This is a genomic window from Halalkalibacter lacteus, from assembly GCF_036663595.1.
GTDB lineage: Bacteria > Bacillota > Bacilli > Bacillales > Bacillaceae_D > Halalkalibacter > Halalkalibacter lacteus.
Map to the genome: position 1 here is coordinate 1 of NZ_JAWRVL010000012.1, position 115,343 is coordinate 115,343.

A 115,343-nucleotide genomic window follows, 5' to 3' on the forward strand; every position below is an offset into this window, starting at 1 on the left:
GTTTGCGTAGTCTTGCATAAATGATCATCTCCTTATTGGAAAGTATAACCATTTACACAAAACTTCTTACGCTCTCCTTAAAATAAGTGGTATTGAAGTAATTGAAACTCACTTTTTAATATATCTATACTTGTATTAATTATCTGTATCAAAAAAGACGACTCACATTCATTTTCTGAATGATAGAGTCGTCTTTTCAATGATTGTGTGGCTTTTTTCCTAGTGTTTACCCCAGTAGTTTCAATATCGTTTTTAGACTGATATTGCCATTGCTCCTTGCATTTCTATACCAATACGACCCGAAGATGATGAAATTTCAGACCCGTGTCTGTGTTTTAGTTTACTATTTTTAGCTTTTATTTTATAGCGTTCTTTAGCTTTTCTTTAAAATAGTCGCTTTCATGAAATTTCGCTGTTCTGTATGTTCATTTGATTTGATACGGACAGAATAACTTTAACCTTAGCGCCTTCATTATAGCGTTTGCATTTTTCTACATCAAAATAATAGGTGTCCGTTTGATTTGTAGCGACACCTTTTTTGTCTTAAAGGGACTTTTTCAGTGCCCTCGATATTAGTTTTTTTTTGTAGTCAAATTTATTAATGAGATAAATTTGACTATATATTACTAGTAACTTTATTTCCATTAGGATTTGTTATCTATACTTTTTTGTTTTAGTAAACGTTTGAGCCAATTTAGGATTAGAGATTGTGTTTGTTCTGATTGGAAAATATTTGAAAGGTGATCTAGTTGGATTTTAGTGCCTGATTTGGCGATGGTTGTTTGAGGTGATGTTGAACCCTTTAATATTTGATTTTTTTCGCACCGGTCTTGCTGGCGATTTTCATTATTATAATCATCAACATTTTTTTGGCATCGGTTCACGGTAGCTCTAGGAGGCTTTTTAAGATTTAATCTTTTCGGATAGTAATTTATTTTGGGTCTTTCGTAAACTCTGATTTTGGCCACTTTGATCACTCCATTTAGAAAAATGTCTATAAATTAATTTATGCATCCTAATTAGATTGGTATAGGAACAACGCACAATTAATTAATTTATTTTTAAAATGATAACGAGGAATACGACCATTCCTTTTATTCTCGAAATACATAAGATATAGCAGGGAGGAAATGCCTGAATTCAAATGTAGTAACACATTTATCATGCGCCCATAAGATAAATAAAAAATGGGCAGCTTTCCTTTAATCTATCAGAAAAGGAGGTAGAAGATGGCTACTATTAAAAAAAGTACAGATTCTTCAAGTTTAGCTGATGTTATCGAAATAATTCTCGATAAGGGTGTCGTTATCGATATCTTTGCAAGAGTTTCACTTGTCGGAATAGAACTGCTTACTATTGAAGCTCGTGTCGTTATTGCAAGTGTGGATACATGGTTACGTTATGCCGAAGCGGTTGGGTTACTTAAGGAAGAAGAACCCATTAGTGTCTAAATGTTGAAGAGCCAAGGCAGTCGCATGCCTTGGTTTGATATTTGAAAGTAGGGTGAGGTTATGGAAATCATAGAAGTTTTAGAGAAAATTAAGAAATTCTTCGGAGAACATTTACTGCCTGTACACAAAGTAACTTCTATTGAGATAACTGATAATGGCTGGGATGTTTTTGTTGAAGTCATTGAAGAAAACGACTATATGAAATCGCATGCCAAAGATCAAATACTCGGTGAATATCATATTCAATTAAATAAAAACATGGAAATCACGTCTTTTAAAAGACAAAGTTTACGACCGCGCAGCTCGATACCAAAAGATGAATAAGGAAAAGATTCAAGACTGAAATAAATTAATAGGTCAGCTGGAATTGGAAAAAGGAACTAGCATTCTATTTTGCTGTAATTACTTCGAAATTAAATGATATTAGGGGGTGGAATAGTGAAAAATAAGGTAGGGGTCTACACATTTTGTTCTATAAAAAAGCGAGAACCTTCGACTTTTGGTTTTGTTCAATTTGAAAACAAACAAACACAAGTATATACCGTCCACTATAAAGATATTGCAATGGTCGTTGCGAAAGTTCCATTAAAAATTTACACTCCCAAAAAAGAAAACCTTCTAGCACACCAAACTGTCGTTTCATCTGTCATGAAAGAACATGCTGTTATTCCGATAAGTTTTGGAAATGTATTTAAAACGGAAGAAGACGTTAAAATTTTATTGGAAAAATTGTACATTCAGTTCAATCAACTATTTCCACAAATTGAAAATAAAATCGAAGTTGGAGTAAAAGTTATTGGAAAAAAAGAATGGTTAAAAAACGAGATTGAGAAAAATGCAAGTATCTTTCATTTAAAAAAAGAAATTAAGAATAAACCTAAAGATGCAGCTTTCTATGATCGAATTAAGTTAGGAGATCTAACAAGAAATTATTTTAGTTCTCTTCAGGAACAAATCGTTTCTGATGTATTTGCACCATTATCTAAGCTATCAGTTTCCTCCAAGCAAAATGATGTTTTGACTGAAAGAATGTTACTAAATGCTGCCTTTTTAATTGATTGTCATAAAGAGACTGAGTTTGATCAGAAGGTAAATGAATGTTATCAAAAGTGGGGGGATAAGGTTGATTTTAAATATTCAGGGCCATGGCCTCCATATAATTTTATAAATATTAAATTGAAAATTGAGGGATAGCGATGCTCCATAAACTGTTTACTCTTCCATTTAAAGCAGTAATAAAAGTGGGAGAGATCATCAAAGAAGAAGCAGATCGGGAACTATATGATCTTGACTTTATCCAACAACAGCTTATCCAACTACAAACGCTGTTAGAGATGGACGAAATAACAGAGGAATATTATCAAGAAAGAGAAGAAGAGTTGCTCTTGCGTTACGAGGTTGCTAAGGAAAAAGAACAAGAGAAGTTGGATGAATTAGAAGAATAGGAGGGACTTCAATGTCAACTTTCTATAATAAGGATGAGCGTATTTATGTTTATGCCTTAGTTTCTACAAAAGAAAAGGAGAGATTTCCTGTTATAAAAAAGTTAGGAATTGATAATAAACATAGCATCTCATTAAAAGAATTCGGTCAACTAACAGCTGTTGTTTGTAACCTAGATAATCATGACTTTTCAAAGGAACGTATTGAAGAATATGCCCAAGATCCAAGTTGGATAACGGTCAAAGCAACACATCATCACGATGTCATATCAAGTCTCCATAATAGTTGTACTGTTTTGCCTTTGAAATTCTGTACGATTTATTCAAATGAGAAAAGTCTTAAGGATGAGCTAAGTCAGAAGGAAGAAAATATTTGTCGTTTACTTTCTTATTTTAAAAATCGAGAAGGTTGGAATGTGAAAATCTATTGCGATAAAGAAAAAGTCACAAACTATGTGAATGAAAACAATCCTTTAATCAAGGAAACGAAACAAAAAATAAGTGAAATGTCGCCTGGAAAACAATTTTTAATGAAGAAAAAATTTGATCTGCAGATAACACAAAGTGTATATGAGGAGATTGAAACGTTAACCAATAAAATACACGAAAAACTTGTTAATAGTTCTGATCAATATACACCTAAAAAAATCTGGAATAAGCAAATAACCGGCAAAAAGGAAGATATGGTCTGGAACGGAGTCTATTTAATCAATAATGGTGACGCTACTAAAAAATTCAAATCGGACGTTCTACAGATCCAGAAGGAATTTGAAAAAATAGGTTTTTTATTAGAATGTACCGGGCCATGGCCTCCATATGACTTTTCGGAAGTGAAATCGTGAGGAATGGATGAATTACGGTTAAGTCAAAATAAAGATGTTAGTTTGTTAGATATTTTGGATGCTGTACTAGATAAGGGCGTTACGATAAGTGGAGAAATACTAATCTCGGTTGCTAACATTGATCTTGTTTATGTAGATTTACGTTTACTTGTTACTTCAGTTGAATCTCTGAATAACAGGAAAAGAATAATAGGTAGTTAGAGAAACCTTATAAAACCATGGAGGTATCATGATGAATGGATCAAATCTTATACCGGGTGAAAAGGTGAATTTCAACTCAGAAAACATAGAACAGGGATTAGCGAAACTGGTATTAACTGTAATTGAGCTTTTGAGACAGCTTGTTGAACGTCAAGCACTACGCCGAGTGGAAGGTGATACCCTTTCTGAACAAGAAATCGAAGAGCTTGGCTTCACGTTGATGAAACTTGAGGAGAAGATGGAGGAATTAAAACATGCTTTTAACTTGGAAGGAGAAGACTTAAATATTGATCTAGGACCAATTGGGAATTTGCTTTAAGAGGTTGTTCAAAAGATCTTTGAACAACCTCGAAGCAATAAGTGGAACTATTGCATCTCCATGTTTGAACGCGCACTTTACCCTAAGGAGGAACACATATGCCCATCCAACATTCTTCTCAATCAAGTAACATTTTAGATATTTTAGAGAAGATTTTAGATAAAGGTGTTGTAATCGCCGGAGATATTAAAATATCGTTAGCAGATGTTGAACTACTGACGATTAAAATTAGATTAATTATTGCATCCGTAGACAAAGCAAAGGAAATTGGTTTAGATTGGTGGGAAAGTGATCCATATTTATCAACAAAAGCTAAATCATTAGAGGAAGAAAATCGCTTACTTAAAGCAGAATTAGATAAAGTGAAAGGAGGAGAGAAAAATGAAGGATCTGTTAAAAATGATTAATTCAGATTTGAAATATATTGTAAGAGACCTCTTGGAGCAAGGAAAATCCGTATCAGTTGGAGAAATAAAAGATGATAGTAAAGGATTTCATGGACAATACGTTATTAAAGCTAAAGTTGGGATAGAAGAACACGAACATTAAAATTATCACACTAATTCGGTATAAGCCTTCTCTTTAAGAGGAGGCTTTTTCTTTTGTTAAGCTATAGTCCGGTCTTTAAAAAGGTGGATGCAATGGCCCTACACGATACCCTAATGCCCTTTAAAAACCACAAAGAGTAACTTAAAGAGCAGACTTTTATGTCGTGCACTAGAGACGCATTTTGCGCCCGTTGCATGAAATTCACACAACAGCAACGTCTCATTTATTGTTGCAATGTTAACCAAAATGTTAAATAATTCAACTTTTTTGTTAACCTCTATATTTGGGTTATTTAGTTACTTGAAATTAATAAATTTTCTTAGTTGTGTAGCCCTCTCGTTTTTAAAAATCTTTCATATTTTAATAGTAAAGAGTTTTAAGTTATTGAACCAACGTTATCATCTATATAAAGGCTGGAATGTGGAAGAAGAAAAATAGAGTTAAGGGAGATTTTTACAGTGGATAAAAAAGTAACGATTTATTCCAAGGAGATATGTTATTACTGTACAATGGCCAAAAAATATCTAGATAAGCAAGGAGTAGACTATAAAGTTGTCAATGTAAGCAAACACCCTGAGGAAATGGAGAAAATGATCAAAGCTACGGGATATAAGGGTGTGCCGCAATTAGAGATTGGTGAAGAATGGGTTGTTGGATATAATCCAAAACAGATAATGAAAAAACTTAAAAGCATAGAATAAAAAAGCGGGAAAACTAGCTATGAATATGTTCTGAACATCAGGTTTTTCTTTACGACCAGGAGGCCAATCTTGAATGAAGTCTAAGCGCCTCCTTTCAAATCACTCGTTGGCTTAGAGTCTCTGTTTTATATCTATAAACAATCACACTTGTAATATTAAACACATATCATTTGTGAAAGAGTTATAAGGAATAGATCCTAAGGTTCTAAAATATGACATCACTCGTATTATAAATTACAGGAGGAAAATACATAAAAGAATCAATATAACCTTGAGTATAAATTGATGTAAATACAATTTATCGTAACGTCGAAAGTGTCTTAGTAAGGTTAATTGTGAAAAAAGGGTGAAAGGAAGATAGGTATGTTTGGGATCGATTGGATTGACTTAGTAATCTTAATTCTGGCTTCTTATAGACTTACTCGACTAATTGTTTTTGATGAGATCACTTCTTTTATTCGAAGGCCATTTTTATCGGTGAGCTATCAAGAAAATGAAGCGGGTCAATTAGTGGAAAGTATTGAATTTAAAGGAAAAGGGTTACGTTATTGGTTTGGAGTGCTTCTCAGCTGTCATTGGTGTGTTGGTATTTGGTCTTCACTTGGAGTCGTTTTGCTTTATTTTTACTTTCCATTATTTAATCTTTTGCTTATTATTCTTGCTGTTGCAGGAGCTGCAGCATTTATCCAATCGAAAGCTGAATATTAGAGCATCTTCAAAAATGGCTCAGCAAGCAAGCCTGCTATGAAATATCCATAGCAGGCTTTAAAGTGTGAGAAAAAACAAAAAAATGAGAGGAAATTATAAATAGCATTGCTTTGAACAGAAGTCTAAACAAAGAAACACGATCTGAATATAATATGGAGAGATCTTTCGATTGCAATAGAAGCGTTGCTTTCAATTTCGATGAACTAAAAAGTAAGGAAGAGAAAAATATTCACAGATAGCATGAAGCAATTACTTTGATAAAAGATAAGGAGAGTGATATAAAGTGAAATCTCATCAACCGATTATTATTAATAGACCCGTGAAGAGTACTCGAAAATCGGCAAGTAGCGATATAACAAAAGCATCTCAAGCTAATGCAGCACCCAAGAGTGTTAGAAGGGGAGGTTGCTGCTTAAGAGGAAAGGCTTAAATTGAATAGTTGTTTGATAATTGTTAAAGAAGTTTAGGTATGGATGAAGACATTAATTAAGTGAATTGAACAGAAGAATTTAAGGTCTTCTTCCTTTTCAATAAATTGTATGGTTGCTTCCTTGTTGTATTTACATTCATTTAGTTAAAAGCAAAAGGGACAAGGGGCCAAACAGCAGGCTTTATTTATGCAAAAAATAGTTGTTTAGTACTTTGTAAAGACAAATAAGAAACCTGATGGAATAACACCAAAAAAAGTCTCATGTAAATGTAATTCTCCTAAAGAGAATAACAATTCACACAAGACCTGTATTACTTTCTATTATGTTGTTGCTTTAAATCATCATTGTTTGCAATTCGACTCTTCTTGATGAATGTTATTTTGTATTTCAGCAATTTCATTGGTTAGTTCTGTTAATTTGTTCTCTAGCTCATTGATAAGAAGAAATTTTGAATCTAATTGTTCCTCGTAATCAAAGGATTGTTCTAGAAGTTCCTTAAATTGATACTCTAATTGTTTCAATATGTCCAGTTCATTAATATCAGTGTCAGTAGTAATTTGAGATGTATTTTTAGGCAGTAATGAATCGATTTCCCAATTTGATTCATTAAATTTTATAAACATCTCATTTAAATTATCTTGTGAAGTTTTCATTTCTTCTTTTAGTATTTCATGTGTTTTTTGTAGGGATGTGTAATTGTCACTAATTTCTTGTAAAACTAGTACTTTTTCACTTAATTCATTATTCTGTTTTTTGTTTTCTGTAAGCTCATGCTCTAGCTGACTAGTAATGGTTTTTAGCTTGCTGTTCTCTTGTTTAAATTCGGAAATTGCTTCTTCATGTTGTTGATGTCTTTGCAGAGCCTCTTCTAGTTTGGATTCATAATCGCTGACTAGCAATTCGAGGTCTTTATTTATCGTATTTGCTTCTTCCAATTGTATGATTTTAGAGGTTAGATTTTTTATCTCTTCCTTTAATTTATGATTGTCTTTCTCAAGGTGCGTTTTAGTATTATTAGAATTATGAAGCTCATTTTTTATGCGTTGAATTTCTTCAGTTAGCTGGTGTTGTGCAGTATCTCTTTCTTTGTTTGATTTTTGCAGGAAGGACTCGAGCTCAGATATCTTATTTAGGGAAGTTTGCTTCTCCTTGGTTAAATGATCAATCTTTATTTTTAGCTCTTTTTCATTTGTCTTTCTATCTTTTTTTAATTTTTCAATCTCTTGTTGTTTTTGAGAAAGTGTAGAATTGTAAGATTGTTCCTGTTCAGCATGTGTTTCTATTTTACTTCTCAGATCCGCAATCGTTTTTTCATAATCTTCTCTCGATGTTTTTAACTCTAGGGAAATTGCCTCTTTTTCGTCCATTAATTGAAGATTTTCTTCTTTTAGAACCTTTAATTGGGAATAGTGATAATTATTCTCATAATCTTTAACTTTCGCTTGATACTTAGTAAGTTCTGATTTAAAATAGATAATTTTTTGTTGAAGCTGGATCGTATCGGTAATCCTACTATTATTTGAATGCAATTTAGTAACCTCCCGTAAATACATTGTATTTCATTACAAACCGTTGCTGGAATGTACAATATTTATATGATGATAGAATGTATGGGTTACATGTCTTATTGTCCTTTTATTTAAAAGACAGAGTAAATAACTAAGTTCTTAAGATTCTTCTTTCAAGCGGTTTATAATGTCTTCAAATCCTTCCTTATTTTGATGGATAAGGGTACTCAGTTCTTCCAGTATTTCTTCTGGAAGAAAATCATTGCTAGAGCTACTTATAGGTTCATTTCTGTTCGTAGCATTCAAATGCATCAAGAAATAAATTAGCAGAATATTTAAAGTGGTGCTTTCCAAATAAACAAAACTTTTATTTTTATCTGGTTTGTTTCCCTTTAGTTGTTCAAGCTGTTCCTGTAAAAAATGACGAGTTAATTGTTTGAAAATTAGTTCTTGTTCTTGATCTTCACTATTCATAATGTACACCTCATTTCACGATCCGTTAACATAAATTTGATTAACAGCAGGAATCCCTTCTTTAAATTCATCACAATAGGTAAATCCCATAATACTACCTGAGTATGATTCTTTTGGAAGCCATTTTACCTGGAAGTTTGGAAATGAAAGGATTTCTGAAGGTTCAATCACTTTTTTGCTAATAGGTTTAAGCCAGTATTCGTGTTTATCCGTTTGTTCATTTAGTCGTTCCCACGTATCTGGTGTCTTTGAGAAGTTTGATTTTTTATTTACGTACTTTCCAGAAAAGGAAAAGGGAGAATCTTGTGAAAGTTTTATACAAATATATGGATTGGAAAGTAATTTATTCCCTAAGTTGTGAATATGATAAGTACCAATAAGCAAGTTTTCCTGATCCTTTTGGTGGGAGATGCTGAATGAATATGTAAAATAACTAACTACATTCATCTTTTGCTTTTCTTTAATAATAGAAACTAAATCCTTCATTTCAGATAAATAAGAAGCTGTATCATTGTTTAGTTGCGAAATTAATTGCTTTAGTTCCGATATATTTTTATTAGTCATTAATATCACCTCTTAAAAAAATAAATGAGAGGAGTGATTCCTCCTCTCATTATCTGTATGCATTAGGATTAATCCTCATCACCATTAGTTGGGAAAAGAACTGGGCATTGAGGTGGAATTGTAGGAGTAGGGCATACAGGTGTAAATGGTAAAATATCTCTAGGTTGACAGAAGTCAGCTACTAGCTCAAGTGTAACTGGGAATGTTGATTGAATGCTTTGGCATAAACGTACAGTCACTCCAAGATCAATACCTACTCCAGGAGTAACATCATCACAATTAAATACGCAAACGAAACAATCTACATCCGTATAGGTAACGTTAACATCTGTTCCTTCTGGAGCACATAAAACGACTTGTTCACAACGAGTGAACGGGAAAGTTCCAGCTTCAACAGTGGCACCAGTTGTTGTGGTTACAAAAATTGTTACCTCAAAGTTCTTTTGAATGGTTACAAGTTGAAGTGTAATTTGCGTACCATCAATGATAAAAGGACGATCTTCTCTGTTGAGAATTTCAGACTCGTTTGTCTCAACTTCACAAGTAACGGTGTCAATGTCATCACACGTTAATTGAGTTCCATTAATAAATGGCAATTCTACATCATCTAAAGTTAGATCAAACGATGCCTCGTTTATAATCCAATCATATACTTTCTCCGTATTGATACAAAGGAGCTCTTGGCCCCCTTTTAAATTTTTCGCTTGCATTTAGCAAACACCTCCGAATAAGATTAATTTCTTTTCACTTGTAGCATATGATAATAAATAAAGATGGTTACATGTTTAGTAGTTTTTTTGAAAAAGCTGATAATAGCCTATTTATCAGCCTCTTTTTAGATAAAAGTATAAAATCCAAATGTAATGTTATGTAAAAAGTACCGTATTATTATGAACTGCACAGAGGAATACCTTTATCTTTTTATTTGATTACACATTATAGAAAAAAGAAAATATTCTGGAGATACATTTCATAGGAATAATCAACAAAGCAGGGTATAGGCACATTTTAGTATGAATTGTATTGGCCACTTTAGATTTGTCACGTTTCAAGAGGGAAAATATAAAATGCTTTAGAAGGGTGATGAGTAATGGAACAGTCTAGGTATAGCAGCACTCAAGATATAGAATCCTTGAAGCAAAAGCTTGTTTCGTACAAGAAAACGTTAGAAGCATTAAAGGGTGAAGGTGTAATTGAAGATTATCTTCTGCCTAAAAAGGAATATGAAGAGTTGAAAAATCAAGTTTCAACATTAAAAGGAGAAATCAAAACAATGAAGGAAAAACAAGATGTGCAGATACATGAATATGAGAAAAAGGTTGAAATTATGACAACCCATGTGGAATTAGTTAATGATACGATGCGCGACTTAAAACAGGATGTAAGTCTGTTAATGAGCAAAGTTAGTAATATTGATTTTTCCGATATACTAAAAAAAATAGATAAAATGGTTGACATTCAATATGCTTCAATCTCTTCTATTAAAGATGGAAACAATGAATTAAATGTACTTAAAGAAGAAATCGCCCAATTGAAACAACAAACTAATAATCAAGATACAGCAAATACAGCTAATGTAAACCAAAATAAGAAAACACAACCATCTAGTTATAGACAACTTCAAAACATCCTGCAATCTTCTAAGAGCATACAGCCTTATTCAAGTGGAGGAAATAGGATGATGCCTTTGCGTCAAGATCCTATTCAACAGTTACAGCGAAAAGGAACTCCTCTTGAAGGTAGGCAGATTAAACGTGGGTCAATGAATGCTGGTGTCCCGATCCAACCGCGAGAGTTTAATGTGAAGAATCAGTTGCAAAATAAGGCTAGCAAAGGTAACAAATCACCCTATTCAGTTCCAGGACAACAAAACTCAATAAATCAAATAACACCAAATCAAAAGGCTCAGAGGTCAACTAATAAAGCCAAGGCCCAAATTAAACAGACAAACAACGAAACTATAAATAATTCTGAGAATAATAAAGAAGATAATTAGAGAAGGAGTAATAAACCAAACACTTTTTTCGAGGGGGGAGGTTTATGGAATATGATAAGATCATTATTCCTACTAGCTATTATAAAGAAATAGTTGAACATGGAAAATTAAACCTTTCCTATGAAGTGTGTGGTTTATTAGCAGGAAAAAAAGATAAAGTTCAGTCTGTGTGGCCGTTGGAAAATGAAATTAAATCAGATAGACGTTTTTTTGTAGGGGAGAAGAAAATAGAAGAAACTATGAGACTCATTGAAAAACAGGAAGAAAAAATCCTAGCTGTTTATCATTCACACCCTACTACAGCACCCGTCCCTTCAAGCTATGACATTGCTAATCATTTCAATGAACATGTACTTATGGTCATTATTTCTTATAAATCAATGAATCCAAAAATAAAATGTTTTCGTATCAAACATGAAACTTATAAGGAATGTCCATTTTTAATAGAACCAACATCTTAGTCTAAACCCTTTTCGGAGAGGATGCATAAAATGGGAAATATAAAGAAAAGGAGATGTTGGTTTTGAAGAAAAAAAGAGTGATAAAACAAAATAATAAACCTGTTAACACTGCTGTGAAACCTACTATTATAGAATCAAAGCCTAAACAAAAGACCGTAATAAAAAAAGGAGGTTGCTGCGGCCGTAGCAACTAGTTAAGTTCAGGTACTATGAAGGGAACTAAAAGAAATGTCGCAATAAGTATTTTTTAGAAGTATCAAAGGTTAATGTGTGACCTTGATACTTCTTTTTTGATGGAAGTAAAAGTTAAATTGTGTAAGGAGATTTGTATATGTGGTTATAATTTCCAATGAGAAGATGGTTATTTATGCAAGACTACGCAACCAACACGATTAAAGAATTGGTAAAAACAGTTGAAGACGTCCATGGAATGCTGAAAAATTTAATTAAGGATAGGATGCCTTTGATTTCAGAGTGGCAATCACGTCCTTTAGACCGTGTGTATCCTTTTTTTTAGTTGTAATTTATTTCAAAATGCAAAGAGATAATCGAATGATCAATAAGGCAACCTACAGTGTTTTGGGCATCTCCATGTCCGGTTAGAAGGAAATTATCGGTATTTGGATTGGTGAGAATAGTCCTAGCTTTTGGCTAGGAGTTTGTACAGACCTAAAATATAGAGGGGGTGAAGAAATCCTAATTAACAGCTTAGAAAGATAACAAAAAAAATAGCCTATTCAAAGGATAAGGCTTTGAGAAAGTTTATTTGTTTAACTACAATAGAGACTTCAAAAAAAATGGACTATGCTGGTGACAGGTTGGAAAAAATGGATATCACAGCTAGCCATTCATTTTAAAAGACCGCCTAAAGCCCGAATTAACTGCCTAAGCGGTTGGTTGGAGCCTCTCCACCTAAAGCCTTTTTAATTTATTAAGAGCAATTCCCATTAAAACAAAATAATTTATACTCTCTTAAGTTATAGAGTTCTGATTAATTCCCACATTTTTTTCTTGTTGCCATTTGCCTGTTTATATTTTTTGAAGAGCTTGCGATTATTTATAGCATTAGGACTCTTCTCCCATCCGATTTTTGGGTGCCATAAATGATAGACTTCTTGATTAATTCGTTTCAATTGTCCGCACAATGTATTTACTGCATAGCAAAAAGCGTCATCTTCGCCTCCCCAACCAACAAAGCGTTCATCAAAACCACCTACTTTGTTAAAGCTAGTACGGAATAGAATATTTATTCCACCAGATATCGCATTAGGGGCATATTTCTTTACTATATAATGAATTTTTTCATCTTCTATCTTAAGTGGCCAATCTGGATTTGTTTTTAATAATTTACTTGAAGTGTATTGTGATAAATATTGAATTTTCTGAAAAGGGATAATCCATGAATGTTGTTCTAGTAATTGAATTGAATAAGGGATAATGGAAGGGTTATAGATCATATCAGCATCAGCAATTACAAATATTTCCCTTGTAGCTTTTTTAGCGGCTAAATTTATTGCTTTGCTCTTGTTGAAAAGGTCATCGTTCGATACATGTATACATAATTCTGCTTTAGGCATGGTAACTTTATAAAATTCTTTAATCCACTTGAATATTATATCTCTTTGTCCATTATCAGGTTGATAGGGGATAAGAATTGATACATTTTCAAACAATTTATCTTCCCTCCTTAAGAAATTGGACGTCTTTTCATATATTAAAGAAATTATTTTTTTAAGGCTAAGTAATGAGCATACTCGAGAGGTCTAGTTAATGAAAAATCATCCTGTACACCCAGTATTGGATGCGGAAGAGAATTTACCTCATAAATCCATAAGTGTCCATCTTCGTCAAAGCCGAGATCAATTCCTAGATCAGCCATATGATGTCCAGATTTATCTAATGCATTACAAATTTTAAACCCGAGAGTTTTAATTGACATTTCCATATTGGCTATTTTTTCTTTTTTAAAGTTGAAGTTGGTTAATCTGGCTAAAGGGACAACTGCTAATGGGCCAGGGATTAAATGACTGTTGTTTGATGCAATACGAAACAACAATACAGACACTTCCCATCTACCATTACGGTTTTTATTCATATTCAGCCGAATATCCGTCGCCATTCCGTTCCATTTCATCGTTTGAATACCTTGCTGCATCATATAATTATTACGAAAGAAATTCCTAGAAAACCAATTCCAAAAATCTTTGTAAGACTTGAATTCTGCTTTTTGCATTGTTTTAATTTCCCTATAGAAAGCTATAATCTTTCCGGATTCTTGCAACTCTACTCGAATTAACCCAATGCTAGTTTTTCCATAAATAGGTTTTAGAACAATATTTTCATACTTGGTCAAAAAATTTTGTAAGTGCATTTCATTTAGTTTTTGTGTATGTGGAAGGTGTTGTTGCAGTATATTATGCTTTGCGAGTAATTTCGATTCTTGTAATTTATCTAATGTGAAAGAATTAAATACTTTACGCCCTATAATCTTTTCTATCTTGTTGACTACATTAAGAGCAACATGACTTTGAAGGTAGATGACATCTGGAAAAGGCAAAATGCCTTTTTTCCACTTTCCTTTTTTATTTTCCAAATAGTCACCTTTTACACTCAGATTCTTAAAATTTAAGTCTTTAAGAAAAAACTTTATAAATGTTGCCTTACCATGAAAAGTATCAATCCTTTTTTTTACGAGCTTTTGAAGAGCCGGTTGATCATTTGAAACACAGATTCCAATAATCGGACGATTGGAGTTTTTTTTATACATATGCTCCCTCTTTCGTTTTATATTTTTATATGATGGAATTTCTTCAGGAGAAGGCAAAAATCACTAAGTATCATCAAGAGATTGCTAGTACTTTATATCTGTTAAATAAGCGATGTCCAATCCAGTTAATATTTCCTTATCCGTAACGCTGAATGAGATTAATACATGTAAGCGAGGTGAAACGCTAAGATAAAGAGAGGGGAGGTTAAGAATGATCGACTTTTATACTTTTCCTTAAAAAGTGGTCTTATAGAGCTAATATATTTTAAAAAGAGCTGAAGACAAAAATGGTCTTCAGCCTGAACTGCTTTTAAATGTGAATTTTCAAACAGCAAAAGTCATTTTATTAACCTACTATTGCTGCTGTCAAACAAGCAGCTAACGTTGTAGTTGCCGCTGTAATCGCAGCTGTTAATGTTGTAATATCACCAGGACCTTGCGGGCTAGCTAAAAACGCAGCAATTGCTGCATTAACTGCTGCCAAGAACTCTTCAATACATACAGCAACTGGATCTGGACCGATTCCCATTATTACATACCTCCTCTTATTTCGGTTTTTAGGGGTAACAAACACAAATTGAAAAAACTTATTATGATAGAACAGTATTTCAATTTGATAAAGTATGATCCCCTTTAAATGAGAATATTTTATCTCGATAATAGCTTATGAATATGGAGTAAAAGTGCTTGGGTTAATTATTCACTGAATTAGTGGAATTTCATTTTAATAATATATTGTTTTAAATTAATGAGGTTGTTCAACAAGGGGCGATTTTTTCTTTTTTGAGCACGTACTTAAATTCATTTGAAATTATTCATTAGCGACAGCTTAAAAAGCTTTGAATTTGATGAATCAAATTAAACTCTTTAAAATCCATTAGTGAAATTTTAATTGAATACTGTCAAATGCACACAATTGTCCAATCAGATTATTTTTTGAAACATATTATGGTTAAGACAGTATAATCGACAGACTTCAGCTACGGATTACAAACTTTACTTAGGTTACTTTTAAAATATCCTATAAAAGTAAGGATGGAAATTTATTACACCTGTAAGAAAGTAGGGGAGACAATGAAGGTATCTATTATTACTTGCACAATTAGGTCGGAATATATAGATAATGTATTTGAAAATTATCATAATCAACGTTTAAAAGATAAAGAATTAATTATTGTATTAAACAAAGATGATATGGATATTGAGACTTGGAGAGAAAAAGCAAAAGCGTATGAAAATGTAAGTGTTTATCAAGTTTCTGAAGAATTAACTCTTGGAGAATGTTTAAATTACGGAATTGAAAAAAGCACATTTCCCTTCATTGCAAAATTTGATGATGATGATTTTTACTCTCCATTTTTTCTAAATGAAGTTGAAAGTGCTTTCCATAATTATGTTGCAGATATTGTAGGGAAAACATCTTTTTTTGCTTATATTGAAACAGAGAAAATGTTAGTAACCCTTCAAAAAGGTGAAAATTGTTATTCAAACTGGGTAGCAGGAGGAACTTTAGTATTTAAAAAAGAAATTTGGGAAAATGTGAAGTTTGGAAAGGAGAAATCAGGAACCGATGTGAAATTTTTAAGACAATGTCGACAAAAAGGATACAAAATTTTTTCAACGAGTAAATCAAATTATACACATATAAGGAGATCGAATCTTGATACTCATACTTGGAAAATAAGTAATATTGAGATTGTTTTGAAGGGAAAACAAGTAATTTATACAGACAACTATAAACCCCACGTTACCTCTAGTACATTTTTTAAAAGCTGAGGTAATTACTTTTCATTTTGCATGCTCTTTTTATCCTCTCCTATTAATCATTTTATCTCTTATTTTTGATACTCAATTTTTCTTATCTCTTCATCCATTTATTATCTATGATATAGTCTTTGGCACAATCGAGTTACTTTTAATTGAATAACATACTAACAGGGAGGAGGAAGGTATGGTGGTTAAACCAATTGACATTCTTACAATCATGTTAAGTTGGAATAGACCTAAATTATTAGAGAAGTCAATTCATTCTTATTTTCGTACAGTTTCTGTTTCTCACAACTTTTATGTTGTAGATAATGCATCAAATAGACAAACTGTATTACTCCTTAAAAGGTTAGCCAAAAAATATAAATTTAAAGTTTTTTATTTAAATAAAAACATGGGTGGGCGCGCTTTTAATATAGTACTTAATCACGTTGACATTAATAATTATCGATATTTTCATTTCTCTGAGAATGATCTCGAGTATCGACCTGGTTGGGATAAAAAGTTACTAAAAAAGATGGGTGTATTTCAAAATGTAGGTCAACTTTCCCTATATTCACTAGAACCGGAAATTGAAAAAGGTGAAATATGGGCGAGCAGACCAGGGGTAAAATTACAAAGAAAGAATCAAGTTGTGTTTATTAGTCCGAAAAATATAGGAACAACTTGTATCGTTCGAAAAGAGTTGATAAAACGCGGGCTTAGATGGAAAAACGTTGAAAAAGGAAAGTGGAGGTTTCCGGCAGATTCACTTTTCTCAATGGGTGTGAAAAAAATGGGATATAAAGTAGCTTGGAATGATCGCTATCTTGCTACGAATTGGGGCCACAACATCGAAGAATATCAAAAAGAAGTTGATTATTATATTAGTAATTATACAACGAAAAGAATACAACTAAATGGATTTATCAATCGCTTACTCGAACACGGTTATCAGTTAGTTCGAAGAGAGGATGGTACTTTTCATATCCAACGAACAAATAAAGAGCAATGAATTAGCAGGGGACTAGACAAAAAGGTGGTCTTGACCTCTGCTATCTCTATTAAAATAGAGTGATTTTATAGGTCGTTGTCAGTCTATATTTAATCAATAATATGAAAGGAAGTGAGTAGATGATATCGGTTATTACTTGTTCAATTAGAGATCAGTGCATGAAAAATGTTTTTCGTAATTTTCTATCTCAGAATATAAAAACTAAAGAATTAATCATAATTCTAAATAACAATTCAATGAAACAAACTAAATGGAAAGAATTATCAAATAAATATGAAAACATAAGAGTCTTTCAGTTGTCAGAAAAAAAAACACTTGGTGAATGCTTGAATGTTGGTATTCAAAAAGCAAAGTATCGTTTCATAGCAAAATTTGATGATGACGATTACTATGGACCTGGATACTTACAGGATGCTTTAGAAACTTTTAAATTAACAAACGCTGACGTTGTCGGAAAAGCTGCTTATTATGCTTATTTAAGAAGCAAAAAAGCATTAATATTGTTGCATGAGAATGCTGAAAACAGATTGACAGATTGGGTTGCAGGACCAACATGGGTTTGCAAAAAGGAAGTATTTAAAAAGGTTCATTTCTCACATGTCAATATAGGTGAAGATAATGACTTTTACAAAAAGTGTAAGAAAAAAGGTTTTATAATTCGTTCTAATACAAAAGAAAATTTTTGTTTAATAAGAAGGGTGGAAGTAAGCTCACACTCATGGAAAATTCAAGATGAGCAGTTGATGAAAAAAGGAAAAATTATATCGTATTGTAAAGATTTTAAACCATATGTCAATTCAAAAAAATAAAATAATTTATTGAGAAAGTATGGTGAAAACTTTGTCAAAAAAAAAATTCTTTATCTTGGCTGGTTAGGTTTTAACAACTTAGGTGATGAATTAATGTGGGAAATCTTTAGAGAAATATGCAAAAAAGAAGTGGATTTAACAAAGGTTGAAATTATTCCCTCAAATAAAAGAGTAGATAAAAATGTATTTAACGGATTTGATGCAGTTATTCTAGGTGGAGGATCCTTACTTGTTCCTAATTATATAGATCTCTTATATCACGCGATGAAGCAACATAAAAAAATCATTATATGGGGCTCAGGAGTAGATTGGATTGAGAAGCCTAAGCTTATCAAAATACAAAATAATAAAAGGGTCGCTAATCATTTTTTTTCACCAAGTGTCGAAGAAAAGTTAAGGGAAATTATTAAATATGCGAGCTATGTTGGAGTAAGAGGACCTTTAACTTATAAAGTACTTAGCCAAATGGGCGTTGACATGCAGAAGGTAGAACAAAGTGGAGATCCGGGACTGTTATTAAAAAATAATCAAAATAGGAGCGCACCTCTTATTAATGGTTGGAATTCAAATGAAAATATCATCGGTGTAAACTGGGGAACGGCTCTTAACCGTATTTACGGACGTAATGAGCAAGCAGTTGAAAAACAATTAATTAAAGCAATTAACCAGTTAATAAACCAAGGATATAAAATCTATATTTATAATGTTTGGGAAGAAGATGTAGCAGTTAATAAGCGGTTGTATCAAAAGCTACAACATTCTAATAATGTTAAATGGTCACCGAATCTATATCACCAAGATGAATTGTTAAAATTAATAAAAAGATTTGTATTTACAATTAATTTAAAGCTCCATGCTAATGTTATTTCAGCTTGTGCAGGCATTCCGTTTATTGCTTTGGGTTATCGTTTTAAAGTGTTTGATTTTGCAAAATCTATTGGGTTATCAAAAATGGTTATTTCAACAGACTCGAATATGATTGATAAGGAAATTTTAAAATTAGCAAGGGAGATTCAAAGAAATAAACCTCAAATGATCAAACGTTTTGAAACATCCTCTTTTAAATCTCGAGAAAAGCTAACTGCTGCCATAAAAAAATACGTAAAGTAAAGGAGGATATTATGGGCAATCAGAAGGTGATTTTTGTAATTGGGACTGGAAGATCAGGAACGCACTGGGTTGGGCATATTTTACAATCACATCCTAATATACATGTTTCAATTGAAAAGCCAGAAATCTTTAATCGGGTAACAAATATGGCGCTAAATAATACAACAAAAAAGGAGTTATTCCCCCAACTAGTTGAATTGTATAGGAAAGAACAAAAAATAGCATATCCAAAACATTATGCTGATAAAAGTCATCCAAACATTTGGCTTGCTGAAGAACTGGCTGCAACATTCCCAAATGCTAAATTTATCGGAATATATCGTAATCCATATGCAACTGTTGCAAGTATGCTCAAACATCAAGGAGTTCAAATGTGGTATAAAAAGTGGAGCGATTACCCAATTCCTAATCGTTTCTTGGGGATAACGAATGAAAATGTTAATGATTTTAAACAGATGTCCTTACCAGTTAAATGTGCATTAAGGTGGCAATCACATAAACTACAATTAAACTATTTAGAAACAACTTTAAAAGAAAGACTGCATATTATTTCGTATGAAAAACTTATTAGACAACATAAAGCAGAGGCAAAAAAATTACAAACATTTTTAAAGTTAATAAAACCCTTCCCGTCGATTCAGATAAAAAAAGAATCATTAAATAGATGGAAATCTGAGCTTTCAAAGAGCATGTGTAAAGAGATTGAAAGCGTTCTTGAGTTTGGACCTGATAATCAGATTAAGTAAGACTTTGATTATCTAGTAGACAATTTTGGGACTTTAAAAGGTGATGCCACCTTTACAAGTCACTTAAACCTGTTAACTATCATAAAGATATAATAAAACCGTTTCTCAAAGTATAGAGATCGGTTTATTTTTGTTCTGAAAATAAAACCCGTGAGCAAATCTTTATCGAAGAACAAGTGCCATTAATATGAAAAGCGTTTTCAAGTTGGAACAAATGAAATTTATTTGCATATAAAAAAGATAGGTTAAAGAAAAAATTGGTCGGTTAGCTTGTAAAATAGAAAGGTGTTGAAAGATCTTGAAAGGAGTTATTTTAGCGGGCGGAACAGGAAGTAGATTAGCACCGATTACAAAAATTATTAATAAACATTTGCTTCCGGTTGGGTCATATCCGATGATTTACTGGCCTATTTTAAAATTAAAGGAAGCAGGTATTAAACAAATATTAATCGTCACGAATAAAGAAAGTTTATCTTTATTTATTCAACTTTTAGGTGATGGTAAAGAACTGGGTGTCCGGCTTCAATATAAGGTACAACAAAGTGCTAGTGGCATTGCAGGCGGAATCTCCTTAGCTGAAAATTTTGTTGAAGAAGAGAAATTCATCGTACTTTTAGGTGACAATATTTTTGAAACTTCATTAACCCCATTTATTCAATCATACAATCAACAAAAAGAGGGTGCGAAGGTTCTGTTAAAAGAAGTAAGTGACCCACATCGATATGGAGTAGCAGAAATCAATAACGAAAAGCAAATCATCACCTCCATTCAAGAAAAACCTAATAATCCATTATCTAACTATTGTGTAGTAGGAATCTATATGTATGATAAATATGTATTTCAATATATTGAGGAAATTGCACCTTCACAACGTGGTGAATTAGAAGTAACTGATCTTAATAATTTGTATATAAAACAACAACAGTTATCATATGATGTTCTTAGTGGATGGTGGATTGACGCAGGTACCCACGAATCATTGTATAAAGCAAATACCCTTATTTATCAAGGAGAGAAAGGGGAATAATGAATGAGCCAAGAACTCCTTATTACCGGTGGAGCGGGCTTTATCGCTTCTAATTTTATTCGGCATCTTTTAAAAAATACGACTAATCGGATTACTAATATTGACGCCTTAACATATGCAGGAAATCAAGAAAACATGAATGGTTTTGCTGAAAGTGAAAACTATCGGTTTTTTCATGGTGATATTTCACAAACAGAAACATTAGATAGTGTGTTTGATCGGACATATGATGTAATTATTAATTTTGCGGCTGAATCACATGTGGATCGAAGTATTGAAAATGCAAAAAGATTTATAGAAACTAATATTAATGGTACACATGCATTGCTTGGAAAGGTTCTTGAAGGAAAAGCAGGAAAGATGATTCAAGTCTCTACGGATGAAGTTTATGGATCTCTGAACGAATTAGATGCTGCTTTTACTGAACAACATTGTCTTTCCCCAAACAATCCGTACTCAGCAAGTAAAGCTGGAGCCGATTTGCTTGTTCGTTCCTTTTTTGAAACCTATAAACTCCCATTAATTATTACACGGTGTTCAAATAATTACGGCCCATACCAACATCCAGAAAAATTTGTTCCCAAAATCATTTATAACGCTTTAAATAATAAGAAAATTCCACTGTATGGGGATGGATTAAATATTCGTGACTGGTTGTATGTTGAGGATCATTGTAGGGCTATTTATATGATCATGAATAATGGAAAATCTGGAGAGATTTATAATATTGGTGGTAACTATGAAAAAACAAATATTGAACTTATTCGTACGATTTTAAATTATTTAGGAAAAGGTGACGATTTAATTTCGTATGTTTCAGATCGCAAGGGGCATGATCGTCGTTATGCAATCGATTCGACTAAGGTGAAAAAACAACTTGGATGGGAACCGAACGTTTCATTTGATGTAGGGATTAAACAGACGATTGACTGGTATATCAATAATGAAAAATGGATTAGCAATGCCCTCAGTAGGAGTGAGCTCTCATGAAAGTCTTAATTACCGGTGGAGACGGTCAGCTTGGAAGGACATTATTTGAAACAATGAAAACATCTTATGAAGTGTTACGATTACCGAAAGAAAAGCTTGATATTACAACTGAGCAAAATGTAGAAGAGGTGATTAAAAGATTTTGTCCTAAATATGTCTTCCATACAGCAGCGTATACAGCTGTGGATCAATGTGAAATCGATCAAGCTAAAGCATTTCAAGTTAATTCATTGGGAGCTTTAAATATTGCGAAAGCATGTAAAAAGATAGGTTCAAAAATGATTTATATTAGCTCTGACTATGTGTTTGACGGCATGAAAATGACTCCTTATGGAGAAACAGACAATCCAAATCCTAAAAGCATTTATGGTCTCAGCAAGTGGCTTGGGGAAGAACTGGTGTTAAAAACGTTGGTAGAGAGTTATGTTGTGAGAACTTCATGGCTATATGGTCATGGGGGTAAAAATTTTGTTAATACGATGGTGAAGTTTGCGGCATCTAAGAAAGAAGTGAAAGTTGTATCTGATCAGGTAGGTTCACCAACATATGTAAATGACTTAGTAGATGTTCTTGTAAAGCTGATTCAAAAACCATATGGAATTTATCATGTTAGCAATGATGGACAATGTAGTTGGTATCAGTTTGCCAAAACTATTTATGAATATGTTGGAACAGATTCAAATCTAGTGCAACCAATTACAACAGAGGAATACAGTGCACCCGCTAAAAGGCCAGCTTTTTCTTTATTGAATCTAACTAAGTTAGATTCAAACGATATATCCAAACCACGTTATTGGAACGACGCATTAAGAGAGTATTTAATTAAGGAGGGATTAGATGATTGAAGGAGTAAAAGTGAAGCGAATCACGAAGCACTGTGATGATCGTGGCTTTTTTGCAGAACTTGTACGTGATGATGAACAGTTATTAGAAAGATTCGGGCAAGCATCGATGTCGATGAGCTATCCGGGCGTCATTAAAGCTTTTCATTATCATGAAAATCAAGATGATCTATGGTTTTTTCCTTCTGGTAATGCACAAGTAGTACTCTATGATTTAAGAGAGGATTCAAAAACAAAAGGAGAGACGGATGTATATTATATGGGTGAAGAAAATCAAATTCTTTTATTAATCCCAAAAGGTGTCGCGCACGGTTATCGAGTTCTCGGTGAAAAGCCTTGTACCATTATTTATTTTACAACGCAGTCATATAAAGCTGCTAATCCAGATGAGAAAAGGTTAGCATGGGATGATCCAGAGATAGGATTTGATTGGAAGACGAAAAATAAGTAAAGGTGTAAATAGCATTCTTACTCGAAAAGAAGGTGTTTACATGAACCCAAAAGTCTCAGTCATTCTAACTAGTTATAATAAACCACAAACTGTTTGGAAAGCTATTGAGAGCGTTTTGAAGCAAACGTTGCAAGAATGGGAATTATTTATTATGGATGATGCTTCTAATGAGGATACAACAACAATCATAAAAAAATATAGTATTGATAACCGTGTTCATTACTACAATAGTCATATTGACGATCAAGATCGTTATAAGAAAACGAGGTATGCTGTATTAATTAATCAAGCAATTCCATTAACAACAGGCAAATACCTATCTTATCTAACAGATGATACAGAATATTTGCCGACTCGACTAAAAGAAATGGTTAATTATTTGGATAGGAATTCTAATATAGGTATTGTCTATTCAGGCCAAATGATTCGGTATGTAGATAGTGAATTGAAATTAATATCAGAGAAAATAAGAAAACCAGATGGTATTTTAAAAAGAGCTGCAAATCGTGTGGACCATTGTTCTGTGATGCATACAAGAAATATTGCAGACCAAGTTTTTCAAAAGTATAGAAGCTATTGGGATGACAACCCAAAGTACTGGCATAATGGCGATGCAGCTTTTTGGTCTCGATTAAATATGTTTCAATCTTTTTATCCGATTAATAAAGTATTAGACATTAGTTATAAAACTCCCTATTCTTTTCAAAAGTTAAATGCTTATTTACCCCGAAAAATACCAGATGGAATATTAGTAAAAGGTATAAGTTCAGAGACTTATTTAATTGATCAACAGAAACGAAGGCAAATTAAAGATGAAATGTTCGGTCGGTTAAAATATGATCGTAAAAAAATTGTTACTTTACCGGATCCAGTTCTTTTTAAGTATTCTTGTGGTGACCCTATTAATGATAAGATTTTTGAAAATCAGACTATTCCTAATCAACTGCTCGTAAAAGAAGAAAATAGTTCAGATATTTTCTTTATTCAGGATAATAAAAAGCGATTACTACTAAATCAACGAACGATAAAAAAGTTTCAGTTTAAGTTAAAAGATATTGTACAATTAAATAAAAACGTTATAGAACAAATACCTAATGGTCCACCGATCGATCATAACCTTTCACCGCATGCAAGATTGCCAGATGGCGTATTGTTTAAAGAGGGGTCTACCTATTTTTTAAGCGATAATAATACTCTCCATTCCATTAGCAGTGTAGTACTAAAAAAATTACAATTTCCATTAAACGAATTTGTTCAACTTACTAGAGGGGAACGACTCTTCTTTAAGCAAGGAGAACCACTTAATTTTGTATTATTTCAATAGTAAAAAAACGAAGTGGAAGGTAAAATCCACTTCGTTTTTTGGGCTGCATATTTTTAATTTTTTTCAAGAAAAACATGGAATCCTTCCTTAGAAACTGAATCTAAATTGTTGATCTGTTCAATTAAAAGCTGTTTTGCATAGTGATATAATTCGAGGTCAAACTCATTATTTTCTTTTATTAAGTGGAGGATATTAACTGGCAGTTGATCAATTGGTGGTCTGTTCTTTGTTACGTTCTGTTTTGTGTAAGTAATGTTATTCCAACTAAACCTTTTCTGCAATAAAAAAAGTGATTCATTAAACATTTCTGTAATACCAACAAAAGAAAAATATTTTTCAATATTTTCTTTTGCCTGTTCTAAATCAAGTAATGTTATTGGACTTTCAACCTGTCCTGATATAAAACGAGTTTGCTGATTGATATTTTCGGGTTGCAACTGATATTCTTCTAGACTCATACGGCTTACTTTTTGATACTGAGTATGCTTAGGACGGCTGCGAATAAAATAATATTGGGAAATGATTCGATCAGTTGGTTCACGAAGCATAGTGATATAAGTACAAGGGTTTGTGAAATATTGATGAACTCCGAATGGGAAATGACCTTGGATACAGGTAACATGTTTCTTAGATAAAGCTATAAGTTTTTTCTTTCTTTGCTGGAGATCTTCATAAATATCAAAGTTAACACTTGGAGGGATGTTTTTTTTGATAATATGTTTTAATGTAGTCCCAGCTGTTTTAGGCATATGAAGGTGAATCAAAATTTCATTTTCACTCATACTTTATCTCACTCTCCCTTTAATAAAACCATATCTGTTCTAGTGTATGTTACTCATTTTGGGGATGACTTTATCAAAAATGTCGATATAAACGAAACCTCTGTTCAAATTGAAATAAATTATTTATCTCTTTGCTCTATTTCTATTTTGAGCGCTGTATAGGCTCAGTCTTTTTTTTGCGTCTAAATTGAGAGAACTAAGTTTTTTTTCTAATAATTTTTTTCCGAATGCGTAAAGCTGTAAATCAAATTCATTATTTTTAGATATTTGTTGAATAACCTTAGGTGGAATTTCTTTTTTTGTTAGTCTATTTTTTGTTACATTAGCTTTTTTGTAGAATATGTTTTGCCAGCCCAATATTTCTTTCATTAAAAAAATCGATTCATCAAACATTTCTGTAATACCAACGACAGAAAAGTGTTCAATGAGAATTTTTTTTGCTGTTTGAAGATCTTTATTAGATAGTTCTTTTCTAAATTTCTCTCCTAAAATAAATTGCGTTTGTAAGTTACATTTAGTCGGAGAGTTTTGATATTCTTCTAAACTCATTTCTTTTACCTTTTTGTGCAAATTATGCCATGGAATGCTTCGAATAAAGTAATATTCTGAAATGATTCGATCAATAGGGTCGCGTAACATTGTAATATAAGTAGCTTTCCTATTAAAATATTCATGAATTCCAAAGGGGAAATGACCTTGAATACAATGTACCTGTTTATTTGTTAGTTTTTCCAAGGTGATGGGTAACTGTGGTCGATCGACATAAACATCATGTATTTTATTTGTATTATAATTTTTATTTATTATTTTTTTTAATGTTGTTCCACCAGTTTTAGGCATATGAAGGTGGATCAACATTTGTTTATTTGGATTAGGTAAATGATTTATTTTATCCATGTGTATCATCTCCAAGCTATTCATATAGTTAATGATTTTCGGCTCATGTAGGATGAGCCAATGGGTTCATATAAAGCTTGTTGTTATTAGTTATTTAATCCCTTCATTAAAACTTCTACAACCTCTGGTCGGCTAAACTGCGCTGGTGGTTTAATTCCTTTCCTTAACATTTCACGAACTTTTGTCCCGGATAAATGGATATGATCTTCTTTTGAATGAGGACACGTTTTACTTGTTGCCATACTTTCACACGCTTTGCAATAAAAGCTATGTTCATAACAAAGAATTATGATTCCTAATTCATCTAAGCTGAACTTTGAAAAGATCTTTTGTGCATCATATGTGCCATAATAATCTCCGACACCAGCATGGTCTCTTCCAACAATAAAATGTGTGCAGCCGTAATTTTTTCTCACCATTGCATGAAATATTGCTTCTTTTGGACCAGCGTATCTCATTGCAGCTGGAAAAACAGATAAGAAGACTCTGTCTTCTGCATAATATTTTTCTAGTAAAATTTCGTAGCTTTTCATTCTAACACTAGCAGGTATATCATCTGATTTTGTTTCGCCGACAAGAGGATTTAAGAATAATCCATCGACAATTTCAAGCGCACATTTCTGGATATATTCATGTGCACGGTGTACAGGGTTTCTTGTTTGAAAGCCAACTACTGTCTTCCAATTCCGTTGGGCAAATTCGTTTCTGGTTTCTTTAGGAGATTTGAAAAAATGAGAATTTGTTTTTGAGGGGATTTTGATTAAAGTTATAGCTCCAGCTACATATAGATTTGGACGGTCAAATAATTTTTTTACACCAGGATGCTTTTTGTCAGTTGTTTGAAAAACTTGTTTGGCTTCAAATAATTTATCAGGTACGAATATTTCTTCAAGTTCTAAAATTCCGTAAACGGTTTTTTTATAAATTAGCTTTACTTTTTCTCCAATTTTTAATTTTCCTGCAACTTCATTGGTCACTGACAGGGTGATTGGTATACTCCAAATTAATCCATTCACAAGCTTCATATGTTTTAACACAGATTCATAATTAGCTTTGTTCATAAAACCTGACAAGGGACTATATGCACCATTTGCAATTAATTCTAAATCGGAGAGGGCCATTAAGTCCATTTCGATTTCATTGGTTAGAGATGACATGTTGTAGTTCGTATCTATTCGATTGATTAACTTTCCTCCATGGGGGGTACTTAATGTCAAAACAATCACTCCTTTTTTCTTGCGTTCTTTAAATCTAATTTTTTGAAAATATATGGTAGAATCTTTTGTACAGATTCCTTCACTGATAAGTTTGTAGTATTAATTTGAATATCAGGGTTTTTAGGCTCTTCATAAGGTTGACTTATCCCTGTAAACTGAGAGATTTCCCCAAGTCTTGCTTTTTTATAAAGTCCTTTAGGATCACGTTTTTCACATTCCTGTAGTGAGCAATTAATATAAACCTCAAAAAACTCATCTTTTTCAAATAGGGATCTTGCTTTTTTACGATCTTCCTCATATGGAGAGATCAGTGCAGCGAGTACAACAATTCCTGCATCAACAAACAGTTTTCCAACTTCCGCGGTTCGCCGAATATTTTCTTTTCGGTCTTCATCAGAAAAAGTAAGATTTCGATTAATTCCGTAACGAAGATTATCCCCATCTAATAAATAACAATGAATACCTTTATTAAACAATTCATTTTGAAGTGCATTAGCAATTGTAGATTTCCCTGACCCAGAAAGACCTGTAAACCAAATCATTATGCTCTTATGTCCATTTAATTTTTGTCTGTTCTTCTTTTTTATATTGGATTGGTGCCATGTAATATGAGATGAATTAAGGTTTTCATTTTTCATAAGGATCACTATCCTTCCTAATAAGGTCTTTAATAAATATCCCTGAAAAATGCTTATCGCAAAAAATTACTTATATTACTTCTATGTAAATCTTATTTATCTGTACATAATATCCGCCTTGTTTTGGCAGTTTTTTTGGAAAAAAAGACAGAGCAAGAAAAATGCTCTGTTTAACTTAGCTCGTGCTAATAATTAAAAGTTTAGGCTTTGCATTGTTGTAAAATTATATGGGTGACGACATTCTCTTAAATTCTCACGACATTCTCTTCTTTCTGCACGTACTTCTGAAAGCTCTGCTCTACATTCTCTTAGTCTAGCTCTTCTTCGCCTTAGTTCTTCGCGACATTCACGGAATTCGTTATTCATCATCTTCCTCCTTTTCGTAAAGTGTTTGACTAATTAATCGTCTTGACGACATTCGCTTAAAGCTTCACGACATTCTCTTAGATCTTCACGAACTTCTTCTCGTTTAGTACGACATTCTTGTATTTTTACGGGAACCTCACGCACTTTTTGACGACATTCATGTAAACGATTGTGAGCCATGGTTATTGATCCCTCCTTTTCTACAAAGATAAAGGAATAATAGATCCTTTTACCTTTTCTATATTCAAACTTGTTGCAAAAGGAATGGACTACTGTATTATTTTTGGGAAAATTAAACAATTTCTATTGGGGTTATTTATATGAAAACTTAAATGGTTTTCGGTATATTAGTCTTTTGCTTCAATCGAATGTAACATATTCATAAAATTTTCCCGGTAAATAGACGGGTTGAAGTTTGCGTGTATATGCTTTAATGCATTGGTACTCAATTCTTTTCGTAGATTATTGTCATTCAATAAGTTTTTTGCTTCGGTAACTGCCGTTGGTAGGTCGTTTTGCGGCATGATTTTTCCTGTTTGATTGTGAAGGACAAAACTTTTTATTCCATCTGAATCTGTGCATAATACTGGACAATGACAACACATGGCCTCAAGAACTGCATAACCAAAACCTTCTTTCTTAGAAGTCGAACAGAGAAAACCACCCGAGTCGCCGATTAATGAATAATGATTTGCCATTTCTTCATAAGGAATATTAAAATGTGATTTTAATTTATCATTTAAATTCAAATTATCCATCCATCTTTTAAACCTGTTTCTTTCCTCAGACGTTGTAGTTCGCGGGTCTTCAAACATCCACAATTCAATTGAAGAATCTCTTTTAATAAGTTCTGCTCCAAGCTGTAAGAAAAGCCTCCAATTTTTATTTTGATCAATTCTACCTACCCAACCAATTATTTTTTTTTCGGGTTTAGGAAGTTTACGATAAGTAAAAGCAGAAATATTGATGCAATTATGAAAGTGAAACTTTTTTAAAGTAGGGAAATAATGATTAATCAAATTTTGCAAATGGGGAGTCTTAGGTGATAAGATCGCGTCAACTTCCGTAGTAATATGTTCTTTGGCATTTTCTAAAAGTTTTTTTATGTCGGTTCCAAAACCTTGAACATCATAAATAATCTTTCCTTTATAGCCTAATCTGCGTAAACGGGAAACAAATAAATAATCTAAACTGACAACAATAACATCGTATTGTTCCCTCGAAAGAATCTCCTGAATTTCCTCATCTTTATTTGTAACAAATGTTTTTTCTGTTCTCGTATTTTTGAGTCCAGGTCCCTTCATTAAATATATAAAATGACAATCGAGTTCTTGATGTTGTAATGCATGGAATCGTTGATGATTTAAAGTAACGATACCACCGCTTGCTAGATAAAAAGTAAATAATACCTTCATTGTACTTTCACCTTGCCTTTCTTAAAGCTATCAATAATTGGATTTTTATATTCTATGTTTTTAACCTAATTTTGTTAGGTCTTTATAAATATAGGTAAATGTTTCCAATATTAATAGAACGGCCTATAGCAACTAAAGGTTCTTTGCATACTGTAAAACTAAAGCTACTTTTATTTAGATATAGAAATAACAACTAGTATAGAGGAGGGGTTTTCATGAAAGTGATGACCATTCTAGGAACTCGACCTGAGATCATTCGTTTAAGTCTTGTTATAAATAAATTGGATAAATATGCCAACAAACATATTTTAGTGCATACTGGTCAAAATTTCACCTCTTCTTTAAGTGAAGTTTTTTTTAAACAGTTAAAAGTTCGGACACCAGATTATGTATTACTAAATAAACAACAATCACTAGGTGAACAATTATCTACAATGTATAAAAGGTTAGAGGAAATCTTTTTGACCGAAAAGCCTGATAAAGTATTAATTTTAGGTGATACAAACAGTGGGTTAAGTGCAGTGTTAGCAGAAAGAATGGGGATTCCAGTTGTTCATATGGAAGCTGGGAACAGATGCTTTGATTTGGAAGTACCAGAAGAAAAAAATCGTCGTGTAATCGATGCTATCTCAAGTTTCAATTTACCCTATACGCCACAAAGCAAAGAAAATCTAATAAAAGAAGGAATTCCTTCAAATCGAATATTTATTTCGGGTAACCCGATTTATGAAGTATTGGAACATTATAAAAATGAAATTCATATAAGCGACATTATTAGTGAATTAAAATTGAATGAACGGGACTATTTTTTATTAACTGCACATAGGGCAGAGAATGTGGACCATGAAAATCGTCTAATGGAAATTATAAAGGGAATTAATCTTGTTGCTGAATCTTTCCAAAAAAGAGTAATATGCAGTATTCATCCACGGACGAAATCACGGATAGAGGCTAGTTCATCGATTCATATTCACCCATTGGTCGAGTTCTATGAACCTTTTGGATTCTTTGATTTTATCAAACTAGAGCAAAATGCTTTTTGTGTATTAACAGATAGTGGGACAGTCCAAGAAGAATGCTGTTTGTTTCACATTCCTACTGTAACAATCCGAAAAACAACTGAACGACCTGAGACAATTGAATGTGGAAGTAACATGCTATCAGGAATTGATGCAAATCAAATGTTAAATGCTGTACAAGTTATGGTCAATCAACCAAAAACGTGGTCTTTTCCAGAAGGATATGATCATAAAAACGTTTCAGATAAAGTATTAAAAATTATATTGGGAGGTATGCAAGTTGTTTAAGAATAAAACGGTATTAGTTACCGGAGGCACCGGTTCATGGGGGTATGAATTAGTTAGGCAACTTTTAAAAAATGATCCTAAAGAAATTCGTATTTTTTCTAGAAATGAGTCTAATCAATTTTTAATGAAGCAGGAATTTGACAATAATGCAAAATTAAAGTTTATTATTGGCGACATTAAGGAGAAAGATTCATTAATAGAAGCCTGTAATGACGTAGACTATATCTATCATTTAGCAGCATTAAAGCATGTACCTGTTTGTGAAGATCAACCAATTGAAGCTTTAAAAACAAATGTTATTGGAACCCAAAATGTTATCGATGCTGCTATTAAGTTTAATGTCGAAAAAGTTGTCTACATTTCTACAGATAAAGCTTCTAATCCTTCAAACTTTTACGGTTTAACAAAGGCAATGGGAGAAAAACTTATTATTCATGCTAATACATTAAAGACGGATACAAGGTTTGTATGTATACGTGGAGGCAATGTACTCGGAACGAATGGAAGTGTCATTCATGTGTTTAAAAAGCAAATTAAGGATAAAGGAAAAATTGGTATTACCGATCTGAACATGACAAGGTTTTTTCTAACGATAGAAGATGCGATAAAACTTGTATTTAAAGCTACTTTAGAAAGTAGAGGTGGAGAAACATTTGTTATGAAAATGCCCGCTTGTAAGATTGTTGATATAGCACGAGTCTTAGCTGAAGCTGCCAATGTAAAAGATATTGAGATTGAAACACTTGGGGTACGCCCAGGAGAAAAAGTTCATGAATTACTTCTTTCATCATATGAAAGTGAAAATACAATCTCCTATGACGATCAGTATTTTGTTATCTTACCGACCATTCATATTGAAGGGTTACTAGAACATTATTCAACATATAAACCTGCTAATCTAGTTAATTACAATTCTAGTCAAGACCTAATGAGTCAATCAGAGATTAGAGATATGATGCAGAAAGGAGGCTTTATATAAATGAAATTACTCATCCTTGGTGGAAAAGGGATGGCAGGTCACATGATAACGGAATATTTTCGAAAAAAAAATGAATTTGAAGTTTTTTATACTTCTAGAGATAAAAAAGATCAAAATGGAATTTTTTTAGATGTAACAAACGGGACAAAAGTGGAAGAACTTATTGAAAGTATTAAACCCGATATTACGATTAATTGTACAGGTATTTTGAACGAAGATGCCACAAATAATCCTACACTAGCATTCTTAGTAAATAGTATACTGCCTCATCAATTAGCAACACTAACTGAGCGTCATCAAAGAAAATTAATTCAAATTAGTACTGATTGTGTATTTTCTGGAAAAAAAGGAGACTACACAGAAAACGATATACCTGATGGTTCTTCAATTTATGCACAATCTAAACAACAGGGAGAAATAATTAGTGATCAACATTTAACGATACGGACATCTATCATTGGTCCTGAACTTAAAGAAAGTGGAATCGGTTTGTTTTTATGGTTTATGAAGCAAAAGGGTGAAATAAAAGGATATAAAAAAGCGCTGTGGAATGGTGTCACAACACTTGAACTTGCAAAAGTTATTGAAATGATGATAAAAGATAATGTAACGGGACTATATCATTTAGGATTAGAAACTAAAATATCAAAGTATTCTTTATTGAAATTAATACAAGATGTTTTTAATAAAAACGATGTAGAAATAACCCCAGATACAAGTGTTGTCATTGATCGAACAATAAGGAATACACGAACTGATTTTCAATATACGCTTCCAAGTTATAAGGAGATGATATTAGAATTAAAAGATTGGATGCGGGACCAATGAGTGAGACTGGTAAAATCTTAATAACTGGCGCAAGTGGCTTTACAGGTCAACATGCATGTGAACATTTTAGTAATACTGGATATGATGTAATAGCAGTAACTAGAAAAAGACCAATTTTCTGCAAACAAAATATAAAAATAGAATATTGTGACATTACAGATGAACATGCTGTACTAAATCTTGTGAAAAATACCAAACCCCAGTTTCTTCTTCATTTAGCTGGCCAAAACCACGTAGGTGATTCATGGGTTAATCCTGTTTCTTCGATCGATGCAAATGTAATGTCGACTCTTTATTTACTCGAAGCAATTCGAAAAGAAAGTCCATTATGTAAAGTGGTTGTTATCGGTTCTGCCTTACAGTTTGTTTTGAAAGATCTCTCTACTCTAAATCATCCTTACAGTCTAAGTAAAACGCTTCAAGTGTTAATTTCTCAGTCTTGGGCTAGTTTATATAATTTGAATATTGTCATTGCAAAACCATCTAATTTAATTGGACCTGGACTTTCAAATGGTGTATGTTCCATCTTTGCGAGAAAGATAGTTGATATGGAGAAAACTAAATCTAAAAATGTTCTTAGAGTAAACAATTTATATGCAAAGCGTGACTTTATAGATGTAAGAGATGCCGTAAATGCCTATGAAACTCTGTTATTAAAGGGAATTTCAGGAGAAGTTTATGATATAGCTTCGGGGACCAATCGAAGCTTAGAAGAAGTTATACATGTAATGAAATCTTTAACGAAAGTAGATTTTCAAGTGAAATCGCAAACAAATAATCAAATTGAAGAGACGAATGAAAATCTCTTAAACAAAATATCCTCTCTTAATTGGAAACCGACCATCCCATTTAAATCTTCCATAAATGATATCCTGACGTATTATCGTGAAAACGACTAGGGGGAAGAGAAATGGATAAAGTATCTATTATTATTCCATTCTATAATTGCCAATATGTAAATGAGGCCATTGAAAGTGCGCTTAACCAAAATTATTCAAATATAGAAATTATTGTAGTTGATGATGGTTCAACAAAATATGTTAATAAAGTAAAAAAATATGTAAATCGAATCAAATATATAAAAAAGCCTAATGGAGGAACAGCATCAGCATTAAATACAGGGATAAAAAATGCTAGTGGGGATTACATTATGTGGCTTAGTTCTGATGACGTATTTCAACCTTCGAAAATTTCAAAACAATTATTCTTCATGAAAGAAAAAAACGCTTCAATCTGTTACTCACCTTATATATTAGTAAACGAAAGGACAGTTCCAGTAAGTGGAAAGGTTGATGGTCAATTTTATTTTAGAGATCATAAAGAATTTTATCGGAATCTCCAAAAAAACTGTTTTGTCAATGGCTCCACGATCGTGATACGAAAGGATGTTTTTTCAAAAGTTGGTTTATTTAATGAAAAGATTCGTTACGCTCATGACTATGATTACTGGTTACGTGCAGCACAGCTATATCAGTTTTATTATTTAGATGAGCCGCTTGTGCTGTATCGTATCCATGAAAAAATGACAACGAAAAAAAAAAGAGTACCGCTTATTAAGGAATTTGCTCAAGTTAAAAGAAAACATCGAAATACTGCTTTGAAAAGGAGGGAGCCATTCCTGTAGTAAAAGTCTCAAAAAGCGCCTCCTAAAGGGGGAGACTCTCACGTTGTCGAGGAATTTAAATATTACCATCCATATTATAACGCCAAGCTGAAGGAAAAAATAAAAAATACTGGGAGTGAATACATGTGAGGGATGTAGGTATTGTAATGCCGGTATACAAGCAAGATCCCATCTATTTAGAACTAGCATTACGTTCTATACTAGAACAAAGTTTTAAAGACTATTATTTTGTAATTGTCTCGGACGATGCTCCTAGTGAAACGGTAAAAGTGATTAGAGATATTACAAGCGGGGATCAACGAGTACAGCTTATTATTAAAGAAAAAAATGAAGGAGTAGCTAAAGCATTAAATACCGGATTTGAATTTTTAATGGAGGTTAAAGAAGTCAAATATTTAACATGGGTTTCAAGTGATAATATTTATTACCCAACTTTTATTGAAAAACTCAGAAATGCACTAGAAACCTCTCCAGATAATATCGGTCTTTCTTACAGCAGCTTCCAACATATAGATGCTAATGGGGAATTTTTAAGGGAACCACAAATAGAGTTGTTCATTAAATATCAAGATCAACCAAAGGATAAATTACTTGATTTTTGTTTTATTGGAGTTTCATTTATGTATAAAAAGCAATGTGCAACAATGATTGATGGATATAAATTTGAACCAGTTGAAGATTATGAGTACTGGCTTCGGCTGACTGAAATTTGTGATATCAAGTATATACCTGAAGTTTTGATGGAATATAGGACAAATTCTCCATTAAGTATCTCGGCTCAAATAAAAAACTCCAAGGAACATCATAGAAGGTGGAGATATGTATATAATCTTGCAAGACACCAAGCTAGAAATCGAAGAAATATTCCGTTTATGTTAACTATTATTTATCCTGTTCAATATCGTATGGGTAGAACAATTAAAAAATTAGAAGAACTGTTAGAACAGACATTTAGTAATTATAAATTATTGATTATAGATCAAAGTATTAATCAAACAGCAACTCAGATTCTGAAACATATTGAGGATCCAAGGATACAATTTATTAGTTTACCGGGTGGAACAGAAGAAGAAGCTATCCAAAAAGGAATCCAATATGCTAATACTCCACTTACACTCATTTATGGAGAAGGGGATTTTCCTTCTTCAGTTTCGGATTTAGAATATCGGGTAATTAAATTTAATCAAATTAATGAAAATATTGAAAAAAAAGGAAGCTTGAGCCGCATTAAGAGTGTGAAGGATTTAGTGGTAGCTACTTTATACCAAACTGAGAAACTAATGAAACTAAGAGGAGTACAAAATGATTAATCTATATAGAATTCCCAAGATATTTATTAATTCTGTACCAAAAAGTGGTACCAATTTATTATTACAAATTATTGAAGGGATCCCCAATCTAAAGAGAGTGCAAGAAAAAGATCTCTTTCACATCAAACAGGGGGCATTTGTAACAGCTCATCTACCATTCGATAAGGATACTTTATATAAACTAAAACAACAAGAAATTAAACAATTGTTTATTTATCGTGATTTACGTGATGTAACTGTTTCTTTAAGACATTTTATTAATAATAAATTTCATGATCACCCTCTTCACCGAGTTTTTAAAACTCGGTTGGTTTCAAAAGATGAACAATTAAACGCTTTAATCTGCGGAATAGATCTAGTGGATGAAGAAAAAAACAATAAATGGGGATTACTACATTATCCAGGAGTTTATCAAGAACTTCGTTCGATCTATGAGTGGGCAAAGGTAACATCGATATGCAGTCTGAAATTTGAAGATTTGATAGATGAAAAATCTGTCGATAAAGTAGTGCTTAGTATCATAGATTACTTATTCGAAGATTCAAATGAAACGCAATTAGATAAGTTTCATCTATTAAAATTAATGAAGGAAAATAATGATCCTAAGAAATCTTGGACATTTCGCAGTGGGAAAATTGGAAGCTGGAAAGATGAATTTACCATGGAGCACAAAGAAACCTTCAAGAAAATTACAGGCGATTTCTTAATTGATTTTGAATATGAAAAAGATAATAACTGGTAGGGCCTTGTAACCGCATAGAATGTGAATGTTTTACAAGTCTACGGGAAAATAATGATTTATTTTGAAAAGAGAAGTTAAGAGCATAATTAGGATGATAATTCAAGAAAGTGTTGAAGATCTTTTTAATCATCCCTTCAGTTTACTTTCGCTGAAGGGATATAATTGCTTATTTATATTTTTTCTTTAATTCTGTAATCATCTTTAAAAAATGGTTTGCGTATTGATCAGGAGAAAAATGTACTTCAATGTGTTTAACACCAGTCCGTCTGATTCTTTCTCTTAAACTTATGTTATTCATTAATTCTATTGCTTCGGTTACGGCTTGAGTAATATTTCCAAATTCAAAAAATTTTCCGGTCTTGTTATGTTTAATGAAACTCTTTACTCCATCCGAATCGGTAGATAAAACTGGACACCTACAAACCATTGCTTCTAGCACTGCATATCCAAATCCCTCAACTCTAGAAGTAGAACAAAGAAATCCTCCAGAATCACCTATTTTTGAAAAAAAACCAGCCATCTCACTATGAGGTTGATTTGCAAAAATTTTTAAGTTGTTTTTCAATTTTAAATCATTAACTTTTTGCTGAAATGCAATCCGCGCATCTTTTGTTGCTAATGTATTGTCTTCGAACATCCAAAGTTGGATAGAAGGATATTCCTTTAATAATTCCGCGCCAATAGTTAGGAAATCCCTCCAATTTTTATTTTCTTCTAGACGACCTACCCAACCTATAATTGGGTTAGGGTTTTTGGGGTGTTTTTGATATTGAAACTCTTTAAGATTAAAACTGTTGTGAAAGCAATATTTAGGTATATTTGGAAATTGTTTTTCGAATGCTGCAATCAAATGAGGGGTTTTGGGATATAAAATAGCATCACAATATTGATTTAAAATAGGAGCTGCATGATTTTTTAAAAAATAATCAGCATATTCTTTATTAGTACCTAAACCTTGAATTTCATATATTAACAAACCTTGATAACCATTCTCCTTTATTTTTTTTTGTAACAAAAGATCTGAACCAACAACGATTGCATCATAATTCCATTTTTGTATAATATCTTTAATTTCATCATCATTGTTTGTAACAAAAATTGGTGCATCTATTTTATTTTGTAGTCCGATTCCTTTTTGTAGATATAAAAAATGACAATTAACTCCTCGAGGAGTTAGAGCGTAAAAGCGCTGTCTATTTAACGTTTCAACTCCGCCGCTTGGGATAAAGAAAGTAAATAATATATTCATATGAACCAGCTCCTATTTAAATTTATATAGATTATAAGTGTATTCAATAAAATTAGATCCAAGAATTTTTGGATAAACAGGAGAGTTAAGAGGGACGCTTAATGACAATAATTTATTGTGATGTTATGGTTTGAATGACTTAACCCATGTTGCTAGTTCAATTTTGGATTTTTTATCTAATGTTTCTATTCGATTTTTCAAATTTTCTTTAGCCCATTGATAAAGTTGGATATCAATAAGGTTCGCTTTTTCTATTTGTTCAATAGTTTCCTTCGGTATAGATTCTTTTTTGAGTTTTTTGTTATTTACATTGCCTCTACTGTAATCAATTGTCTCCCATCCAAAGGTATTTTTCATTAAAAATAATGATTCTTTAAACATTTCTGTAATCCCAAAAAATGCAAAAGTTTTCAAATTATTAATTGCTTTTTCTAAATTAGGGTCATCGCCTGTAATGTAGTGTGTTTGCATATTAGAAAACCGATCTAATTTTGAAAATTCTTCTAAACTATATTCATTTGCTAATTTATTGTTTAACACATGTTTGAAATAATAATAGTGTGAGATGACACGTTCAATAGGATCTCTCAGCATTGTAATGTAGAGAGGGGATCCCCATTTTTTGTGTTGGCTAAATTTGTTATGTCCTAAGATGCATTTAGTATTTTTATTAATATTGCTTACTATATTCAAAGTTGGATTGCTGGTGGAAAAAATTTCATGTGATTTATACTGCGAACGTATTATGGAGTATGGAGGTTAATGAAGCCCCAGCTGTTTTGGGTATATGCACTAGGATTAAAACTTTTTCATTGTGCAAAAGATCACCTTCTTTCTACTGAAAAAATTTATTTAGTAAGGGATGTTAGATATAGTCAAATAGTCAATATTTATCTTAATAGTGATAAATAAAATTTTTGAATTTCAAAACTAGGAATATATATTAAAACAGAATTCATCAAGTGATCATTATCGATTTAGACTCGGTTAAACAAGCGACTTGCATTTGAATAGATGTTCATATTGCTTAAGCTTGCTTTTGAATAATTGAAAAAACGGTGAAAATGGGTTTAACTTGAATGTACATGAAGTTTGTTCTAACCTTAGATTCTTAAGAAAAGTTCCTTTATATATATTTATTCGATTATCCGTTATGTTGTTCTAGTGCGGTTGCTTATTTTTATTTTTAAACTCTACGGAGTGTTAGTTCCTCCTGATTTCAACGTCTGAAAAGTTTTTTAAACTTGAGATATTTTCTCATTTCGTGACACATACACTAACCACTTTCGCTTTTGTTAATAAAATAGAGTAAGGAAAAGTTGAATATAATTTAAGGGTTAGTTTAATATAAATTGCGAATTTCACTGTATGAAACTTCAATATAAAGACCTAGGATTTAAATTTATAAGGGGTGGTTTTTTGATTAAATCAAATAACGAAGAATTTAATTTCCAAACGCGTGGTCTAACTCCACCGTCTTTAGACGGTATACGCTTTTAGCCTTATACTTCGATGTCCATACTTAAGGTGTGAGGTGAAAGTATGGACGGATATAAGAAGAATAGTCATGCAGTCTTTGACATCAAGTTTCATGTAATCTGGGTTACAAAATATAGATATAAGGTGTTACGTGGTCCGATTGCCGTAAGAACACGAGAATTAATCAGGCAAGGATGTGAAGCAAGAGGAATCACCATCTTGCAAGGAAGTGTTGGAAAAGATCACATCCACTTATTGTTATCATGTCCACCGAACCTTGCCCCAAGTAAAATTATACAGTACCTAAAAGGGAGATCATCAAGGCTTCTTCAGGATCAATTTCCTGAATTGAAAAAGAAATATTGGGGCCAGCACTTATGGGCAAGGGGCTATTTTTGTGCCACAGTAGGAACAGTAGATGAAGAGACAATAAGAAATTATATTGCAAACCAATTCAATGAAGAAAAGAACGACATATTCACGATAGAAGAGTGAGTTTAGTTAAAGTTTAGTGTGGTTAAGCATATAGGCCTTTAAGATGACTTCAGTCTTAAGAAACGACTTTAGTCGTAGATATTTTATGTCCAAATCCACCTGCTTTAGCAGGTGGTCGTTTAAAAACGAAAATGCGCCTTCCCCTTGGAAAGGCGCATTTTCGTTGCTAGTCTAACTTCTCATTAATTCACATGACGTTTAACGAAATTTGCTAATTGTTCTTTGCAGGCTGGATTAAGTCCATCCATTCGTTTTTGCAGTAGTTGCTTAGCATACTCATACAATTTAATATCAAGTTCATTCTTCTTTCTAATCAATTCAATCGTTTCCTTTGAAAAATCATTTTGCTTCAATCGGTGTTTTGTTATGTTTTTCTTTGTATATTGAACATTATTCCAACCAAGGTGTTTACTCATCAAAAATATGGATTGAGCATACATTTCGGTTATCCCGACCACAGCAAAATGCTTCTCGAGATTTTTCTTAGCAACTTCTAAATCCGGAATGCTCTTACCCGAAACAAAACGAGTCTGATGATTAGAAACAGGTGAATGGTCACTTGCGACAAATTCTTCAAACGTCATTTGTTTAACAGTATGATGCATACGATTTTTAGAATTTTGAAGTATGAAAAAATAGGTGGAGATTACTCGTTCTACAGGATCTCTTAGTACAGTAATGTAGGTAAATGGTTTGGTGAGTTTAGAATGAATTCCATATTTAAAATGACCATATAAACAATTTATAGAATTTAATTCATTCTTAGTAAGCTTATAAAATGGGTTTGGCTTTGTTTTTGGAAAGCGATAACGTTCATGTTTAGGGTATTGATTATCTAGAATTCTCCGCAATGTAAGGCCACCAGTTTTGGGAATGTGTATGAAAATGACTGTTCCATTTTTAGAGTTATTCGTAGCTGGCACTTCAACACCCCCTTTTTACATATTTTATTCTAAGATCCATTTAACTGTTCTAGTCCGGTTTCTTAATTTAGAGTGGAATTAGCTAACACCATAACAGGAAGCTCGGTTGTTAAATTAGATTCTGCTTTTGGTTTTCATTCGGGTGGATCTAGGGGAACTGGTGTAATTGTATAACTTAGTAGAAATGGACAACTTGTTGCAAGAGGGCTAGAGAAAAATACGTTTAGCGGAGATGATAAATTCACCCTAACTAGCTTAATAACTGTAGATGATGAACCAACTGGTGGGGATGACACTTATGAGTTAACTGCTCAATTAGGTCCAGCTACTGCTGCTGCGGGTAACAAAGTGAAAATTATAGGACCAAATTACCTTAACTGCAGAAGCGATTAGCTAATTTAGTAACGATACAAAAAGTGATGAGGTTTTTGGACTTGTCACTTTTTTGTTTAAATGAAAAATAATTTTTTTGAAATAGTGAACTAACATCGAACAGTACAGTCAAAAAATGTACTACATGATACACATGACATTTCCTCTATTCATATAATAAAGGTATGGAGTATGAAAGTGGGAAAAGAAGGTGTAACTGGTGAAGCCAAAAGTAACGATTATTCTAACAAGCTATAATAAGCCAAATTCGGTAGGAGATGCCATTGAGAGTGTAATTAATCAAATTTTTCAAGATTGGGAACTTTATATTATGGACGATGCTTCAAACGAGGAAACACAAAATGTTATTCAAACCTATTTAAAACATCCGCAAATTCATTATTACAATAGTTATATAGAAGATGAAGATAGGTATAAAACAACAAGGTATGCTACGTTAATTAATGAAGCAATTGCTTACTCAAAAGGGGAATATATTTCTTATTTAACAGATGATAATTTATATTTACCTAATAGGCTCAAGGAAATGGTTCAATATTTAGATGAACATCAAAATATTGGGGTAGTTTATTCGAAACAATCAGTTAAAATCGTTGATAAACAATTAAACGTAATTTCAGAACGTATTAGGTCAACAGAAGGAGTGCTGAGAAAACCTCAGAATATAGTAGACCATTGCTCTGTTATGCACCGTCGAAGTTTACTTGATGATATATACAATAAATACAAAAGTTATTGGGATGACCACCCTTCTAATTGGCATAATGCTGATGCAGCGTTTTGGAAAAGGTTAACTGATTTTACTTTATTTTATCCAATTCATAATGTTTTGGATGTTTGTTTAAAGGGTCCCAATTCTTTTCAGAATTTAAACGCTTTTTTACCTGAAAGAATCCCTTCTGGAACATTAGTAAAAGGTCTAGGATCAACTACTTTTTTAATTGAAGGAAATAAGAGAAGGGAAATTTCTGATGAAATGTTTAAGGTATTACGATACAAGCCGGAAAAGGTTGTTGAAATTCCAGATCCAATATTATTTAAGTATCAAGAAGGAATAAAGATTGACCATTCTATTTTTGATAGACACGAATTCTTCCCAAATAATAGGCTTTTAAAGGCATATAATCAGCCACATATCTATTATATAGAAGGTAATAAAAAAAGGCATATTATTAGTATAAAGGCATTTAGGAAGTTTCATTTTCAAGCGAACGAAATCATAGAGATGACTAGATCCTTTTTAGAAAAAATTCCAAATGGGGAACCTATTTCTGTTAATTTTAGTAAACACATGCCGTTGCCTGGTGGTTTACTATTTAAATATAGGTCGAATATTTATATTAGTGAACAAAATATTTTATATCCAATTCATTCTAGGGAGACTAATAAATTAAAACTCGGGCCACAAAAAGCAATAGTTTTGAATCAAAATGAATTTAATTTTTATAACAAAGGTAATTTACTTGAGTGGAAGGCGAAAAAGTGGAAATAGTCGATGGAAGAGCTTTTTTGTTATATCCAAAATTGTCGACTGGGATATTTAATCTCAAGTAATCAATAAACTAGAAAAGAAAGGCGGGAAATGAAATTCATTTCCCACCTGGATTTGGGATTACATTATAAGACCAGACGTATAGTAATGTGAGAAGGAGAGAGGAAGTACATTTTTTCTATTTCTAACCATACACCCTTACTACTTTTACTTTTGTGAATACAGATAGAGTAATAGGGAAGGGAGTTGGGTGATGAATAATCGGTTAATTGTTAAATTTAATTCTAATGTTTCAAAGGACCACTGTATGAAAATTCATCAACAAGTTGGCTCAACCATGGTTGACTGTATTGATGAATTGAATTGTTATGTAGTCATTACCGGAAACGATATGGACAAGTGTAGAAAGTGGTATTTATGCTGCGAAGGAGTTGAATTTGTAGAATTTGATACCGTTGTAAAGACCAATCCTATTAAAGGAAAAGCAATGCCTAATGATCCAGGTTTTACACAACAATGGGGATTACCAAAAGTATCAGCTTCGAAAGCTTGGAGTATTGCTAGAAGAAATCTACGAAGGGTTTCAATTGCTATTTTGGACTCGGGGATTGACCAAAATCATAGGGATTTATCTAACAAGATTATCGTTAATCGAAACTTTACTGATTCACATACAGTTGATGACTTAAATGGACATGGAACTCATGTGGCAGGAATTGCCTGTACGATTACAAATAACGCTCGTGGAATCGCGGGGATGAGTTATAATGCCGCTTCGTTAATGAACATCAAAGTTTTGGGCGATCAAGGATTTGGATTAGTAAGCTGGGTCGCTCAAGGAATTGTCTTTGCTGCAAATCAAGATGCTAAGGTCATTAACATGAGCCTTGGCAGCAGTGCTCATTCTAAACTTCTAGGAAGCGCGGTACTATATGCCTGGAGAGAAAAGAGAGTTGTGATAATCGCTGCAGCAGGAAATAATTCGTCGAATACAAGGGAGTTTCCAGCTGCCTATAATCCAGTTGTTAGTGTTGCTGCAACTAATAAAAATGATAGAAAAGCGAGGTTTTCTAATTATGGTGCAAAGTGGGTAGATGTTGCAGCACCTGGTGTGAAAATATTATCAACTGCACCGAATCATTCTAACGAAATCAGTTGTTTGGATTACTGCTCGCTGTCGGGAACCTCAATGTCTACCCCGTTTGTTAGTGGTTTGGCGGCTTTAATCTATGCAACCAATCCTAACTTAAACAATCGCCAAGTTGTTCGAATTATTCAAAAGGGAGCAGTCTCTGTACCTGGAACAGGTCGATTATATAAGCATGGAAGAATTAATGCTTATAAATCGATGGTTATTGCGCGAAATAATAGAAGAAACCGATAATTCCAAGTATATGGGATTATCTTTTTAAAAAAAAATAAGGTGTGGCCGCTAAAAACGCCACACCGTAGTAAAAAAACTTTCATCTTTTACCCCCAAATAAATACTGCGAGAAAAACAGTTATAAGCATACATAAGATACTTAGTGGAAAACCTACTTTAAAGAAATCAGTAAATTTATATCCTCCTGGCCCAAAAACTAGTAAATTAGTTTGGTAGCCTATTGGGGTTATAAAGCTACAAGAGGCAGCAATTGCAATAATGATGGCAAACAGTTCAGGATTGTATCCGAACTGAGTAGCGATGGAAAATACAATTGGAAACATGAGAGCAGCAGCAGCAATATTACTTATCATTTCGGTCAAGATTAGAGTTAAAAAGTAGAAGACAAAACAGAGAATAAGCAGGTTTACTGGTTTTTCAAAGTTTAAAAGGTTTGTAATGAGCATTGGTAAACCGGCTTCTTCTACAGCTTTTGCAATCCCTATTGCTGAAGAAATAAGGATCAAGATTCCCCAATCAATCGCTCTTTTTACTTCTGATGTTGTAATTGATTTTGTAACAACTAAAACAATAATGCCAATTAATGCAGCTTTAAGAATGGGTAATATTTGTAACGATGCTAAAATTATTACTCCAAATAATGTAGGAATAATTATTTTTGCTTTTTCAGGACGTGAACTTTCGGATGCATTTACATCCGAAACCAAATAAAAATGACGGGAATTAGCCCAAGATTTCATGAAGTCCTTGCCTGTTAAAAGTAGTAAGGTGTCTCCGGGTTTTATCGTTATATTTCCAATGCCTGATGAAATTTGTTGGTTTTTTTTTCGCGCAGCAACAATGACAGAATTGTATTGTGCTCTAAAGTTCGTATCTTTAATCTTTTTATTAACTAATGGAGAGGAGTGAGAAATAACGACTTCAACTAAATTATTATCGTATCGTTTGTAAGCTGAGTTAAGATCTTCGTTTGGAGCTGTGAGTTTTAATCCTTTTATATTATTTAAGTTCATAATGCTATCTATATTCCCGGAAAAAATAAGAACATCATTTGCTTGGATCACTTCGTAACTAGAAGCAGGAGTAATAGCATTGTTATTACGAATAATTTGAATTAAGAATATATCGTGTAATGCTCTAAGATTTACTTTTTTTACGGTTTTTCCGATCCATGTGGATTCAGATGTCACTTTTACTTCAATCGTATATTCATTACTTTTAGACTGGTAGGCTTCAATTAAATCTTTATTATTAGGTAATTGCTTATGACCATATAACATCATATAAAGCAGAGTAACAACAAAGAGTGGAATCCCGATTAATGTAAACTGAAACATTGAAAATCCTTGATGTCCTACCTGTTGCAACAAACCATGAACAAGTAAATTTGTCGATGTTCCTATTAATGTAACGGTCCCACCAATGATGGCAGCGTATGATAAAGGAATTAATAGTTTTGAAGGTGAGATTTTATGTTGAATTCCCCATTTATGGATAATGGGAGTTAGCATTGCAACGATAGGTGTATTGTTCATAAAGGCAGATAAGAAAGATACCGGCAACATGATTTTCATTAAAACAATTGAGATTCTTTTATTTTTACCTAGTATTTTTGTGAGGACTTTTGGAACGACACCACTTTTTTGCGCAGCATATGCAATAACCATTAATAAGGCAATGGTATGGACTGCAGGATTCGAAAATCCTTCAAATGCTTCATTAAGTGGTAGAACTCCTGAAAGGATAAAAATCGACAGTGCTAAAAAAACGGTTACTTCAGGTGAGTACCATTCTTTTATTAAACTAATAAACATGAGAATTAAAACAACGCTTACTGTAATTGTGATAAATGACATAGAAACACTCCAACATATATATTCAGATCATATATAATAAATATGCATGTACTAATGTTTTGGTTCATTTTTTGAATGAACGTCTATGCCTTTTTTTAAGAAATCTATCATGGAAGTACATATGAAACTATACACATTCTGGTATTTAATAATAGACTGTAAGATGTAGTTCAAAAAGGACGGTTATTTCCTTTTTTGAACATTAATTCATTTAGAAGTAATTCTTTTAAATTTAAAGCGAATGGGGTTTTGATAGTGGATTTCAAAAAAATAATTAAAGCAGGTCATTTTGATTTACATGTGCATACGAAAGCATCTGATGGGGACTATTCTCCAACGGATGTTATAAAAAAAGCAAAAGAGGCTGGTTTAAAAACGGTTGCCATAACAGACCATGATACACTTGAGGGGGTTGAAGAAGCTCAAAAAGCTGGGATAGAGTTTGGAGTTCAAGTAATCCCAGCAATTGAGCTTAGCACAAAATATAAAGGAAAAAGCATAGATATATTAGGGTATAACATAACAGCAGGGGAAGAATTAAATAACATTCTGTTACGTATGCGAGAAGGACGGGAAGAAAGAGCGAAGAGAATAATTGATAAATTTAATGAATTAGGCTTTACAATCACATTGGAAGAAGTAAAAGAATTTAGTGAAGACGGGGTAATTGCCAGGCCTCATATAGCTAAAGCAATTGTGAAAAAAGGTTATATTACTAATTATCAAACTGTATTTGATGATTATTTAGCGGACGGGAAGCCTTGTGCAATTGATAAAATGATTTTATCGCCAACAGAAGGGATATGTCTTATTCACAAAGCTGGGGGAAAAGCAGTTTTAGCTCATCCTGTTTATATTGGTGATGATAATATTGTGAGAGAACTATTAACATTTGGCTTTGATGGTATTGAAGTATGGCATAGAAGTCAAAATGAAAATCATAATGAGCAATATAAAAGTATGGCAATAGAGTTTGATATATTGATGACAGGTGGTTCTGATTTTCATAATGATGACCATCAGTTAGGTCAATTCGGGAAAAAATAATGTTGAGTTGAATAGTCCGCCTGCCAGTGGCCCTGCATGCCATGCGGAAGAGTTTCTCTCCAACTAGAACTCAACCCAATGATAACTCCTATAGGAGTTATCATTGGTTTTTTTTATTTCGAAAGTATCATGCTCGCAATGCTCCTTTTGTCGTCTATTTACTTATTATTTACAGTCTTAGGGTAAAGTGTGAACTCTTTGCTTTATTAATTAATACAATAAATTATTGATTATAATTTTTACTCTAAGATGAATGTAAATTGAAAGATGATTTTTAGGTGTAGTTACCACCTTTGAAGAAATACAGTAAGGAAGTTCAAAGGTTATTTTTCTGTTGAAAATCCATCTATTTAAAAGGTTCACGATAAACTCTGGTTGTCTCAAGTGTAAATATAAAGTTATGGCGGTGATGGAGGAAGTGGTATTAGACTAATAGCCTTTATACTAAAGGATATAGGCTTGTATAATTGGAAGTAAAATAAAAGGAATGAGATTTATAAAGGACTTAAAGTTCTTGAAAATAGAATGACTACTCAAGAAGACCTTAAGCCTAATGAAGTTAAATTTATTAAGAAAGCTACTCAAGATTTTATGCATGGATAGAATTTGGGAAAATGTGTTGAACAATCATATTTTCTCCTAAAGCAATTACGTATCCTTCTTATAAAGAATAGGGCTGGAAAGAGCCAAATTCTCATATTTATTTAGAATATATGGATAAATATTTTACGAATTTCAAGTATATTCACGTTATACGTAATGGACTAGATATGGCGTGTAGTAAAAACCAACAAGTTTATAATTGGGGGAATTTATTTGGAATATCAATTCCTTATATCATAAAAATGTTTCTTAAAGTATCATTAAGATTTTGGATTAAGTCATATTGATAGATGAATTTACTAGAATAAGTAATGTAGACCTTTAAACAACTTTTTTCACAGTTTTTATCAATCCCCTAAAATGATTTGCTGGAGAATATTTGGCCTAATCATTAGAAAGAAGGGTAGGCGTGTATTGTACTTTGATGCTATTCTGCATCTTTTTCAGCCCAAGGTTTTTTTCTTTTTCTCATTTTCGATTGAATTCCTTTAGGATGGATCCGATGCTCGTCAGTAATGAAATTTACTGGATGGAAGTTCCAGAACTCAACCAATTTTCTGAAGAACCCAGCATCTGCATTTCTCCATAAAGAAGGATGATCATCCCAGCCTCTTACTTTTTTAAAACAAGTACTTCTATGCATAAAAGAATTATGATCAACTCGGCTCATTGGATGTTTGGTTACACCAACTAAAGGGCGAATGAACTTTCTCACAACCTTACCTTTATTATTTATATTAAGAACTTGTTGCTTACCGTAAACAATATGAACATTAGGTTTGTTTTGAAACACATTGACCATTTTCTCAAACCTTTGCGGGTAATAGATATCATCATCTGTCAAGTACGTTACAAGATCACCAGTTATATGTGGAATAGCCAGGTTTATGCACGTTGCGTAGCGAACTGTTTTATGTCTGTCTGAATCTTTTACGCCTGATTGAATAAGCTTCAATCTAGAATCTTTTTTGACGAGACTCTTAAGCACTTGTTTAGTATTTTGATTAGAATTATCATCTACGATAATTAGTTCCCAATTTGTATATGTTTGATTTTGCACACTTGCAACTGCCTCGCGCACTCCTTTAGGTCTGTTATAGCTAGTGAGAATACAGGTAATTTTCAACATTCGTCACCACTTTCTTAGTTTAATATTTATTTAGGATTTCATATTAATTAATTCAATATAGAATTATATTATGAATTCTAGGGACGAAGCGTTTGGGGGACTGTTCTAAACCTTTGTTAATTGGCATATGTCATGGGGATGAATTTATTTCATAAATAAAGCCATAAGATTTAAGTAATGCTTATTTTAATACTTTTGAAAAAGGTGATATCATGTCCTCTAAGAAACAAGTTCAGAAGCTTGAAGTTACAGATTATAAAAAAATTTGCCAAGTTAAAGATTTTAGTGATTATAAAAAAGGGAGGTTACAAGAAAATAGTTTTTATATTGTAAAAAAGCCAGAAATATTAAAACTAATTCCTCCACAAAACTCACCGCTAGGACAAAAGATTCCAAAAAAATGTTCAACTCAAGAATTTTATCTTGCAAGTATAAATCATGCATTATGTATGGAAAATCAAATCATTTTGTATAATAATAAATTATTACCAGATAGTTTCAGACATTATGGTTTATTATCTGCTCATAGATCACTTCGTTATAATGGAACTACTAATAGCTTTAATTTAACTAAGAAAAAAAAGGAAAAAATAAGCTGGCTGCCTGGAGATAGTTTATTTTTAAGTGGAGAATTCTCAGAAGAATATGGACACTTCCTATTAGAGGTTGTTTCTAGATTGTGGATTATGGATTTTATAGATACTAGTCAATTTAAATTTATTATGAATCCGAGTGATAACCAACTTTGGCAATTAGATTTTTTAAAAGCTCTTGGAATAAAAGAGAAACAAATTGTCTATTTACATCAACCGACCATATGTGAAAGACTGCATATTCCAGTTCAGTCTTTTGTGTTAAGAAAATATACTTCTACACTAGCTCATAAAACTTGGAAAAAGATAGGAGATTACTATGATACTGGAGTTGGCCCGGAAAAGATTTATGTTTCTAGATCTAAATTAAAAAATAAAAGGAGGCTATTAGTAAATGAAGTAGAAGTTGAAGAGTTATTTCATTCACTAGGTTTTCATATCATACATCCTCAGGAATTGAGCTTAAGTAACCAAATAAATTATTTTAGAAATGCTAAATTTATTGCTGGACCTTCTGGATCTGCAATGTATAATTGTGTTTTTGAAAAGAAATCTGTAAAGAAATTAATCCTCGCATCTGAAACGTTTTTCAAAATGAATGATATATTTATTAATACTTCTACAAAAGGACAATTAAGTTATTTTATTGGAAAGACTATTGATGCTAACAAACCCGCGGTAAGGGCTGAATGGTTAGTACAATTAGGAAAGCTAAAGAAATTATTAAAAGAATTTGATTGAAATGATACTAATTATTTTCCATTAATCTGACTCAACATTCATAATATATTTACTACCAGGGCTGTCTTTATCTGCTGTCACTTAGTTTGGCAGCAGACTTTTTTATTGTTTGAAGGTGTAAGGATATAAATCCATCTAATCGTTCTCAAGGGCATATTATATTTTTTTTGCAATAAAGTTCTTCATTCAATATTTTTTTAGTGACTTATCTAAAAAAGTTCTTACTGACTCTATACCCTCATTAGGTTTTTTACCAATTTTGGAATTAATCTCAGCAACAAAACTTCTAGGGTTATTTAAGAGTTCATGAAAGTGGACATCAATAATATCAGCTTGATTTGCTACTAACATTTTTCTGAAATGTTTTTTGTTTTTTAAATAAGGCTTGAGGATCATTCGAGCATCTTTTTCTGTTATGTTGTCTCGGTGTGCTAGAGATTTTACGGATTCTTTGAAAGGACGATGAACAAATACATACGTCACATCAGATACATTTTCTAAATGGCTTTTCCAAAAGTCAAATGTGATCATCATTCTTGGATCTTTTATCCCCCAAAACGGTTTTACATGGGTTAATAGGAATTTTTTAATATTTTTAGGCGGCAAATAAACAGCTTTTATTTTTTTACGAGCAGGAGGTATTTTCCAACTCCCTCCTGCTATTTTAAAAATCATATCATTAAATTCCATTATATCAATGTTTTCATAATGACCTTTAGGATTTCCTGAATTTTCTTCTAATAGTTGTTCGCCCATATTAACCCCTAAGTGGTATAACGCCCCAGCAGTAGCACTAGATCCTGAGCGATGAAGACTTAGTATAAGAAATAATTTAGATTTTATAGTATTTTCCTCCCTTCCAACCCTTGCTATATTATATGGTTTGACTTAATTGTTGGTGTGTACTTGTAGTTTAAATAGGTAATTCAATACTAAGAGGTAATTTATAAAGCAAGGAAGACCTTCCTAAATGTACGTTGGTAGTTGAATGTAACCTTTTTGATGATGGCTCAACACATGCCGGTTGTTATTGTGGATCAACCGAAAAAGGAAGGAATAGTAGTTTGCGATTATCAACTTTTGTAATCAGATTTAAATGTGCTAAAGACTACCACATTTGTCCAACCACATTTCCTTATTAAACATATAAAAAAGTATGTCAAAAAGTTTTCTGCTTTTTAGATTGCTTTTTGATAAAAAAAATAAGGAGTGATGTAAATGAAAAACTATAACAATAGTTTTGTTAAAACCAATTACGGTTTTAAAAATAGTCCCAAAACCGGAAAGAAGCGTATGGTACCCAAAAAACACGCTATGACACATGAAAAGTGCCCGCCACAAAAGCCAGGTGACCAAGCAAAGGTAACGGCTATTGGTTGTACGTCCGTTGATTTTGATTTAGAAGGTAACGAATTAAATGTTCCTGTAATTGATACAACTGTTGCTTTAGCTGAAATCGAATTAACAGCTAATGTTGAGGCAGATATTCATCTCCCAACTCCTGCAAGTGAAATCAAAAATATCCGTAAAAATGTTTCCTTAACACAATGTAAAGCAGTTCCATCACTTTCAGGCCCTGGTTTCGTAAGTTTATTTATCACAGGTTTCATCCACAAGAATATTCAATATTCTGATGGAAGTGGTTATATCCGCGACTATCATGTAGATGTTCCTTTTAGCTGTAATCAAACAGTAGAACTAGTGAATCCGACTGATAAAGCTTTCCCTAGCGTCAAAAATACTGTGTTTGAAAGAAGAGAGCGAGCTAAAAAAGGGCATGGAGCAGACCGCTGCACACATTCTCAAATTAACTTTGAATTCTTTAATGAGCCGATCGATTGTAAATTGTTAGCAGCATTTATTAATGAAGTAGACCTATTAAAGAAATTTGATAAGTGCGGAAGCTTCAATAAAATTACAGAGAAAATGGAAGTAGTACTTTTCATAAAGCTGTTACAAAATCAGCAAGTAGCATTAGGTGAAAATTGTAACGATAATGGTGATGCTACAGGAACAACTGTAAGTGCGAGATTACGAGAGTTAAGAGACAGAATTTAGTCATTTTGTTAATAGGGTATCTCATTTTTTGAGATACCTTATTTTTAACGATTGCACTCTGTCTACTTAATTCTTTAAAAATTGCTTTATAATGTAGCGCTTTATCTGTTTTTTATAGTTATTTGTAAAGCGTATGTGTTCTAATTGGGGGTAACTGGTATTTTTAGAATTCGGCTTCGTCTCTTGGTTTTATACAAATAATGGTTGAAAATGTGCTGAAGCCCACCACATTTGTCCACTCACATTTTCTCAATAAACATATAAAAAAGTATGTCAAAAAGTTTAATACTTTTTTAGATGACTTTTTGGTAAAAAATTAAGGAGTGATGGAAATGAAAAACTATATGAATAATTTTGTGAAAACTAATCTCGGTTTTATAAATAGTCCTAAAACTGAAAAGAAGCATATGGCACCTAAAAAGCACGCAATGGTACATGAAAAGTGCCCGCCACAAAAACCAGGTGATCTAGCAAAGGTAACAGCTATTGATTGTACGTCCGTCGATTTTGATCTAGAAGGCAATGAATTAAATGTTCCTGTAATTGATACGGCTGTTGCTTTAGCTGAAATTGAATTAACAGCTAATGTCGAGGCTGATATTCACCTCCCAACTCCAGCAAGTGAAATCAAAAATATCCGTAAAAATGTTTCCTTAACACAATGTAAAGCAGTTCCATCCCTTTCAGGTCCTGGTTTCGTAAGTTTATTTATCACAGGTTTCATTCACAAGAACATTCAATATTCTGATCGAAGTGGTTATATCCGCGACTATCATGTAGATGTTCCGTTTAGCTGTAATCAAACAGTAGAATTGGTTAATCCGACTGATACTGCTTTCTCCAGCCTCAAAAATACTGTTGTTGAAAGAAGAGAGCGTGCGAAAAAAGGGTTTGGAGCAGATCGTTGCTCACATTCCCAAATTAATTTCGAATTCTTTAATGAGCCGATTGATTGTAAATTGTTAGCAGCATTTATTAATGAAGTAGACTTATTAAAAAAGTTTGATAAGTATGGGCACTTTAATAAAATCACTGAGAAAATGGAAGTTGTCCTTTTCATAAAGTTATTACAAAATCAACAAGTAGCTTTAACTATAGATGATAATGAGGATTGTAAGAGTTATGATACAGGAACAACTATAAGTGCACGATTACGAGAGTTAAGAGATAGAATTTAATTATTCTAAAAAGGGAGTTGTCTCAAAAGTACGATTAGGTAAGGGGAGGGCAATGTCCTGCTCGTTGGCCAGCCTGTTATGAGAAAATAGCTCATAACAGGCTTTAAAAGATAGTGACGGCTTAGCTCAGTGCTTCGAGGATGTTTCAAATTATTTTATACATAACTCTTTTTTATAAGAGGATTTCAAGAATTATTGATTATGTTCACCATGTTATTCATTCGATGTACAAATGTATGATTATTTAGTACTTTCTCTCTAGCATTAGCAGCTATTTCCTGACGTTTGTTGGAGTGTCTTAAATAATATTTTACTTTTTTTAGTAGTTCATCGTTGTTATTGAAAGAAACGATCTCCTTTCCAGAAAAAAAATGCTGCGGTAAATCGGGTTTAAATTCAATTAATTGAAAAGCTCCACAGCTTGCGATATCAAAAGTACGGTTATTAATGCTTTCATTTACGACTCCTCTTGTGTTTTTATTTTGTTTTAAATTAAAAGGACGATGAGTGTTAAGATTGATACTGGCACGATTGTAATGATTTTTAGTGTCAATTGGCGGAACCCAACGAGAATGGATAGTTAATTTAGAGGAGTGCTTTACCTTTCCTAACTTTTTTTCCCACTGTGAGCCAACAACTTGGATTGAAAAATTGGTTTTTTCTAAAAGAAAATGAATCATTTTAACACGTTCAGGATATGGATAACCAACTAGACAGATATCATATTCTTTTGCAGGAGTGGTTGGATAATAGATTTCGGGATCTGTCCCAAGTGGTAAGTAATACGCATGCTGATGACCAGCTTCTTTATACAGCTTCAAAGCAGCATTATCAATAGTAAACACGTAATCATAATGATCGATAAGTTTGAGACTCTGATCGATATAATAAGGATCTTCTGTCATCCAAACAGCAAGTTTAATTCCTATTTTTTTCAACCATTCTATGGTGGTAGTGGGCATTTTAAACCCGATCATCGTTATACATACATCAGGCTTAAAGGAATTTACTGCATTTTTAAGCTTTTGTTCTTCAAACAAGGAAATACATGAAACTGGATGACCTAATTTCGTTAAGGCTCGATTGATTGATTGATCAAATGATTGATAAATTTGACCATAGCCGGAGGGAATATAAAGGATTTTCATAATATACTCCTTTTAAAATAGTTTCTAACTCAATACATATGCAGGGTTTCTATAAATTATATGTTTTAAAAAATGAGATAGAGAGAGTTGGAATTTTAGGCTGTTTTTTGGATTAACCAGAGCGATAATGAAAAAGTGATTGGTCTATATGAGATATGAAATGATTTAAGGGTTAGGGAAGAATGATTTCTTAGCCTATTTATCTGTATATAAATGCTACTGTTTGAGCCCAAAATTAGAAACTTTTCTGGGGACTTGCTCCGATTTTTTGTCCTAACCATAGTTTAGTTTGACAGGTTAATATACATGAAGAGGGGCGATAGTGTAAAAAATTTATTCTATTTCAAACTCTTTAGAAGAAATCGATAATATTACTTTTGGCGTTCCCGTAAAGATTGTTTTGATCATCACTTTAGTTATCTAGGAGGGAACGCTTACAGGAGTTGGGATCATGCGGACTATTGTATTCATTGATACAAATAAATCAGGTTCAAGCAGGGAAGCGATAAAGGCCGCTGAGCGACTTGGCTACTTAACAGTACTTTTCACCAAAAAAAAGAGGTTCTTGACACAACGAACTGAATTTCCTGATGTACATCAGATGTATTATGTGAACAAAATGGAGATCAATCTCTTAAAGGAAAAGATACATTTTCTTCAAAGACAAGGGAAACAGATCGTTGCTGTACTTAGTTTTGTTGACCCATTTGTTCAAATCGCAGCTCAACTGTCAGCGTTGTATTGTGACTCATTATTTGACATACATGCTATTTCAAAAATGGAGGATAAGATTCAAACGCGGAAAGCTTTAGAAGGTCTATCACTTTCTCCTTTTTATACAGTGATTAATCGGAATGTGAATAAGGCCGTTCACCTTACCAAGTACAATTCTTCTTTACCTTTGATTGTGAAAGCACCTATATCAACAGGTTCCAAGGATGTCTTGTATGTAGAAGATCAGCGGCAATTATTGAAAGCCGTTCAAACGATAAAGGATAAATACCGTAATCAACCAGTTCTTCTTGAAGAATTTTTAGATGGACCCCAATTTTTGTTAGAAGTTTTAGTACAAAACGGTAAGGGGCATCTTGTTGCAGTAATTGAACAAGAAATTTCCAAACTAGATCGTTTTATTGTGACTGGGTATGGGCTGCTGGCCACAGTTGAAAAAAATTTAAAAGAAAGTCTTGAATATGTAGTAGATACGGTTGTAAAAGCATTTAACATGCAGAATGGAACGTTTCATTTAGAGTTGAAGTATGTTAATCATCAATGGAAATTAATTGAAATCAATCCGAGAATTTCAGGAGGTGTGATGAACCGGCTTATTGAGGAAGCATATGGTATAAATCTGGTTGAAGAAACGATTCAGTTATATACCGGGCAGACCGCTTCGCTTCGTAAACAACACTCAAAATTTGTTTATGCACATTACATGGTAGTAAATTCAAAAGGAAGGTTGAGAAAAGTAACAGGAAAACAGCGAGCGTTACGTCACGCGGGAGTAGAAGAAGTATATATTAAACCTCGTAAAGGAGCGTTTTTGACTCCGCCTTTATCAATGGGGCATAGGTGTGGTTACGTATTAGCTTCAGCTGACACATTAACTGAAGCAAAAAAAATTGCTCAAAACGCTGCAAAAGAAATTCATTTTCACTTGGAACAGATTTAGAGTGAAGGGAGGTCAATGAATATTGGTAACGGTAGGGATGTTGTCACACCGCAAAGACCCAAGAACGGTATTTAAATCCTATGCTTATGCGGCTGCCGCAAAAATGGAGGGAGTAAACTTTTATTTTTTCTCACCTGCCCGTGTCAATTTTAATGAACGAAACATCAAAGGGTGGGTTTATGAGAACGGACAATGGATCCAAAAAAAGGTACCTTTTCCTGATGTCATCTACAATTCTAGTCCGCCGCAAACGGAAAAACAGGAGGAGATTGTTGATAGATTACGTGAGATCATTCCGTTTACAAGCCATTCAATAGGGAATAAACTGGATGTTTATTATAAAATAAAGAACGCAAATTTATTTGCTCAATATTTAATTCCCTATCTTGAGATTACTAAACCTCAAGATGTGCTGAAGTTTCTTACCCATTACAATGAAATTGTTATAAAGCCACTAAATGGACATCAAGGACAAAATATTCTCTATATTAGTGGAAATGGAAAAAGGATAAATGTGCAACAAAATAAGAAGACGTTAGTAATGAATAGAACTGAATTTGAAAATTTTATTAAGGATCTTATTAAAAATATGTCTTATTTTGCACAGGTATTTATTAATTCGAAAACCAAAAGAGGTTTGGCTACTCACTTTCGCTTGCATACACAAAAAAATGCTGAAGGAGAATGGCGCTTAACTACAATTTTTCCATGTATTGCTCAACAAGGGATTGTCGCTAATTTAAGTAATGGTGGGTATACAATGATGTTTGAAGAATTTATTAAACAGGAGTTTGATAATGAATATTATAATATAAAAAGGTATTTGGAAGTATTTTCCACGAATTTCACAAAACACTTCGACAGTTTGTATGATAATAGATTAGATGAACTTGGCATTGATGTCGGTTTGGATAAAAACCATAAAATCTGGATTTTTGAAGTGAATTGGAGGCCTGGTACTCCTCCTACTTTTTCTCTTGAGTTAGATGTTGCAAAGCAAATGATCCGTTACGCTCGGTATTTAGCCGAGAAAAAGCAGATACGCTAGAAGGAAGTTTAGGAAGCTGTGATCGTAAAAGAATGCTTAAACTTGTCAAATAGTTTATGTAGGACTGTAATAAAGATCGACAGGATTCAAAAAAAGCATGAATGTACTTCAGATAGAGTTATCACGCCACTTATCTTATTCAATAAAGACTTTACACCGTTTAAAGCTTTTGGAAATGTAGGGGATGTTGAGGATGATTGCTTTGGATGTTTTGAGACTAGTATATTTAAGATAGAAGAGGTTTGTAAAGCTTCTTGTTGTGGGATATTGTCATTGTTTCGTCCTATTGATGAAAATGGTTGTTTAGCAAAATCTATTTGTGAAGCTTTTCGTTTAGAGGAAACTGATTTTTGTGTAGAAGTTGATTTTCATTGTTTTTGTGCTCTCCAAAGGTTATCAATGGCGCTCGTTAACAGACCTTTTGGCGGTATTCATCCAAAGTGAATATACGAAAAATAGGATAGGATAATCACTATCCTGTTTTTATGCGCCTGGGCTCGAACTGTGTAAGAAGTTCTTCTTTGGTTTTTCTCTTTTTTAGACTTTTAAAGACTATTGTTATAAATGTGTTGAAGCCTACTACGTTTATTTGTCACTTTTATTCCTATACAAGCATATAAAATACTATGTCAAAAAGATTCTCTATCTCTACTTTCAGGTTTTTTTTTATAGAAAAGTAAGGAGTGACGGGGTCATCCATAAGAATATTCAACTTTCTCAACTCTAAACGGGAAGTTAGTTTCTTATAATCAGAAAAACACTATTCAAACAATAGAAGATGAGGAGATGATATACTTGTTTTTTGCTGGAAAAAAATATAGTGGATGCTGTCCAATTTATCCGGTACCAAAAGCGAAAAAACAAAAATGCATCTGTCCGCCTGGTCCACGGGGAGCTACCGGGCCAGCAGGACCCCAAGGAGCACGAGGAGCACGAGGAGCACGAGGAGCACAGGGACCAGTAGGAGCTACCGGGCCAGCAGGACCCCAAGGAGAACAAGGAGCAGCTGGAGGAGTCTTAGCTTTCGCCGATTTTTATGCGTTGATGCCCCCTGATAATGCAGCAACAGTTGCTACCGGTGGAGATGTAGATTTTCCGCAAAATGGACCCATTAGTCCCGGGGGGTTGATTTCCCGCATTAGTGCCGATCAATTTAACTTGGCTGAAATAGGCACATATCAGGTCTTGTTTCAGGTGAGTGTGGACGAACCGGGCCAACTGGTTTTAACTCTCAATGACATTGAACAACCCTATACGGTGGTCGGGCGAGCAACTGGGACTTCTCAGATAGTAGGAATGGCCCTTGTGCAAACGACCACTGACAATACAATCCTCACTGTACGAAATCCTGCTATCAATCCTATTGCACTAACCATTACCCCTTACGCTGGAACAGCAGCAGGTACAACGCCTGTTTCAGCACACCTTGTCATCACGCGACTCCAATAGACAGGGAAAATAGAAGCACCTACTTATTCTATACCAAGCCGAGCTGTAGGCTGGTTTGTAGTTAGCTTGCGAGTCTATAATTGTCCTCTCAGTGTAAATTGTAATTGAAATAAGCGAATGTTTATGGGGGCTATAGAGATATGTGTAGAAAAGGGTTATAGACTGAATTTCGTATAGACTATCTTAGGTAGGTCACGAGTTTACATGTGTTATGAGTCATATTTATAGAAACAGGCAACTTATTATTATGGTCCCCGTTCGTAAAATACACTTTTACAACGGGCCTTTTTTTATTCTATATTTTTCTTAACACGACGTTCAACTTAGAATTTTGGAGTAATTAAAAGCTGAAAAGTCTATTGGATAGATAGAAGATACACCACTTTCGTTAAACCTAAGTGAATTACCGTATACGGAACCAGACGTATGGTGTTGTGAGAGGTAGGAGGCTAGTCGTCTCCTCCTACTCGATTAGTATTAAATTAAGATCATTATAGTTTGGTATAATGATTCAAGTGCTTGTTAACCAATAACAACATTAACTATCTTGATGTTTCATTAGTTACAGAACATTATGAACTCATATTAAAGTTGTTATATTAATTTACAACGTTGTTATTGATAGGCTGACATAAAGTTATCTGATTAACAATACACTAATTAATACTAATCTTCTGAAAGGAACCCGGCCATGAACAAAACAGGAGAAGTCCTATGGAAACTAAATCGCTTAGTCTTTTCTATCACTCTAGTGGGCTATAAAGTATGTGAACCGACTTGGTATCATCCCAAAAGACAGCAATCCTTTTATTCTCTTTGGTTTATTTCAAAGGGGAAGGGTGAGTTTATTATAAATGGAACAAGCTATCCAGTCGAAGCTGGGAAGTTGTTTTTCTTTGAGCCGAGTATGATTTGTGAACGGTCGACGGATCCAGATGATCCGCTTGAATATTATTTTATCCGCTTTACGTATGCTGCTGCGTTTGTTGATAAAGAAAAATGGAACTTTAGTGAGGAAACAGACATTCCTTTTCCTCTATCGGGTATGTATAATATTCAAAATCCGCCGCACGTAATGAACTTAATTGAACAAATTCATACTTTGAGGAAGAAAAGAGGGGCAACAGTTGCGATGAAACGGAAGCTGCTGTTTCTAGATTTACTGTTAACGATCATTCAAGATTTCAGGTCGCAAAAAATCACAGGTAATACAACGAATGCGATTGATGCGACGGTTGATTATTTAACCGCTCATTATCAAGACAATATTACGGTAGATGCTTTAGCTAAGCAAGCTGGAATGAGTGTTAGTCATTATTCAAGGCTTTTTAAGAAGTATATCGGTTACAGTCCAATGGATTACTTGCGACATGTCCGAATGGATCGAGCGAAAGAATTAATCGTCCTTTCTGATTTTCGCTTGAAATCAATTGCTCAAAGTGTCGGCTTTCAAGATGAGTTTTATTTTAGTCGGATTTTAAAAAAAGTGGTAGGAGTGTCGCCCACTGAGTTTGCCAAGCGACACAAAACAAAGGAGACACTCCCAAGAAAATAAGTTACACATTTGAAGAAACGACGCTATTGTTTGTTATGGACTCTTTATTTTGTATTTGATGGAGCCTGTAATAAATTCCTTTATGTTTCAGTAACTGGTGATGATTACCTGTTTCTTGAATTTCTCCTTTATCCATTACAATAATTCGATTTGCATGCTGAACCGTTGAGAGTCTATGGGCAACGATAATGGTTGTTCGGTTCTTTGAAATCCGTTTTAGTGCTTGTTGAACAAGTTCTTCTGTTTCTGTATCAATGTTTGCCGTTGCTTCATCTAAAATTAACACATCAGGGTTGAATACTAAGGCACGTAAGAACGATAAAAGTTGTCGTTGGCCGCTTGATAATATGACAACCCTGTTCGCCGAGTAACGTCTGGTACCCTTCAGGTAAGCTTGAGATAAAGTCATCAAGCCCTATTAACGATGTCATTTTTTTTACTTCCTCTTCGCTAAGGTTAAGGTGCAGACGAATGTTGTGGAGAACCGTTCTTGTGAAGATAAATGGATCCTGCTGAATGACCCCAACTTTTGTTCGCAAATCTTCAACTTTGACTTGCTTTACATCCATCCCATCTACTTTAATCGTACCTGTTTGGATATCGTAAAATCGATTGATTAAGTTAATAATGGAACTTTTTCCTGCACCAGTTGCGCCGACAAATGCAACGGTTTCCCCCGGTTTGATGCGAAAGCTAATATCTTTTAGCACCCATTCAGGTTCTTGATAGGCAAACCAAACGTGTTCAAAATTGATCTGACCATTAATTTTCTCTGGCAAAAGCTCAGCATTTGGATGATTCGTAATTTCTGGTTTTTCCTCAATCATTTCAAATACTCGTTCTGCTGAGGCAAAGGCTGTTTGGATTTGATTATAACGATCCGCAAGTGCCATTAACGGTTGAAAAAATTGACGGATATAATGAGTAAAGGCATACACAACCCCAAATGTCAGGGCGTTATCTAATATAGCGATTCCACCGTACCAAATAATAACGGCAAGTGCTACATTTCCAAGAAAACCTATGGCCGGGTTGAAAATAGAGTTCACAATCGTCGCACGCATCCCAGCACGGTAATGTTCTTCATTTAATTGATCAAATTGTTCAATTTGTTTCTTTTCTCTCGTGAATAGCTGAATGATACGCATTCCTGATAAATTCTCTGCTAAGTTTGAATTTAAGCGAGAAAGCAGGAGGCGCGTATACCTATGGGCTTGACGAATGAGCTTTTTGTAGAAGATAACCATCACAATCAAAATGGGGATGACGGTAAAACTAAGTAATGTAAGCTTCACACTCATGTGTAACAAAATCGCGATAATCCCAATTAAAATTAATACTTCTTTAACGAGGTTTACGATGACTTGTGAGTAAAGCTGGTTTAACGCTTCCGTATCATGAGTGACCCTTGTTACTAGTCTGCCGACTGGGTTACGATCAAAGAATTGCATGTGCATTTTGGAAAGATGACGGAAGATCTTTTGTCTAATGTCAAAAATGATTGATTGACCGGTAAACTGTAACAATCTGTCTTGAAAATAGGTTAGAAGCGCGGCGCACACTACAGTTAGTAAAAAGACAACGGCAATTAACATAAATCCTTGAAAACTGTCTTGAGTGGACGTTTGAACGGTTAAATAATCGTCAATCGCTACTTTAATCAAATACGGCTGAGCTAACGTGGCACCAACAAATAAAGCTGCTAAAAAAAAGGAAATCGCAATTTTCTTCCAATAGGGCTTTGCAAAAGCTAATAGCTTCATTAATAATTGACGATCGACGACACTTGCGGACTGTTTCTCCTCATGTATGTTCACCAGTTACCTCCTAATTCTCTTTATTTTGAACTGGGGTAGCTTTCGTTTCGATTCTTCTAGATGTGGCAATGTTTGTTTTTCGTACACGCTCTGATAAATCCCGTTTTTTTGAATCAGACTTTCGTGTGTACCACGTTCAACAATTTCTCCCTGATCCATGACGATAATTTGGTCAGCATGTTTAATAGAAGAAATTCGATGACTAACGATGATCGTTGTACAGCCGTTCATTTTCTTTTTCATTCCTTGTAAAATTTTTTCTTCTGTTTCTGCGTCTACAGCTGATAAACTATCGTCAAAAACAAGTACAGAAGCATCTTTTATAAGTGCTCTAGCAATGCTAATTCTTTGTCTTTGTCCACCTGATAATGAAATTCCTCGTTCTCCTAAAGCGGTTTCAAATTGGTTAGGGAACTCAATAATGTTGTGATGAACTTGAGCAAGTTTTGATACTTCTACAACTTGGTTATTTGTATAGGGGACCGGGTCAAAGGCAATGTTTTCTCCAATTGTTGATGAAAAGAGAAAGTTCTCCTGTGGAACGATCCCAATTGATTTTCTCAGTGTTTTTAATGGAATTTGAAATGAATCATGTCCATCAATGAAAATAGTCTCTTTTGGAGGGTTATACATTCGTAATAGCAGGTTCACAAGTGTTGTTTTGCCACTGCCAACTCTTCCTACAATCGCAAGACTGCTTCCTTTGGGGACGTCTAAGTTAATATTTTTTAGAGTAATTTCATTACTTCCAGGATAAGAAAAGCTGAGATTTTGAATGTGAATGTCGCCTTCAATGGTTACGTGAGGAATGTCTTTCTCATCTTTTACTTCAGACTCAGTAGTTAAGATTTTTCGTAATCGAAAATTAGCTGCCCATCCACGTTGAAGAATATTAAACACTTTCCCAAGATTTTCAACGGGAGCAATAAGCAAAGATAAATACGTATTAAAAGCGACAAATTCTCCAAGTGAAATCGTGTTATTCATAACAAGCATTGCTTCTAAGAAGATTGAGATCAGATAGCTCACACCAACAATCGCGATACTAACAGCATTAAAAAGGGAATTCGTTTGAATTAATCGTTTATTCGCATAAACATTTTTATCGTTGTCTTCTTCAAACTTCGCTAATTCGTGCTTTTCTTGACTATACGCTTTCACCACTCGAATTCCGGAGCGAAATTCTTGAACTGTACTCGTCAAATTGCTGATCGCTTCTTGAACTTTTGTTGAGCGATCTTGAATTTGATAGCGAAATTTATAGGCTAAGTACGTTAATCCTGGCAGTGGAAGGATAACAAGCAATGTTAACCAAACATTGATCGAAAAAGCCATCGCTGTAACAGCAACAGTAATAAGGATGACTACCTCAATGGATAGAAAGACCCCTCCCATAGCTACTTCGCGAATGATGTTGACATCATTGATAGCATGAGACATTAAATCGCCAATTCGCTGTTTGTTATAGTATTGCGAAGGCAGTTTCATCCAATGTGTAAAAAGACGACGTCTCACGCGTTTTTCTAACATTCTAGATAACCGGAAAATATAAATCCGACTGCACGTGCGAAAAAAAGCCACACCGAATCCTACAGCAATAACACTTAAAGCTAATGTAAGGAGGAGATCTGTTGAGAGGGTAAAGTCTTGAATACTATCTGTGAACCGTTCCAAAAGAACAGGGATAAGGAGTTGAAATAAACAAGAGATGGACAATAAGATCACACCAAGAAAATACTGCCATTTATGTTTAACAATGTGCTGCTTTACAATTGAGCTAGACTCCAAGGGACATTCCTCCTTTTCATTTTTCAGGTTATTGAGTGTTTATTAAGAATAAATGGAAATCTTTACTGAAACCATGGATTTCTTTATCAGCTTACATGGACTTTCCTGCTATTTGATTAATAGGCGTATGGCAATTTGTTGCAGTGTGATAGAATACTTATAAATGCATCGGGTATCGAAGTGTCCGAACGAGTTCGGTTTTTGGCTTGTCTTAGTATTCATGGTTAAGGGGAATTGAGAGATGCTTCATAATAAATGCTTCTTGTAACAACGTTGTTAGTTGAAGGGAAGCGTGATTTTACTAAATTAATAGAAAGAAGATGGGAACTATGGGTGAGCAGCTAGAGAGAGGACTTTCCACGAGAAACATTTTATTGTTTTTTGTTCCACTTGGTTTGTCGGCTAGTTTAGTTACGTTATCTCATATGATTATCAATGGGACATTAACGAGGGGAGAAAATGCGGAAACGATTATTGCAAGTTATGCCATTGCGATGAGCTTATTTGCGATTATGGAACGTTTAGGTGTGTTATTACGTAATACATGTTCAGCATTAGTACGCGATAAAGTGTCGTTTAAGGCAATGTCGATGGTGGCAGTTTATGTAGTATCTAGTCTGATGATGATCTCGGCAACCATTGCGTATACACCTATTGGGAGATGGATCTTTTCTCGTTTATTCGGTGCAGATCCGACTATGATTGATCAAATTGTAAACGTCTATCAAATACTAATCATTGTCACGTTTTTCTCTGCCATTCGTTGCTTGTTTCAAGGGGTCATTATCTTAAACAAGCAAACAAAATGGTTAACGATCGGCATGGTTATTCGGTTAATTGTTATGTATCTATTATCATTAGTGTTTATTCATATAGGTTACATTACTGCTCAAACTGGGGCAATTATCTTTTTGGCCGGGATGATGGTTGAGAGTCTCATTAGCTTTTTAGAGGGGCGTGTTTTAGTAAAGAAAATGGTTCAGAAAAAAGAAAACCATCGAATTACGAAAAAAGAACCTATTTTTCGTTTTTATACACCGCTAATTTTATCATCTCTTGTCATTGTTATGGTTGGTCCTGTGATTAATGTCTTCTTAGGTAAGACGAATGAGATTGAACTAGCAATTGCGTCTTATGCTATTGCATTAAGTATTACACAGCTATTTTTAAGCTTCTTTACTTATACTCATCAAATCGTTCTTACTTTTTATAAAGATCATCCTCAAAAAGTTAACCAATTTACGATGATGGTTGGATTTATTCCGACTGTGTTGTTAGCTATTTTTTGTTTTACTCCTATAGGTGCCTTTTTCATTGAGGTCGTCTTAGGAGCGAATGATCGTTTAGTAGAAGCGAGTTTACAGAGCCTGAAAGTGTTTATGTTGATGACACTTGTTTTTCCTTTTGTTGACTTTTGTAATGGCTTGTTAATGTTACGAAGTGAAACAAAAGTAATGGTTCTCTCTCAATCGGCTAATTTAGGGTTAACGTTTATTGTTTTATTGATTGTGTCAGGGTTGGCCCCAAATTGGAATGGGATGATCGGTGCGTTAGCCCAATCAGTCGGAATGTTAGCAGAGTTGTGCGTCTTGCTTTTGATTCTTGTGAGAAGTTCAAATAAGGTGGTGCAAAAAAGAATCTATCAACCAAGGAAAAGCAAATCTGTAAGCCGATAATTTTAAAAAGGACGACTATACGTATCAATTAATCGGTCAAAAACTGGTGTCCATTGTTTGGTGGGCCCGCCTGTTCCATAGTAGATCCCAATCTTCTTTTGTTTTGGTGTAATTTTTTTTAATGTATTTTGGAAAACACGTAACTCCTTATCAAAATCAATATGATTGGGGTGTGTTATAGGCAGTCTTAGTTTCCTTCCATTTGGATCAAGGAAATCACCATCTTGACCTCGTTTTAAATAAAATAAAGACCATGAACCTGCCGAAGGGGTAACGGGATTATTGGGTGGTCTTGTTTCCCCTGCGTAAGGTATTTCTGTCCAGCGTAAATAGTTTTTTCTCAATCTTATCACCTCTAATTATTCATAGTTTATTTTATGAAAAATAAGTAGATGGGAGTGGACTATTCAGGGTATAAATAAAAAATTAATGTTCTATACAGTCAGCACATTTTAGCTTAAGATGTATAATTTGACACAAAACCGAGAGTGAAATACAGTAAGTAGTGTTAGTTATTCCTCAGTTGAACTAATATAAATTCGATGAAATTGGGATTATAAGTACAGGAGTGTGATACAAGATGGCAAAAATCGTAATTATTTCAGGTGGTCCTTCTAAAACAACAAGACTAAAAGGGATTATTGATTATGCTTATAATTTTCTTAGTGAGAAAGGCTTAACAGTCGAAGAACTACATGTAATCGACATACCCGCTGAAGATTTAATTTTAGCAAAATACAATAGTGAAGCGATTTTAGCAGCGAATGCCAAGGTTGCAGAAGCTGACGCTGTTATTGTTGCAAGTCAAGTGTACAAGGCGTCGTTTACAGGGATTTTAAAAACGTATTTAGATTTATTACCGCAAAAAGGGTTGGAGAATAAAATTGTGTTGCCGCTCATGCTCGGTGGTACCATTTCTCATCTATTAGCAATTGATTATAGTTTAAAACCAGTCTTATCCTCACTCGGCGCACAAAACATGATTAAAGGTGTATTCACATTGGATACTTGCATTGAGCGTGGAGAAGATGGAAGTACGACGATTGAGCAAGAAGCTAAAGATCGTTTAGAGAAAGCTTTTACAGATTTAGCAAATGAAATTAAAAAACAAACTGTATTGTAATTCAAATGACGAACTTGGGTACCCTCAAGTTCGTTTTTTTTAATGGTCTACTAAATTTTCATAAGAAATGCTCGTTCTACACATATTCAGGTAGACAATTGGTACAAACTAAGAAAAAATCAGGAAGGAGTTGAACAAATGCCGATTTATAATAGCAACACCGGAGCTAGTACGGGGAGTCAACAGTTTCCTCTTTTTGGTCTCTTTCATTCGGACTCAGAATCAGTCAAAGATGCTCATGATGCCTATGATGTATATGTGAATGATGAATATGTTGGAAAGAAAATTCTATTGACAGAATCAGAAGGTGTAGAAGATGTCGTTGGTTTCTTGAAAACGCAAGGCGTACAAAATCTATCTGCTGATTTAGAGGGTGACCACTATGTAATAAGGTCTGAAGATGCAGAACATGTTAAACATATACTTGAAACGTATTTGCAAAATCGGTAAATGTCATCACTCTTCAATTGAGAACTACTAAAAACCTGCTATGAACACGTAGCCGGTTTTTTAGTAGTTCAGTTACTCCATTTGTAGCTATTATGTTTAATACAAAAAAGATGATCGCTATTTCTCTTTTCCCGAAGCATCTTCATTTAGTAAAGATGGCGGCTTCTTGCCACTCAAACCTGCATGCAAATTCTCCGCTGCGAGCTTTGACATGCCATATTCGCATTCTGTCGTAGATGAACCGATGTGAGGAAGAGTGACAATGTTTTTTAATTGAAGCAATGGATTATTCGGATTTGTCGGCTCCTCTGTAAACACATCGATCCCAGCTGCATGAATATCTCCATTTGAAAGGGCATGATAAAGGGCATCCTCGTCAACATTTTTCCCACGCGAACCATTTATAAAGATAGCAGATTTCTTCATCTTCTTAAATTCGGCAGCCCCTATCATTTTGTTCGTGTCTTTCGTTGATGGAACCATTAAGCAAACAAAGTCTGATTGTTTTAAAAGTTCATCAAGCTCGCAGTATGTAGCATTATAAATATTTTCAGCTTCTTTATTCCTTGAACGATTATGATAGAGGATGTTCATTCCGAAGCCTAAATGCGCTCTTTGGGCTATCGCACGACCAATCTTACCCATGCCAATTATCCCTAACGTTTTGTGGTGTACATCTACCCCATATTGGTTTGGTTGTAAAGAGATATCCCACTTACCTGACTTTACAAACTGATCTAACTCTGGAATTCGTCTTGCTGTTGAAAGCATAATTCCAAAAATAGCATCGGCCGTAGTATCATCAAGAACGCCAGGTGTATTGGTGGCCATTATCTTTCGTTTAGTAAGTTCTTCAATATCTAAATTATCATAGCCAACGGATACATTAGAAACAATTTTAAGGTTTGGAGCTAAATCTAATAATTCTTTGTTTACCTTTAAGGCTAGACCAATGATTCCATCGGCTTCTTTTAATGCTTGGTCAAAGGTTCGATTTCCGATGTATTCATGATTTTGAAAGCTTGTAATGTGGAAATCTTTTTCTAACTCTTTGATTACGCGGTCGTCTACTCTCATATAGACTAGTATTTTTGGTTTCATAAAATACTCCTCCTTGTTGAGATATTATTCACATAAAAACAGTATCATAAAACTAGATCGTAACTAATGTCGGTGTTTAATAGGCTAGGAATAAAGGTAAATTATGGTATGATTCTATTAGAGTTACCAGTTGATCACATGGGAGGTTTTAACATATGGGGTTATTTGATGGATTAATGGGAAATGCATCAGAAGTAAGTATTGGTGAGGTGGAAAAAGAATTTACAAGAGTCTTAACAAAAGGTGAGAGCATTGAAAGAGCGTACAAACTGATTCGCGATTTGTTTCTCTTCACAAATAAGCGTTTGATTCTTGTCGACAAACAAGGAGTGACAGGGAAAAAAGTAGAAATTCACTCCATTCCTTATAAAAACATTACTCATTTTAGTGTTGAAACAGCAGGAAACTTTGACTTAGATGCAGAGCTGAAAATTTGGGTGTCGGGAAGTTCAACCCCTATCCAAAAGCAATTCAATAAGAGTTTAAATATATATGAAGTGCAAACTGTCTTAGCAGATTATGTCTTGTAATTGAATCAACATTCTCTTAAAGGTTCAAATAGGTATTTAGGGCTAAAATGAAAAAAGTATTTTATTAGTCATCTCTTTACTATATACTAGTAAAGAATACAAACTTAATAGAATTAACTAGGGGAGTCCAATAAGTTGGGCTGAGAAACAAGAACGGTAAAGATTGTTGACCCTTTGGACCTGATCTGGCTCATACCAGCGTGGGGAAGTTTAGAATGTTTCATTATGATCATACTTCTATCATTTAGCCGGGTCCAACCAAATTATTTGGTACCCGGCTTTTTTATGTATCTTCATACTTCCTTCTTTTTATGTTCTAGATCTCGTCCTTTCTATTTAAAAAAAAGGAGAGATTTCGATGTCCACACCCTCATTAAACGAGAAAAACATTTCCATCATGTCTAGCTTTTCTGGTAGTAAGAAAGTTTATGTTCAAGGTTCTAAGCCTGACATAAAAGTACCAATGCGAGAAATCGAATTAAGTGCTACAACCGGTTCAGCCGGAGAAGAAGAGAACCCTCCAGTCCGTGTCTATGACACAAGCGGTCCGTATACCGATCATGATTATGAAGTTGATATTACAAAAGGACTTCCTGCCTTACGTAGTGCATGGATCAAGGAACGCGGTGATGTTGAAGAATACGAAGGACGTGACATTAAGCCTGAAGATAATGGCTACGTTAATGGAAATGACACACGTGCAAATGATAATGTCTTTCCAGGGTTAAAGCGTAAACCATTGCGTGCGAAACAAGGGAAAAATGTGACTCAACTTCACTATGCAAAAAAAGGAATCATTACTCCTGAAATGGAGTTTATCGCAATAAGAGAAAATCTAGACCCCGAATTTGTACGTGATGAAGTTGCAAGAGGTAGAGCGATTATTCCTAATAATATCAATCATCCAGAATCAGAACCTATGATTATAGGGCGCAATTTTCATGTGAAAATTAATGCGAATATTGGGAACTCAGCTGTTTCTTCGTCCATTGAAGAAGAAGTGGAAAAAATGACGTGGGCCACACGTTGGGGCGCTGATACGATGATGGATTTATCAACGGGGAAAAACATTCATACAACGAGAGAATGGATCATTCGTAATTCAGCGGTTCCTGTTGGTACGGTTCCTCTTTACCAAGCATTAGAAAAAGTAAAAGGGATTGCTGAAGATCTAACGTGGGAAGTGTACCGCGATACGCTAATTGAGCAAGCAGAACAAGGAGTTGATTACTTTACTATTCATGCGGGAGTCCTCCTTCGTTATGTTCCATTAACAGTAAAACGGCTCACCGGTATTGTTTCCAGAGGGGGTTCAATTATGGCTCAATGGTGTTTACATCACCATCAAGAGAACTTTTTGTACACTCACTTTGAAGAAATTTGCGAGATTATGAAAACGTATGATATCGCTTTTTCTTTAGGAGATGGTCTTCGTCCAGGGTCCATTGCCGATGCGAATGATGAAGCACAATTTGCAGAATTAGAAACGCTTGGAGAACTAACGAAGCTCGCTTTGGAACATGATGTACAAGTCATGGTTGAAGGACCAGGACATGTCCCGATGCATTTAATTAAAGAAAACATGGATAAGCAGCTTGAAATGTGTCACGAAGCACCATTCTATACATTAGGGCCTTTAACGACAGATATTGCACCAGGCTATGATCATATTACGTCTGCTATTGGTGCCGCGATGATTGGTTGGTTTGGTACGGCGATGCTTTGCTATGTTACGCCGAAAGAGCATTTAGGCTTGCCTAATCGTGAAGATGTTCGTGAAGGAGTTATTACGTATAAAATTGCTGCGCATGCAGCCGATTTAGCGAAAGGTCATCCAGGAGCACGAGTACGTGATGATGCCTTATCAAAAGCTCGTTTTGAATTCCGTTGGAGAGACCAATTTAACTTAGCATTAGATCCGGAGCGTGCCCTAGAATATCATGATGAAACATTGCCAGCAGAAGGAGCAAAAACAGCTCATTTCTGCTCGATGTGTGGACCGAAGTTTTGTAGCATGAGAATTTCTCACGACATCCGCCAGTATGCAAAAGAAAACAAACTGGAGTCTAGTGAAGCAATTGCAAAAGGAATGCAAGAAAAAGCGGAACAGTTTAAGAAATCTGGAGGCGGAATTTATCAGTAAATAGTTCATAGGAGGTTTTGCCGATGAAGGTCGATGATATTCAAGAGAAGATTCATCATTTAAAAGATCAACTGAATTATTGGGAAAATCACTTAAAAGATGTTCAAAAGAGCTGTCGTCACGATTATCAAGACGAATCATTTTATAAAAAGTGCTTGAGATGTCAGAAGATAGAGGCTATCTATTATTAGACTTTAAAACTTTAGTTACTGTACGGAGGAGAGCCACAAGCGAAATAATTATGCTTGTGGCTCATTTAATTCCTCTCCTCTAACACATAGTGTAAAACGCTCACAATAAATATGATTAGATTATTTGCTAGATTATTCTAGTTTTTTAGTTTCTTTCAATACGTGGTTTATATGATTACCTATAAATACAAGTATTTAAGATAAACGATATCACAGAAGCATTCTCTAAAGCATACATTAGGTTAGGGGGTGTTTTTTATGATGTATGGAAATTACAGAAAACCATTTCAACCTCCAAATTCAGCAAATAAGCAGGGTCCTATATCCACACCTTACTCCATACAAGATTTATTTAAAGGGAAAAATTTAGACCTGATCGCCGCAGCCTTAATATTATCAGGAAAGCTTAAAGTTGATAGTGTTGAGTTATTTCGTGGTTCTCCAGCAGTCTCGGTAACATTACTCGGAAAATATATTACACCAAACAACGCGAAACAGAATGCTTTAGCAGATTTTCTTGAGGAGAATGGAGATATGACTCTTGATGATGTCTTTGAGGCGATGCAAAGGCGAATGGAGAAGGAGGATTAGGAAATGGGGAAGAATAAAACGGTTAACTGTAGTTCAGGCTTTGATGGGAAGGCATTAACAGGTGGGATCATGCTAATCATTTTGCTTTTTTTATTAATTTTTGGCTCAACTGATATTGAAGATTTAACTGATGCACCTGAGTAAGAATAGATGGAATAGATTTATGTTTAACAATAGCCATTCGGACTGAAATATACATCTATAACTAACTGAGGTTTATTCTGTTTCCTTATTATTGTAAGGAAATATTACATAAGGTAGATTATTACTTCTCTGTTATTCAAAAGAGCGATTTAGAGCTATAATTGTTATGTAACATTACTATCTGTCAAATGTATTGTAGAACTTCTACAAGCATATTCATAGAGTTGAAGGGCTTAGCGTCGTTCTAGTAAGCATTGCAACCGTGATGCTTTTTTCTTTTTTTATTAAATGAAACTTCTTGTTATAATCGTTCGTTTAATAAATATCGTAACAAGTTGAGTTGGAAAACGGAGGGTAATAAAAATGGAAGAACAATTAATCGAGCGGGCGAAACAAGGCGATGATGATGCCTTCCAGCAATTAATTGAACAACATCTAAAAACCGTTGAGAAATTTGCCTTTCAAATAGGGGTCTCCCCCAGTCATATGGAAGATGTTACTCAAGAAGTGTTTTTGAAAGTCTATCGTTTTATTCATAAACATAATAGAGGGAAATTTACGACATGGCTTTATTCTATTACCTTAAATGTAATTAGAGATTTTTATCGGAAAGAAAAGCAAATGAAGCGGAAAACAATAGAATTACAAAAGTATGCCACACAACAAACCTATATTCAGGACAATTTTGATGAGGAAGCTAGAGAGCTTCATCAAATGATCCATCGACTTGAGGATAAATATAAAATTCCAATTGTTCTTCATTTTTTCCATGGTCAAAACTATCAAGAGATTGCGAATGTCTTAGGTGTGACAGAAGGAGCAATCAAAACAAGAGTTTTGCGAGCGAAACAAAAGCTGAAGGCGGAGTATGAAAAAGTAGGTGAGCAACTATGAGTAAAGATTTCGAAAAATCGTTAGAAAGATTAAATAATCAATATGATGAAATGCCAACTCAATCGTCTTCTATAAAAATTATGGCCAACATTAAAAAGCAGAAAAAACGTAATTGGACTTGGTCAAAATCGTATCAACGTTTGCAAGTAGCTGTTTTAATTGCTTTGATGATTGGAATTGGTTACGTGTTAGGCGTTAGTCAACTAATGAATCAGCCCGATACAGCAATGGAAGAAACTGCTTCTGATCAAGTGGGAACGATGGAGGGCGCAAGCTTTCAGGCAAAGCAGGCAGAGTCTTTTGATGAAGAAGCAGGAGCTGTTCACGAATCAGGTGAGTATGACATGGGCATATTTGCTGCGGAAGAGATTGATGATTCATTTCTTATCACAATAACGGACGAGGAAGGTCAAGAAGTAGAGAAACAAGTAAAGGTATTTGAAGATGAACAATTTTCATTTTCGACGTATTATGATGCCAATTTCCATGTGGAAGAAGGAGTAAGCGGAGAAGGGCGTTCGATTCAGATTTATGCCGATTATGGAGAAGGACCGATTGAACCATTATTATTTGAAATGTTTCAATTTGAGAGTGCGATGAGTTATGACAACCAAGTGGAAGCGTACCGTATGATGATGAATGAATCTGGATATACAGAACTTGAGTCGAATGATTATCTGATTGAAATTGGAATTCCTGGTCAAGTAGTAGAAGAGTTCTTATTTCAAAAAGATGACGTAAATGTACATGTTGTACCGGTTGAACGTGGTGAAGAGTATTTCTTCTTTAAAACTAGTACGGTAACAAATAATAATAGCGAGAAGATTGAATATATGGAAGGGTATGTAAGAGAACTTAACGTCATCTTAAATCAAGATCATTTTATGTGGATCTATAATTAAATTTGTTATTGGAGGCAGCTATGGAAACATGGCCAGCCTCTTTTCTTTTGTCCTTCTTTTAAATGTAGTAACATATACCTTGTTAGGGAATACATACCATAGAGCGGAAGGGAGTTTGAGTGAAATGACAACGTACAAATCAAGAGAGGAAGTCCCAGTAAGTGAAAAGTGGAATTTAGCTGATATTTATGAAGAATTGTCAGAATGGGAAAATGACTTACAAACCGTTGAAGAACGAACAAAGAAATTGAAAGCGTTTGATGGAAAGATACCTGATGCACAAGCTTTATATGACTACTTAGTTTTTAGCGAAGAAACGGGTTATACGTACAAGAAGCTTTATGTTTATGCGATGTTTCAAGTTGATCTTAACACAAGGGATGCAAAGGCACAGTCATTACTTGATCGTGCAAAACAACTTGGAGTGAAGCTTAGTTCGGCAACTTCATTCTTCAAGCCTTTTTTACTCAGTCTAGATGAAGGCACATTAAAAGGCTATATCAAGGATGTAGAAGGCTTAACGTATTTTGAAGAAGATTTGTTAGAGTTATATCGTTACAAAAAACATGTCTTAACAAAAGAAAAAGAAGAAGTATTATCTGAACTTGGAGAGGCGCTTTCTGCTCCAAGTAGTACCTTTGGAATGATCAATAATGCTGATATTACATTTGGTGAGGTCACAACGAAAGAAGGTGAAAAAGTAGAACTGACGAGGGGAATGTATTCAAAATTAATTGAAGATGCCAATCGAGAAGTGCGCCAAGAAGCGTATAAAGCGTATTATAAGCCTTATGTTCAATTAAATAATACGATCGCATCGACTTTATCATCGGCTATCAAAAACAATGTAACATTGTCAAAAATGCGTCAGTATCCTTCTGCTTTAGAGAAATCACTTTTCTCTGATATGGTACCACAAGAGGTGTATGACAATCTCATTGAAGCGACAAAAGCTAATATTGAGCCGTTGCACAGATATGCAAAGATCCGTAAGCAAACACTTGGACTTGATGAATTGCGACAATATGATTTAAATGTACCACTTGTAAAAGATGTGAAAGAAGAGATATCGTTTGATAAAGCGTATGAGACGATGCTAAAAAGTTTAGCTCCACTCGGTGAAGAGTACGTAAAAACGTTACGTGGATTCAAAGAAAAGCGCTATTTTGATGTAAGAGAAACGCCTGGAAAACGATCCGGAGCTTACAATTTAGGGCTTTACGGTGTGCATCCATTTGTTCTGTTAAATCATCAAGATGATTTAGATAGCTTGTTTACCCTTGTTCATGAGTGCGGACATGCGATGCACTCATGGTATTCGTCAAACCATCAGCCGCAAATTACAGCAGGCTATTCGATTTTTGTGGCAGAAGTGGCATCAACTGTTAACGAAGTTCTGCTAATTCGATATTTATTGAAGCATACAGAAGATGAAAAAATGAAAAAGCATTTGCTTAATCATTTTATTGATAGCTTTAGAGGAACGCTGTTCACACAAGTAATGTTTTCTGAGTTCGAGAAGATTACTCATGAAAAAGCAGAAAAGGGCGAACCATTAAATGCTGAAGTTTTTAACGAGATATATGAAACCATTTTTAGAGAGTTTAATGGTGATGAATTGATTTTCGATGAGGAAGTAAAATACGGTTGGTCGAGAATTCCACATTTTTACCGTCCTTTTTATGTCTATAAATATGCAACAGGTTATGCATCAGCGATTCATATTGCCGATCAGCTCTTAGAAGGCAAGCCAGAAACACTTGAGAGCTATTTGACATTTTTAAAGAGTGGAAGTTCTGATTATCCTCTGGAGTTATTAAAGGCAACAGGTGTCGATCTTACAAAACCTGAACCGATTCGAAATGCACTTGCTATATTTGGTGAGTTAGTCGATGAGTTTTCTAATTTATAATAATGGTTGACCTACACATTTTTGAACGTGTAGGTCTTTTTTACGTATAAAACAAGTCTAGTTCGGATGTATGTTTTTTCGTCTAGAATCGCATCTTAAGGTAAGAGAATGATCTTTTTGAACAACCTCTAAGGCAATGAGCGGAGCCAGTGCACCCATATTTGGACAATCTATAATTAATATAAAGCGAATAGAAGAAAAAAGGAAGAGCGTACCAAATTAAATTTCACGTACCGAAATGAATAGGAGGAATTAAATTTGCAAATTTATTTTTCACCGGAGTTTATGAAAGAAGATGCACAAGTTTTAAATATTGTTACGGATTCGAATAAACCAGTTGGGTATATGGCCTTTCTCATGAACGAAGATAAAAAGAAGATGTATGTATATGGCCAGTTACAGGAAGAAGGGGTGTATGAGGATTTTAAAGATCTCGTCAAACCATATTTACAAGGGTTGAAGAAACTCAAACCTGATTTAGAAGTTTATTCGTATTTATCAGTTGGGGGCAAAAAAGTTGAGTTAGAGGATGAAACTGAGAAAGAGAAATAAGTTTTTTAGATGAGCTTGTTTCATCTCCAACGTGTTTTTCTTACATTGTTTGGATTTTCTTGCCCTTAAAGGTTCCTTGATTGAGAGCTAATTTTTTTTGGGAAAACTGTAAAGAGCCCAAACGAATTTCAAAAAACATACATACGATAAGATTGTAAGAAAACACAGAATTAAAAAGGAGATGATTTTTCATGTCAGGAACTGCAGGATATGGCGGAGGATTTGCGTTACTAGTTGTTCTATTTATCTTATTAGTAATTATCGGTGCTAGCTGGTGTGGCGGATACGGTTATTAATAAGTAAGAAGCTGGCTCATCATAAACTGTACCCTATAGAGTAGACACTTTTAAAAAAGTCTACCTATAGGGTACTTTTTTCTTAAAGTTCTTTAGCTTATTTAAATAGATAAGTAACAATCCATTCATTCTTCAGTGGTAAGAATGTGTATTGCTTCATATGAATGTACAAGCGGGTTGGGTTGTCCAACTTACCTTATTCATTGGAGGATGGATGCTATGAGTGTTTTTTTAGGGTATGTTTTTTTAGGATTGAGTTTAGCTGCACCAATTGGACCAGTAAATGCAGCTCAACTCGATCGAGGAATAAAGAACGGATTTTTACATGCATGGTTAGTTGGCTTAGGCGCCACTGTTGCAGACGCCTTGTATATGCTTTTAGTATTCGTAGGTATTGTAAAATTTATTGAAGTTCCTATCATCCAAACTTTTTTATGGATTTTCGGTTTTTTTGTATTGGTTTATACTGGAATTGAAAGCGTTTCGGGTGCTGGAAGAATTTCTGTTGACAGTACAAGAAACAAAAGTGAATCGCATATAAAATCGTTTTTCTATGGGTTTTTTATGTCACTTTTTAATCCACTAACCATTCTTTTTTGGTTAGGCATCTTTGGCTCCATCTTAGCTAAAACCGTTACTACATATGGAACTAGTCAAGTTATTTTATATAGTGCGGCAATTTTTATAGGGATTACAGTATGGGACTTAACAATGGCTACATTTGCAAGTACATTACGTAAGTATTTGACGAATCGATTCTTAACGGTTGTATCAATTGTTTCTGGTTTTTCTCTTATTGGCTTTGGAGTGTATTTTGGTATTCAAGCTTTGCTTATTTTAGTTTCGTAAATAGAGAAGGGTTATCGGGTGGTTGATCGTCTGTTGCTTTTTTCCAAAAATGTCGCATAATCAAGGTCACAATGGCAACGATTACGACAAAAAGCAAACTGATGTAAAAACCAGGACGACTTGTTTGGTGAAATAAAGTGCCCCCAACTCCTAAGAGTACTAAAATAAAGCCCGTAAAACGTTTAACTTTATCCATTGTTGTAAGCTCAAGTAATCTGCCATACGAACCAAGGATGAAAAGCCAATTGTATAACAACATGATGCCTGCAGCAGTTGTTACGTACTCATAAAGGCGGCCAGGTATGATAATAGCTAATACTATCGAAACAACCATACCTGCTGTTGTTAATCCAATCGCTGGCAAGGCAATTTTGTTTCCCACTCTTTTTGCAAATAGTCTTGGAGCATCCTTGTCTTCAGCCAAGGTTACAAGAATTCGAATGACAGCAAACAACGAGGCGACCATCGTTGAAAAACCAGCAATGATAAATACAGCATTAAAGAAATGGTTGACATAAGGAATATTGAATGCGTTAAGAGCAGTAACGAAAGGGCTCTGTTCTGTCGTAATGTTATTCCACGAAACCATCAGTAGAGCAAGCCCAACAGAAGTTATATAAATAATAGCTAAAACGGTCAGCATCACTTTTCCTGATTTTGGAGCGTCATTCATATCTTTTAGTCGAATGGCGAGTAAACCCATGATCTCAATACCAGCAAATCCGTAAAATCCATAAATGAAAGCAGGTAACAACCCTTTTACTCCATTTGGTAAAATAGAATCGTATGTTCTTGGAACAAGTATGGTTTCATCAGCTTGTCCGAAAAGACCGAAAAGAGCAAGAATGGCAAGAATGATGAACATGACAATCGCGGCGATTTTTAATACGGCCAAAAGATTCTCGACGCGGTCAAAACTCTTTGTCCCAACTAATATGACAAGAATGCCTAGTGCTGCATAAACACAGGCAAAGACCCATAATGGTACGTTTGGGAACCAAAAACGGGTAAAAATCGATAGAGCGGTCATTTGACTGCCCATAATCAGCATTTCAGATAGCCAATAAACCCAGCCACTACTAAATCCTGCCCAACGTCCATACGCAGTTTTTGCGTAAGATCGAAAGGAACCTTTTTCAGGATGGTTGATCGTCATTTTCGCGAGCGCCTCAAAAACGAAATAAGTTCCAATTGCGGCAAAAGCAAAGGCTAAGAGCACAGAAGGTCCCGCCATATCAATCGCGATACTTGATCCTAGAAAAAAACCAGTGCCAATTGTTCCAGCTACACCTAATAATGAGAGCTCCCACCATCTTAATGGCTTTTCAGTTTGCTCAGCTGCTTTTGTTTTCATTCTCATCACTCCTTACTTCGAAGTTATTGTTCGGAAAAAACGAGTTGTTTATGTAATGAAACAATCACAATTTATGGGAATCAACGTGAGTAGCGTGTTGTTGACGGCTATGGTTTCGCGCGCTGCTTGTTTGCGGCTTTTTAAAACCCGCTCATAACAGGGTCTTTTATAAAGCTTTTGTTTTTCAACTTTAGTAGGTAGTCAAATTCCTGACATTGATGTCATCGCGAATGTAACGGAAACGGGTAGAATGATGGAGCAAATGTGGGATAGAGGATTGACTCATTCCTTTTTCTTAGTGCCAGTGTGGGCTCTCGTCATTTATGCAATGGCTTTTCTCATTTGGAAGAGGAAAGATCTACTCATTTTCCATTTAGCATGTGTAACTGTCTTTATACATAACGCATCTGATGCAAAACGAGTATTAGAGTGACTGTCATAGCCACTCTTTCTGTCAATCAGGGTTATTTAGTTGTTCCCTCGAATAACGAACAATAATGGACATTAATTCAGCTTTTGTTATGAAATCACCGAATTCCTCTGTATACTTTTGTTGCAGTTTTTCTAAATATTGAAGTGAGCGTTTACTTAGTCTAGAAAATTGTTTATCTGTAAAATCCATACTTTGGCTCCTTTCCATTTCAAACCTATATATTGTATGCAGGTAGACAGTTAAATGTGCTCTTTTTTTAAAAAAGTTCACTAAAAAATGACGAGGGTTCATCAAAAGGTTTAGAAAATTGTATAATTTAATGAAAGTTTTGAGATAGGTTATAGAAATGCTACTTGAAAGAGTGTATGATGAAAAATGGTCTTTTCTTATTTTTTTGGTATACATACATATATTATCCAGTGATGGGGTACTTAAATTCGTTCCAAACGTTTGAACCTGTTCATAAACATTCGGAAAAATATTTTAAGGTTTATTCTCTTAATTTTCCTGGCTTTGGTGAAAGTGATGAACCGCCAGAGCAATGGGGGGTTCAGGACTATATGGGCGTCTTGCATGAATTTATTTCGAAGCTGGACATCCAAAATCCAATTCTTGTCGGGCATTCTTTTGGTGGAAGAGTTATCCTCAAATACACAGCGAAATACGGGAATGTAAAGAAAATAATTTTAACAGGTGGGGCAGGAATTAAGCCAAAAAGAAAGCTTAATTATTATGTGAAAGTCTATTTTTATAAATTATCTAAAAAATTATTAAAGCTCCCGGTTCTTAATAAGTATGAAGAAGATATTTTGGATAAAATGAAAAGCAAATTAGGTTCTCCTGATTACAAGAGTATAAGTGGGGTCATGCAGCAAACGCTTGTAAAAGTTGTAAATGAAGATTTGCGTCATTTATTACCGGATATTAAAGCAGCAACCTTGTTAGTATGGGGGAGAATGATACGGCAACACCTGTTGCGGATGGTGAATTAATGGAGAAGTTGATACCCAATGCTGGCTTAGTTGTGTTAAAAAATGCGGCTCATTATGCCTATTTGGAACAGTTGCATCAGTAAATATGAAGATAGTATGAAGAATGAATTTGGAAAACGATGTTCCCATCACTTGTTACCTGTAATCAACATGAGTTTAGTGAAATTCAAATCGTTTGTTGTAGTTTAATCTAGGTAACAGGTTTCTCCAATTTTTAACACATCTAAGAATTCGGGTGAAAGATTTCGACACTGCCATTCTTTTTGTAATCGATCTAAAGCTTCAGGTCCTGTATCCATTGAAAGACGGTATGTGCCATAGTGCATAGGAACAAACTGCTTAGCATTGAGATCAAGGAATGCTTGAACAGCTTTTTCAGGATTAATATGTTGCAATCCAGATAACCATTCAGGTTCATAATCTCCTATAGGCATGAAAACTGTGTCAATAGAAAAACGTTTGCCTATTTCTTTAAAACCTCTGAAATAGCCTGTATCGCCAACAAAGTAAAATGTTTTTTGCTTTGATTGAATAATCCAGCCACCCCAATGTGCTTTATTCTTGTCAAATAGATTTCTTCTACTCCAATGTTGAGCAGGTACGAAATGGAGCGTGATTCCTTGAAGTTGAAAGTGGTCCCACCAATTTGCTTCGTGAACGTTAGTGAAGCCTTTTCGCATAAACAGGTTCTTTAACCCACTAGGTACATAAAAAGCAGGCTCTCCTTTTAGTTTTCTTAAAGTTGAAAATTCAAGATGGTCATAATGAGCATGTGAAATAAGGACTAAATCGACCGTTGGTAATTCGTATAGTTGAATTCCAGGTGGAACTAATCTTTTTTCTACACCCATTCGCTTAGCAAAAACGGGATCCGTTATGATATTGAAACCGTTTAGTTGAATAAAGAAAGTTGAATGACCAATCCATGTATAAGTTGTATAGGAGCGATTTTGTTGTAATTGATCGATATTCTTTTTGAGAGCAACAGATATACTTTTTGTTAAATCTTTGCCGAGATTGCGGTAACGAAAGTAATGGAGTAGTTGACGTAGGTTTACTTTGTTCTTCTCGATATTATCTAGATTACGAAACGGTTCCCTCAAGTTACTCACTCCTTTTTAATTGAATTAGGGGTGTAATAATATAAAAGGGTGTAGCAGTTTGCTACACCTAATGTTAATGATTATCCCCTTCTCGTAAAACTGGAAGAGTACAGCACCTGAAAGATCCACCTGACTTAATAATTTCTGTTATATCGACTTCGATAACTTCGTAGCCTCTTTCGCGTAATTGCTCATTCACATTTGTATTCACAGGAAGACTAAATACCTTTTTATTTCCAATTGATAATACGTTTGTACCTAATGTGAATTGCTCTTCTTTTGTTACTTCAATTAATTCAAAACGAGAAGATAAGAAGTCCATTTCTTTTTGCTTTAAGGCGCCTGGAAAGATAAGTGCTTCATTTGGGGATAAAATGTTGAAAACACAATCTAAATGCAAAAATTTCTCTGTAAATGGAACTGTTACGATCTCATAGTGAGGCAAGATGCTTTGTAAATGATTGATGGCGTTTTGATTGGTCCGATTACTTAACCCAACATACAAGGTTTCGCCGTCGACAATGACATCTCCACCTTCAATGATGTCACCAAGTAAATTATAATAAGAAATTCCTTCTTGTTTTAACCAGCCTTTAAGAACTTCTTCTTCTCCTTGTCTTACCCTATTCGCCATTTCTGCTACGAACATGATGTGACCAAAGGTGAAACCGATATCACGTGTGAACACTTGTTCAGGGAACATCTTTAGAGCGGGCAAAAGGACGACATTCACTTCGTGTTCTTTTAATGCTTGTACAAATTTCTTATGTTGAGCCATCGCAAGCTCAATGTGAATTCCTTCATTTATAAATTTCTTTTGTGTTTCATTGATAACATCGCGAATGGTCATATATTCTGGCTTACATAAAATGACTTGTTTCAATACATCATATTCGCTTCTTGCAAATGGTTTTTGTGGTTGTTTAGAGAAAATAGACATTCATGATCCCCCAGTATTGTATTCGGTCTAAATCAGAAATAGTATACCCAGTTGTGGCGAAAATATGAAATCTATTGTATCGTTAGTAAAAGATTACAGGAAAAATATGAAAGCAGCAAGTTTATAGATAAGGGATTTGTCGAAAGTTAGGATGCGTTGTTTTAAGAAACTTGAAAACGATCATAATGAAAAGAGTGACTAATTTTCTTGGTTTACTAAGGAGGAAATGTGGAGCAGCTTATCAATTTTTTTGAGACACAACCAACATGGATGTTTCTTATTGGTATTGTCATTGTCGTGTTCTTTCTTATTTCGTTATTAAAAACAATATTTAAATTTGCTGTGATCTTACTAGTAGTATGTATAGGAGCTGTTGTATTTTTTGATATGGCGCCAGAAGAGCTGGCGGAGAATGGGCTAAACTCTGTTAAAAATGGGACTGATTTTATCCAAGAAAAGGTGATTCCTATGATCTCTGCAGGGTATCTCGGAGAATTGTTTGAACAAAAGGATTCAGTAAATGAGTTATTCGAACAGTTTGAGGTAGACGGTCATACTGAAAATGAAACGATTGTTGATATGTTGGAGGAAAATAACTAACTTTTCCTTGTAAACCGAGCGTTATTCGTTCGGTTTATTTTCATTTACCGTATTTGGATTCTTTAGTAAGATGAATAAGTATGGCCAATGAATAAAGGAGTACTTAATTTATGAAACTAATTTCTTGGAATGTAAATGGTATTAGAGCATGTGTTACGAAAGGGTTTTTAGATTATTTTCATGAAATGAATGCAGATGTATTCTGCTTACAAGAAACAAAATGTCAAGAAGGACAAATTGATTTACATTTAGACGGGTATTTTCAATATTGGAACTATGCTGAACGGAAAGGGTATTCTGGCACTGCTGTTTTCACTAAAAAAGAACCACTATCTGTTCAGTATGGTGTAGGTACAGATTTTCCTGAGAACGAAGGTCGTGTCATCACCTTAGAATATGAGACATTTTATCTTGTTACCGTATATACCCCTAACTCAAAAAGAGATTTATCAAGACTGGATTATCGACTTGAGTGGGAGCAGCAGGTCAGGTTGTATTTGCAGGAATTAGAAGCAAAAAAGCCTGTCATTGCTTGCGGAGATCTGAATGTCGCTCATCAGGAAATTGACCTTAAAAATCCAAAATCAAATAAGAAAAATTCAGGTTTCACTATGGAAGAGCGAGGAGAAATGACGAAATTACTTGATACAGGTTTTCTTGATTCCTATCGCCATTTATATCCGAATGAAGAAGGTTCGTATACGTGGTGGTCCTATATGAATAAAGTGAGGGAACGCAATATTGGATGGAGAATTGATTATTTCGTTGTATCCAAACGACTGAAGGACCTACTTGTAGATGCACAAATTCATTCAGAGGTGCTAGGAAGTGATCACTGTCCTATTGTATTAGATATTAACCTGTAATGCAGCAAAGAGGGTGTCTCAAAAGGGTCTGAACCCGACTAATTAGCACTATGAAAATAGAAGTTGAGCATTTGCACAACTTCTATTTTTGGACGCTTTGGGGCAGACCCTTTGGTTTTGAGTTACCCTCAATTTTTATACAGATGCTTTTGTTAGTACAAACTTTTCAATAACTTTTGCTACACCATCATTCATATTTGTGTCTGTTACATAGTCGGCCATTTCTTTAATATCTTCAGGTGCATTGCCCATTGCAACACCAAGACCGGCAAATTCAATCATTGCAAGGTCATTATAGCTGTCTCCCATTGCAATAACTTCTTCTCGCTTAATGCCTAGAGATTCAATAAGAGAATTTAAACTAGTCCCTTTTGTTACCCCGTGTTCGAGGAACTCCAAGAAGTAAGGCTTTGAGCGCATAATACTTAAAGAGCCCGCAAATTCTTCTTGAAGCTTTTGTTCAACTTTTACAAGCTTTTCTGGATCTTCACACATTAATACTTTCACAACAGGTTCTGTTACGGTTTCAACAAAACTTGTAATATGTTTAACTGGCAAACCAGTGAGTCTTCCTTCCGTTTTTGTATATTGATTCTCTATCTCCGTTACAATTTCATCTTCGACATATGTATGGATGTAGACGCCTTCTTGCTTGCTTAACTCATATAAACGATGAGCAACTTCTGGTGGAAGAGTACTACTAAACTGTTCTTCTTTTGTTTTGTAATTAATGATTTTTGCGCCATTATAAGAAAGAATAAAGCTACCGTATTCATGTAATAAAAGGTCTTCTGCAATTGCGTTCATCCCTTTAGTTGGACGTCCAGAAGCTAAAACGACTTTTACCCCTTCTTGCTGGGCTGCCATTAGTGCTGTTTTTGTCCGCGTAGAGATCGTATGGTCATCTCGAAGCAATGTGTCATCTAAATCAAGAACAATCATTTTATAAGCCATGTTTTTAGTTCCTTTCTAGAAAAAGAATATAATTCAACTATAAAGGAAAAACAACGAGGAGACTAGTTAAATTATCGATTTATAAAAATGAATACATGTAAAAAGAAAAGTTAACAGTAAATCATTGACGCAATGTTGTTGATGCGTTATCAATAGTATATGAATGACTTCTTGATCAGAAGGGGGCCTTAGATGGACAATCAATTAACAAACATTTCAATTCCTACTATCTTAGAAATAGGAGAAGGGGTTTTAACGAAATTAGAAAGTTTTTTATTGGAGCATAAGTTATATGAAGTTGTGATCTTTTTTGATGATTTTTCATATGAACAATTCAGCAAACATTTGCAAGAGTCGTTTCTAACGGTAGATCTTACTGCAATAAAGTTGTCCCCTTCCATGGACATACATGACCTTATTTCAAAGGCATTTGAACTTGGTAATGTTGATGCGGTGATCTCAATTGGAGGTGGTGCAGTAGTAGACTACGGCAAGTATGTTTCTTACGTGAGGAAATTTCCATTTATTAGTATGCCTACCTCTGCATCAAATGATGGGTTTGCAAGTAGCAATTGTTCGATTCATATCAACGGGAAGAAAACAACGGTACCTGCAAAAGTACCTTTTGGGGTGATTGTTGATTTAACGGTTATTAGACAAGCTCCAGATCGGTTTATTTTTGCTGGTATTGGTGATCTTATGTCTAATATAACAGCTCTATATGATTGGGATTACGAAAATCAAAAAGGAGTAAGTACAATAAACGCATTTGCTGCGATGATTAGCAAAAAGGCAGTAAATAGTTTCGTACGTACTCCGATGGAGGATATAAAGGCTACGATATTTTTGAAAGAATTGGTTAGTTCAATGACAATGGGTGGAGTTGCCACAGTGATTAGTGGAAATAGTGCACCGATCAGTGGATCAGAACATCTTATTTCGCATGCTCTAGATCAAATTGCTAAAGAACCACAAATGCATGGAATTCAAGTAGGTATTGCGACCTACATAATGGCCAAAGTTCAAAACCATCGTGCAGAACGTATTACAAAAGTATTTGATAGAACCGGCTTCTTTGAATATTGTGCAACACTTCCTTTAAGAAAAGATGAATTTAGCCAGGCGATTGATTTAGCACCAACGATTAAACCGAATCGCTATACATACCTACATAATGAACAATCTCAAAGAGAAGCAAAGAGAGTAGTAAACGAAGATCCACTTCTTATTGATTTGTTTTCATAAGTAAGGAAACAGCGACTCTAAATTACCTGACTCTTTTTATGTAATCATAATGATAAGAATCAGGCAATTTTACTCTGAGTCAAGTAAGGCAATTACATCGTGCTTCGTTCGATGGCATTATCCCAATTAGGAAAATAATGCAGAGCACTTCTCATTAATTCAGGGTGTGTTTTCTTTATTTTCTTCTTGTTAAGACTCGCGCCATTAGCACTTAATTGTTGGATCTCCATAATGACTTGTTCAGCATTCATATTAACTTCCATATCGTAACCTCCTTGACAGATTTATTACAATATTCACCTAAGATAAATTATTTATACTCATACAAGGAGATTTAAAATAAATCAGATTGGAAGGAAGATTAGAACATAGTGGAGAAAAATAAGTAATCTAATCTAGGTGATACGGAGGATATATCATGATCAAAGGTACCATTATTTCGCTCAATCGAGGGTGGTCAAAGAATATCGCAGATGAAGGTGAAAAACAAATCATGTCCGCCATTCATAAACATCCGGTTTCTGAAGCTGCTTTGTATTTATCAAAGACAAACCTCGAAGGTGATGAACAAGCAGATCTTATTAATCATGGAGGAGTAGATAAAGCTGTTTGCGTTTACCCGTTAGAGCATTATTCATATTGGGAGAAGAAGTTCGGTTTTGCTTTTTCTATTGGAGCGTTTGGAGAAAATATTACCTTAAGTGGAGTTCCTGAGTCCAAAGCTTTTATTGGAGATATGTGGAAGTGGGGAGAAGCCATTGTTCAAGTTAGTCAGCCGAGACGACCTTGTTTTAAGGTGGCGAAACGACACGGAATTAGGCAATTACCTTTATATATTCAAGAAACGGGATTTTCAGGCTATTATCTAAGAGTTTTAAAGGAGGGCAATGTTTCAGCTAAAGATCCTTTGATTCTACTAAATCGAATTACTGATGTATCGATTGAATATGTTAATCGAATTACATTTTATGATAAAGAGAATCGTGATGAAATTGAGAAGTTACAGAATCTGAAAGAATTATCTGAAGCTTGGAAGGCGTCGCTCAAATAACGTATAATTGATTTATTTTTTTGCGAGGGAAGAAAGATAAGACTTAACATTGGTCCTTGTTAATGGATTGAAGAAGTAGGAGGAGTACGTATTTCAACCAAGGTTTCGATGAGACGCTCACCATCTTCAAAATGAAAAGATTGATCAAAAATATACTCAGGTTGATACGGGAGGTTTAGATCATTTAGAAAATCCTTCTTTTGCAATGCCTTCAACTAATAAGCCAAAGTATGGATGGTTTGAAAAAGGAAGAACCACTCGATGAGAAACGTTTGACCTTTGCTGACATAGGGGGATTATTTAAGACGCGGGAAATCGTAAGGATATATGTGTATGATGACTAAAAGGAAAATCTGTTAAAAAGGGGTTTGATTATGGCTGAGAAAAGCATTGTATTTTTTGATATAGATGGGACTTTATTAGACCATCAAAAGAACATGCCAACTACGACAAAAGAAGCGATTTTCACTTTAAAGGACCAAGGTCATGAAGTCGCAATAGCAACAGGGCGTGCACCATTTATGTTTACAGACTTACGAAAAGAGCTCGGTATTGAAACATTTGTAAGCTATAATGGGCAATATGTTGTATTTAGAGGAGAAGTTTTGTTTAAAAACCCATTGAATAATGCGGCACTACAATCTATAACTGACATGTCAGTGGCTAATAACCATCCAATTGTTTATATGGATCATGAAGATATGAAAGCAAATGTTCCTCACCATGATTTTATTGTTGAGAGTATCGGTACGTTGAAACTTGAACACTTTCCAACACATGACCCCGATTACTTTAAAGGGCGTGACATCTATCAATCCTTATTATTTTGTGAAGAAAATGAAGAAGCATCTTATGAGAAGGAATATAATGAGTTTGATTTTGTAAGATGGCATCCGCTGTCTGTAGACGTTATTCCAGCAGGCGGTTCGAAGGCAATTGGTATTGAAAAAATCACTCAAAAACTTGGTGTTGTAAAAGAAAATCAGTATGCTTTCGGAGATGGATTAAACGATATTGAAATGCTGCGCCACATTACGAACAGTGTCGCAATGGGGAATGCACATCCATTAGCAAAAGAAGCAGCTAAGCATGTGACAAATGATGTTAGTGATGATGGTATTTTACATGGGTTAAAAATGGTTGGTTTACTAAAATAATTTAATTGTGAAGGCTGCCTGAGAAAAGTTTCTCAGACAGCCTTTTTGTATAGAGGTTGTCCAAAATGAGGACGATTTTCCATTTTCAAGCCCCGGAGCTAGTAAACCTCCCTTGGACACGTCTAAATAGAAGGCGGAAATGTTTCTTTTTGCGTCCTATTCTTTTTAGCCAGGCACAATATGTTAGGTCTTTGAATATTGTTGAAAAGAAGAAAACTGAAGTAATAGGAGGACGAGGTCGTGGAAATTCATGTTGTCGCCCCGGGGGAATCGTTATGGAGCATAGCTCAAACCTATAATGTAGGGTATCAAGTTATCGTCAGTGCAAATCAGCTTCCAAATCCTGATCAGCTAGTTGTCGGTCAAGCGATTGTTATTCCTGCTACAGATCGTCTCCATTGGATTGAACCTGGAGAAAATCTTTGGAAGGTTAGTCAACGCTATCAAGTGTCCGTTGAGGATTTATTAGATGTAAATTATATTGAATATCCAGAAAATCTCCCTGTTGGATACAGACTAAATATTCCTAATGAGTACAGGCAAAAGCCATCAGTAGATGTTGCGGCCTATGTGGATTTAGGAATTACAGGTGAAGAATCACCACAGTACGTTGATGAGGTTGGGAACTATTTAACATATGTTCAAATCTTCAGTTATGAACTAAATGCAGACGGGACACTTACTCCAATTAATGATCAAGCGATCATTAATACCGCGTATGCAAACCAAGTAGTTCCGTTAATGGTCATTACGAATCTCGAAAACGGCGGGTTTAGTACAGAACTTGCGACAACGGTGCTTCAAAGTAATGAGTTACAAAATCGCTTGCTTGATGAAGCGATCGCGATCATGGATGAAAAAGGGTATTTGGGCTTAGATTTTGATTTAGAATATCTAGGAGCCGAGAACCGTGAACAATATAATCAATTAATGAGAAAAGCTAGAGAAAGATTGGATGAAAAAGGGTATCTGCTCTCTAGTGCGCTCGCGCCAATTGTTGAACCAGATATGGTAGGGATTCTCTATGAAGGGCATGATTATGCGACACATGGAGAAGTTGCTGATTTTGTTTTTTTAATGACATACGAATGGGGCTGGACGGGTGGTCCTCCAATGGCGGTGGCTCCAATTAGCCAAGTTAGAAGAGTAATCGAATATGCAGCGTCAGTAATGCCTAATGATAAAATTATGATGGGAATTCCTCTTTACGGCTACGATTGGACATTGCCATTTGTAGAAGGAGAAACGAGGGCTAGAGCGATTGATCATCAAGAAGCGATTCGATTAGCAGCAACGTACAATGCAGAAATTGAATACGATGAAGAAGCTCAGGCTCCTCATTTTACGTATTATGATGAAGAAGGGCTGCAGCATGAAGTGTGGTTTGAAGATGCGCGAAGTATTCAAGCGAAATTTGACCTTGTGAAAGAGTTTGGATTGCGTGGATTTTATTATTGGGTTTTAGCCTGGGATTTTCCTCAAAATTGGTTATTAATTAATGAAAATTTCAATGTGAATAAACGCATTTAACAACGGTTGTAAAAGAGTCTGACTCCCAACTAGATTGTACACTAGAGATCAGACTCTTTATTTTTGAATCAATCGTGTCATTTTCCTAGCTTGCACCAAAGTTTTTGGTAATTTAGACGGTTATAACGGTTCATTTCGATGCCTTTTATTTTTTCATCTGCTTCAACATGAATGTGTACTCTCCGTTGATAGAGAAAAATAACAAAGTAATGATCTAGTAGAAACGACTCGGTTTGTCTCATATATTGATAAGCACTTTCGGTCGTTTCAGCATGTCGCACATTTGCTAGCATGACATCAAGTTGGATTTTTATATCATGAGGCAATGTATTACATATAAAACTAGTATTAGAAGAAAGAGCATTTAACATGGAAACAAGGTGGTTTTCACCTAAGCTCATTTCAGTAATGATCAGATCTGTTTGCTTTAAATTATCTTCTTTGGCTAAGTCATGCATATTTACGATAGTAGTCTTTAATGTTATACCAAATTGTTTAAAGTAACTAGTTAGTTTTTCTAATTCAACACCAAAGTGAGCATCGTGTTCTAAGCAAGTGGATGCGAGAGTTAGTGTTGTAACTCCTTTTTTTTGAAACCATTTTTTTGCTTTTTTTATTTTCGATTGTTGTCTTAAGACATCAGCCTTTTCATCAAAAAAGCTGTCAGGAAACCACACTTCATGATGTGTATGATCTTGAAACAGCTTTTGACGATCAAGAGCATAGGAAAGCATTTTGCCAAATTTCGGATGAGTGTGAATTCCTTCTTTATGATGATTGACGACCAAGTATATTCCACCTACTTCTGGTCGAACCCAATCATATTGCTTTACGGAACTTGAATCACGTTCGACAAGTTGATAATGAGCCTCTCTCTTAGGGGGGAAGGGTGAATTAGGAATATGAAATAACTCTATCTTGTCTAAAAACGGTCTATAACCAAAATAGTTGGAAAAAGACTCAAGAATGATGTGTCCTTTTTCATGTTTTTTCACCTTATATGGACCACTTCCTATTGGGTGGTTGCGAAATGAATCTGGATTCTTTTTAAAGACGCTAATAGGTATGATCATCGATTTGTAATCAGTAAATACGTGTGAAAGTAATTGATTAGGTTTTGATAAATAAAGATCAATGACTGTAGGTGAGGGAGTCTCTATCTTCTTGATTTCATCAAACATATAGGCCTTCCAGCCATCTAGTTGACTTTCACTCCAGAATTCGATGTTCTCTTTAATCGTTTCCGATGTTAATGGACACCCGTCGTGAAAGAGAACGCCTTTCCGTAAATAAAAGCGCCATATCCTGCCATGTTCAAATGACTCCCAATGGTGGGCGATTTCAGGAATGAAAGAATGTGTTTCATCATCATAACGGAGAAGGCGATTAAAGATTTGTTCGCCTAAATGCCTCTCATGGCGTGATGTCATCTCACAAGGTAGAAATGTATCGATAGGGTGGTAGTAAGGATAACGGAGAACGTCAAAATCATTTTCATGTAGATGGGAAGGAGTCCATTGAAAATGGTTCTCTAACCATTTAACGAAGGTGACTTCTAATTCTTGTTGATTTTCCATCCACTTTAATGCTTGTGTAATATCCCCACTCTCAATCCAGGATTTAACGTTTTGTTTTTCTAATTCATGTGGATTTACTAAAAAAGTGAGTTTAGAAACTTTCCCTCGACCCGGATTCGGTTGCCACGTAATCCATTTATTGTTTTGCATGTTTTTAATAAGCGTCTTTGCATGTCGATCTGTACAACATAACTCAGAAGCTAATTCCTGAATATAAACATGGACACTTTCAGGTCCCCATTTTGAATAAAGGGTGAAATAATGATTTTCGATCTTCGTCATCTTTTGTCCTCCTTTTATTAAAAGATGAATAAAGATTTTGGATAAATATGCTCCTTTTCTTCTTGTTTCTCCTTTTTACCATAAATATCAGTAATTAGCTAGAATTTATTTGTATTTTCTGAATAATAGAGAGGGGATCAAAATGGGAGGGGAGAAAGAGACTAAATTAGAAAAAACTTATCTTTATTAGGAATAAAAACTTTTTTGTTGACAGCTTTTTTGAGTGATTCATAGAAATCATGCGAGGTAAATAAAAACAATATTGTAATGGGTAGGACGACTCATTTCAAAAATCGATTGTTAACCAAGTTGACAATTCGAGTTAACAATAATACTATTTTATTTATAATTAACATATTATTACTTGGTTAACAATGGAGGGCGCATAATTGAAAGTCCGGGATGACGAAAATCTCTCTAGGAACGATTGCGGCTCGATTTGGGTTAAATACAACTCTTCAAGTAGTTCCGTGGACCTTAGTCATAGGAGTAATAATAAGAATGATTATCACGCGTTGTACCGTTAACGCGGATGATGAATCATGCTTTAAAAGGAAAGGAGAGTAGCAATGCAAAAGGGAAAAGTTTATAGCGTTCGGATGAGAGCTTCAATGAATGGATCTCATGAACAGGGAGGGAAACATATCTCGGGAGGGGAACAGTTATCAAATTATGAAAATATCAATCAGTCCATTCATTATTTAATGGAAAAAGCCCTAAGACATTCAAGGGGGAAGCCAGACTTTATGCAAATTCAATTTGAAGCTATTAACGAACCGGTCAAACAAATTTCCCCTTTGCCAATAAGAACACATGAAGTGGATTCGGTTAAAGAGGGGCAAGCATTGGCTTGGAAGCTATTAGAAAAGTCAGGTGTACCTCATAAAGTTATTCATACAGTTTATAAACAAATGTCTGAGTATTCTAACATGAGGGGGGCAATTCTGTATAATATTTATTCAGGTGAACGCATTGACTATCGAGGAAACAAAGGTATTAGGGTATCGAGAATGGATTGGGACAACGCTAATTTTCAAGAATGGGCTAAACTACACCAATTGCCGCTGACTGAAAAAGTAAAAGAAGCGCTTGTTCTTGCGTCCAAGGTAGCTTCTCATCCATCTACCATTGCAGAATTGTGTTGGTCGGATGATCCCAATTACATGACTGGCTATGTTGCAAGTAGCAAACTAGGCTATCAGAGGATTACGAAGCTAAAAGAATATGGGGACGATCGTGGCTGTCGGATCTTTTTTGTTGATAACGTAACAGATCTTAATACATATATTGATTTTTTAGAAAAACAACCAATTTTCGTTCAATGGGAGGAAGAGAATGACAAACGATCTAATTGAAAAAAGCAAAAAGCACCTTTGGCTACCTTTTACGCAAATGAAAGATTATGACGAAAATCCTTTAATGATTGAAAGTGGAAATGGAATCAAAGTTAAAGACATCAACGGTAAGGAATATTATGATGGTTTCTCATCTGTATGGCTTAATGTTCATGGCCATCGTAAAAAAGAATTAGATGATGCAATTACGAATCAACTTGGTAAGATTGCTCACTCCACTTTATTAGGGATGACAAATGTTCCGGCCACAGAACTGGCAGAGAAGTTAGTGGAGATTAGTCCGGAACAACTTACTAGAGTGTTTTACTCAGATAGTGGGGCAGAAGCAATGGAGATTGCTTTAAAGATGGCGTTTCAATATTGGCAGAATAGAGGAAAATCAAATAAACAAAAATTTGTTTCAATGAGAAATGGCTATCATGGCGATACGATTGGGGCTGTTAGTATTGGTTCTATTGACCTTTTCCATCATGTATACGGACCGTTAATGTTTAAAGGCTTCAAGGCACCGATTCCATACGTTTATCGCTCTAATAGTAGTGATCCTGCCGTATGTCGTGATGAATGCTTACACATTCTTGAGCAGTTATTCGTCGAACATCATCATGAAATTGCTGCGCTTTCCATTGAATCAATGGTACAAGGTGCTGCAGGTATGATTGTTATGCCAGATGGATTTTTAGCTGGTGTCCGCAAGCTCTGTACGAAATATGATGTTCTAATGATTGTAGACGAAGTAGCAACTGGATTCGGTAGGACAGGGAGAATGTTTGCCTGTGAGCATGAAAACGTACAACCTGATTTAATGGCGGCTGGAAAAGGGATTACAGGTGGATATTTACCGATTGCTGTTACGCTTACAACTGAAGAAATCTATGAGGCATTCTATGATGATTATCAAACATTGAAAACGTTTTTTCATGGTCATTCCTATACGGGAAATCAGCTTGGATGCGCTGTTGCAATGGAAAATTTACGTTTGTTTGATTCCGAAAAAATCGTTGGTGACGTGGCCAGGAAATCAAACGATCTTCATGCAATGCTTCGTGACTTACAATCTCTCGCTCATGTAGGGGATATTAGACAACTTGGTTTTATGTGCGGAATTGAACTTGTTCAATCAAAGGAAACAAAAGCACCTTTTCCAGCTCATAAAAGAGTAGGATATCAAGTATCTCTCAAGATGAGGGAACTTGGCATGTTAACGAGACCACTGGGAGATGTCATTGTATTCATGCCTCCACTCGTTAGTTCTAAAAAAGAACTTAAGGAAATGGTAGCGATTATGAAAGAAGCAATTGATCTCTGTACAAGTGAGGTGTCATCTGCGGTTGAGCATTGATGCATGGTTATCTGAACGGTTAGAAAAGACAAAAGAACAAGGTTTGTATCGGCAATTACGTACAATGAACTCAGTCCCTCATTCCGTCTTAGATACGGGTGGTCATAGACAATTAAACTTTTCATCAAATGATTATTTAGGTTTAGTAAATGATGACCGATTAATTGATGCTGCCAATTCTATCTTACATGAATTTGGCGTAGGTAGTAGTGGATCGAGACTAACAACCGGAAATACAAAGTGGCATGAGAAACTTGAAAATAAAATTGCTCAATTTAAGCAAACCGAAGCAGCATTGCTTTTTTCATCAGGTTATTTAGCAAACGTAGGTGTCCTTTCCTCCCTCCCTGCAAAAGGAGATGTGATCTTTAGTGATCAATTAAATCATGCGAGCCTGATCGACGGATGCCGTTTATCAAAGGCTGAGACTAGTATTTATAAACATGTTGATATGGAAGATCTTGAACAAAAGTTAAAAGAGGCAGGATGCTATCAACGTCGTTTCATTGTTACAGATGGTGTTTTTAGTATGGATGGTACAATAGCGCCTTTACATAAGATTATGTTACTAGCGGAGCGCTACCATGCATATGTAATTGTAGATGATGCACATGCAACAGGAGTATTAGGCGAAAAGGGTCGGGGAACAAGTGAATATTTTGGTGTTTATCCTGATGTAGTAATTGGTACGTTAAGCAAAGCTGTAGGAAGTGAGGGGGGATTTGTGGCTGGCTCGAAAATAGTAGTTGATTTTCTTTTAAATCATGCTCGAACGTTTATTTTTCAAACAGCGATTGCTCCCTCAATTTGTGCAGCTTCGTATGTTGGTTTCGAGATTATTGAGGGGAGTAGAGAAAAACGTCATTGTTTAGTTTTAAATATAAAACGGTTGAGAAGTTGTCTTAAAGAAATGGGTTATACGATAAAAGGAGATGATACTCCGATCATTCCTGTCATCATTGGTGATACAAGAAAAGCTGTTCTGTTTGCTGAGAAACTACAAGAAAAAGGAATATACGCACCGGCTATTCGTCCACCAACCATCGCGGTAGGAGAAAGCCGAATAAGACTTACGGTTACCTCTGAACATTCATCGTCAGAAATAGATTATTTAGTAGAGTCATTTAGTTTGATAGGGAGAGAGTTGAATCTAATTATATGAAGGGGATTTTTGTAACAGGAACAGACACAGATGTAGGAAAGACCATCATATCGGGTGGACTTGCAGCAGTATTAAAAGATCTTGAGATTGATATTGGAGTATTTAAGCCGATGATCAGTGGAATTTCTAGGCAAGACCCAGAAAGTGATACATCTATACTAAAGAGAATGTCATGTACTCCTCTATCAAAGGAAGAAATTAGCCCTTTTCAGTATAAGGAGCCAGTAGCTCCGTATGTTGCCCAACAAATAGAGGGGACACGAGTTCGCATTGCAGAGGTACTAGATTACTGGGAGAAAATAAGAGATAGGCACGATTTTTTTATTGTAGAAGGGGCAGGTGGCATCTCCGTTCCACTTGGTGAAAATTTCTTAGTCAGTCATTTAATTACAGCTTTAGAGTTACCAATTGTGATCGTCACAAGGCCCGATTTGGGAACAGTAAATCATACCTTTCTAACAATTCAATATGCAAAAAGTTTAGGCCTCGACATTTTAGGAATTGTCATTAATGGAATGAGCGATAGTCCAAGTCTTGCTGAAAAAACAAATCCCAAACTAATTGAAGAGCTATGTGAAGTACCCGTATTAGGCATCACACCTTTTATTCGTGAAGTCACGAGCGAAGATGTGGCAAATATGGTGAAGGAACATGTTGATATAAACAGGATACTAGCAAAAATGGGGGTATGAAAATGAATGAATGGACAGAACTTGCCAATCGAGTATTAAAAGGAGAAGAAGTAACAGATGCGGAGGCGCTTTCGATCTTAGAGTGTCCTGAAGATGAAATGTTGGTACTTATGCATGCGGCATTTCAAATTCGAAAGCGGCATTATGGAAAAAAAGTAAAATTAAATATGATTATGAATGCAAAATCGGGTCTTTGTCCTGAAAATTGTGGGTATTGTTCCCAATCTGCTATTTCTGAAGCGCCGATTTCTGCCTATAGAATGGTGAATAAAGAGACGCTTTTAGAAGGGGCAAAGCGAGCACATGATTTAAATATAGGAACGTACTGTATCGTTGCTAGTGGTAGAGGTCCATCTAACAAGGAAGTCGATCAAGTAGTTGATGCGGTTAAGGAAATTAAAGACACGTATGGATTGAAGGTTTGTGCTTGTCTTGGATTACTTAAGCCTGATCAAGCGACAAGGTTAAAAGAAGCAGGGGTTGACCGTTACAATCATAATATTAATACGTCAGCAAGCAATCATTCAAACATTACTACCTCACATACGTATGATGATCGCGTAAATACGGTTGAAGCTGCAAAGAATGCGGGGATGTCTCCTTGTTCCGGTGTGATTGTTGGGATGAAAGAAACGAAGCAAGATGTCGTTGCAATGGCACGAAGTTTAAACGCGCTCGATGCTGATTCCATCCCGGTTAATTTTCTTCATGCAATTGATGGAACACCTTTAGAAGGGGTTAATGAATTGACTCCACTATACTGTTTAAAAGTGTTAGCCTTGTTCCGGTTTATTAATCCTACTAAAGAAATTCGAATCTCTGGTGGACGCGAAGTCAATCTCCGCTCACTACAACCACTTGGATTATATGCTGCCAATTCTATATTTGTTGGAGACTACTTAACGACAGCAGGACAAGAGGAAACAGAAGATCATAAAATGCTAGTTGATTTAGGGTTTGAAGTAGAAACGGTAGAGGAAATGAGAGAGAGTTTAGCAGGTAAAGATTGAGCGAAAGAAAGGTATGGTTATTACGAGGGCATTGAAAAAGTCAAAAACGACCTTAAAAAGATCCTCGAATAAGCGGAAATGGCTGCGCTAGTTATTTACAACTCACTTCTTTTCTTCTATGATTGCATGAAGAGAGCAGGTGAACCATGGATGGATCAGATTATTTTATTTGATGGGCTTTGTCATTTCTGTCATGGTAGTGTGCAATTCATTATTAAACGAGATTCTACTTGTACGTTCGCTTTTGCATCATTACAAAGCAAAACCGGAAAAGAACTGATCAATAAATACAATATTCCTGAGGATACAAATAGCTTGGTTTTAATTGATGGAGATTCATATTATGTAAAATCTGCAGCTGTTTTACGCATATGCCAGAAGCTGAGAGCCCCATGGAAACTCTTATCATTTTTTCGAATTGTACCGAGTTCAATAAGAGATTTCATCTATGATGTAGTCGCTAAAAATCGTTATAAATGGTTCGGAAAAAAAGAGATTTGTACGATTCCGCCTCCTGTGGTGAGAAAACGTTTTTTAGATTAAAGTTGGCTCAAACTGAGTCAACTTTTTTGTTTTTATCATTTTCCAATTTATTTACAAGTATCTTGTTTTTTAGTTATTTTTAAACCGCCTTTTAGCGCTGGATTCTTAGAAGGTCCAGTTTTGAAATGGGTAAAACTTTTCACAAACACTAAGTCTAGATTAAAATTTTTCGTGCTTAAAATTGGAGAATGAACTCTACATTGCATGGCATTTTAAATTAGAAGATTGGTTATCTAAGGTGTAAGTCTTATGTTTTTCTGGAGTATTTGATTGTTAGTGTATTGCTCAAACCACACTTTTGAACTAGTCGACTCTCTATATATATGAAGCAAATGCTGTTATCTAAAAAAAACTTACAAAATATCCTAAAAATTAATGGGGTGTTATGTTAAAATAGTCTGCATGATACATAGTTTCGGTATTTTATTCCATATGTTTTGTTAATGTAGTACTAAATTGGTAAAAGTGTGACATTGCAGTTATTAGGGATTATATGGGGATTTTATTTGGAGTATGGAGCATCGCAGTTATATTCATGATTAAACGTAGTTGACTACGACTAAGTAGGTAGTTTTGAAAAAGGTGTGTGGGTTTATGAAAAATAAGAACAAGCAAAAGAAAAAGAATCACTTAACGTTTCGTTTAAATGTACTCTTTTTTATTGTATTTCTATTGTTTTCTGGTTTGATTCTTCGGTTAGGTTTTGTGCAAATTGTTGAGGGGGAAAGTTTTGTGAGCGAACTCGCTTCTACAACGAATTCAACGGCTCGCATTGATGCTCCAAGAGGAGTTATGTATGATCGGTTTGGGAATGTTGTAGTTGATAATCAATTGGAGTTATCTTTAACTTATACGAATCCAGCTCGTACGACAAAAGCTGAGACTATGCTTGAGATTGCGAGGGATTTAGAACCATTAATTGATATCGATACGGACCGGGTAATCGAACGAGATATACGTGATTTTATTTTGATTACGATGTCAGAAGAAGAAAGATATGATCTTGTTAGTAGAGAAGAGAGAAGAGATCTTGAGAGCGTTTCAGCTGAATACAAATTGGAAGTTGAATCAATTTCTCAAGATCAAATTGACTCCATTTCAGAAGAGGATCTTCGTGTTTTAGCAATTTTCCGCGAGATGGCAAGAGGGTATGCAAACTCTCCGCAAAGAATTAAACAGCGAATTACACTTGAAGAGGCGCATGTAATAAGTGAGAATTTAGACCGCCTGCCAGGAATTGATATTTTAAGGGATTCTAGCCGTTCTTATCCATTTGGAGATGCATTTCGTAGCTTTTTTGGATCTACTAGTACAATTCCACGTGAAAAGCTCGACTACTATATATCAAGAGGGTATGATCGTTCCGATCTAGTAGGAACAAGTTTTTTAGAAGCGCAGTATGAGGAAGTGTTACGAGGTCAGAAAGCAGTTATTGAGAGCATTACTGAGAGACACGGAAGTCGGACCATTGATCGCTCAGTTAATGAACGACAAGGACAACGCGGAAATGATCTTGTGTTAACGATTGATATGGAGCTTCAACAAAAGCTTGAGGGCATTGTCGAATCTGAAGTTGGCAAAACAGGGTATTCATATGTTAAGGATCGATCTGCTTATGCGGTGTTGATGGACCCACGTACGGGCGATATTTTGGCGATGGCTGGGTTTACTGGCGAAGGTGAACTTCGACCTGATCATATCGGGAACGTTAATAACATTTTTGAAATGGGGTCATCAGTAAAAGCAGCTTCTGTTTTAACAGGTTTTCATGTAGGTGTTGCGCAGCCGGGAACGAGTTTTAATGATCGTGCGATTCATTTTCCAAATGGACAAGTAAAAAGGTCTTGGAATACAAGTGGGTTCGGTTGGATCGATGATCGCCGTGCCTTAGAGCAATCATCGAACGTCTATATGTTTGAAATTGGTATGAGAATGGCTAATTGTTATTACTCGCCACCGAATACAAGTGGGTGCGGTTGGACAACCGGTCCAGGAGGTACAATTGGGAATGCATATAATGATGTTAGATATTACTTTAGCCAGTTTGGTTTAGGGGCAGAAACCGGAATTGATTTACCTTCTTATTCTTCAGGACTTATTGGTGGCAGTGAAATTGGGGGGAATTTACTTGATTTAATGATTGGACAGTATGATAACTATACGCCCCTCCAACTAGCGCAGTATATTGCTACTATAGCGAATGATGGCTACCGGATGGAGCCGCGTATAGTGCGTGAAGTGAGAGATCCATCAACAAAACAAGATGAACAAGGGGCAATTATTCAAAAATTCGAACCGAAAGTTTTAAATCGAGTTGATATGAGTCATAATCATATTAGCCGTGTCCAACAAGGACTCCGCGATGTCATGACACGTGGAACAGCGCGTGGAATGTTTGCGAATTCACCTTATCAACCAGCTGGGAAAACAGGAACGGCTCAGGTGAGTGTAACGGTTGGGGAAGGCGCTAATCGCCGTTCAGTAGAAGGAAATACGCAAACTTTTGTTGGTTATGCACCGTTTAACAATCCTGAAATTGCTTTTGCGGTTGTTGTCCCAGATCTTAAACTAGATAGCAGGGGTGGTAGAGCGGGAGTTGCACAAGAAATTTCGAAAAAAGCGCTTGAAGCGTATTTTGATTTACAGGATGTACGGAATGGTCCTAAGCCTGTTAAAGAACCAATATTAGAAGAAATCAATATAGATTAAAGAAAGGGAGTCTCGAAGGCGATAATGCCATGTGAGACTCTCTTCAATTATAGTCATATTTCCCCTTTAATCCCATTTACTCAAAAATCGTGGTGTAAATTGCTCCATTTTCGTCAGGAGTTCATCTGGACAGTCAGAGATAATAAGGTGTTCCAAGAACTCTGCTTTTAGAAAGCCTTCTGTTGCCATATGTTTTAAAAGGGATATCAATTTATCATAAAAACCATTTGGATTTAAAATACCAATCGGCTTATGATGATAGCCGATTTGTTGCCATGTGAGAGCTTCTGCTAGTTCTTCTATCGTTCCAATTCCTCCTGGAAGGGCAATAAATCCATCTGCTAATTCATACATTTTTGCTTTTCGTTGATGCATATCATCAACAATAATGAGATCAGTTAGCTCAATATGTTGAACATTTTCATGGATTTTTTTTGGAATAACGCCAACAACTTCCCCATTTCGCTCAAGTACATAGCGAGCAAGTTCTCCCATTAAACCAGCATTGCCACCACCATAAATGAGATTGATCTTATTTGTTACGAGTGCTTGAGCAAATTTGTGAACCTCTTTCGTATAGCTTGCATCATTGCCGAAGCTTGAGCCGCAAAACACACATATATTCTTAAACATCCTTTTCCCACCATTCTAGTAAAGTCTACACTTAAAAATAGTAATCGAAAATAGCTGATTTGTAAATTGTGGTAAAAGTTTTAGTTGTCTGATTTTTTCTGAGCTTGAATTTTCATTTGCTTCAAATGAAAAATTCAAAGGGGGAAAATGACTGTTTAAGTCGAATCTGTACATTATATTAAGGAGTTATGTAGGAGGAGAACGATGACCGAAAAAGTTGTATCTTTAAAAAATGTAACATGGAAAAGAGATGGAAATGCGATCTTACATAATATTACGTGGGATGTGGAACGTCATGAACATTGGGTCATTTTAGGGTTGAATGGATCTGGAAAAACGTCGATATTAAATTTGCTTACAGGTTATCAGTGGGCGTCTATTGGGGAAGTTCATGTACTAGGTCAGAAGTTTGGTCAGACAAACATTCCTGAACTTCGTAAATCGATTGGGTGGGTTAGTTCCTCTGTTGATGAACGGTATGCCACAAGAGGACGAGACACAGCGCTTGAGGTCGTCTTAAGTGGGAAGCATGCATCAATCGGATTGTATGAAGAAATCACAGAAGCTGATACTCAGCGTGCAAAACAATTGTTGGGCCAGTTGAAAATTGACACGTTGGCAGATCAACGTTTTACTACACTTTCACAAGGACAAAAAAGAAGAGTGATCATCGCTAGAGCATTAATGGCATCACCGAGATTGCTTATTTTAGATGAGCCTTGTAATGGATTGGATTTGTATTCAAGAGAGCAACTGTTAGAGACGATTCAATATTTAGCCACAACCAAAGAGGGGCCGACACTTCTGTATGTAACCCATCACATTGAAGAGGTTGTGCCTGCGATTTCACATGCTCTTTTACTAAACAGTGGAACAATTGTTGCCAAAGGAGATAAACATTCAACGTTAACCGAAACGAATTTAGAAGAGACGTTTCAACTTCCTGTTTCGATTAACTGGAAAGATGAACGACTATGGGTGAGTCTCAAATCAAAACAATCAACTGTACTTGATCAAAGTTGATGTTCTTTTCGTTTTGAATTAGGTTAAGAGCAATGGGATGACGGCTATCACTAAATGAAATCTATAGCAGGCAGTAGAAACAGTACCCATTGCTCTGTAATTAGTTTGTTTTTAAAGTGCTATTATTACCTGCATGGTTAATCGATATGTGGTAATGTCTCATAGGCTAATTTCTTGATGATTTCTTCATGCTGAGGATAGTCTTTGAGAAGTTCATTCTGTGTAAATAGTTCAAAATCTTCATATTCAAAGCCTGGAGATACCATACATCCAACAAGCGAAAACGATCCTTGCTCAGATAAAGAAGAACCGAAAATAGCGTTTTTAGGTACTAATACTTGTGGAACTTCCCCTTTATCAAGATTTAAGCCGAGACGTGCTTCTTCATACTCTCCATTTTCATGAATCATGTGAACCGATAGCGAACTACCTGCGTGAAAGTACCATAGTTCATCTGACTGTAAACGATGGAAGTGTGAAACATCATCGGATCGTAGTAAAAAGTAAATACTTGTATATAGCATTCTTGCTTTGCTTGGAATTTCCTCGCCCGATCTAAATGACCGCTTGAAAAAACCCCCTTCTGGATGAGCCTCTAAATTCAGATGTTGAATCCAATAATCTGCTTGATTTCTGTTCATGGTGAACCCTCATTTCTCATATGTACTCTCTACAGTAAACCAAAAGGGAAGAAAAGAATCAATATGTAGGCTCGAACCTTGACATCTTGCTAGCACATTTTCGTGCTATTATACTCGCAACGTAAGAAAATCGCAAAACAGATGAAAGGAGAGCCAAATCGTGAAGACGATTTTATAATAGCAGAAGATGAAGTTCCAATTAGTCAGATATGAAATGCTAATTAAAAAGGCTAACGTTAACTAAAGTTAGCCCAGAGCTCATAAAAATAATAGATTTCTACTAAGGCACTGTTTTTGTCCTGTCCTTCAATGGAACCTTCAATTCGAGAGAGGAGGCCGCTAATTTCATACATGGTTTCTCTTTCAACACTGTACTGGATTCGCTTCGATACAATATTCCACGCTGTTTTGGCATTTGCATGTTCACGTTTTGCCTCGTGCCAATGATTATTTTCCACATGAGATTCAATGTTTTGAATGAATTTTTCTAACTGGTCATCTTCCCTCATAGGTTCTTTTAGCCAACTACCACTAATCATTAAGCCAAAAGTCATCATGATGAACAGAATAGGTATTGCATAAAAGAGTAGTTTTCTCAAATCGGATTCACGTTCCTTCGTTAAAGTGGAATTCGTTAGTATGGACCTTCATAATCACTTATATCATTGGTATTTGAGACGTGATCTTCAACTAGATCTATATAAAGTGAATCATTTGGTAAGATAGCAGCATAGGAGACTCCTTCTAAATTATCAAAACCTTTCTTTTTAAGTTGTGCTTGTACCCAAGCAAGATCTTTGCCGCGTTGTTGAATATTTTGTTGTAAGATCACTCCGTCTACGATAATTTCCGTTGTTAATTTGGCTCGGGTAACGGGGATATGTAAATCTTTTTTCTGCACGAATTGAAATTCATTTTTTCGTAGAACTGATAACGTTCCGTCTGGTTCTAATAATGCAACCTCTACTTCAGTTGGATCAAAGACGTTTTTACTTCGCATTTGAACCATTAATTCATCTCTTGTAACGCGTGTTTTCTTTAAGTTGTTTTCTAATATTTTCCCATCTTCAATAACGGTAACGGGTTCTCCATCAATGACCTTTGATAAATAACGATATTTTATATTAATATATTGTAGGATCAAAGTGAAAGCGATGAAAACAGTTAGGGCAATCCAATGAGTTAATGCTTTGGAAGAAACATCCGTTGCCATCGTTCCAGCAATGGAACCAATCGTAATGCCATTGATATAGTCAAACATGGTAAGATTTCCAATTTGTTGTTTTCCAATTAACCGAGCATAGATAAGGAGGGTGAAAAATGTCATAATTGCCCTCACGATTACTACAAGTGCTTCGTTCATTTGATCCCCCAAGTATGGTTTGTATTAATGTAATTATTTCCATGATCGCTTTTATTATGTAGCTTTAATTTTTAAGAGGAGTGATATAAAAAGAAAAAGCATATGTGGATTAAGTGATTCTTAGAATGGTGAACCGCCTAATTGTTGCTCGGCCATTTGCACAAGGCGTTTGTTCCAAGTTCGAATGAGTAAGTGCCGTTATTGATGAACTCAAACTTATAGTCTTACTACTGATTTTAAGCAATCAACCGCAATATAGCTACCTTCTTGGCCGGTTTTTAATTTGATTTTTTTTGATGACGAATCAAATTTATCGACAGTGCCAACAAGGTCGTGTAGACATCCGTCTTCCCAATAGGTTACATGCACATTCAGCTCATGCCTAAGTGCATCCAGCACGACTATGCCGATTTCTGCTAGTTCCTGTTCATCCAATTGTGGCTTCTCTACCAGTTTTAATTGCTGTTTCCTATGTAGCAGTGCTTCTTTGTGCTCAGGCAAAAACATTCTGCTACTTTCCCAAAGGAGATTTCCACGCTTTAAATGGTTACTCATTTATAATGTCCTCCTATCTTTTGTGCGCGTTCAAAGGCTTGACCTGCCTTTGTTAAAGAGGAAGCTCGAATAAGCGCAGTTGTCCCATACCTTTCTCTAATGCCATCCATTACATAACCAAGTTCTGCTTTTTTATCTCGAGCTGTATCAAATAAACTAAGCTGCAGTTCATTGTCATGACATAGTTTTGTGAGGCTAACACTAAGTTTTCTAATTGGAGTTTGATCCCAAAATTGCAGAAAGAGCCTTTCAGCCAAGCGAAAAACATCCATAACGTAGTTGGTCGGTTCATATAATGTCGCTTGACGATGGAAACCAGTCTTGAATTCATAGCTTGCACCGCTAACACTAACGGTTACTGTTTGCCCCATTACCTTGGATTTTCGCGCTCTCATACAAACTTCTTCACATAGCTCAAGAAGGACGACACGAATTTCAGCAAGTCCTATGTAATCACGAGGAAGAGTCATCCCGTGTCCGATCGCTTTTTGGGCGTCGTGAGAAGAGGTCGTGACCGGCGATGAATCCTCACCATTTGCGGTCATCCAGAGAACATGGCCGTTAATACCCCATTGATCTTTTAGACGTTTAAGGGGAACCGTTGCTAACTGTCCAATTGTACGAATTCCCATATTCCGCAAGTGGCTAGCCATTCTTCCGCCAACTCCAAACATTTTCTCAACAGGGAGTAGCCATAATGTTTGTTCAAGTTCATCTTTTTTTAACCAAAAGATTCCTGATTTGTTTTTCTTAGAAAAGTTGTCACAAGCCATCTTCGCTAAAACTTTATTTTCTCCAATCCCAATCCTTGCTCGAACTTTTGTTTTCGTCCAAATTTGTTGTTGAATCTTTTGAGCTATTTCGAGTGGCGGGCCAAATAACATTTGACTACCTGTCACATCGATGAATTGTTCGTCAATTGAATAAGGTTCGACTAAGTCGGTATACTCTTCTAAAATATTGGTAATCTCAACGGAAATCGTTATATAGTCTTGCATTTTAGGAGGAACGACAACTAAATCAAGGCACTTCTGCTCGGCTTCCCATAATCGCTCTCCATTTTTAATACCACTTTTTTTCGCAAGAGGACAGGCAGCTAAAATGACACCTGATCGCCGTTTGGGATCTCCAGATACAACAAGCGGTTTATGTTGTAAATGAGGGTATCTTGCTTTTTCGATTGAAGCATAAAAAGATTGCATATCGATAAGGAAGATTGTTTTCATTGAACTTCACCCTCCAAATAAGAACGAATGTTTGTAATGCTATTATATGCGAAAGTACGTTCGGTATTCAACATACATTTTGTGGAAACGGTGTTAGGTGAGTGTGAAGCAAAGCAGAGGTAAAAAAGCTTGACTGTATAGCTTATATGTATAAAGTGTGAGTGAGAGGCAAGGAAGACATGGAATAAAACGATCAAAGGGAAAATAGAGTGAAACAAAGGGCAAGTTAAGGCATTACTTAGAATGTGGAAGAAGAAAAAGACTGTAAGCTATTGATTTGTTAGTGAAACGCCATAAGACAAATATGAAGGTGGTATCGCTAATGCGTAAAAGTCCATGAATTGTTAGCCATGAAGTTGTGTACAACTCAAAGGAGAAAAGTGTTCTGACGAATGTGAAACAGCGTAATGAAAAAGGGATCATCCTGACATTTGATGATGGTCCGAGCAAATATTTAGACCGTTTTCTCGATGTTTTAGCAAGAGATGAGGTGCCGGCAGTCTTTTTTTGGCAATCACGTTTGCTTCATCATAAGAGACCATGGAAACGAGTGTTAGAGGATGGGCATATAATAGGGACACATTCCAATAGTCATCCGAACCTTGTTAAGTTAGACTTCAGTCAACAAATGAAAGAGATCCAAACGAGTAAAAGCATAATTGAAGACATTACTGGACAACAAGTTCGCTATTTTCGACCACCATTTGGACAATACAACAAAGATACAATAGCAGTTGCATCAAATTTGCAAGTAGAAATGGTTATGTGGGAAATTTCCTCGTTTGATTGGGAGTTAAAACACGCTCCTAACCAAATAATGGAGAATGTTACGAGTCGTGTTCAAGAAGGATCGATTGTCCTTCTTCATGAACTTGAACAAACGCTTTGTGCCTTGCCAACACTAATTAAAAAGGTTAAAGAAAAGGGATTCAAGTTCTCTACAATATAAAATGTACAGCAAAAAGACATACCGGCACCTTAAATATTCCTCCTGAATTTGGAAAAGCTAACAAGAAACAAGTTGCATTAACATTTGACGATGGTCCTGATGATTACTACACTCCACAAATTAGAAATATTGAAAGAGAAAGCCGTGCCAGCAAACTTCTTTGTCGTCGGCAAAGAAGTTGAAGCGTTTCCGATGATAATTGATGAATTGCAGGGGCAAGGGGTATCAGTTTGTTACAGTGCAGACACAATTAGAAAATCAGAAAAACTGAATGAACCAAGTAGAGAAGCCGCAATAATTGGAGGTTTCTCTTTTTTGTTCCAGAGACAGTACATCAGCCAAGAAATGATACCGTTCACTAAAATATAGTATAAAACATCTTTATGTATAAATATAACGAAACTTCACACAATTGAAGGATTATTAACAAGGGTATGCAGATAAGTTGTGTATAATGGTATTGAACTTCTTAAAACGGATAATGAAAGGGGAACTATATGAATATATTTATAACTGGTGGAACAGGCTTCTTAGGAACCCAATTTATCCAGCAACTAGTAGATTCGAATTACCGAGTATTTGTATTAGTACGGTCACCAAAAAAGGGTAATGCTTTATTAAGCAAAATCCCACTACATCAACACTCACAAATTGAGATCATTGAAGGGGATCTTTCTGACTATCAATTAGGAATCTCTAAAGAAGATCAAAGGAAACTTAACGGAACGATAGATGCCTTTTTTCATATAGCAGCATTGCTATCGTTTGATTTTAAAATGGCAGATCAATTATACAAAATTAATGAAATGGGAACAAAACATACGTTAGAATTCGCAAAAAATACCGGAGTGAAATCCTATCATTATATTAGTACTGCCTATACGTTAGGGAAGAAAAATGTTGCCGTAGAATCTTTGCATGAAGTTGACCAAGAATTTAATAATCCATATGAAGAAACGAAATGCAGGGCTGAGCATTTAGTTATGTCCTATAGTGATAGTATGAAAGTTTCCATTTTTAGGCCATCAATTATTGTAGGTAATTCTGAAACAGGCGAAACGGACTCTGCCTTTGGATTATATGGGTTTATCAAAGGCCTTGAGATATTTAAAAAAAGAATAGCTAGATTAGGTGATTATAGTGATAAGAAATTTAGTATTATAGGGAATCAATTAGGCACTCAAAATTTAGTACCAGTAGATTACGTTTGTCATGTTCTTATGGAAGGATTAAAGAGTGCAAAAAATAAGACAATCTACCATATTACAAACCCTAATCCACCAGTAAACCATGAAGGGCTCAAAATTATTGAGGAGCTGCTAGATTTCCCACACATTCAATTTAATACAAAGGAAAATACGACATTAACAAAAGAAGAAGCAATTTTAAATGAATTTATATCGAACTTTACGATTTATGTAAATCGCGATATTGATTTTAAAATAACAAATACACGAAAGCTGCTTAAGGACACAAATAACAAGGTTTTAAAGATGGATAAGGAAATGTTAACGACGATTATCTATGGATACAAGAAGGAAGAAAAACAACCTATTCTATTATAAATATCACCCTTTATAAAAGGAGAATTCATGTTATATTACAAAACTTATAAGATATCACCTAAACATGAATGGGTTGTTTTGGTTCATGGATTAGGTGGAAGTTCAACGATTTGGTTTAAACAAATAAAAGATTTGAGAAAACATTTCAATTTGTTATTAATTGAATTGAGAGGTCATGGAAAATCAGCTAATAAAAAAACTGAGGATGAAATGTATACATTTGCAAAGGCAAGTCAAGACGTAGTAGAGGTGATGGAACATCTCGATATTCAAAAGGCGCATTTTATGGGCATTTCGTTAGGAAGCATTGTGATTAGAAATGTAGCATATCATTCACCTAAAAAAGTACAGTCCATGATACTAGGTGGTCTAATAATAGGGTTTAATCTTCGTTCTAAGTTCTTAATTTCTGCTGGCAATTTGGTAAAAAAAAGAATTCCTTTCATGTGGTTATATCATTTATTTGCTTGGATTATGATGCCGAGAAAACGACATGAAGAATCAAGAAAATTGTTTGGAAGAGAAGCTAAAAAGATGAATCAAATGGAGTTTATGAAATGGTTTCGGGTTACAGAAGATGTTGATGCTAATCATCAAGAAATCCGAAATGGTGATTTAGATATTCCAACACTATGTATTATGGGAGAACACGATTATATGTTTCTTCCACAAATAAAAAAAGAAATCAATCACACATTCCCTGGTACATTAGTTGTAGTAGAAGAGAGTGGACATGTATGTAACATTGAAAAGCATGAATATTTTAATGAAATTTCAATAGATTTCATTAGAGAAAGTAGTGAAGATAGACTTGTAGGGTAAGGAAGAAGACAGGTATATGGACCTCTCTTACATCTTGAGTTTGACATTGCTGAATGATAGTTGCGAGCTCTAAGTCTATATGAACCATTTAAAGAATCCTACTTTTATCAAGTAGGATTCTTTTTCTAATTCATCATTTCTAACAAACTGCTTAAATGGAAGGTATACACCGAACGTTAATGTTGTTCAAATTCCGATAAAAAGTATATTTACAATTTCATTTCACAAATACCTTTAAATTTGACAAACCTAGGCAATCACCCTTGTGAGAATATCTACATATGTTGAGGTAAAAGAGGAAGGGTGATTGGATGAGCGGAAAGGTATTAAACTTTTATGCAGGGGGGAACACAGCAAAGGGATTTTACAGTTTGTATGATTCTGCATTAGAAGATTTAAATCGCCTGTTTATTTTAAAAGGAGGACCAGGAACTGGAAAATCATCGTTAATGAAAGCGGTTGGCGAAGAAATTGTAAGCAAAGGGCTAGATATTGAATATTTGCACTGCTCTTCAGATAACAATTCAATTGATGGTGTGATCATCCCGGAGTTTCAAGTCGGAGTCGTCGATGGTACGGCTCCTCATATTATTGAACCGAAAGCACCTGGTGTAATCGAGGAGTATGTGAATTTAGGAGTTGCATGGGACTCGAAGAAACTCGCTACAAATAAAGAAGAGATCCTCCAATTAAATAAGACTATCTCACAAACGTACCAAAAAGCGTATGACACATTCGCAACAGCACTGAAAGCTCATGATGATATTGAAGATATTTATATTTCTAATATGGATTTTTCAGAAGCGAATAAGCTAACTGAAGAGCTAATTACAGATATTTATGGTGAGGATACGATAGAGAAGCAACCTAAGATAAAGCATCGCTTCTTAGGAGCGGCTACTCCAAAAGGGGCAGTTGATTTTATTCAAAATTTAACGGAGGACATTGGCAAACGGTATTTTATTAAAGGAAGAGCTGGCTCTGGAAAATCGACAATGTTAAAGAAAATTGCCGCAGCAGGAGAAGCACGGGGCTTTGACGTTGAAGTGTATCATTGCGGGTTTGATCCAAATAGTTTAGATATGGTCATCGTACGCGAAAAAGACTTTGCTATTTTTGATAGTACGGCTCCTCACGAATATTTTCCTGATCGTGATTCAGATGAAATAGTCGATATGTACACACGATGTATTGCAGGAGGGACAGATGAAAAATTTGCAAAGGACATTGAAAGAACGACCAAACCTTACAAAGACAAAATGATAGAAGGCGTCGCATATTTAGCAGAGGCGAAAGCGCTCCGTGATATGCTAGAAGCATACTATATAAAAGCAATGGATTTTTCAAAAGTAGAAGAAATTCAAGAACAGATAATAGAAGAAATTAATCAAATTGTCGGTAAATAGGGGAAAGGTTTTATACAAGCAAAAACAGAGTATGAGATCTATACTCTGTTTTTGCGCTTGAATAGCGTACATATATATCGTCAAGTGTAATATTAATTTAACATACTAATGAGGAGAAACAAACGAGGAAATAAACAGTAGAGAAAGCGAAGCATGTATTCTTACGCCAAATAGCTTTTCCTACTTCGAGACGGAAAATGATACATAAAAACTTTGACTGATTTGACTATCGATGAAGGAGCATTATTAATGAAACAGATAACATATACACATATTTTCACTCTAGGTTATGACGTATACAAAAAGTGTACAATAATTAATTGCTAGGAAGAGAAGAACCTACTTGTGAAATACATAAAAGAAGGCTCTTCTACAGGCAGAAGGCAAACACATAAAGTCGTGTTTGCCTTCTATTTCCTACAATTCATATGCACCTTAAACTAATTAAATTGTAACTGCTTGTCTTTAATAGGATCATTCTGCAAAGCGGCTTTTTCCACATATAATGAGTGCCATAGCATAAAGCATAAAATAACCCAAATTTTTCTGCTGTTGTCTTTCTTACCTTGAACGTGCTCATCTAGCAATTTCAATGTTTCTTCTTTTTTAAAGATATAATCAGTTTCGCTAGTAACCATAAGATTTCGTGCCCAGTCATAAAGCTCGTCCTTTAACCAGTGACGGATAGGAACAGGAAATCCTAGTTTCTTACGATGTAAAACAGAAGCAGGGATTACTTCTTTCATTGCTTCTCTCAGAACATACTTTGTTGTACCGTGTGCAATTTTAGCATACGTTGGAATGCCGCTTGCTACTTTAAATACTTCTGTATCTAAAAAAGGCACCCGTAACTCTAGTGAATGAGCCATCGTCATTCGATCGGCTTTGACTAATATATCGCCAGGAAGCCATGTATGAAGATCTATATACTGCATTTTTGAAGAGTCATCAAACAAAGACGCTTCTTCATATAAATTTCTCGTAATATTGATGAAAGGGTTATTTTCATCATAGGTTGAAAGTAAATGTTTCTTTTCAATCTCGTTTAAAATATTCGCGTTTCCAATATATCGTTCTGACAATGGAGTTGTTCCTCTTAGCAAATAACTTTTGCCTTTTACACCATCAGGTAATCCAAGCGCCATTTTATGGAGAATCGCTTTAGCGGAAGCAGGCATATAATTAAACCAGTTTAATGCTAAAGGCTCCCGATAAATATTATATCCTCCAAATAGTTCATCTGCTCCTTCACCAGAAAGAACTACTTTCACATGTTTACTTGCTTCTTTTGCAACAAAATAAAGGGGGACAGCTGCTGGATCGGCGACTGGATCATCCATGTGCCAGATAATAGTAGGTAATTCCTTTATAAATTCTTCTGGAGTAATAAGCTTATGAATATTTTCAACCTGTAATTTCTCGGCAGTGTCCTTGGCAATATCAATTTCACTAAAGCCTTCATTCTCGAACCCAACAGTAAACGTTTTTAAGTTTGGATTATGTTTTCTTGCCAATGCAACAATACTAGTAGAATCTATTCCACTTGATAAGAAGGCTCCTACTGGGACATCACTTCGCATGTGTTTTTCAACGGAATCTTCTAATATCTCTCTTGTTTTCGTTGTGTAATCATCGAAGCTTTTTTTGGTTGGTGAAAAGGTTTTCTGATAATAACAGTTAATCTGTAGCTCTTGATTCGGCATTTTTAATAAAGAATGCCCAGGTAACAACTTTTGCACTTTAGTTGATAAGCACATAGGCTCAGGAACATACTGGTAAGTCAAATAATGCTGTAAAGCCTCTCTAGAAATGTCTTCAGGAACAATAGATGAATGGATACTTTTTTGTTCAGACGCGAAAAAAAGTCGATCAGCTACTTCTTTATAATAGAATGGTTTAATCCCAAATGGATCTCTAGCTGCAAAAAGTATTTCTTCTACCTTATCCCAAATAGCAAAAGCAAACATTCCACGAAGATCTTTTACACAATCTTGCCCCCGAGAAGCGTACATGGCGAGCAAAACTTCTGTATCAGAATCAGTCTTGAAAACGAATCCTTCAGCTAGTAATTCGTTTCTTAGTTCAACATAGTTATATATTTCTCCATTAAAAACAATATGGTATCTATTTTGCAAGGAAAGAGGTTGATCTCCATGTTCAAGATCAATAATGCTCAATCTTTTAAAACCTAATTGAACATATTCATCCATATAGTGTCCAGTCGAATCGGGCCCGCGATGATGAATCGCTTCTAACGCTTTAACCCATGTATGTGAATCTATTGCTTCAATGCCTTTGTTTCTCAATTCCCCAATGAAACCGCACATTATTATCCCTCCGAATTACGTTCTAAAAAGCATCATGTATCGTTTTGTACGATAAATTTAATATACCTTAGTTTTAAAAAAATGTGGAAAATTTTTTTGTGTTTGCAGTAAAAATATAATAAATGGAAAAAATACCTTGTTAAACTAATGGTGGGATCTCCAGTAGTTCCATTACTACATGGAATAGGTCATATGCTGTTAGTATTGGACTATAATGGGCAAAAATTCTAATAATCAATCATATAGTAGGGACGCATTATGAAACAGACTTATAGAAAGAGCTTTGCACAATTAGCGAAGAAGCGCGCACATTTGATATTACTTTTGAAAGTTGGTATGAAAAGGGGTTTTGGACAGATCAGAATATTTGCTATTCCTAGTTTGGTGTAGCCTCCTTTTGTACAAACTGAGCAAAGGGAGGTGTTCTATTCGTATGAATATACAACTAATTATAACGATTATAGCGATCATGATTACGTTACTTGCTATGGTTAATTGGTTTCGACTGAAACACAAACATGAAGATTTTACGGATGCATTACTTGATAAAATCGAAAGCGATCTGGAGTTACGGAAAACCCTTGCAATGGGGTTATATATGAGATTTAAAAAAGAAGATACAAAAAATGAAATAACATATAGTTCTTATTTTTTAAGAGAAGATCCAGAATTATTTGAACACTTTGTAGCAGAATTAATTGAAAATAAGTATGGCGGCGACCTATATATTAGTAAACCGAGGGGTAATTATGGAATTGATTTTGAAAACCGTCGAGTAGAAGGTTTGTATTTAGGGCAGGTTCATTGTCGTAAAGATGATCTCGATTTTGAATCGATTGCGATTATTCATTCGAATATGAAGAAATGGAAAGCGGTGGGAGGATATGTTATAACAACAGCGGGTTTTAGTGAGAGAGCTAAAACATATGCTGATGGGTTAGGAATTGACTTGATTAATGGAATTGATTTAGTAAATATGTGGCTTGAGTCTATGGAGACAGAGTCAGAATATGTTAAAGAGCTTAACCCTTCTGATATTTAGAAAACTGAGTCTGCTCAATAATTTATAAGGTGCGTGACACTTTACGCACCGTTGCAGCGCCCTCTTTTACGTATTACCACAAGACATCTAGAACGTTTCTGTCAAAAATATTTGTATCAATGTTACAAGTTTCTGCATCAAGTCCATATTGCCAGCCGCCTATCAATGCTTCGTCAGGATATACAGGGTTATATTCCGGTGCATTTTCTTCTGTAGAAAGGTCTTCATTAGGAGCAGCTGTCCAAACGTACATTTCATCCAAAATACTTGCATTTTCTTCTGCGGCAGTTTCAAAAGCTACATACAAGTCTTCACTAGGGGCAAAAATTCCATATATTCCAGAGTTGTATTCTGATTCAGAGACGACGTCATGCCAGCCTTGAATAAAGGCAGAGTCAATAGGATATATTGGTTCTACATTAGCGAATAACGCTACGCCTTCAGGGATACCAAGGTCTCTTGCTGATTCAATAGCAGCATTTGCTTCGTTTTGACCATTTTTATACCCAGTACCATCTGTGAAATGGTTCCAAATGACAAGGATTTGGATGTCATTTGAATGTAGTAACTCTATCTCATCTGTTGTTAAACCGTAGGAAACTCCTTCTTTATCGTCAAGATAACGTCCCCATACTTGTGGATCACCAAAATTTTTTCTAACACAAGCGAGCAAGTCTTCTGTTGTTACACTTGCTGAATCGACTCCCCATACAGCTTCTAGAGTTTCTTCGCCGTTGCTGTTCTCATTTTCTCCATTTTCGTCGTTACCCGTTTCTTCGTCGTTCTCTCTGTCATCACCAGATATTTGGTTTGTAATATAGTTTGTCACATTAACATCAACACTGACATTAACATCGTTGGTAATACTATTATCGATATTATTGTTATGCCCACTGTTAATGTGATTCTCAATAGAGTTATCGATATCAGCATTTTCAGAATTAATATGATTCTCAACTGAGTTATTTATATCTACGTTACTAGAGTCAATATTATTTTCAACTGTATTGTCTACGTTCCCATCCTCAGCATTAATTGAATTATTAATAGTATTGGTTACATTACCATTACCTGATTTTTTATTGTTGTGTGATGAATTATTGTGATCTGATGTAGTCTGTTCCTCCTCTGTCTCATTTGTAGAAGCAGTAACAGGTTCAGTAGTATTTGCTTGACTAAACAAAGATAAAGTTAGAACAAATAAAAGAGAAACAACTCCAAGTATGATTATAGATAAGTTTTTACTATTTTTCACTTTTTCACCACCTCTGCTTTCTCGAAAACATCATACGTAGAAAGACAGCCGATCGTGAATGAAATGGGCAAAAGGTGGGTGATAGAGAGAATATGCTACAAATTAATAACGACTCTAAACAGAATTGATCTAAGTAGTAGTTCATTAATAGCAGCAATGTATTATTTGAATGGAACCAGAGACTGTCGTTGTTAGAGATCAGTCTTTGCTCCTGCAAAATGAGTTACATCAACTTTCCGCAAATATGTATAAAAGAAGAAGGTTAGATGGTGTTGCAAGCATCTAACCTTCTTCTTTTGTATATTACTCTAATCAACCACAATGTAAGCAATCATTGGACCTTGATGATCAACATGTGAATGAGCTGTACAAATGAGACGATATAGACCCTTTTCAGTAAAGTGCAAATCTACGATCGTTTCTTTCCCTTTTTGTACAGTTCCTTGAATATCGGTTCCTTCAATCAAAAAAGGATGTTCTGCTCCATTCACTCCATACATACGAAGCTTTACCTTTTTGTCTTTTGGTACAAAAATGGTTCCTGGATCCCAACGATAAGATTCAATTTCTCTACCATCTTCTGTTTTTGATTTAAACTCACTTGTCACC

At 34.8% G+C, this 115,343-nt stretch carries 121 protein-coding genes, 2 pseudogenes and 1 riboswitch (1 of these 124 running past the window's edge); of the genes and pseudogenes, 79 read left to right on the top strand and 44 right to left on the bottom strand.

What is annotated here, in order from left to right; genetic code table 11:
• Positions 1-252 precede the first annotated feature (252 nt).
• Positions 253-540, bottom strand: a pseudogene (locus SAZ04_RS23445) (IS5/IS1182 family transposase); the annotation flags it as partial.
• A gap of 104 nt (positions 541-644) precedes the next feature.
• The gene (locus SAZ04_RS10430) at positions 645-968 is read right to left on the bottom strand and encodes a hypothetical protein (protein WP_332694792.1); all 324 of its coding nucleotides are present in this window, start codon (positions 966-968) and stop codon (positions 645-647) included.
• A 261-nt stretch (positions 969-1,229) separates the two neighbouring features.
• Between SAZ04_RS10430 and gvpJ the strand changes: the two genes are divergently transcribed.
• From gvpJ to SAZ04_RS10485, 11 genes are all read left to right on the top strand, one after another.
• Positions 1,230-1,451, top strand: coding sequence for a gas vesicle protein GvpJ (gvpJ, locus tag SAZ04_RS10435; RefSeq protein WP_332694795.1), 222 nt, complete (start codon positions 1,230-1,232; stop codon positions 1,449-1,451).
• Between the two features lie 60 nt (positions 1,452-1,511).
• The gene (gvpO, locus tag SAZ04_RS10440; RefSeq protein ID WP_332694797.1) at positions 1,512-1,775 is read left to right on the top strand and encodes a gas vesicle protein GvpO; all 264 of its coding nucleotides are present in this window, start codon (positions 1,512-1,514) and stop codon (positions 1,773-1,775) included.
• A 114-nt stretch (positions 1,776-1,889) separates the two neighbouring features.
• Complete coding sequence (locus SAZ04_RS10445; RefSeq protein WP_332694799.1) at positions 1,890-2,645, top strand: GvpL/GvpF family gas vesicle protein; 756 nt, start codon at positions 1,890-1,892, stop codon at positions 2,643-2,645.
• A gap of 2 nt (positions 2,646-2,647) precedes the next feature.
• Complete coding sequence (locus SAZ04_RS10450) at positions 2,648-2,896, top strand: gas vesicle protein GvpG (protein WP_332694801.1); 249 nt, start codon at positions 2,648-2,650, stop codon at positions 2,894-2,896.
• Positions 2,897-2,907: 11 nt separating this feature from the next.
• Positions 2,908-3,735, top strand: coding sequence for a GvpL/GvpF family gas vesicle protein (locus SAZ04_RS10455; RefSeq protein WP_332694803.1), 828 nt, complete (start codon positions 2,908-2,910; stop codon positions 3,733-3,735).
• A gap of 3 nt (positions 3,736-3,738) precedes the next feature.
• Positions 3,739-3,936 (top strand): gas vesicle protein, encoded by a 198-nt coding sequence (locus tag SAZ04_RS10460; protein WP_332694805.1) that lies wholly within the window; start codon positions 3,739-3,741, stop codon positions 3,934-3,936.
• A gap of 28 nt (positions 3,937-3,964) precedes the next feature.
• Positions 3,965-4,255 (top strand): gas vesicle protein K, encoded by a 291-nt coding sequence (locus SAZ04_RS10465; RefSeq protein WP_431308994.1) that lies wholly within the window; start codon positions 3,965-3,967, stop codon positions 4,253-4,255.
• Between the two features lie 98 nt (positions 4,256-4,353).
• Positions 4,354-4,662: a gas vesicle protein gene (locus SAZ04_RS10470; RefSeq protein WP_332694807.1), complete on the top strand. Its 309-nt coding sequence runs from the start codon at positions 4,354-4,356 to the stop codon at positions 4,660-4,662.
• A complete protein-coding gene (locus SAZ04_RS10475) occupies positions 4,637-4,804 on the top strand; it encodes a hypothetical protein (protein WP_332694809.1) in 168 nt (55 codons plus the stop codon). Before SAZ04_RS10470 ends, SAZ04_RS10475 begins: the two co-directional genes overlap by 26 nt.
• Positions 4,805-5,262: 458 nt before the next feature.
• Entirely contained in the window at positions 5,263-5,505 is a 243-nt protein-coding gene (locus SAZ04_RS10480; protein ID WP_332694811.1) for a glutaredoxin family protein, read from the top strand.
• Between the two features lie 363 nt (positions 5,506-5,868).
• Positions 5,869-6,213, top strand: coding sequence for a DUF1360 domain-containing protein (locus SAZ04_RS10485; RefSeq protein WP_332694813.1), 345 nt, complete (start codon positions 5,869-5,871; stop codon positions 6,211-6,213).
• A gap of 772 nt (positions 6,214-6,985) precedes the next feature.
• Here SAZ04_RS10485 and SAZ04_RS10490 read toward each other — a convergent pair.
• From SAZ04_RS10490 to SAZ04_RS10505, 4 genes are all read right to left on the bottom strand, one after another.
• Entirely contained in the window at positions 6,986-8,173 is a 1,188-nt protein-coding gene (locus SAZ04_RS10490; RefSeq protein WP_332694815.1) for a coiled-coil domain-containing protein, read from the bottom strand.
• 138 nt (positions 8,174-8,311) lie between these two features.
• Complete coding sequence (locus SAZ04_RS10495) at positions 8,312-8,626, bottom strand: hypothetical protein (protein WP_332694817.1); 315 nt, start codon at positions 8,624-8,626, stop codon at positions 8,312-8,314.
• Positions 8,627-8,641: 15 nt separating this feature from the next.
• Positions 8,642-9,190 carry a hypothetical protein gene (locus tag SAZ04_RS10500; protein WP_332694819.1) on the bottom strand — a complete coding sequence of 183 codons (549 nt, stop codon included), beginning with the start codon at positions 9,188-9,190 and terminating at the stop codon, positions 8,642-8,644.
• A 68-nt stretch (positions 9,191-9,258) separates the two neighbouring features.
• A complete protein-coding gene (locus tag SAZ04_RS10505) occupies positions 9,259-9,900 on the bottom strand; it encodes a BMQ_0737 family morphogenetic spore coat protein (RefSeq protein ID WP_332694821.1) in 642 nt (213 codons plus the stop codon).
• 380 nt (positions 9,901-10,280) lie between these two features.
• Here SAZ04_RS10505 and SAZ04_RS10510 point away from each other — a divergent pair, with 380 nt between their 5' ends.
• From SAZ04_RS10510 to SAZ04_RS23450, 3 genes and pseudogenes are all read left to right on the top strand, one after another.
• The gene (locus tag SAZ04_RS10510; RefSeq protein ID WP_332694822.1) at positions 10,281-11,186 is read left to right on the top strand and encodes a hypothetical protein; all 906 of its coding nucleotides are present in this window, start codon (positions 10,281-10,283) and stop codon (positions 11,184-11,186) included.
• Positions 11,187-11,230: 44 nt separating this feature from the next.
• Positions 11,231-11,647 (top strand): M67 family metallopeptidase, encoded by a 417-nt coding sequence (locus tag SAZ04_RS10515; RefSeq protein WP_332694824.1) that lies wholly within the window; start codon positions 11,231-11,233, stop codon positions 11,645-11,647.
• Positions 11,648-12,104: 457 nt separating this feature from the next.
• Positions 12,105-12,349: pseudogene (locus tag SAZ04_RS23450) on the top strand (transposase); the annotation flags it as partial.
• A 275-nt stretch (positions 12,350-12,624) separates the two neighbouring features.
• Here the strand turns inward: SAZ04_RS23450 and SAZ04_RS10525 are convergent.
• From SAZ04_RS10525 to SAZ04_RS10535, 3 genes are all read right to left on the bottom strand, one after another.
• Positions 12,625-13,320, bottom strand: coding sequence for a galactosyltransferase-related protein (locus SAZ04_RS10525; RefSeq protein ID WP_332694826.1), 696 nt, complete (start codon positions 13,318-13,320; stop codon positions 12,625-12,627).
• 50 nt (positions 13,321-13,370) lie between these two features.
• Entirely contained in the window at positions 13,371-14,414 is a 1,044-nt protein-coding gene (locus SAZ04_RS10530) for a YheC/YheD family protein (RefSeq protein WP_332694828.1), read from the bottom strand.
• Positions 14,415-14,760: 346 nt separating this feature from the next.
• Positions 14,761-14,943 (bottom strand): hypothetical protein, encoded by a 183-nt coding sequence (locus SAZ04_RS10535; protein WP_332694830.1) that lies wholly within the window; start codon positions 14,941-14,943, stop codon positions 14,761-14,763.
• Positions 14,944-15,488: 545 nt separating this feature from the next.
• Here SAZ04_RS10535 and SAZ04_RS10540 point away from each other — a divergent pair.
• From SAZ04_RS10540 to SAZ04_RS10585, 10 genes are all read left to right on the top strand, one after another.
• On the top strand, positions 15,489-16,190 hold the full coding sequence (locus SAZ04_RS10540; RefSeq protein ID WP_332694832.1) for a glycosyltransferase family 2 protein: 702 nt from the start codon (positions 15,489-15,491) through the stop codon (positions 16,188-16,190).
• Positions 16,191-16,365: 175 nt separating this feature from the next.
• Positions 16,366-17,175, top strand: a complete 810-nt coding sequence (locus SAZ04_RS10545; RefSeq protein WP_332694834.1) for a glycosyltransferase family 2 protein — start codon at positions 16,366-16,368, stop codon at positions 17,173-17,175.
• 119 nt (positions 17,176-17,294) lie between these two features.
• Positions 17,295-17,984, top strand: coding sequence for a glycosyltransferase family 2 protein (locus tag SAZ04_RS10550; RefSeq protein WP_332694836.1), 690 nt, complete (start codon positions 17,295-17,297; stop codon positions 17,982-17,984).
• Between the two features lie 9 nt (positions 17,985-17,993).
• Complete coding sequence (locus tag SAZ04_RS10555) at positions 17,994-19,094, top strand: polysaccharide pyruvyl transferase family protein (RefSeq protein WP_332694838.1); 1,101 nt, start codon at positions 17,994-17,996, stop codon at positions 19,092-19,094.
• A gap of 11 nt (positions 19,095-19,105) precedes the next feature.
• On the top strand, positions 19,106-19,840 hold the full coding sequence (locus tag SAZ04_RS10560) for a sulfotransferase family protein (RefSeq protein WP_332694840.1): 735 nt from the start codon (positions 19,106-19,108) through the stop codon (positions 19,838-19,840).
• Between the two features lie 298 nt (positions 19,841-20,138).
• Positions 20,139-20,867 (top strand): sugar phosphate nucleotidyltransferase, encoded by a 729-nt coding sequence (locus tag SAZ04_RS10565; RefSeq protein ID WP_332694842.1) that lies wholly within the window; start codon positions 20,139-20,141, stop codon positions 20,865-20,867.
• 3 nt (positions 20,868-20,870) lie between these two features.
• The gene (gene rfbB, locus SAZ04_RS10570; protein WP_332694844.1) at positions 20,871-21,857 is read left to right on the top strand and encodes a dTDP-glucose 4,6-dehydratase; all 987 of its coding nucleotides are present in this window, start codon (positions 20,871-20,873) and stop codon (positions 21,855-21,857) included.
• Positions 21,854-22,702 carry a dTDP-4-dehydrorhamnose reductase gene (rfbD, locus tag SAZ04_RS10575; RefSeq protein WP_332694846.1) on the top strand — a complete coding sequence of 283 codons (849 nt, stop codon included), beginning with the start codon at positions 21,854-21,856 and terminating at the stop codon, positions 22,700-22,702. The genes rfbB and rfbD overlap by 4 nt, the downstream gene beginning before the upstream one ends.
• The gene (locus tag SAZ04_RS10580) at positions 22,695-23,150 is read left to right on the top strand and encodes a dTDP-4-dehydrorhamnose 3,5-epimerase family protein (protein WP_332694848.1); all 456 of its coding nucleotides are present in this window, start codon (positions 22,695-22,697) and stop codon (positions 23,148-23,150) included. The genes rfbD and SAZ04_RS10580 overlap by 8 nt, the downstream gene beginning before the upstream one ends.
• Before the next feature lie 40 nt (positions 23,151-23,190).
• A complete protein-coding gene (locus SAZ04_RS10585) occupies positions 23,191-24,474 on the top strand; it encodes a glycosyltransferase family 2 protein (protein ID WP_332694850.1) in 1,284 nt (427 codons plus the stop codon).
• A gap of 53 nt (positions 24,475-24,527) precedes the next feature.
• Here the strand turns inward: SAZ04_RS10585 and SAZ04_RS10590 are convergent, their stop codons facing one another.
• From SAZ04_RS10590 to SAZ04_RS10620, 7 genes are all read right to left on the bottom strand, one after another.
• On the bottom strand, positions 24,528-25,256 hold the full coding sequence (locus SAZ04_RS10590) for a sulfotransferase family 2 domain-containing protein (protein WP_332694852.1): 729 nt from the start codon (positions 25,254-25,256) through the stop codon (positions 24,528-24,530).
• Positions 25,257-25,379: 123 nt separating this feature from the next.
• Positions 25,380-26,153, bottom strand: coding sequence for a sulfotransferase family 2 domain-containing protein (locus SAZ04_RS10595; protein WP_332694854.1), 774 nt, complete (start codon positions 26,151-26,153; stop codon positions 25,380-25,382).
• An 86-nt stretch (positions 26,154-26,239) separates the two neighbouring features.
• Positions 26,240-27,370, bottom strand: coding sequence for a sulfate adenylyltransferase (gene sat / locus SAZ04_RS10600; protein WP_332694856.1), 1,131 nt, complete (start codon positions 27,368-27,370; stop codon positions 26,240-26,242).
• Positions 27,371-27,375: 5 nt separating this feature from the next.
• Positions 27,376-28,008: an adenylyl-sulfate kinase gene (cysC, locus tag SAZ04_RS10605; protein WP_332694858.1), complete on the bottom strand. Its 633-nt coding sequence runs from the start codon at positions 28,006-28,008 to the stop codon at positions 27,376-27,378.
• Between the two features lie 192 nt (positions 28,009-28,200).
• Complete coding sequence (locus SAZ04_RS10610) at positions 28,201-28,377, bottom strand: hypothetical protein (protein WP_332694860.1); 177 nt, start codon at positions 28,375-28,377, stop codon at positions 28,201-28,203.
• Between the two features lie 30 nt (positions 28,378-28,407).
• Positions 28,408-28,554: a hypothetical protein gene (locus SAZ04_RS10615; protein ID WP_332694862.1), complete on the bottom strand. Its 147-nt coding sequence runs from the start codon at positions 28,552-28,554 to the stop codon at positions 28,408-28,410.
• Between the two features lie 167 nt (positions 28,555-28,721).
• Positions 28,722-29,789: a glycosyltransferase family 4 protein gene (locus SAZ04_RS10620; RefSeq protein ID WP_332694864.1), complete on the bottom strand. Its 1,068-nt coding sequence runs from the start codon at positions 29,787-29,789 to the stop codon at positions 28,722-28,724.
• A gap of 215 nt (positions 29,790-30,004) precedes the next feature.
• Between SAZ04_RS10620 and wecB the strand changes: the two genes are divergently transcribed.
• The 7 genes from wecB (at position 30,005) to SAZ04_RS10655 (ending at position 36,579) form a co-directional block, all read left to right on the top strand.
• The gene (wecB, locus tag SAZ04_RS10625) at positions 30,005-31,096 is read left to right on the top strand and encodes a non-hydrolyzing UDP-N-acetylglucosamine 2-epimerase (RefSeq protein ID WP_332694866.1); all 1,092 of its coding nucleotides are present in this window, start codon (positions 30,005-30,007) and stop codon (positions 31,094-31,096) included.
• Complete coding sequence (locus SAZ04_RS10630) at positions 31,089-32,075, top strand: polysaccharide biosynthesis protein (protein WP_332694868.1); 987 nt, start codon at positions 31,089-31,091, stop codon at positions 32,073-32,075. Before wecB ends, SAZ04_RS10630 begins: the two co-directional genes overlap by 8 nt.
• Positions 32,076-32,903, top strand: coding sequence for a dTDP-4-dehydrorhamnose reductase family protein (locus SAZ04_RS10635; RefSeq protein ID WP_332694870.1), 828 nt, complete (start codon positions 32,076-32,078; stop codon positions 32,901-32,903).
• Positions 32,900-33,802 (top strand): NAD-dependent epimerase/dehydratase family protein, encoded by a 903-nt coding sequence (locus SAZ04_RS10640; protein WP_332694872.1) that lies wholly within the window; start codon positions 32,900-32,902, stop codon positions 33,800-33,802. Before SAZ04_RS10635 ends, SAZ04_RS10640 begins: the two co-directional genes overlap by 4 nt.
• Positions 33,803-33,813: 11 nt before the next feature.
• Positions 33,814-34,527, top strand: coding sequence for a glycosyltransferase (locus SAZ04_RS10645; RefSeq protein ID WP_332694874.1), 714 nt, complete (start codon positions 33,814-33,816; stop codon positions 34,525-34,527).
• 125 nt (positions 34,528-34,652) lie between these two features.
• Entirely contained in the window at positions 34,653-35,837 is a 1,185-nt protein-coding gene (locus SAZ04_RS10650; protein WP_332694876.1) for a glycosyltransferase, read from the top strand.
• Positions 35,830-36,579 carry a sulfotransferase domain-containing protein gene (locus SAZ04_RS10655; RefSeq protein WP_332694878.1) on the top strand — a complete coding sequence of 250 codons (750 nt, stop codon included), beginning with the start codon at positions 35,830-35,832 and terminating at the stop codon, positions 36,577-36,579. Before SAZ04_RS10650 ends, SAZ04_RS10655 begins: the two co-directional genes overlap by 8 nt.
• A gap of 166 nt (positions 36,580-36,745) precedes the next feature.
• Here SAZ04_RS10655 and SAZ04_RS10660 read toward each other — a convergent pair whose 3' ends face one another.
• Both SAZ04_RS10660 and SAZ04_RS10665 read right to left on the bottom strand, forming a co-directional pair.
• On the bottom strand, positions 36,746-37,828 hold the full coding sequence (locus tag SAZ04_RS10660) for a glycosyltransferase family 4 protein (protein WP_332694880.1): 1,083 nt from the start codon (positions 37,826-37,828) through the stop codon (positions 36,746-36,748).
• A 123-nt stretch (positions 37,829-37,951) separates the two neighbouring features.
• Positions 37,952-38,521, bottom strand: a complete 570-nt coding sequence (locus SAZ04_RS10665) for a hypothetical protein (protein ID WP_332694882.1) — start codon at positions 38,519-38,521, stop codon at positions 37,952-37,954.
• A gap of 849 nt (positions 38,522-39,370) precedes the next feature.
• Between SAZ04_RS10665 and tnpA the strand changes: the two genes are divergently transcribed.
• Positions 39,371-39,802: an IS200/IS605 family transposase gene (gene tnpA / locus SAZ04_RS10670; RefSeq protein WP_332694884.1), complete on the top strand. Its 432-nt coding sequence runs from the start codon at positions 39,371-39,373 to the stop codon at positions 39,800-39,802.
• Positions 39,803-39,984: 182 nt separating this feature from the next.
• On the opposite strand, the gene SAZ04_RS10675 is transcribed toward tnpA, so the two are convergent.
• Positions 39,985-40,725 carry a sulfotransferase family 2 domain-containing protein gene (locus SAZ04_RS10675; protein WP_332694886.1) on the bottom strand — a complete coding sequence of 247 codons (741 nt, stop codon included), beginning with the start codon at positions 40,723-40,725 and terminating at the stop codon, positions 39,985-39,987.
• Between the two features lie 592 nt (positions 40,726-41,317).
• On the opposite strand from SAZ04_RS10675, the gene SAZ04_RS10680 reads away from it, so the two are divergent.
• The gene (locus SAZ04_RS10680) at positions 41,318-42,610 is read left to right on the top strand and encodes a glycosyltransferase family 2 protein (protein ID WP_332694888.1); all 1,293 of its coding nucleotides are present in this window, start codon (positions 41,318-41,320) and stop codon (positions 42,608-42,610) included.
• Between the two features lie 253 nt (positions 42,611-42,863).
• Entirely contained in the window at positions 42,864-43,994 is a 1,131-nt protein-coding gene (locus SAZ04_RS10685) for a S8 family peptidase (protein ID WP_332694890.1), read from the top strand.
• A gap of 86 nt (positions 43,995-44,080) precedes the next feature.
• On the opposite strand, the gene SAZ04_RS10690 is transcribed toward SAZ04_RS10685, so the two are convergent.
• On the bottom strand, positions 44,081-45,850 hold the full coding sequence (locus SAZ04_RS10690) for an SLC13 family permease (RefSeq protein ID WP_332694892.1): 1,770 nt from the start codon (positions 45,848-45,850) through the stop codon (positions 44,081-44,083).
• Positions 45,851-46,105: 255 nt separating this feature from the next.
• On the opposite strand from SAZ04_RS10690, the gene SAZ04_RS10695 reads away from it, so the two are divergent.
• Entirely contained in the window at positions 46,106-46,897 is a 792-nt protein-coding gene (locus SAZ04_RS10695; RefSeq protein ID WP_332694894.1) for a PHP domain-containing protein, read from the top strand.
• Between the two features lie 1,030 nt (positions 46,898-47,927).
• Here the strand turns inward: SAZ04_RS10695 and SAZ04_RS10700 are convergent.
• Entirely contained in the window at positions 47,928-48,629 is a 702-nt protein-coding gene (locus SAZ04_RS10700; RefSeq protein WP_332694896.1) for a glycosyltransferase family 2 protein, read from the bottom strand.
• 212 nt (positions 48,630-48,841) lie between these two features.
• On the opposite strand from SAZ04_RS10700, the gene SAZ04_RS10705 reads away from it, so the two are divergent.
• On the top strand, positions 48,842-49,963 hold the full coding sequence (locus tag SAZ04_RS10705; protein WP_332694898.1) for a glycosyltransferase family 61 protein: 1,122 nt from the start codon (positions 48,842-48,844) through the stop codon (positions 49,961-49,963).
• Positions 49,964-50,149: 186 nt separating this feature from the next.
• Here the strand turns inward: SAZ04_RS10705 and SAZ04_RS10710 are convergent, their stop codons facing one another.
• Positions 50,150-50,719, bottom strand: coding sequence for a sulfotransferase family protein (locus SAZ04_RS10710; RefSeq protein WP_332694900.1), 570 nt, complete (start codon positions 50,717-50,719; stop codon positions 50,150-50,152).
• A 462-nt stretch (positions 50,720-51,181) separates the two neighbouring features.
• On the opposite strand from SAZ04_RS10710, the gene SAZ04_RS10715 reads away from it, so the two are divergent.
• Complete coding sequence (locus SAZ04_RS10715) at positions 51,182-52,021, top strand: CsxC family protein (protein WP_332694902.1); 840 nt, start codon at positions 51,182-51,184, stop codon at positions 52,019-52,021.
• Between the two features lie 332 nt (positions 52,022-52,353).
• Positions 52,354-53,199 carry a CsxC family protein gene (locus SAZ04_RS10720; RefSeq protein ID WP_332694904.1) on the top strand — a complete coding sequence of 282 codons (846 nt, stop codon included), beginning with the start codon at positions 52,354-52,356 and terminating at the stop codon, positions 53,197-53,199.
• Between the two features lie 185 nt (positions 53,200-53,384).
• On the opposite strand, the gene SAZ04_RS10725 is transcribed toward SAZ04_RS10720, so the two are convergent.
• Positions 53,385-54,347 (bottom strand): CgeB family protein, encoded by a 963-nt coding sequence (locus SAZ04_RS10725; RefSeq protein WP_332694906.1) that lies wholly within the window; start codon positions 54,345-54,347, stop codon positions 53,385-53,387.
• A 451-nt stretch (positions 54,348-54,798) separates the two neighbouring features.
• On the opposite strand from SAZ04_RS10725, the gene SAZ04_RS10730 reads away from it, so the two are divergent.
• The 5 genes from SAZ04_RS10730 to SAZ04_RS10750 all read left to right on the top strand — a co-directional run bounded on the left by SAZ04_RS10730 (position 54,799) and on the right by SAZ04_RS10750 (position 60,071).
• Positions 54,799-56,019: an ATP-grasp domain-containing protein gene (locus SAZ04_RS10730; RefSeq protein ID WP_332694908.1), complete on the top strand. Its 1,221-nt coding sequence runs from the start codon at positions 54,799-54,801 to the stop codon at positions 56,017-56,019.
• 22 nt (positions 56,020-56,041) lie between these two features.
• Positions 56,042-57,067 (top strand): YheC/YheD family endospore coat-associated protein, encoded by a 1,026-nt coding sequence (locus SAZ04_RS10735; protein ID WP_332694910.1) that lies wholly within the window; start codon positions 56,042-56,044, stop codon positions 57,065-57,067.
• A gap of 18 nt (positions 57,068-57,085) precedes the next feature.
• Positions 57,086-57,511 carry a CotY/CotZ family spore coat protein gene (locus tag SAZ04_RS10740; RefSeq protein WP_332694912.1) on the top strand — a complete coding sequence of 142 codons (426 nt, stop codon included), beginning with the start codon at positions 57,086-57,088 and terminating at the stop codon, positions 57,509-57,511.
• Positions 57,512-57,862: 351 nt separating this feature from the next.
• Complete coding sequence (locus SAZ04_RS10745) at positions 57,863-58,516, top strand: collagen-like protein (protein WP_332694914.1); 654 nt, start codon at positions 57,863-57,865, stop codon at positions 58,514-58,516.
• Positions 58,517-59,207: 691 nt separating this feature from the next.
• Positions 59,208-60,071: an AraC family transcriptional regulator gene (locus tag SAZ04_RS10750; protein WP_332694916.1), complete on the top strand. Its 864-nt coding sequence runs from the start codon at positions 59,208-59,210 to the stop codon at positions 60,069-60,071.
• A 1-nt stretch (position 60,072) separates the two neighbouring features.
• On the opposite strand, the gene SAZ04_RS10755 is transcribed toward SAZ04_RS10750, so the two are convergent.
• Genes SAZ04_RS10755 through SAZ04_RS10765 form a run of 3 tightly spaced genes read right to left on the bottom strand, consistent with a single transcriptional unit; the run spans position 60,073 to position 63,676 of the window.
• A complete protein-coding gene (locus SAZ04_RS10755) occupies positions 60,073-60,459 on the bottom strand; it encodes an ATP-binding cassette domain-containing protein (RefSeq protein WP_332695053.1) in 387 nt (128 codons plus the stop codon).
• A complete protein-coding gene (locus tag SAZ04_RS10760) occupies positions 60,359-61,888 on the bottom strand; it encodes an ABC transporter ATP-binding protein (RefSeq protein WP_332694918.1) in 1,530 nt (509 codons plus the stop codon). The genes SAZ04_RS10755 and SAZ04_RS10760 overlap by 101 nt, the downstream gene beginning before the upstream one ends.
• Before the next feature lie 3 nt (positions 61,889-61,891).
• Positions 61,892-63,676, bottom strand: coding sequence for an ABC transporter ATP-binding protein (locus tag SAZ04_RS10765; protein WP_332694920.1), 1,785 nt, complete (start codon positions 63,674-63,676; stop codon positions 61,892-61,894).
• 329 nt (positions 63,677-64,005) lie between these two features.
• On the opposite strand from SAZ04_RS10765, the gene SAZ04_RS10770 reads away from it, so the two are divergent.
• On the top strand, positions 64,006-65,352 hold the full coding sequence (locus SAZ04_RS10770; RefSeq protein ID WP_332694922.1) for a multi antimicrobial extrusion protein MatE: 1,347 nt from the start codon (positions 64,006-64,008) through the stop codon (positions 65,350-65,352).
• A gap of 2 nt (positions 65,353-65,354) precedes the next feature.
• Here SAZ04_RS10770 and SAZ04_RS10775 read toward each other — a convergent pair whose 3' ends face one another.
• Complete coding sequence (locus SAZ04_RS10775; protein ID WP_332694924.1) at positions 65,355-65,696, bottom strand: hypothetical protein; 342 nt, start codon at positions 65,694-65,696, stop codon at positions 65,355-65,357.
• A 236-nt stretch (positions 65,697-65,932) separates the two neighbouring features.
• Between SAZ04_RS10775 and ssuE the strand changes: the two genes are divergently transcribed.
• Positions 65,933-66,475 carry an NADPH-dependent FMN reductase gene (gene ssuE / locus SAZ04_RS10780; protein WP_332694926.1) on the top strand — a complete coding sequence of 181 codons (543 nt, stop codon included), beginning with the start codon at positions 65,933-65,935 and terminating at the stop codon, positions 66,473-66,475.
• A 138-nt stretch (positions 66,476-66,613) separates the two neighbouring features.
• A complete protein-coding gene (locus SAZ04_RS10785) occupies positions 66,614-66,925 on the top strand; it encodes a hypothetical protein (protein WP_332694928.1) in 312 nt (103 codons plus the stop codon).
• A 117-nt stretch (positions 66,926-67,042) separates the two neighbouring features.
• Here the strand turns inward: SAZ04_RS10785 and SAZ04_RS10790 are convergent, their stop codons facing one another.
• Positions 67,043-68,026: a 2-hydroxyacid dehydrogenase gene (locus SAZ04_RS10790; RefSeq protein ID WP_332694930.1), complete on the bottom strand. Its 984-nt coding sequence runs from the start codon at positions 68,024-68,026 to the stop codon at positions 67,043-67,045.
• A 155-nt stretch (positions 68,027-68,181) separates the two neighbouring features.
• Between SAZ04_RS10790 and SAZ04_RS10795 the strand changes: the two genes are divergently transcribed.
• The 11 genes from SAZ04_RS10795 (at position 68,182) to SAZ04_RS10845 (ending at position 77,030) form a co-directional block, all read left to right on the top strand.
• Complete coding sequence (locus SAZ04_RS10795) at positions 68,182-68,556, top strand: PH domain-containing protein (protein WP_332694932.1); 375 nt, start codon at positions 68,182-68,184, stop codon at positions 68,554-68,556.
• A gap of 109 nt (positions 68,557-68,665) precedes the next feature.
• Positions 68,666-68,780: riboswitch (TPP riboswitch) on the top strand.
• Between the two features lie 134 nt (positions 68,781-68,914).
• Complete coding sequence (gene thiC, locus SAZ04_RS10800) at positions 68,915-70,699, top strand: phosphomethylpyrimidine synthase ThiC (RefSeq protein WP_332694934.1); 1,785 nt, start codon at positions 68,915-68,917, stop codon at positions 70,697-70,699.
• 23 nt (positions 70,700-70,722) lie between these two features.
• A complete protein-coding gene (locus tag SAZ04_RS10805; protein ID WP_332694936.1) occupies positions 70,723-70,890 on the top strand; it encodes a hypothetical protein in 168 nt (55 codons plus the stop codon).
• 258 nt (positions 70,891-71,148) lie between these two features.
• Positions 71,149-71,481, top strand: coding sequence for a hypothetical protein (locus tag SAZ04_RS10810; RefSeq protein ID WP_332694938.1), 333 nt, complete (start codon positions 71,149-71,151; stop codon positions 71,479-71,481).
• Positions 71,482-71,484: 3 nt separating this feature from the next.
• The gene (locus SAZ04_RS10815; RefSeq protein ID WP_332694940.1) at positions 71,485-71,625 is read left to right on the top strand and encodes a hypothetical protein; all 141 of its coding nucleotides are present in this window, start codon (positions 71,485-71,487) and stop codon (positions 71,623-71,625) included.
• A gap of 363 nt (positions 71,626-71,988) precedes the next feature.
• Entirely contained in the window at positions 71,989-72,519 is a 531-nt protein-coding gene (locus SAZ04_RS10820; RefSeq protein WP_332694942.1) for an RNA polymerase sigma factor, read from the top strand.
• Positions 72,516-73,421: a hypothetical protein gene (locus tag SAZ04_RS10825; protein ID WP_332694944.1), complete on the top strand. Its 906-nt coding sequence runs from the start codon at positions 72,516-72,518 to the stop codon at positions 73,419-73,421. Before SAZ04_RS10820 ends, SAZ04_RS10825 begins: the two co-directional genes overlap by 4 nt.
• A gap of 124 nt (positions 73,422-73,545) precedes the next feature.
• A complete protein-coding gene (gene pepF / locus SAZ04_RS10830) occupies positions 73,546-75,333 on the top strand; it encodes an oligoendopeptidase F (protein ID WP_332694946.1) in 1,788 nt (595 codons plus the stop codon).
• A gap of 258 nt (positions 75,334-75,591) precedes the next feature.
• A complete protein-coding gene (locus tag SAZ04_RS10835; RefSeq protein ID WP_332694948.1) occupies positions 75,592-75,885 on the top strand; it encodes a hypothetical protein in 294 nt (97 codons plus the stop codon).
• 191 nt (positions 75,886-76,076) lie between these two features.
• Positions 76,077-76,181, top strand: coding sequence for a YjcZ family sporulation protein (locus tag SAZ04_RS10840; RefSeq protein WP_332694950.1), 105 nt, complete (start codon positions 76,077-76,079; stop codon positions 76,179-76,181).
• A gap of 219 nt (positions 76,182-76,400) precedes the next feature.
• Positions 76,401-77,030: a LysE family transporter gene (locus SAZ04_RS10845; RefSeq protein WP_332694951.1), complete on the top strand. Its 630-nt coding sequence runs from the start codon at positions 76,401-76,403 to the stop codon at positions 77,028-77,030.
• On the opposite strand, the gene SAZ04_RS10850 is transcribed toward SAZ04_RS10845, so the two are convergent.
• The gene (locus SAZ04_RS10850) at positions 77,014-78,384 is read right to left on the bottom strand and encodes an amino acid permease (protein ID WP_332694953.1); all 1,371 of its coding nucleotides are present in this window, start codon (positions 78,382-78,384) and stop codon (positions 77,014-77,016) included. The genes SAZ04_RS10845 and SAZ04_RS10850 overlap by 17 nt on opposite strands.
• Before the next feature lie 223 nt (positions 78,385-78,607).
• Here SAZ04_RS10850 and SAZ04_RS10855 point away from each other — a divergent pair, with 223 nt between their 5' ends.
• Entirely contained in the window at positions 78,608-78,817 is a 210-nt protein-coding gene (locus SAZ04_RS10855; protein WP_431308997.1) for a hypothetical protein, read from the top strand.
• A gap of 21 nt (positions 78,818-78,838) precedes the next feature.
• Here SAZ04_RS10855 and SAZ04_RS10860 read toward each other — a convergent pair whose 3' ends face one another.
• Positions 78,839-79,006 carry a hypothetical protein gene (locus tag SAZ04_RS10860; protein ID WP_332694955.1) on the bottom strand — a complete coding sequence of 56 codons (168 nt, stop codon included), beginning with the start codon at positions 79,004-79,006 and terminating at the stop codon, positions 78,839-78,841.
• Positions 79,007-79,182: 176 nt separating this feature from the next.
• Between SAZ04_RS10860 and SAZ04_RS10865 the strand changes: the two genes are divergently transcribed.
• Positions 79,183-79,809, top strand: a complete 627-nt coding sequence (locus tag SAZ04_RS10865; protein WP_332694957.1) for an alpha/beta fold hydrolase — start codon at positions 79,183-79,185, stop codon at positions 79,807-79,809.
• A 185-nt stretch (positions 79,810-79,994) separates the two neighbouring features.
• Here SAZ04_RS10865 and SAZ04_RS10870 read toward each other — a convergent pair whose 3' ends face one another.
• Together SAZ04_RS10870 and SAZ04_RS10875 are read right to left on the bottom strand one after the other, a co-directional pair.
• Positions 79,995-80,921: an MBL fold metallo-hydrolase gene (locus tag SAZ04_RS10870; RefSeq protein WP_431308995.1), complete on the bottom strand. Its 927-nt coding sequence runs from the start codon at positions 80,919-80,921 to the stop codon at positions 79,995-79,997.
• A gap of 64 nt (positions 80,922-80,985) precedes the next feature.
• Complete coding sequence (locus SAZ04_RS10875; protein ID WP_332694961.1) at positions 80,986-81,852, bottom strand: dimethylarginine dimethylaminohydrolase family protein; 867 nt, start codon at positions 81,850-81,852, stop codon at positions 80,986-80,988.
• Positions 81,853-82,080: 228 nt separating this feature from the next.
• Here SAZ04_RS10875 and SAZ04_RS10880 point away from each other — a divergent pair, with 228 nt between their 5' ends.
• Both SAZ04_RS10880 and SAZ04_RS10885 read left to right on the top strand, forming a co-directional pair.
• Entirely contained in the window at positions 82,081-82,452 is a 372-nt protein-coding gene (locus tag SAZ04_RS10880; RefSeq protein ID WP_332694963.1) for a hypothetical protein, read from the top strand.
• Positions 82,453-82,562: 110 nt separating this feature from the next.
• A complete protein-coding gene (locus SAZ04_RS10885) occupies positions 82,563-83,318 on the top strand; it encodes an exodeoxyribonuclease III (protein ID WP_332694965.1) in 756 nt (251 codons plus the stop codon).
• A 135-nt stretch (positions 83,319-83,453) separates the two neighbouring features.
• On the opposite strand, the gene SAZ04_RS10890 is transcribed toward SAZ04_RS10885, so the two are convergent.
• The gene (locus SAZ04_RS10890; protein WP_332694967.1) at positions 83,454-84,272 is read right to left on the bottom strand and encodes a Cof-type HAD-IIB family hydrolase; all 819 of its coding nucleotides are present in this window, start codon (positions 84,270-84,272) and stop codon (positions 83,454-83,456) included.
• 192 nt (positions 84,273-84,464) lie between these two features.
• Here SAZ04_RS10890 and SAZ04_RS10895 point away from each other — a divergent pair, with 192 nt between their 5' ends.
• Entirely contained in the window at positions 84,465-85,517 is a 1,053-nt protein-coding gene (locus SAZ04_RS10895; protein WP_332694969.1) for an iron-containing alcohol dehydrogenase family protein, read from the top strand.
• Positions 85,518-85,609: 92 nt separating this feature from the next.
• Here SAZ04_RS10895 and SAZ04_RS10900 read toward each other — a convergent pair whose 3' ends face one another.
• Positions 85,610-85,780 (bottom strand): hypothetical protein, encoded by a 171-nt coding sequence (locus tag SAZ04_RS10900; protein WP_332694971.1) that lies wholly within the window; start codon positions 85,778-85,780, stop codon positions 85,610-85,612.
• A gap of 155 nt (positions 85,781-85,935) precedes the next feature.
• On the opposite strand from SAZ04_RS10900, the gene SAZ04_RS10905 reads away from it, so the two are divergent.
• The 3 genes from SAZ04_RS10905 (at position 85,936) to SAZ04_RS10915 (ending at position 89,255) form a co-directional block, all read left to right on the top strand.
• Positions 85,936-86,568: an MOSC domain-containing protein gene (locus SAZ04_RS10905; RefSeq protein ID WP_332694973.1), complete on the top strand. Its 633-nt coding sequence runs from the start codon at positions 85,936-85,938 to the stop codon at positions 86,566-86,568.
• 374 nt (positions 86,569-86,942) lie between these two features.
• Positions 86,943-87,725 (top strand): Cof-type HAD-IIB family hydrolase, encoded by a 783-nt coding sequence (locus SAZ04_RS10910; protein ID WP_332694975.1) that lies wholly within the window; start codon positions 86,943-86,945, stop codon positions 87,723-87,725.
• A 240-nt stretch (positions 87,726-87,965) separates the two neighbouring features.
• Positions 87,966-89,255: a glycosyl hydrolase family 18 protein gene (locus SAZ04_RS10915; protein WP_332694977.1), complete on the top strand. Its 1,290-nt coding sequence runs from the start codon at positions 87,966-87,968 to the stop codon at positions 89,253-89,255.
• A 77-nt stretch (positions 89,256-89,332) separates the two neighbouring features.
• On the opposite strand, the gene SAZ04_RS10920 is transcribed toward SAZ04_RS10915, so the two are convergent.
• Entirely contained in the window at positions 89,333-91,114 is a 1,782-nt protein-coding gene (locus tag SAZ04_RS10920) for an ABC transporter substrate-binding protein (protein ID WP_332694979.1), read from the bottom strand.
• A gap of 569 nt (positions 91,115-91,683) precedes the next feature.
• Here SAZ04_RS10920 and SAZ04_RS10925 point away from each other — a divergent pair.
• From SAZ04_RS10925 to SAZ04_RS10955, 7 genes are all read left to right on the top strand, one after another.
• Positions 91,684-92,469 (top strand): 6-carboxyhexanoate--CoA ligase, encoded by a 786-nt coding sequence (locus tag SAZ04_RS10925; protein WP_332694982.1) that lies wholly within the window; start codon positions 91,684-91,686, stop codon positions 92,467-92,469.
• Positions 92,450-93,811 (top strand): adenosylmethionine--8-amino-7-oxononanoate transaminase, encoded by a 1,362-nt coding sequence (bioA, locus tag SAZ04_RS10930; RefSeq protein ID WP_332694984.1) that lies wholly within the window; start codon positions 92,450-92,452, stop codon positions 93,809-93,811. Before SAZ04_RS10925 ends, bioA begins: the two co-directional genes overlap by 20 nt.
• Positions 93,801-94,973, top strand: a complete 1,173-nt coding sequence (gene bioF / locus SAZ04_RS10935; protein ID WP_332694986.1) for an 8-amino-7-oxononanoate synthase — start codon at positions 93,801-93,803, stop codon at positions 94,971-94,973. Before bioA ends, bioF begins: the two co-directional genes overlap by 11 nt.
• Positions 94,970-95,665 carry a dethiobiotin synthase gene (gene bioD, locus SAZ04_RS10940; RefSeq protein ID WP_332694988.1) on the top strand — a complete coding sequence of 232 codons (696 nt, stop codon included), beginning with the start codon at positions 94,970-94,972 and terminating at the stop codon, positions 95,663-95,665. The genes bioF and bioD overlap by 4 nt, the downstream gene beginning before the upstream one ends.
• A gap of 2 nt (positions 95,666-95,667) precedes the next feature.
• Complete coding sequence (gene bioB / locus SAZ04_RS10945) at positions 95,668-96,675, top strand: biotin synthase BioB (RefSeq protein ID WP_332694989.1); 1,008 nt, start codon at positions 95,668-95,670, stop codon at positions 96,673-96,675.
• Between the two features lie 150 nt (positions 96,676-96,825).
• Positions 96,826-97,218, top strand: a complete 393-nt coding sequence (locus SAZ04_RS10950; RefSeq protein WP_332694991.1) for a thiol-disulfide oxidoreductase DCC family protein — start codon at positions 96,826-96,828, stop codon at positions 97,216-97,218.
• Positions 97,219-97,812: 594 nt separating this feature from the next.
• Complete coding sequence (locus tag SAZ04_RS10955; protein WP_332694993.1) at positions 97,813-99,927, top strand: peptidoglycan D,D-transpeptidase FtsI family protein; 2,115 nt, start codon at positions 97,813-97,815, stop codon at positions 99,925-99,927.
• A 66-nt stretch (positions 99,928-99,993) separates the two neighbouring features.
• On the opposite strand, the gene SAZ04_RS10960 is transcribed toward SAZ04_RS10955, so the two are convergent.
• The gene (locus tag SAZ04_RS10960) at positions 99,994-100,560 is read right to left on the bottom strand and encodes an LOG family protein (protein WP_332694995.1); all 567 of its coding nucleotides are present in this window, start codon (positions 100,558-100,560) and stop codon (positions 99,994-99,996) included.
• A 204-nt stretch (positions 100,561-100,764) separates the two neighbouring features.
• On the opposite strand from SAZ04_RS10960, the gene SAZ04_RS10965 reads away from it, so the two are divergent.
• Positions 100,765-101,583 carry an ABC transporter ATP-binding protein gene (locus SAZ04_RS10965; RefSeq protein ID WP_332694997.1) on the top strand — a complete coding sequence of 273 codons (819 nt, stop codon included), beginning with the start codon at positions 100,765-100,767 and terminating at the stop codon, positions 101,581-101,583.
• 137 nt (positions 101,584-101,720) lie between these two features.
• Here SAZ04_RS10965 and SAZ04_RS10970 read toward each other — a convergent pair whose 3' ends face one another.
• The 5 genes from SAZ04_RS10970 to SAZ04_RS10990 form a co-directional block, all read right to left on the bottom strand.
• Positions 101,721-102,224 (bottom strand): cupin domain-containing protein, encoded by a 504-nt coding sequence (locus SAZ04_RS10970; RefSeq protein ID WP_332694999.1) that lies wholly within the window; start codon positions 102,222-102,224, stop codon positions 101,721-101,723.
• Positions 102,225-102,460: 236 nt separating this feature from the next.
• Positions 102,461-102,823 (bottom strand): DUF4363 family protein, encoded by a 363-nt coding sequence (locus SAZ04_RS10975; protein ID WP_332695001.1) that lies wholly within the window; start codon positions 102,821-102,823, stop codon positions 102,461-102,463.
• 35 nt (positions 102,824-102,858) lie between these two features.
• Positions 102,859-103,587: a DUF421 domain-containing protein gene (locus SAZ04_RS10980; RefSeq protein WP_332695003.1), complete on the bottom strand. Its 729-nt coding sequence runs from the start codon at positions 103,585-103,587 to the stop codon at positions 102,859-102,861.
• A gap of 216 nt (positions 103,588-103,803) precedes the next feature.
• A complete protein-coding gene (locus SAZ04_RS10985) occupies positions 103,804-104,142 on the bottom strand; it encodes a YolD-like family protein (RefSeq protein ID WP_332695005.1) in 339 nt (112 codons plus the stop codon).
• Positions 104,139-105,368, bottom strand: coding sequence for a DNA polymerase IV (locus SAZ04_RS10990; protein ID WP_332695007.1), 1,230 nt, complete (start codon positions 105,366-105,368; stop codon positions 104,139-104,141). Before SAZ04_RS10990 ends, SAZ04_RS10985 begins: the two co-directional genes overlap by 4 nt.
• 394 nt (positions 105,369-105,762) lie before the next feature.
• On the opposite strand from SAZ04_RS10990, the gene SAZ04_RS10995 reads away from it, so the two are divergent.
• The 5 genes from SAZ04_RS10995 (at position 105,763) to SAZ04_RS11020 (ending at position 110,110) form a co-directional block, all read left to right on the top strand.
• Complete coding sequence (locus tag SAZ04_RS10995; protein ID WP_332695009.1) at positions 105,763-106,317, top strand: polysaccharide deacetylase family protein; 555 nt, start codon at positions 105,763-105,765, stop codon at positions 106,315-106,317.
• A 99-nt stretch (positions 106,318-106,416) separates the two neighbouring features.
• Entirely contained in the window at positions 106,417-106,686 is a 270-nt protein-coding gene (locus tag SAZ04_RS11005) for a polysaccharide deacetylase family protein (protein ID WP_431308996.1), read from the top strand.
• Positions 106,687-106,814: 128 nt separating this feature from the next.
• Entirely contained in the window at positions 106,815-107,882 is a 1,068-nt protein-coding gene (locus tag SAZ04_RS11010; RefSeq protein ID WP_332695011.1) for an SDR family oxidoreductase, read from the top strand.
• A gap of 27 nt (positions 107,883-107,909) precedes the next feature.
• Positions 107,910-108,704 carry an alpha/beta fold hydrolase gene (locus tag SAZ04_RS11015; RefSeq protein WP_332695013.1) on the top strand — a complete coding sequence of 265 codons (795 nt, stop codon included), beginning with the start codon at positions 107,910-107,912 and terminating at the stop codon, positions 108,702-108,704.
• Between the two features lie 311 nt (positions 108,705-109,015).
• Complete coding sequence (locus SAZ04_RS11020) at positions 109,016-110,110, top strand: PRK06851 family protein (protein ID WP_332695016.1); 1,095 nt, start codon at positions 109,016-109,018, stop codon at positions 110,108-110,110.
• Positions 110,111-110,550: 440 nt separating this feature from the next.
• On the opposite strand, the gene asnB is transcribed toward SAZ04_RS11020, so the two are convergent.
• A complete protein-coding gene (asnB, locus tag SAZ04_RS11025; protein ID WP_332695018.1) occupies positions 110,551-112,437 on the bottom strand; it encodes an asparagine synthase (glutamine-hydrolyzing) in 1,887 nt (628 codons plus the stop codon).
• Positions 112,438-112,870: 433 nt separating this feature from the next.
• On the opposite strand from asnB, the gene SAZ04_RS11030 reads away from it, so the two are divergent.
• Positions 112,871-113,479: a restriction endonuclease gene (locus tag SAZ04_RS11030; RefSeq protein WP_332695020.1), complete on the top strand. Its 609-nt coding sequence runs from the start codon at positions 112,871-112,873 to the stop codon at positions 113,477-113,479.
• A 73-nt stretch (positions 113,480-113,552) separates the two neighbouring features.
• Here the strand turns inward: SAZ04_RS11030 and SAZ04_RS11035 are convergent, their stop codons facing one another.
• Together SAZ04_RS11035 and SAZ04_RS11040 are read right to left on the bottom strand one after the other, a co-directional pair.
• The gene (locus SAZ04_RS11035; protein ID WP_332695022.1) at positions 113,553-114,734 is read right to left on the bottom strand and encodes a glycoside hydrolase domain-containing protein; all 1,182 of its coding nucleotides are present in this window, start codon (positions 114,732-114,734) and stop codon (positions 113,553-113,555) included.
• A 308-nt stretch (positions 114,735-115,042) separates the two neighbouring features.
• Positions 115,043-115,343, bottom strand: partial view of a cupredoxin domain-containing protein gene (locus SAZ04_RS11040; RefSeq protein WP_332695024.1) — the 3' portion only. Its footprint extends 143 nt past the window's final position; only the last 301 of its 444 coding nucleotides appear in the window; its start codon lies off the right edge, out of view; it ends in the stop codon at positions 115,043-115,045.

Bases quoted from the DNA above. Each gene is read 5' to 3' on its own strand.
- SAZ04_RS10965 (WP_332694997.1), top strand. From the start codon at position 100,765: ATGACCGAAAAAGTTGTATCTTTAAAAAATGTAACATGGAAAAGAGAT.
- gvpO (WP_332694797.1), top strand. From the start codon at position 1,512: ATGGAAATCATAGAAGTTTTAGAGAAAATTAAGAAATTCTTCGGAGAA.
- SAZ04_RS10925 (WP_332694982.1), top strand. From the start codon at position 91,684: ATGCAAAAGGGAAAAGTTTATAGCGTTCGGATGAGAGCTTCAATGAAT.
- SAZ04_RS10865 (WP_332694957.1), top strand. From the start codon at position 79,183: ATGATGAAAAATGGTCTTTTCTTATTTTTTTGGTATACATACATATAT.
- SAZ04_RS11015 (WP_332695013.1), top strand. From the start codon at position 107,910: ATGTTATATTACAAAACTTATAAGATATCACCTAAACATGAATGGGTT.
- SAZ04_RS10690 (WP_332694892.1), bottom strand. From the start codon at position 45,850: ATGTCATTTATCACAATTACAGTAAGCGTTGTTTTAATTCTCATGTTT.
- asnB (WP_332695018.1), bottom strand. From the start codon at position 112,437: ATGTGCGGTTTCATTGGGGAATTGAGAAACAAAGGCATTGAAGCAATA.
- SAZ04_RS10550 (WP_332694836.1), top strand. From the start codon at position 17,295: ATGATATCGGTTATTACTTGTTCAATTAGAGATCAGTGCATGAAAAAT.
- SAZ04_RS10595 (WP_332694854.1), bottom strand. From the start codon at position 26,153: ATGGATAAAATAAATCATTTACCTAATCCAAATAAACAAATGTTGATC.
- ssuE (WP_332694926.1), top strand. From the start codon at position 65,933: ATGGCAAAAATCGTAATTATTTCAGGTGGTCCTTCTAAAACAACAAGA.
- SAZ04_RS11005 (WP_431308996.1), top strand. From the start codon at position 106,417: ATGATTACTACACTCCACAAATTAGAAATATTGAAAGAGAAAGCCGTG.
- SAZ04_RS10465 (WP_431308994.1), top strand. From the start codon at position 3,965: ATGATGAATGGATCAAATCTTATACCGGGTGAAAAGGTGAATTTCAAC.
- SAZ04_RS10505 (WP_332694821.1), bottom strand. From the start codon at position 9,900: ATGCAAGCGAAAAATTTAAAAGGGGGCCAAGAGCTCCTTTGTATCAAT.
- SAZ04_RS10450 (WP_332694801.1), top strand. From the start codon at position 2,648: ATGCTCCATAAACTGTTTACTCTTCCATTTAAAGCAGTAATAAAAGTG.
- SAZ04_RS10660 (WP_332694880.1), bottom strand. From the start codon at position 37,828: ATGAATATATTATTTACTTTCTTTATCCCAAGCGGCGGAGTTGAAACG.
- SAZ04_RS11020 (WP_332695016.1), top strand. From the start codon at position 109,016: ATGAGCGGAAAGGTATTAAACTTTTATGCAGGGGGGAACACAGCAAAG.
- SAZ04_RS10860 (WP_332694955.1), bottom strand. From the start codon at position 79,006: ATGGATTTTACAGATAAACAATTTTCTAGACTAAGTAAACGCTCACTT.
- tnpA (WP_332694884.1), top strand. From the start codon at position 39,371: ATGGACGGATATAAGAAGAATAGTCATGCAGTCTTTGACATCAAGTTT.
- SAZ04_RS10960 (WP_332694995.1), bottom strand. From the start codon at position 100,560: ATGTTTAAGAATATATGTGTGTTTTGCGGCTCAAGCTTCGGCAATGAT.
- SAZ04_RS10815 (WP_332694940.1), top strand. From the start codon at position 71,485: ATGGGGAAGAATAAAACGGTTAACTGTAGTTCAGGCTTTGATGGGAAG.
- SAZ04_RS10770 (WP_332694922.1), top strand. From the start codon at position 64,006: ATGGGTGAGCAGCTAGAGAGAGGACTTTCCACGAGAAACATTTTATTG.
- SAZ04_RS10485 (WP_332694813.1), top strand. From the start codon at position 5,869: ATGTTTGGGATCGATTGGATTGACTTAGTAATCTTAATTCTGGCTTCT.
- SAZ04_RS10805 (WP_332694936.1), top strand. From the start codon at position 70,723: ATGAAGGTCGATGATATTCAAGAGAAGATTCATCATTTAAAAGATCAA.
- thiC (WP_332694934.1), top strand. From the start codon at position 68,915: ATGTCCACACCCTCATTAAACGAGAAAAACATTTCCATCATGTCTAGC.
- SAZ04_RS10635 (WP_332694870.1), top strand. From the start codon at position 32,076: ATGAAATTACTCATCCTTGGTGGAAAAGGGATGGCAGGTCACATGATA.
- bioD (WP_332694988.1), top strand. From the start codon at position 94,970: ATGAAGGGGATTTTTGTAACAGGAACAGACACAGATGTAGGAAAGACC.
- SAZ04_RS10900 (WP_332694971.1), bottom strand. From the start codon at position 85,780: ATGGAAGTTAATATGAATGCTGAACAAGTCATTATGGAGATCCAACAA.
- SAZ04_RS10905 (WP_332694973.1), top strand. From the start codon at position 85,936: ATGATCAAAGGTACCATTATTTCGCTCAATCGAGGGTGGTCAAAGAAT.
- SAZ04_RS10795 (WP_332694932.1), top strand. From the start codon at position 68,182: ATGGGGTTATTTGATGGATTAATGGGAAATGCATCAGAAGTAAGTATT.
- SAZ04_RS10950 (WP_332694991.1), top strand. From the start codon at position 96,826: ATGGATCAGATTATTTTATTTGATGGGCTTTGTCATTTCTGTCATGGT.
- SAZ04_RS10970 (WP_332694999.1), bottom strand. From the start codon at position 102,224: ATGAACAGAAATCAAGCAGATTATTGGATTCAACATCTGAATTTAGAG.
- SAZ04_RS10645 (WP_332694874.1), top strand. From the start codon at position 33,814: ATGGATAAAGTATCTATTATTATTCCATTCTATAATTGCCAATATGTA.
- SAZ04_RS10850 (WP_332694953.1), bottom strand. From the start codon at position 78,384: ATGAAAACAAAAGCAGCTGAGCAAACTGAAAAGCCATTAAGATGGTGG.
- SAZ04_RS10730 (WP_332694908.1), top strand. From the start codon at position 54,799: ATGCGGACTATTGTATTCATTGATACAAATAAATCAGGTTCAAGCAGG.
- SAZ04_RS10460 (WP_332694805.1), top strand. From the start codon at position 3,739: ATGGATGAATTACGGTTAAGTCAAAATAAAGATGTTAGTTTGTTAGAT.
- rfbD (WP_332694846.1), top strand. From the start codon at position 21,854: ATGAAAGTCTTAATTACCGGTGGAGACGGTCAGCTTGGAAGGACATTA.
- SAZ04_RS10980 (WP_332695003.1), bottom strand. From the start codon at position 103,587: ATGAACGAAGCACTTGTAGTAATCGTGAGGGCAATTATGACATTTTTC.
- SAZ04_RS10840 (WP_332694950.1), top strand. From the start codon at position 76,077: ATGTCAGGAACTGCAGGATATGGCGGAGGATTTGCGTTACTAGTTGTT.
- SAZ04_RS10955 (WP_332694993.1), top strand. From the start codon at position 97,813: ATGAAAAATAAGAACAAGCAAAAGAAAAAGAATCACTTAACGTTTCGT.
- SAZ04_RS10530 (WP_332694828.1), bottom strand. From the start codon at position 14,414: ATGTATAAAAAAAACTCCAATCGTCCGATTATTGGAATCTGTGTTTCA.
- SAZ04_RS10820 (WP_332694942.1), top strand. From the start codon at position 71,989: ATGGAAGAACAATTAATCGAGCGGGCGAAACAAGGCGATGATGATGCC.
- SAZ04_RS10545 (WP_332694834.1), top strand. From the start codon at position 16,366: ATGGTGGTTAAACCAATTGACATTCTTACAATCATGTTAAGTTGGAAT.
- SAZ04_RS10990 (WP_332695007.1), bottom strand. From the start codon at position 105,368: ATGAAAACAATCTTCCTTATCGATATGCAATCTTTTTATGCTTCAATC.
- SAZ04_RS10640 (WP_332694872.1), top strand. From the start codon at position 32,900: ATGAGTGAGACTGGTAAAATCTTAATAACTGGCGCAAGTGGCTTTACA.
- SAZ04_RS10885 (WP_332694965.1), top strand. From the start codon at position 82,563: ATGAAACTAATTTCTTGGAATGTAAATGGTATTAGAGCATGTGTTACG.
- SAZ04_RS10890 (WP_332694967.1), bottom strand. From the start codon at position 84,272: ATGGCTTATAAAATGATTGTTCTTGATTTAGATGACACATTGCTTCGA.
- cysC (WP_332694858.1), bottom strand. From the start codon at position 28,008: ATGAAAAATGAAAACCTTAATTCATCTCATATTACATGGCACCAATCC.
- SAZ04_RS10495 (WP_332694817.1), bottom strand. From the start codon at position 8,626: ATGAATAGTGAAGATCAAGAACAAGAACTAATTTTCAAACAATTAACT.
- SAZ04_RS10590 (WP_332694852.1), bottom strand. From the start codon at position 25,256: ATGAGTGAAAATGAAATTTTGATTCACCTTCATATGCCTAAAACAGCT.
- SAZ04_RS10710 (WP_332694900.1), bottom strand. From the start codon at position 50,719: ATGGGCGAACAACTATTAGAAGAAAATTCAGGAAATCCTAAAGGTCAT.
- SAZ04_RS10895 (WP_332694969.1), top strand. From the start codon at position 84,465: ATGGACAATCAATTAACAAACATTTCAATTCCTACTATCTTAGAAATA.
- SAZ04_RS10515 (WP_332694824.1), top strand. From the start codon at position 11,231: ATGGAATATGATAAGATCATTATTCCTACTAGCTATTATAAAGAAATA.
- SAZ04_RS11030 (WP_332695020.1), top strand. From the start codon at position 112,871: ATGAATATACAACTAATTATAACGATTATAGCGATCATGATTACGTTA.
- pepF (WP_332694946.1), top strand. From the start codon at position 73,546: ATGACAACGTACAAATCAAGAGAGGAAGTCCCAGTAAGTGAAAAGTGG.
- SAZ04_RS10535 (WP_332694830.1), bottom strand. From the start codon at position 14,943: ATGGGAATCGGTCCAGATCCAGTTGCTGTATGTATTGAAGAGTTCTTG.
- SAZ04_RS10810 (WP_332694938.1), top strand. From the start codon at position 71,149: ATGATGTATGGAAATTACAGAAAACCATTTCAACCTCCAAATTCAGCA.
- SAZ04_RS10875 (WP_332694961.1), bottom strand. From the start codon at position 81,852: ATGTCTATTTTCTCTAAACAACCACAAAAACCATTTGCAAGAAGCGAA.
- SAZ04_RS10470 (WP_332694807.1), top strand. From the start codon at position 4,354: ATGCCCATCCAACATTCTTCTCAATCAAGTAACATTTTAGATATTTTA.
- SAZ04_RS10475 (WP_332694809.1), top strand. From the start codon at position 4,637: ATGAAGGATCTGTTAAAAATGATTAATTCAGATTTGAAATATATTGTA.
- SAZ04_RS10560 (WP_332694840.1), top strand. From the start codon at position 19,106: ATGGGCAATCAGAAGGTGATTTTTGTAATTGGGACTGGAAGATCAGGA.
- SAZ04_RS10700 (WP_332694896.1), bottom strand. From the start codon at position 48,629: ATGTTGAAAATTACCTGTATTCTCACTAGCTATAACAGACCTAAAGGA.
- SAZ04_RS10785 (WP_332694928.1), top strand. From the start codon at position 66,614: ATGCCGATTTATAATAGCAACACCGGAGCTAGTACGGGGAGTCAACAG.
- SAZ04_RS10725 (WP_332694906.1), bottom strand. From the start codon at position 54,347: ATGAAAATCCTTTATATTCCCTCCGGCTATGGTCAAATTTATCAATCA.
- SAZ04_RS10985 (WP_332695005.1), bottom strand. From the start codon at position 104,142: ATGAGTAACCATTTAAAGCGTGGAAATCTCCTTTGGGAAAGTAGCAGA.
- bioB (WP_332694989.1), top strand. From the start codon at position 95,668: ATGAATGAATGGACAGAACTTGCCAATCGAGTATTAAAAGGAGAAGAA.
- SAZ04_RS10500 (WP_332694819.1), bottom strand. From the start codon at position 9,190: ATGACTAATAAAAATATATCGGAACTAAAGCAATTAATTTCGCAACTA.
- SAZ04_RS10585 (WP_332694850.1), top strand. From the start codon at position 23,191: ATGAACCCAAAAGTCTCAGTCATTCTAACTAGTTATAATAAACCACAA.
- SAZ04_RS10845 (WP_332694951.1), top strand. From the start codon at position 76,401: ATGAGTGTTTTTTTAGGGTATGTTTTTTTAGGATTGAGTTTAGCTGCA.
- rfbB (WP_332694844.1), top strand. From the start codon at position 20,871: ATGAGCCAAGAACTCCTTATTACCGGTGGAGCGGGCTTTATCGCTTCT.
- SAZ04_RS10910 (WP_332694975.1), top strand. From the start codon at position 86,943: ATGGCTGAGAAAAGCATTGTATTTTTTGATATAGATGGGACTTTATTA.
- SAZ04_RS10705 (WP_332694898.1), top strand. From the start codon at position 48,842: ATGTCCTCTAAGAAACAAGTTCAGAAGCTTGAAGTTACAGATTATAAA.
- wecB (WP_332694866.1), top strand. From the start codon at position 30,005: ATGAAAGTGATGACCATTCTAGGAACTCGACCTGAGATCATTCGTTTA.
- SAZ04_RS10580 (WP_332694848.1), top strand. From the start codon at position 22,695: ATGATTGAAGGAGTAAAAGTGAAGCGAATCACGAAGCACTGTGATGAT.
- SAZ04_RS10615 (WP_332694862.1), bottom strand. From the start codon at position 28,554: ATGGCTCACAATCGTTTACATGAATGTCGTCAAAAAGTGCGTGAGGTT.
- SAZ04_RS10655 (WP_332694878.1), top strand. From the start codon at position 35,830: ATGATTAATCTATATAGAATTCCCAAGATATTTATTAATTCTGTACCA.
- SAZ04_RS10825 (WP_332694944.1), top strand. From the start codon at position 72,516: ATGAGTAAAGATTTCGAAAAATCGTTAGAAAGATTAAATAATCAATAT.
- SAZ04_RS10685 (WP_332694890.1), top strand. From the start codon at position 42,864: ATGAATAATCGGTTAATTGTTAAATTTAATTCTAATGTTTCAAAGGAC.
- gvpJ (WP_332694795.1), top strand. From the start codon at position 1,230: ATGGCTACTATTAAAAAAAGTACAGATTCTTCAAGTTTAGCTGATGTT.
- SAZ04_RS10790 (WP_332694930.1), bottom strand. From the start codon at position 68,026: ATGAAACCAAAAATACTAGTCTATATGAGAGTAGACGACCGCGTAATC.
- SAZ04_RS10455 (WP_332694803.1), top strand. From the start codon at position 2,908: ATGTCAACTTTCTATAATAAGGATGAGCGTATTTATGTTTATGCCTTA.
- SAZ04_RS11010 (WP_332695011.1), top strand. From the start codon at position 106,815: ATGAATATATTTATAACTGGTGGAACAGGCTTCTTAGGAACCCAATTT.
- SAZ04_RS10610 (WP_332694860.1), bottom strand. From the start codon at position 28,377: ATGATGAATAACGAATTCCGTGAATGTCGCGAAGAACTAAGGCGAAGA.
- SAZ04_RS10510 (WP_332694822.1), top strand. From the start codon at position 10,281: ATGGAACAGTCTAGGTATAGCAGCACTCAAGATATAGAATCCTTGAAG.
- SAZ04_RS10750 (WP_332694916.1), top strand. From the start codon at position 59,208: ATGAACAAAACAGGAGAAGTCCTATGGAAACTAAATCGCTTAGTCTTT.
- SAZ04_RS10920 (WP_332694979.1), bottom strand. From the start codon at position 91,114: ATGACGAAGATCGAAAATCATTATTTCACCCTTTATTCAAAATGGGGA.
- SAZ04_RS10715 (WP_332694902.1), top strand. From the start codon at position 51,182: ATGAAAAACTATAACAATAGTTTTGTTAAAACCAATTACGGTTTTAAA.
- SAZ04_RS10540 (WP_332694832.1), top strand. From the start codon at position 15,489: ATGAAGGTATCTATTATTACTTGCACAATTAGGTCGGAATATATAGAT.
- SAZ04_RS10620 (WP_332694864.1), bottom strand. From the start codon at position 29,789: ATGAAGGTATTATTTACTTTTTATCTAGCAAGCGGTGGTATCGTTACT.
- bioA (WP_332694984.1), top strand. From the start codon at position 92,450: ATGACAAACGATCTAATTGAAAAAAGCAAAAAGCACCTTTGGCTACCT.
- SAZ04_RS10720 (WP_332694904.1), top strand. From the start codon at position 52,354: ATGAAAAACTATATGAATAATTTTGTGAAAACTAATCTCGGTTTTATA.